Origin of the sequence: Nocardia sp. NPDC056952 (assembly GCF_042674185.1) — a bacterium.
Lineage (GTDB): Bacteria > Actinomycetota > Actinomycetes > Mycobacteriales > Mycobacteriaceae > Nocardia.
The window spans coordinates 800118-914370 of sequence record NZ_JBHURA010000001.1; the positions used below are offsets into that span (position 1 = coordinate 800118).

General features: G+C 68.3%; 107 protein-coding genes and 1 tRNA gene (2 of these 108 only partly in view). 55 read left to right on the plus strand and 53 right to left on the minus strand.

Annotated elements, in window-relative coordinates:
• The 3 genes in view from zwf to tkt are tightly spaced (at most 4 nt apart) and all read right to left on the minus strand, a layout consistent with a single transcriptional unit that may run on beyond the window.
• A protein-coding gene (gene zwf, locus ACFTS5_RS03525; RefSeq protein ID WP_378627088.1) for a glucose-6-phosphate dehydrogenase crosses the window boundary here: on the minus strand, positions 1–840 show its 5' portion. 732 nt of this gene lie to the left of the window's left edge; 840 of the gene's 1572 nt are visible here — the first part of the coding sequence; it begins with the start codon at positions 838–840; its stop codon lies off the left edge, out of view.
• A gap of 4 nt (positions 841–844) precedes the next feature.
• Positions 845–1978: a transaldolase gene (gene tal, locus ACFTS5_RS03530; RefSeq protein ID WP_378627090.1), complete on the minus strand. Its 1134-nt coding sequence runs from the start codon at positions 1976–1978 to the stop codon at positions 845–847.
• 4 nt (positions 1979–1982) lie between these two features.
• The gene (gene tkt, locus ACFTS5_RS03535) at positions 1983–4124 is read right to left on the minus strand and encodes a transketolase (RefSeq protein ID WP_378627091.1); all 2142 of its coding nucleotides are present in this window, start codon (positions 4122–4124) and stop codon (positions 1983–1985) included.
• A gap of 502 nt (positions 4125–4626) precedes the next feature.
• On the opposite strand from tkt, the gene ACFTS5_RS03540 reads away from it, so the two are divergent.
• Entirely contained in the window at positions 4627–5562 is a 936-nt protein-coding gene (locus ACFTS5_RS03540; RefSeq protein WP_378628319.1) for a heme o synthase, read from the plus strand.
• A gap of 103 nt (positions 5563–5665) precedes the next feature.
• Here ACFTS5_RS03540 and ACFTS5_RS03545 read toward each other — a convergent pair whose 3' ends face one another.
• Positions 5666–7180: an FAD-dependent monooxygenase gene (locus ACFTS5_RS03545; RefSeq protein ID WP_378627093.1), complete on the minus strand. Its 1515-nt coding sequence runs from the start codon at positions 7178–7180 to the stop codon at positions 5666–5668.
• Between the two features lie 95 nt (positions 7181–7275).
• On the opposite strand from ACFTS5_RS03545, the gene ACFTS5_RS03550 reads away from it, so the two are divergent.
• Positions 7276–7878 (plus strand): TetR/AcrR family transcriptional regulator, encoded by a 603-nt coding sequence (locus ACFTS5_RS03550; RefSeq protein WP_378627094.1) that lies wholly within the window; start codon positions 7276–7278, stop codon positions 7876–7878.
• On the opposite strand, the gene ACFTS5_RS03555 is transcribed toward ACFTS5_RS03550, so the two are convergent.
• Positions 7875–8465 carry a TetR/AcrR family transcriptional regulator gene (locus ACFTS5_RS03555; RefSeq protein WP_378627095.1) on the minus strand — a complete coding sequence of 197 codons (591 nt, stop codon included), beginning with the start codon at positions 8463–8465 and terminating at the stop codon, positions 7875–7877. The genes ACFTS5_RS03550 and ACFTS5_RS03555 overlap by 4 nt on opposite strands.
• An 89-nt stretch (positions 8466–8554) precedes the next feature.
• Between ACFTS5_RS03555 and ACFTS5_RS03560 the strand changes: the two genes are divergently transcribed.
• On the plus strand, positions 8555–9442 hold the full coding sequence (locus ACFTS5_RS03560) for an oxidoreductase (RefSeq protein WP_378627096.1): 888 nt from the start codon (positions 8555–8557) through the stop codon (positions 9440–9442).
• Between the two features lie 13 nt (positions 9443–9455).
• Here ACFTS5_RS03560 and ACFTS5_RS03565 read toward each other — a convergent pair whose 3' ends face one another.
• Complete coding sequence (locus ACFTS5_RS03565; protein ID WP_378627098.1) at positions 9456–10421, minus strand: quinone oxidoreductase family protein; 966 nt, start codon at positions 10419–10421, stop codon at positions 9456–9458.
• Positions 10422–10497: 76 nt separating this feature from the next.
• On the opposite strand from ACFTS5_RS03565, the gene ACFTS5_RS03570 reads away from it, so the two are divergent.
• Positions 10498–10863 carry a hypothetical protein gene (locus ACFTS5_RS03570; protein WP_378627099.1) on the plus strand — a complete coding sequence of 122 codons (366 nt, stop codon included), beginning with the start codon at positions 10498–10500 and terminating at the stop codon, positions 10861–10863.
• 82 nt (positions 10864–10945) lie between these two features.
• Here the strand turns inward: ACFTS5_RS03570 and ACFTS5_RS03575 are convergent, their stop codons facing one another.
• From ACFTS5_RS03575 to ACFTS5_RS03595, 5 genes are all read right to left on the minus strand, one after another.
• The gene (locus tag ACFTS5_RS03575; RefSeq protein WP_378627101.1) at positions 10946–11917 is read right to left on the minus strand and encodes a heme A synthase; all 972 of its coding nucleotides are present in this window, start codon (positions 11915–11917) and stop codon (positions 10946–10948) included.
• A gap of 68 nt (positions 11918–11985) precedes the next feature.
• A complete protein-coding gene (locus ACFTS5_RS03580; protein ID WP_378627102.1) occupies positions 11986–12768 on the minus strand; it encodes an ABC transporter permease in 783 nt (260 codons plus the stop codon).
• Positions 12765–13697: an ABC transporter ATP-binding protein gene (locus tag ACFTS5_RS03585; protein ID WP_378627104.1), complete on the minus strand. Its 933-nt coding sequence runs from the start codon at positions 13695–13697 to the stop codon at positions 12765–12767. Before ACFTS5_RS03585 ends, ACFTS5_RS03580 begins: the two co-directional genes overlap by 4 nt.
• Positions 13694–15412 carry a polyprenol phosphomannose-dependent alpha 1,6 mannosyltransferase MptB gene (gene mptB, locus ACFTS5_RS03590; protein ID WP_378627106.1) on the minus strand — a complete coding sequence of 573 codons (1719 nt, stop codon included), beginning with the start codon at positions 15410–15412 and terminating at the stop codon, positions 13694–13696. Before mptB ends, ACFTS5_RS03585 begins: the two co-directional genes overlap by 4 nt.
• Before the next feature lie 79 nt (positions 15413–15491).
• Entirely contained in the window at positions 15492–16421 is a 930-nt protein-coding gene (locus ACFTS5_RS03595) for a rhomboid family intramembrane serine protease (protein ID WP_378627107.1), read from the minus strand.
• Between the two features lie 346 nt (positions 16422–16767).
• On the opposite strand from ACFTS5_RS03595, the gene ACFTS5_RS03600 reads away from it, so the two are divergent.
• The 9 genes from ACFTS5_RS03600 (at position 16768) to ACFTS5_RS03640 (ending at position 24363) form a co-directional block, all read left to right on the plus strand.
• The gene (locus ACFTS5_RS03600) at positions 16768–17562 is read left to right on the plus strand and encodes a helix-turn-helix transcriptional regulator (protein ID WP_378627108.1); all 795 of its coding nucleotides are present in this window, start codon (positions 16768–16770) and stop codon (positions 17560–17562) included.
• A complete protein-coding gene (sufB, locus tag ACFTS5_RS03605) occupies positions 17559–18995 on the plus strand; it encodes a Fe-S cluster assembly protein SufB (protein ID WP_062983114.1) in 1437 nt (478 codons plus the stop codon). Before ACFTS5_RS03600 ends, sufB begins: the two co-directional genes overlap by 4 nt.
• Entirely contained in the window at positions 18995–20173 is a 1179-nt protein-coding gene (sufD, locus tag ACFTS5_RS03610) for a Fe-S cluster assembly protein SufD (protein WP_378627109.1), read from the plus strand. Before sufB ends, sufD begins: the two co-directional genes overlap by 1 nt.
• Positions 20174–20205: 32 nt before the next feature.
• Positions 20206–20973, plus strand: a complete 768-nt coding sequence (gene sufC, locus ACFTS5_RS03615; protein WP_378627111.1) for a Fe-S cluster assembly ATPase SufC — start codon at positions 20206–20208, stop codon at positions 20971–20973.
• A 1-nt stretch (position 20974) separates the two neighbouring features.
• Positions 20975–22228, plus strand: coding sequence for a cysteine desulfurase (locus ACFTS5_RS03620; protein ID WP_378627113.1), 1254 nt, complete (start codon positions 20975–20977; stop codon positions 22226–22228).
• Between the two features lie 3 nt (positions 22229–22231).
• A complete protein-coding gene (sufU, locus tag ACFTS5_RS03625; RefSeq protein ID WP_056810385.1) occupies positions 22232–22714 on the plus strand; it encodes a Fe-S cluster assembly sulfur transfer protein SufU in 483 nt (160 codons plus the stop codon).
• Positions 22711–23118 carry a metal-sulfur cluster assembly factor gene (locus ACFTS5_RS03630; RefSeq protein WP_378627114.1) on the plus strand — a complete coding sequence of 136 codons (408 nt, stop codon included), beginning with the start codon at positions 22711–22713 and terminating at the stop codon, positions 23116–23118. Before sufU ends, ACFTS5_RS03630 begins: the two co-directional genes overlap by 4 nt.
• Positions 23119–23240: 122 nt before the next feature.
• Entirely contained in the window at positions 23241–23720 is a 480-nt protein-coding gene (locus ACFTS5_RS03635) for a DUF4189 domain-containing protein (RefSeq protein ID WP_378627116.1), read from the plus strand.
• A gap of 214 nt (positions 23721–23934) precedes the next feature.
• Positions 23935–24363: a DUF4189 domain-containing protein gene (locus tag ACFTS5_RS03640; protein WP_378627117.1), complete on the plus strand. Its 429-nt coding sequence runs from the start codon at positions 23935–23937 to the stop codon at positions 24361–24363.
• Between the two features lie 28 nt (positions 24364–24391).
• On the opposite strand, the gene ACFTS5_RS03645 is transcribed toward ACFTS5_RS03640, so the two are convergent.
• On the minus strand, positions 24392–25048 hold the full coding sequence (locus ACFTS5_RS03645) for a TetR/AcrR family transcriptional regulator (protein ID WP_378627118.1): 657 nt from the start codon (positions 25046–25048) through the stop codon (positions 24392–24394).
• A gap of 159 nt (positions 25049–25207) precedes the next feature.
• Here ACFTS5_RS03645 and ACFTS5_RS03650 point away from each other — a divergent pair, with 159 nt between their 5' ends.
• Positions 25208–26494 carry a PucR family transcriptional regulator gene (locus ACFTS5_RS03650; RefSeq protein WP_378627119.1) on the plus strand — a complete coding sequence of 429 codons (1287 nt, stop codon included), beginning with the start codon at positions 25208–25210 and terminating at the stop codon, positions 26492–26494.
• A 505-nt stretch (positions 26495–26999) separates the two neighbouring features.
• Positions 27000–27500: a DUF4189 domain-containing protein gene (locus tag ACFTS5_RS03655; protein WP_378627120.1), complete on the plus strand. Its 501-nt coding sequence runs from the start codon at positions 27000–27002 to the stop codon at positions 27498–27500.
• Positions 27501–27554: 54 nt separating this feature from the next.
• Here the strand turns inward: ACFTS5_RS03655 and ACFTS5_RS03660 are convergent, their stop codons facing one another.
• From ACFTS5_RS03660 to ACFTS5_RS03670, 3 genes are read right to left on the minus strand one after another with little or no spacing between them, the layout of a single operon-like run.
• The gene (locus tag ACFTS5_RS03660; protein WP_378627122.1) at positions 27555–28217 is read right to left on the minus strand and encodes a methionine ABC transporter permease; all 663 of its coding nucleotides are present in this window, start codon (positions 28215–28217) and stop codon (positions 27555–27557) included.
• Positions 28217–29230, minus strand: coding sequence for a methionine ABC transporter ATP-binding protein (locus tag ACFTS5_RS03665; protein WP_378627124.1), 1014 nt, complete (start codon positions 29228–29230; stop codon positions 28217–28219). The genes ACFTS5_RS03660 and ACFTS5_RS03665 overlap by 1 nt, the downstream gene beginning before the upstream one ends.
• On the minus strand, positions 29227–30099 hold the full coding sequence (locus ACFTS5_RS03670; RefSeq protein WP_378627126.1) for a MetQ/NlpA family ABC transporter substrate-binding protein: 873 nt from the start codon (positions 30097–30099) through the stop codon (positions 29227–29229). The genes ACFTS5_RS03665 and ACFTS5_RS03670 overlap by 4 nt, the downstream gene beginning before the upstream one ends.
• Before the next feature lie 131 nt (positions 30100–30230).
• On the opposite strand from ACFTS5_RS03670, the gene ACFTS5_RS03675 reads away from it, so the two are divergent.
• Complete coding sequence (locus tag ACFTS5_RS03675; protein ID WP_378627128.1) at positions 30231–31097, plus strand: MetQ/NlpA family ABC transporter substrate-binding protein; 867 nt, start codon at positions 30231–30233, stop codon at positions 31095–31097.
• Here ACFTS5_RS03675 and ACFTS5_RS03680 read toward each other — a convergent pair whose 3' ends face one another.
• The 3 genes from ACFTS5_RS03680 to ACFTS5_RS03690 are packed head-to-tail and all read right to left on the minus strand — an operon-like array spanning position 31098 to position 33873.
• Positions 31098–32363: an NAD(P)/FAD-dependent oxidoreductase gene (locus tag ACFTS5_RS03680; protein ID WP_378627130.1), complete on the minus strand. Its 1266-nt coding sequence runs from the start codon at positions 32361–32363 to the stop codon at positions 31098–31100.
• 55 nt (positions 32364–32418) lie between these two features.
• Complete coding sequence (locus tag ACFTS5_RS03685) at positions 32419–32955, minus strand: GNAT family N-acetyltransferase (RefSeq protein WP_378627132.1); 537 nt, start codon at positions 32953–32955, stop codon at positions 32419–32421.
• 15 nt (positions 32956–32970) lie between these two features.
• Positions 32971–33873: a Ku protein gene (locus tag ACFTS5_RS03690; protein ID WP_378627134.1), complete on the minus strand. Its 903-nt coding sequence runs from the start codon at positions 33871–33873 to the stop codon at positions 32971–32973.
• Positions 33874–33982: 109 nt separating this feature from the next.
• Between ACFTS5_RS03690 and ACFTS5_RS03695 the strand changes: the two genes are divergently transcribed.
• Positions 33983–35050, plus strand: a complete 1068-nt coding sequence (locus ACFTS5_RS03695; protein WP_378627135.1) for a lycopene cyclase family protein — start codon at positions 33983–33985, stop codon at positions 35048–35050.
• A 207-nt stretch (positions 35051–35257) separates the two neighbouring features.
• Entirely contained in the window at positions 35258–37645 is a 2388-nt protein-coding gene (locus ACFTS5_RS03700) for an MMPL family transporter (RefSeq protein ID WP_378627136.1), read from the plus strand.
• A 66-nt stretch (positions 37646–37711) separates the two neighbouring features.
• Here the strand turns inward: ACFTS5_RS03700 and ACFTS5_RS03705 are convergent, their stop codons facing one another.
• Complete coding sequence (locus ACFTS5_RS03705; RefSeq protein WP_378627137.1) at positions 37712–38476, minus strand: SDR family oxidoreductase; 765 nt, start codon at positions 38474–38476, stop codon at positions 37712–37714.
• A gap of 123 nt (positions 38477–38599) precedes the next feature.
• Between ACFTS5_RS03705 and ACFTS5_RS03710 the strand changes: the two genes are divergently transcribed.
• Together ACFTS5_RS03710 and ACFTS5_RS03715 are read left to right on the plus strand one after the other, a co-directional pair.
• Positions 38600–40231, plus strand: coding sequence for an ABC-F family ATP-binding cassette domain-containing protein (locus tag ACFTS5_RS03710; RefSeq protein WP_378627138.1), 1632 nt, complete (start codon positions 38600–38602; stop codon positions 40229–40231).
• A gap of 126 nt (positions 40232–40357) precedes the next feature.
• On the plus strand, positions 40358–40630 hold the full coding sequence (locus tag ACFTS5_RS03715) for a helix-turn-helix domain-containing protein (RefSeq protein WP_266290315.1): 273 nt from the start codon (positions 40358–40360) through the stop codon (positions 40628–40630).
• Between the two features lie 23 nt (positions 40631–40653).
• Here ACFTS5_RS03715 and ACFTS5_RS03720 read toward each other — a convergent pair whose 3' ends face one another.
• The 3 genes from ACFTS5_RS03720 to ACFTS5_RS03730 form a co-directional block, all read right to left on the minus strand.
• Positions 40654–41613 carry an MvdC/MvdD family ATP grasp protein gene (locus ACFTS5_RS03720; RefSeq protein ID WP_378627141.1) on the minus strand — a complete coding sequence of 320 codons (960 nt, stop codon included), beginning with the start codon at positions 41611–41613 and terminating at the stop codon, positions 40654–40656.
• Between the two features lie 16 nt (positions 41614–41629).
• Complete coding sequence (locus ACFTS5_RS03725) at positions 41630–42049, minus strand: hypothetical protein (protein WP_378627142.1); 420 nt, start codon at positions 42047–42049, stop codon at positions 41630–41632.
• A gap of 287 nt (positions 42050–42336) precedes the next feature.
• Complete coding sequence (locus ACFTS5_RS03730; RefSeq protein ID WP_378627144.1) at positions 42337–42756, minus strand: acyl-CoA thioesterase; 420 nt, start codon at positions 42754–42756, stop codon at positions 42337–42339.
• A gap of 461 nt (positions 42757–43217) precedes the next feature.
• On the opposite strand from ACFTS5_RS03730, the gene ACFTS5_RS03735 reads away from it, so the two are divergent.
• Together ACFTS5_RS03735 and ACFTS5_RS03740 are read left to right on the plus strand one after the other, a co-directional pair.
• On the plus strand, positions 43218–45104 hold the full coding sequence (locus tag ACFTS5_RS03735; RefSeq protein ID WP_378627145.1) for a thiamine pyrophosphate-binding protein: 1887 nt from the start codon (positions 43218–43220) through the stop codon (positions 45102–45104).
• A 144-nt stretch (positions 45105–45248) separates the two neighbouring features.
• The gene (locus ACFTS5_RS03740; RefSeq protein WP_378627147.1) at positions 45249–46067 is read left to right on the plus strand and encodes an alpha/beta hydrolase; all 819 of its coding nucleotides are present in this window, start codon (positions 45249–45251) and stop codon (positions 46065–46067) included.
• A gap of 85 nt (positions 46068–46152) precedes the next feature.
• On the opposite strand, the gene ACFTS5_RS03745 is transcribed toward ACFTS5_RS03740, so the two are convergent.
• From ACFTS5_RS03745 to ACFTS5_RS03755, 3 genes are read right to left on the minus strand one after another with little or no spacing between them, the layout of a single operon-like run.
• Complete coding sequence (locus tag ACFTS5_RS03745; protein WP_378628320.1) at positions 46153–46758, minus strand: response regulator; 606 nt, start codon at positions 46756–46758, stop codon at positions 46153–46155.
• Positions 46758–47927, minus strand: a complete 1170-nt coding sequence (locus ACFTS5_RS03750; RefSeq protein WP_378627148.1) for a sensor histidine kinase — start codon at positions 47925–47927, stop codon at positions 46758–46760. The genes ACFTS5_RS03745 and ACFTS5_RS03750 overlap by 1 nt, the downstream gene beginning before the upstream one ends.
• Complete coding sequence (locus tag ACFTS5_RS03755; RefSeq protein WP_378627149.1) at positions 47924–49015, minus strand: hypothetical protein; 1092 nt, start codon at positions 49013–49015, stop codon at positions 47924–47926. Before ACFTS5_RS03755 ends, ACFTS5_RS03750 begins: the two co-directional genes overlap by 4 nt.
• A gap of 422 nt (positions 49016–49437) precedes the next feature.
• Between ACFTS5_RS03755 and dpgA the strand changes: the two genes are divergently transcribed.
• The 6 genes from dpgA to ACFTS5_RS03785 are packed head-to-tail and all read left to right on the plus strand — an operon-like array spanning position 49438 to position 58388.
• Entirely contained in the window at positions 49438–50583 is a 1146-nt protein-coding gene (dpgA, locus tag ACFTS5_RS03760) for a 3,5-dihydroxyphenylacetyl-CoA synthase DpgA (RefSeq protein WP_378627150.1), read from the plus strand.
• A 48-nt stretch (positions 50584–50631) separates the two neighbouring features.
• Positions 50632–51303, plus strand: coding sequence for an enoyl-CoA-hydratase DpgB (dpgB, locus tag ACFTS5_RS03765; protein WP_378628322.1), 672 nt, complete (start codon positions 50632–50634; stop codon positions 51301–51303).
• On the plus strand, positions 51300–52616 hold the full coding sequence (dpgC, locus tag ACFTS5_RS03770) for a (3,5-dihydroxyphenyl)acetyl-CoA 1,2-dioxygenase DpgC (protein WP_378627151.1): 1317 nt from the start codon (positions 51300–51302) through the stop codon (positions 52614–52616). Before dpgB ends, dpgC begins: the two co-directional genes overlap by 4 nt.
• On the plus strand, positions 52613–53425 hold the full coding sequence (gene dpgD, locus ACFTS5_RS03775) for an enoyl-CoA-hydratase DpgD (protein ID WP_378627152.1): 813 nt from the start codon (positions 52613–52615) through the stop codon (positions 53423–53425). The genes dpgC and dpgD overlap by 4 nt, the downstream gene beginning before the upstream one ends.
• 32 nt (positions 53426–53457) lie before the next feature.
• Entirely contained in the window at positions 53458–54504 is a 1047-nt protein-coding gene (locus ACFTS5_RS03780) for a ketoacyl-ACP synthase III family protein (RefSeq protein WP_378627154.1), read from the plus strand.
• A gap of 47 nt (positions 54505–54551) precedes the next feature.
• On the plus strand, positions 54552–58388 hold the full coding sequence (locus ACFTS5_RS03785; protein WP_378627156.1) for a type I polyketide synthase: 3837 nt from the start codon (positions 54552–54554) through the stop codon (positions 58386–58388).
• 76 nt (positions 58389–58464) lie between these two features.
• Here the strand turns inward: ACFTS5_RS03785 and ACFTS5_RS03790 are convergent, their stop codons facing one another.
• On the minus strand, positions 58465–58959 hold the full coding sequence (locus ACFTS5_RS03790; protein WP_378627157.1) for a cupin domain-containing protein: 495 nt from the start codon (positions 58957–58959) through the stop codon (positions 58465–58467).
• Positions 58960–59024: 65 nt separating this feature from the next.
• On the opposite strand from ACFTS5_RS03790, the gene ACFTS5_RS03795 reads away from it, so the two are divergent.
• Complete coding sequence (locus ACFTS5_RS03795) at positions 59025–59525, plus strand: MarR family winged helix-turn-helix transcriptional regulator (RefSeq protein WP_378627158.1); 501 nt, start codon at positions 59025–59027, stop codon at positions 59523–59525.
• A gap of 69 nt (positions 59526–59594) precedes the next feature.
• Here ACFTS5_RS03795 and ACFTS5_RS03800 read toward each other — a convergent pair.
• From ACFTS5_RS03800 to acnA, 3 genes are all read right to left on the minus strand, one after another.
• A tRNA-Trp gene (locus ACFTS5_RS03800) sits at positions 59595–59670 on the minus strand.
• A gap of 17 nt (positions 59671–59687) precedes the next feature.
• On the minus strand, positions 59688–60257 hold the full coding sequence (locus tag ACFTS5_RS03805; RefSeq protein WP_358072240.1) for a helix-turn-helix domain-containing protein: 570 nt from the start codon (positions 60255–60257) through the stop codon (positions 59688–59690).
• Between the two features lie 130 nt (positions 60258–60387).
• Positions 60388–63201, minus strand: coding sequence for an aconitate hydratase AcnA (acnA, locus tag ACFTS5_RS03810; protein ID WP_378627159.1), 2814 nt, complete (start codon positions 63199–63201; stop codon positions 60388–60390).
• Between the two features lie 283 nt (positions 63202–63484).
• Here acnA and ACFTS5_RS03815 point away from each other — a divergent pair, with 283 nt between their 5' ends.
• The 10 genes from ACFTS5_RS03815 (at position 63485) to ACFTS5_RS03860 (ending at position 72878) form a co-directional block, all read left to right on the plus strand.
• Complete coding sequence (locus ACFTS5_RS03815; RefSeq protein WP_378627161.1) at positions 63485–64036, plus strand: DUF6676 family protein; 552 nt, start codon at positions 63485–63487, stop codon at positions 64034–64036.
• 265 nt (positions 64037–64301) lie between these two features.
• The gene (locus ACFTS5_RS03820) at positions 64302–65726 is read left to right on the plus strand and encodes an NlpC/P60 family protein (RefSeq protein ID WP_378627162.1); all 1425 of its coding nucleotides are present in this window, start codon (positions 64302–64304) and stop codon (positions 65724–65726) included.
• A 176-nt stretch (positions 65727–65902) separates the two neighbouring features.
• Positions 65903–67063 carry an AAA family ATPase gene (locus ACFTS5_RS03825; protein WP_378627163.1) on the plus strand — a complete coding sequence of 387 codons (1161 nt, stop codon included), beginning with the start codon at positions 65903–65905 and terminating at the stop codon, positions 67061–67063.
• A 23-nt stretch (positions 67064–67086) separates the two neighbouring features.
• Positions 67087–68043, plus strand: a complete 957-nt coding sequence (locus ACFTS5_RS03830; protein WP_378627164.1) for a DUF58 domain-containing protein — start codon at positions 67087–67089, stop codon at positions 68041–68043.
• A complete protein-coding gene (locus ACFTS5_RS03835) occupies positions 68040–69044 on the plus strand; it encodes a VWA domain-containing protein (protein WP_056810311.1) in 1005 nt (334 codons plus the stop codon). Before ACFTS5_RS03830 ends, ACFTS5_RS03835 begins: the two co-directional genes overlap by 4 nt.
• A gap of 84 nt (positions 69045–69128) precedes the next feature.
• A complete protein-coding gene (fabG1, locus tag ACFTS5_RS03840) occupies positions 69129–69845 on the plus strand; it encodes a 3-oxoacyl-ACP reductase FabG1 (RefSeq protein ID WP_101467171.1) in 717 nt (238 codons plus the stop codon).
• A gap of 73 nt (positions 69846–69918) precedes the next feature.
• A complete protein-coding gene (gene inhA / locus ACFTS5_RS03845; RefSeq protein ID WP_358181927.1) occupies positions 69919–70755 on the plus strand; it encodes an NADH-dependent enoyl-ACP reductase InhA in 837 nt (278 codons plus the stop codon).
• Positions 70755–71804 carry a ferrochelatase gene (locus ACFTS5_RS03850; protein ID WP_378627167.1) on the plus strand — a complete coding sequence of 350 codons (1050 nt, stop codon included), beginning with the start codon at positions 70755–70757 and terminating at the stop codon, positions 71802–71804. The genes inhA and ACFTS5_RS03850 overlap by 1 nt, the downstream gene beginning before the upstream one ends.
• A gap of 86 nt (positions 71805–71890) precedes the next feature.
• Positions 71891–72286: a hypothetical protein gene (locus ACFTS5_RS03855; protein WP_378627168.1), complete on the plus strand. Its 396-nt coding sequence runs from the start codon at positions 71891–71893 to the stop codon at positions 72284–72286.
• An 88-nt stretch (positions 72287–72374) separates the two neighbouring features.
• The gene (locus ACFTS5_RS03860; RefSeq protein ID WP_378627169.1) at positions 72375–72878 is read left to right on the plus strand and encodes a hypothetical protein; all 504 of its coding nucleotides are present in this window, start codon (positions 72375–72377) and stop codon (positions 72876–72878) included.
• A gap of 63 nt (positions 72879–72941) precedes the next feature.
• On the opposite strand, the gene ACFTS5_RS03865 is transcribed toward ACFTS5_RS03860, so the two are convergent.
• Entirely contained in the window at positions 72942–73754 is an 813-nt protein-coding gene (locus ACFTS5_RS03865; RefSeq protein ID WP_378627170.1) for a hypothetical protein, read from the minus strand.
• A 112-nt stretch (positions 73755–73866) separates the two neighbouring features.
• Entirely contained in the window at positions 73867–74691 is an 825-nt protein-coding gene (locus ACFTS5_RS03870; protein WP_378627171.1) for a DUF3097 domain-containing protein, read from the minus strand.
• A gap of 107 nt (positions 74692–74798) precedes the next feature.
• Between ACFTS5_RS03870 and ACFTS5_RS03875 the strand changes: the two genes are divergently transcribed.
• Positions 74799–75230, plus strand: a complete 432-nt coding sequence (locus ACFTS5_RS03875; protein ID WP_378627172.1) for an NfeD family protein — start codon at positions 74799–74801, stop codon at positions 75228–75230.
• Positions 75231–75232: 2 nt separating this feature from the next.
• Positions 75233–76474, plus strand: coding sequence for an SPFH domain-containing protein (locus tag ACFTS5_RS03880; protein WP_378627173.1), 1242 nt, complete (start codon positions 75233–75235; stop codon positions 76472–76474).
• Positions 76475–76546: 72 nt separating this feature from the next.
• Here the strand turns inward: ACFTS5_RS03880 and ACFTS5_RS03885 are convergent, their stop codons facing one another.
• The 3 genes from ACFTS5_RS03885 to ACFTS5_RS03895 form a co-directional block, all read right to left on the minus strand.
• Positions 76547–77755: a molybdopterin-binding protein gene (locus ACFTS5_RS03885; protein WP_378627175.1), complete on the minus strand. Its 1209-nt coding sequence runs from the start codon at positions 77753–77755 to the stop codon at positions 76547–76549.
• Between the two features lie 226 nt (positions 77756–77981).
• Entirely contained in the window at positions 77982–79055 is a 1074-nt protein-coding gene (locus ACFTS5_RS03890; RefSeq protein WP_378627176.1) for a tartrate dehydrogenase, read from the minus strand.
• Between the two features lie 9 nt (positions 79056–79064).
• The gene (locus ACFTS5_RS03895) at positions 79065–80558 is read right to left on the minus strand and encodes an NAD-dependent succinate-semialdehyde dehydrogenase (protein WP_378627177.1); all 1494 of its coding nucleotides are present in this window, start codon (positions 80556–80558) and stop codon (positions 79065–79067) included.
• 106 nt (positions 80559–80664) lie between these two features.
• Between ACFTS5_RS03895 and ACFTS5_RS03900 the strand changes: the two genes are divergently transcribed.
• Both ACFTS5_RS03900 and ACFTS5_RS03905 read left to right on the plus strand, forming a co-directional pair.
• Positions 80665–81906 (plus strand): aspartate aminotransferase family protein, encoded by a 1242-nt coding sequence (locus ACFTS5_RS03900; protein WP_378627179.1) that lies wholly within the window; start codon positions 80665–80667, stop codon positions 81904–81906.
• A 94-nt stretch (positions 81907–82000) separates the two neighbouring features.
• Positions 82001–82495, plus strand: a complete 495-nt coding sequence (locus tag ACFTS5_RS03905) for a DUF3830 family protein (protein ID WP_358072207.1) — start codon at positions 82001–82003, stop codon at positions 82493–82495.
• Between the two features lie 67 nt (positions 82496–82562).
• Here ACFTS5_RS03905 and ACFTS5_RS03910 read toward each other — a convergent pair whose 3' ends face one another.
• Both ACFTS5_RS03910 and ACFTS5_RS03915 read right to left on the minus strand, forming a co-directional pair.
• On the minus strand, positions 82563–83957 hold the full coding sequence (locus tag ACFTS5_RS03910; protein ID WP_378627181.1) for an amidase: 1395 nt from the start codon (positions 83955–83957) through the stop codon (positions 82563–82565).
• Positions 83958–83969: 12 nt separating this feature from the next.
• A complete protein-coding gene (locus ACFTS5_RS03915) occupies positions 83970–84935 on the minus strand; it encodes a D-2-hydroxyacid dehydrogenase (RefSeq protein ID WP_378627183.1) in 966 nt (321 codons plus the stop codon).
• 86 nt (positions 84936–85021) lie between these two features.
• On the opposite strand from ACFTS5_RS03915, the gene ACFTS5_RS03920 reads away from it, so the two are divergent.
• From ACFTS5_RS03920 to ACFTS5_RS03935, 4 genes are all read left to right on the plus strand, one after another.
• A complete protein-coding gene (locus ACFTS5_RS03920; protein ID WP_378627184.1) occupies positions 85022–85762 on the plus strand; it encodes an Asp/Glu/hydantoin racemase in 741 nt (246 codons plus the stop codon).
• A gap of 65 nt (positions 85763–85827) precedes the next feature.
• Positions 85828–86559, plus strand: coding sequence for a maleate cis-trans isomerase (locus tag ACFTS5_RS03925; protein ID WP_378628324.1), 732 nt, complete (start codon positions 85828–85830; stop codon positions 86557–86559).
• Positions 86546–87202 carry a GntR family transcriptional regulator gene (locus ACFTS5_RS03930; RefSeq protein WP_378627186.1) on the plus strand — a complete coding sequence of 219 codons (657 nt, stop codon included), beginning with the start codon at positions 86546–86548 and terminating at the stop codon, positions 87200–87202. Before ACFTS5_RS03925 ends, ACFTS5_RS03930 begins: the two co-directional genes overlap by 14 nt.
• Positions 87203–87328: 126 nt before the next feature.
• Positions 87329–88183: an isocitrate lyase/phosphoenolpyruvate mutase family protein gene (locus ACFTS5_RS03935; protein WP_378627188.1), complete on the plus strand. Its 855-nt coding sequence runs from the start codon at positions 87329–87331 to the stop codon at positions 88181–88183.
• A gap of 25 nt (positions 88184–88208) precedes the next feature.
• Here ACFTS5_RS03935 and ACFTS5_RS03940 read toward each other — a convergent pair whose 3' ends face one another.
• Together ACFTS5_RS03940 and ACFTS5_RS03945 are read right to left on the minus strand one after the other, a co-directional pair.
• Positions 88209–88835 carry a DUF305 domain-containing protein gene (locus tag ACFTS5_RS03940; RefSeq protein WP_378627189.1) on the minus strand — a complete coding sequence of 209 codons (627 nt, stop codon included), beginning with the start codon at positions 88833–88835 and terminating at the stop codon, positions 88209–88211.
• Positions 88832–90481 (minus strand): LVIVD repeat-containing protein, encoded by a 1650-nt coding sequence (locus ACFTS5_RS03945; RefSeq protein ID WP_378627191.1) that lies wholly within the window; start codon positions 90479–90481, stop codon positions 88832–88834. The genes ACFTS5_RS03940 and ACFTS5_RS03945 overlap by 4 nt, the downstream gene beginning before the upstream one ends.
• Before the next feature lie 230 nt (positions 90482–90711).
• On the opposite strand from ACFTS5_RS03945, the gene ACFTS5_RS03950 reads away from it, so the two are divergent.
• Positions 90712–92454 carry a BCCT family transporter gene (locus tag ACFTS5_RS03950; protein ID WP_378627192.1) on the plus strand — a complete coding sequence of 581 codons (1743 nt, stop codon included), beginning with the start codon at positions 90712–90714 and terminating at the stop codon, positions 92452–92454.
• On the opposite strand, the gene ACFTS5_RS03955 is transcribed toward ACFTS5_RS03950, so the two are convergent.
• A complete protein-coding gene (locus tag ACFTS5_RS03955) occupies positions 92451–93371 on the minus strand; it encodes a 3-methyladenine DNA glycosylase (RefSeq protein ID WP_378627193.1) in 921 nt (306 codons plus the stop codon). The two genes, ACFTS5_RS03950 and ACFTS5_RS03955, sit on opposite strands and share 4 nt — an antisense overlap.
• A 129-nt stretch (positions 93372–93500) precedes the next feature.
• Positions 93501–93923, minus strand: coding sequence for a hypothetical protein (locus ACFTS5_RS03960; RefSeq protein ID WP_378627194.1), 423 nt, complete (start codon positions 93921–93923; stop codon positions 93501–93503).
• 206 nt (positions 93924–94129) lie between these two features.
• Here ACFTS5_RS03960 and ACFTS5_RS03965 point away from each other — a divergent pair, with 206 nt between their 5' ends.
• Entirely contained in the window at positions 94130–95437 is a 1308-nt protein-coding gene (locus ACFTS5_RS03965; protein WP_378627196.1) for an MFS transporter, read from the plus strand.
• Here ACFTS5_RS03965 and ACFTS5_RS03970 read toward each other — a convergent pair.
• Both ACFTS5_RS03970 and ACFTS5_RS03975 read right to left on the minus strand, forming a co-directional pair.
• Positions 95434–96453 carry an iron-siderophore ABC transporter substrate-binding protein gene (locus tag ACFTS5_RS03970; RefSeq protein WP_378627198.1) on the minus strand — a complete coding sequence of 340 codons (1020 nt, stop codon included), beginning with the start codon at positions 96451–96453 and terminating at the stop codon, positions 95434–95436. The two genes, ACFTS5_RS03965 and ACFTS5_RS03970, sit on opposite strands and share 4 nt — an antisense overlap.
• A gap of 137 nt (positions 96454–96590) precedes the next feature.
• Complete coding sequence (locus tag ACFTS5_RS03975; protein ID WP_378627199.1) at positions 96591–97238, minus strand: TetR family transcriptional regulator; 648 nt, start codon at positions 97236–97238, stop codon at positions 96591–96593.
• 122 nt (positions 97239–97360) lie between these two features.
• Between ACFTS5_RS03975 and ACFTS5_RS03980 the strand changes: the two genes are divergently transcribed.
• The 3 genes from ACFTS5_RS03980 to ACFTS5_RS03990 all read left to right on the plus strand — a co-directional run bounded on the left by ACFTS5_RS03980 (position 97361) and on the right by ACFTS5_RS03990 (position 100950).
• Entirely contained in the window at positions 97361–98149 is a 789-nt protein-coding gene (locus tag ACFTS5_RS03980; protein WP_378627200.1) for an SDR family oxidoreductase, read from the plus strand.
• A 25-nt stretch (positions 98150–98174) separates the two neighbouring features.
• Positions 98175–99239, plus strand: a complete 1065-nt coding sequence (locus ACFTS5_RS03985) for a diacylglycerol kinase (RefSeq protein ID WP_378627201.1) — start codon at positions 98175–98177, stop codon at positions 99237–99239.
• A 73-nt stretch (positions 99240–99312) separates the two neighbouring features.
• On the plus strand, positions 99313–100950 hold the full coding sequence (locus ACFTS5_RS03990; protein ID WP_378627203.1) for an FAD-binding protein: 1638 nt from the start codon (positions 99313–99315) through the stop codon (positions 100948–100950).
• Between the two features lie 23 nt (positions 100951–100973).
• Here ACFTS5_RS03990 and ACFTS5_RS03995 read toward each other — a convergent pair whose 3' ends face one another.
• Complete coding sequence (locus tag ACFTS5_RS03995; RefSeq protein WP_378627204.1) at positions 100974–101948, minus strand: alpha/beta hydrolase; 975 nt, start codon at positions 101946–101948, stop codon at positions 100974–100976.
• Between the two features lie 108 nt (positions 101949–102056).
• On the opposite strand from ACFTS5_RS03995, the gene ACFTS5_RS04000 reads away from it, so the two are divergent.
• From ACFTS5_RS04000 to ACFTS5_RS04010, 3 genes are read left to right on the plus strand one after another with little or no spacing between them, the layout of a single operon-like run.
• A complete protein-coding gene (locus ACFTS5_RS04000) occupies positions 102057–102908 on the plus strand; it encodes an SDR family oxidoreductase (RefSeq protein ID WP_378627205.1) in 852 nt (283 codons plus the stop codon).
• Positions 102905–104014: a hypothetical protein gene (locus tag ACFTS5_RS04005; protein WP_378627206.1), complete on the plus strand. Its 1110-nt coding sequence runs from the start codon at positions 102905–102907 to the stop codon at positions 104012–104014. Before ACFTS5_RS04000 ends, ACFTS5_RS04005 begins: the two co-directional genes overlap by 4 nt.
• Before the next feature lie 42 nt (positions 104015–104056).
• Positions 104057–104725, plus strand: a complete 669-nt coding sequence (locus ACFTS5_RS04010; RefSeq protein ID WP_378627207.1) for a TetR/AcrR family transcriptional regulator — start codon at positions 104057–104059, stop codon at positions 104723–104725.
• A gap of 12 nt (positions 104726–104737) precedes the next feature.
• On the opposite strand, the gene ACFTS5_RS04015 is transcribed toward ACFTS5_RS04010, so the two are convergent.
• From ACFTS5_RS04015 to ACFTS5_RS04060, 10 genes are all read right to left on the minus strand, one after another.
• The gene (locus tag ACFTS5_RS04015) at positions 104738–105262 is read right to left on the minus strand and encodes an SRPBCC family protein (RefSeq protein ID WP_378627208.1); all 525 of its coding nucleotides are present in this window, start codon (positions 105260–105262) and stop codon (positions 104738–104740) included.
• Entirely contained in the window at positions 105259–105624 is a 366-nt protein-coding gene (locus ACFTS5_RS04020; RefSeq protein WP_378627209.1) for an ArsR/SmtB family transcription factor, read from the minus strand. Before ACFTS5_RS04020 ends, ACFTS5_RS04015 begins: the two co-directional genes overlap by 4 nt.
• A gap of 144 nt (positions 105625–105768) precedes the next feature.
• Complete coding sequence (locus tag ACFTS5_RS04025; RefSeq protein WP_378627210.1) at positions 105769–106833, minus strand: hemolysin family protein; 1065 nt, start codon at positions 106831–106833, stop codon at positions 105769–105771.
• Positions 106826–108181 (minus strand): hemolysin family protein, encoded by a 1356-nt coding sequence (locus tag ACFTS5_RS04030; protein WP_378627211.1) that lies wholly within the window; start codon positions 108179–108181, stop codon positions 106826–106828. Before ACFTS5_RS04030 ends, ACFTS5_RS04025 begins: the two co-directional genes overlap by 8 nt.
• A gap of 283 nt (positions 108182–108464) precedes the next feature.
• Positions 108465–109901, minus strand: coding sequence for a GuaB1 family IMP dehydrogenase-related protein (locus ACFTS5_RS04035; protein ID WP_378627213.1), 1437 nt, complete (start codon positions 109899–109901; stop codon positions 108465–108467).
• Between the two features lie 51 nt (positions 109902–109952).
• Complete coding sequence (locus tag ACFTS5_RS04040) at positions 109953–110813, minus strand: DMT family transporter (protein ID WP_378627214.1); 861 nt, start codon at positions 110811–110813, stop codon at positions 109953–109955.
• Between the two features lie 119 nt (positions 110814–110932).
• Entirely contained in the window at positions 110933–112384 is a 1452-nt protein-coding gene (locus tag ACFTS5_RS04045; RefSeq protein ID WP_378627216.1) for a DEAD/DEAH box helicase, read from the minus strand.
• A gap of 255 nt (positions 112385–112639) precedes the next feature.
• On the minus strand, positions 112640–113578 hold the full coding sequence (locus ACFTS5_RS04050) for a M56 family metallopeptidase (RefSeq protein ID WP_378627217.1): 939 nt from the start codon (positions 113576–113578) through the stop codon (positions 112640–112642).
• 64 nt (positions 113579–113642) lie between these two features.
• Entirely contained in the window at positions 113643–114032 is a 390-nt protein-coding gene (locus ACFTS5_RS04055; protein WP_279537543.1) for a BlaI/MecI/CopY family transcriptional regulator, read from the minus strand.
• A 62-nt stretch (positions 114033–114094) separates the two neighbouring features.
• Positions 114095–114253, minus strand: the final stretch of a protein-coding gene (locus ACFTS5_RS04060; protein WP_378627219.1) for an ABC transporter ATP-binding protein. It continues 666 nt past the right edge of the window; only the last 159 of its 825 coding nucleotides appear in the window; its start codon lies beyond the right edge, outside the window — the gene reads right to left on this strand; it ends in the stop codon at positions 114095–114097.

Here is a 114253-nt window from a genome sequence, read left to right on the forward strand (position 1 = left end):
CTGCAACAGGTGGTTCTGGATGACGTCACGCGCGGCGCCGATCCCGTCGTAATAGCCCGCGCGACCACCCAATCCGATGTCCTCGGCCATGGTGATCTGCACGCTGTCGACATAGTTGGCGTTCCAGATCGGCTCGAACAACTCGTTGGCGAAGCGCAGCGCCAGAATGTTCTGGACCGTTTCCTTGCCGAGGTAGTGGTCGATGCGGAAGACCTGCTCTTCGGGGAAGACCCGGTTGACCAGGGCGTTGAGTTCCTTGGCGCTGGTCAGGTCGTGGCCGAACGGCTTCTCGATCACCACGCGCCGCCACGGGGTGTACCCGTCGGGGTCCGGCTTGGCCTGAGCCAGGTGGTGCTCGGAGAGCTGATCGAGGACCACGGGGAACATGTTCGGCGGAATCGACAGGTAGAAGGCGTAATTGCCGCCGGTGCCGCGGGTTTCGTCGAGATCGCGCAACGTGTCGGCGAGCGTCGCGAAGGCCGCGTCGTCGTCGAAACTGCCCTGCACGAAGCGCAGCCCCTCCGCCAGGTGGTCCCAGACCTCCTGGCGGAAAGGGGTGCGCGCGTGCTTCTTCACGGCCTCGAGTACCACCGAGGCGAAGTCTTCGTCGGCGTAGTTGCGCCGGGCGAAGCCGACCAGGGCGAAACCAGGGGGCAACAGCCCCTGGTTCGCCAGGTCATAGATGGCCGGCATCAGCTTCTTGCGGGACAGATCTCCGGTGACACCGAAGATCACCATGCTGCACGGGCCCGCGATGAAGGGGACCCGTTTGTCGCGTTCGTCGCGCAGCGGGTTGTGCCACAGCCCCGCCGCCTGATCCGTCGATGCTGTGCCGGCCATCGTGCTAGTTGCCCTCCGCCGCGATGTCGAGCTGGCCGGTGGTGGCCTCGATCAGTTCGCCCCACGCGCTCTCGAACTTCTCGACGCCCTCGCGCTCGAGCAGCGCGAACACATCGTCGAGATCGATACCCACCGCTGCCAGATCGGCGAAGACCTGAGCGCCCTCGGCGCCACGGCCGCTGAGCGTGTCGCCGAGCACCTCACCGTGATCGGCGAACGCCTGCAGCGTCTTCTCCGGCAGCGTGTTGACCGTGTTCGGGCCGACGAGTTCGGTGACGTAGAGGGTGTCGGGGTAATCCGGGTTCTTCACCCCGGTCGACGCCCACAGCGGCCGCTGCCGGTTGCCACCCTGTGCGGCCAGGTGGTTGTAGGTGGAGGTGTGCGCGCCGCCGTCGAACACGTCCTGGTACTCGGCGTACGCCAGACGCGCGTTGGCCACACCGGCCTTGCCACGCAGGGCGAGGGCCTCCGGGGTGCCGATCGCCTCGAGGCGCTTGTCGATCTCGGTGTCCACGCGGGAGACGAAGAACGACGCCACCGAGTGGATCTTGGCCAGGTCGTGGCCACCGATCTTGGCGTTGCGCAGACCGTCGAGGTAGGCGCCCATCACCGCGCGGTAGCGCGGCACCGAGAAGATCAGCGTCACGTTCACGCTGATGCCCTCGGTGATCACCGAGGTGATGGCGGGCAGACCGGCCTCGGTGGCCGGGATCTTGATGAACAGGTTCTTGCGGTCGACGATCTTCCACAGCTCGATCGCCTGGGCGACGGTCTTGTCGGCGTCGAAGGCGAACCGGGGATCGACCTCGATCGACACCCGCCCGTCCACGCCGCCGGTCGCCTCGAACACCGGCGCGAGCACGTCGCAGGCGGCGCGCACATCGTCGGTGGTCATCGTGCGGATCGCCGCGTCGGCGTCGGCGCCTTGGGCCGCAAGGTCTTTCAGCTGCGCGTCGTAGGCGTGGCCCACGCTCATCGCGGCCTGGAAGATGCTCGGGTTGGTGGTGACACCGACGACGCTGCGGGTCGCGACCAGGTCGGCGAGATTGCCGGACTGGATGCGTTCGCGCGAGAGATCGTCGAGCCACACCGAGACGCCCGCGGCCGAGAGCGCGGCGAGATTCTCGTTCTGTGCCATGGTCTTACCCCTTCACCTTGTCGGTGGAACGCAGTGCCGCGCGGACGACGGCATCGGGGGTGATACCGAATTCGCGGTACAGAGTCTTGTAGTCGGCCGACGCGCCGAAGTGGTCGATGCCGACGACCTCACCCGCGTCACCGACGAATCGGTGCCACGGCATCGCGATACCGGCCTCCACCGCGACCCTGGCCCGCACCGACGGGGGCAGCACCTCGTCGCGGTATCCCTGATCCTGCACGTCGAACCACTCCACACACGGCATCGAGACCACGCGGGTCGGGATGCCCTGCTCTTCCAGCGTAGTGCGCGCGGCGACCGCGAGGTGGACCTCGGAGCCGGTGCCGATGAGGATCACTTCCGGTGTGCCGGTGGACGCCTCGACCAGCACGTAGCCGCCCTTCTTGACACCCTCGTAGCTGGTGCCCTCCAGGGTCGGCACGTCCTGGCGGGTGAGTGCCAGCGCGGACGGGCCGTCCTGCTGCGGCGACTCGTACACCGGGAAGTGCGAGGTGTGCTCGTCGGAGTCACGCTCGAGCACGGTGCGCCAGGCGTGGACGGTCTCGTTGGCGTCCGCGGGGCGAACGACGTTGAGGCCGGGGATCGCGCGCAGCGCGGCCAGGTGCTCGACCGGCTGGTGGGTCGGGCCGTCCTCGCCGAGGCCGATGGAGTCGTGGGTCCACACGTAGATGGCGGGTACCCGCATCAGTGCGGCCAGGCGGACGGCCGGGCGCATGTAGTCGCTGAACACGAGGAAGGTGCCGCCGTAGGGGCGGGTCGGGCCGTGCAGCGCGATGCCGTTGAGGATCGAGCCCATCGCGTGCTCACGGATGCCGAAGTGCAGGGTGCGCCCGTACGGGTTGGCCTTCCACGCGCCGGTGGAGATCGACTCGGGGCCGAAGCTCGCCTGGCCGGGCATCGTGGTGTTGTTGGACTCGGCCAGGTCGGCCGAACCGCCCCACAGCTCGGGCAGCTCGTCGGCGACCGCGGCGAGGAACTTGCCCGACGCCTTGCGGGTGGCCATGCCCTTGGGGTCGACCTCGAAGCTCGGCAGCGCCTCGGTCCAGCCCTTGGGCAGCGAGCGGGTCTGCAGGCGATCGAACAGCGCCTTGTTCGACGGGTTGGCCTCGGCCCACTCGTCGAAGCTCTGCTGCCACTTCGTCTGTGCCTCGGCGCCGCGGGCCAGTGCCTTGCGGGTGTGCTCGATGACGGCCGGGTCGACGTCGAAGGACTTCTCCGGGTCGAAGCCCAGCGCCTTCTTCACCGCGGCGACTTCGTCGGGGCCGAGCGCGGCGCCGTGCGCGCCACCGGTGTTCATCTTGTTCGGGGCCGGGAAGCCGATGATGGTGCGCAGAATGATGATCGAGGGCTTGCTGGTCTCGGCCTTCGCCGCGGCCAGTGCCTTCTCGATGGCCACCACGTCTTCGCCGCCCTCGACGATCTGCACCTGCCAGCCGTAGGCCTCGTATCGCTTGGCCACGTCTTCGGTGAAGGCGATGTCGGTGTCGTCCTCGATGGAGATCTCGTTGTCGTCGTAGATCACCACGAGGTTGCCCAGCTGCTGGGTGCCCGCGATCGAGGAGGCCTCGGCGGTGACGCCCTCCTGCAGGTCGCCGTCGGAGGCGATGGTGTAGATGAAGTGGTCGAACGGGCTGGTGCCTTCGGGGGCGTCCGGATCGAACAGCCCGCGTTCACGCCGCGCGGCCATCGCCATGCCGACCGCCGAGGCCAGACCCTGACCCAGCGGGCCGGTGGTGATCTCGACGCCGTCGGTGTGGCGGAACTCGGGGTGGCCGGGGGTGAGCGAGCCCCACTGGCGCAGCTGCTCGAGGTCGGTCAGCTCCAGGCCGAAACCGGCCAGGTAGAGCTCGATGTAGAGGGTGAGGCTGGAATGCCCACAGGACAGCACGAACCGGTCGCGACCGACCCAGCGCGGCTCCGCCGGGTTCTGGCGCATCGTGCGCTGGAACAGGGTGTAGGCGAGCGGCGCGAGGCTCATCGCGGTACCGGGGTGCCCGTTGCCCGCCTTCTGCACGGCGTCGGCAGCGAGTACCCGGGCGGTGTCGACGGCCTTGGTGTCGAGGTCCGTCCAGTCGCTGGGATAGTTCCGCTGAGTGAGGGCGCGAATGTCGTCTGTGACTGGCACGACCGTAGTTCTCCTGACCTAGGTTTCGTCGACGGCGATAGCTTGGCAGCGGCGATGATGTTCGACAGCGGGTCGCACGCGGCCGGGATGCGTACCGATGTACAGGAATACCCTAGTGGTGCTGCTACAGCGGTTGGCGCGAACCCTGGCGTTGAGTCTAGTTCGGATCGCCGTGAGTCGGCGGTGTGCGGTGTAGACCATCGCCGCCGCGCGGGCGGAGCCCGTCGCGATGCCGTTCACCTGCGCGTCGATGCGGGTTCACCGCCGCGTGGGCCCGGGATGCGGGCTCGTGGGGCGTAGTGACCGCGCCCACGGTGGCGGGGGTCTGGCGCGGAGCGGCAGGTGAGTGGGTCTACCATCCTCTGTAGTAGTGGCCGCGCCGCAGCCGCGCGCTGCTCGTTCCATTACCGGATGCGAAGCGAAGCACAGCGTGCGAGGAGAAACAGTGCGGATCGGTCACGAGCCGGGTAGTAGCGGTGCGCACGGAACTTCGTCGACGGCGCTGGCCGACCGACTCCAGGGCGACAGCCTGGCCGCGCGGATAGTGCGCAAGCCCCTTGCCTACATCGCGCTCACCAAACCACGCGTCATCGAGTTACTGCTCGTTGCCACCATTCCGACGATGTTGCTGGCCGACCGCGGCACGGTGGACATCCGGCTGATCCTGGTCACCCTGTTCGGTGGCTGGATGGGCGCGGCCAGCGCCAACACTCTCAACTGTGTGGCCGACGCCGATATCGACAAGGTGATGAAGCGGACCGCGCGCCGCCCGCTGGCCCGCGAGGCGGTGCCCACCTCGCACGCGTTCGTCTTCGGTGTCGTGCTCGGCGCGATCTCCTTCGCCTGGCTGTGGTGGCAGGCCAACCTGCTCAGCGGGTTGCTGGTCGTCGCGACGATCCTGTTCTACGTTTTCGTCTACACCAAGGGCCTCAAGCGCCGGACCTCGCAGAACGTGGTGTGGGGCGGCGCAGCCGGCTGCATGCCCGCGCTGGTGGGCTGGTCCGCGGTGACCGGCACTATCGGCTGGCCCGCGGTGGTGCTGTTCGCGGTGATCTTCTTCTGGACACCGCCGCACACCTGGGCGCTGGCCATGCGCTACAAGGAGGACTACCGCGCGGCAGGCGTACCGATGCTGCCGGTGGTCGCGACCGAGCAGGTGGTGACCAAGCAGATCGTCATCTACACCTGGTTGACGGTGCTCGCGACGATGGCGTTGGTGCCCGCGACCGGTGTCATCTACGCGGCGGTCGCCCTGGTGGCCGGTGCCTGGTTCCTGCTGATGGCGCATCAGCTCTACGCCGGGGTGCGCCGTGGCGAGTCGGTGAAGCCGCTGAAGCTGTTCCTGCAGTCGAACAACTACCTCGCGGTGGTGTTCTGTGGTCTGGCCGTCGACTCGGTGCTCGGGTGGGACACGATCGGCAGCCTCGTCGGGCTGTAAGACTTCTGGAACAGTGGCCGGGCAGCGATGCCCGGCCACTGTCATGTCCGGACCTGGTCCGGTCGCGGCCTCGCCGGATCAGGGGAGTGGGCGACCTGGAAGCTCACCAGCGATGTGCGAGGTGGCCGTCGGGTCGGATCAGGATGTCGGTGCCCGCCGTCGCCGAAAAGGCGGTGAAGGCGTGTCCGTCGGTGTCGACAAGTGTCACAGACGCCGGTCGGGCGGATGACTCGGACGGGGCGTCGACGCGGCGAATCTCGACCGTGAGAACGCCGGATCCGTCGATCGGTGTCGCTGGGGACACGGATGTGGAGTTCGCGCCTGCCGCGAAGGCCGGGAGCTCGATGTCGAGTGAGTCGTTGGTCGGGGCGAAGCGGAGCAGGGTCGCGTGGGGGCCCCGGAAGACGTCGAACAGGCGGATCGGGCGGCCGGTTTCGTCGTGCAGCGTGGCGTCCGGCGCGCGGTCGCCCGCGACGAGGGGGCCGTCGTCGGCGGGGGAGCGATAGGTGATGGCGAGCTGGCGGGTTTCGGGGCCGCGGTGCATCGCGTCCTCGTCGCCGTCGACGAGCTTGCCGAGGAGTTCGGTGCTCAGGCCGAGGATGCGGGCCGCGACCGTGCGGCGTTCGGGTTCGTAGGTGTCGAGCGGGGCCGGGTCGCCACCGAGGGCAGCGGCCAGTTTCCAGCCCAGGTTGTAGGCATCCTGAACGCCGGTGTTCAGGCCTTGGCCGCCGGTGGGCGGATGGACGTGGGCGGCATCGCCCGCGAGGAACACCCGGCCGTCGCGGAAGTGTTCGGCGAGTCGAATATTGGGGCGCCACACCGTGATCCAGGACAGGTCGCTCAGCACCAGGCCTGTCTCGGGGCCGTGGCGGTCGGCCAGATCCTGCAGGGTGGCCAGGTCGGGGAAGCGGTCGTCGGTCAGCGGGGCGGCGAACTGGAAGCGCCGCGCGCCCGGTAGCGGGGACAGGGCGAACCCGGTCATCGGCTGGTCGGCCGCGGCGGCGAACCAATAGCCGTACTCGTGGTCGAGAGAGTCAGCGCGGACATCGCCGAGCAGCATCTTGATCGACTCGTCGGTGCTGCCCTCGAACGCGATCCCGAGGCGCTTGCGCACCGTGCTCGCGCCACCGTCGGCACCGACCAGATAGCTCGCGCGCACCGTCTCCGATGTGCTGCCACGTTGCAGTGTCGCGGTGACGCCGGCGTCGTCCTGGGTGAAATCGACCAGTGCCGTGGCGAATTCGACCGTCACCCCGAGCTCGGCGAGCCGCGCCCGCAGGATCGCCTCGGTGTCGGACTGGCCGAGCACCCAGGTATTCGGATACGGCACATCCGGGGTCGGCTCGACCGGGTCGGCCATGCGGCGCTCGCCGACGAAGGTCCCCGCGAAATAGGCGCGCATCACCGGGACCTCGCGCCCGGCGGCCAGTACCGCGTCGATGACGCCGAGGTCGTCGAACACCTCCAGGGTGCGCGGTTGGATGCCGTCGCCGCGCGACCCCTGAAACGGCGAATCGGCCCGGTCGACGAGCCGGACGTCCACGCCGCGCCGTGCGAGATCGAGGGCGAGGGTGAGACCGGTCGGGCCCGCACCCGCGATGAGTACCTGCTCTGACATGGCAATGCCTCCTGCGACAAGAACTGAACTGATATTCAGTGAATATGAATTCAGTTTCAGTGTTGGTACCGTGCTTGTCAAGGAGGTGATGTCCGGTGGTGGGCAGCAGGCGCGAGAAATCCGCGGAGACCGAGCAGGCGCTCAAGGATGCCGCCCGGCAGGTCTTCGCCGAACACGGCTACCTGAACGCGAAGATCACCGACATCACCACCGCCGCGGGCCGCGCGGCCGGATCGTTCTACAACCACTTCGCGAGCAAAGAGGAACTGCTGCAAGCGCTTCTGCGCGATATGGCGGTGGCCAGCGACGAGCGAGCGGCCGATCCGGAGCACAACGGTGACTTCACCGACCCGGCCGCAGTCCGCTACCACGTCCGCGGCTACTGGACCTTCGCCCGCGAACACGCCTCGGTCCTACGCGCGATGGGTCAGGCGGCGCAGGTCAGCCCGGATTTCGCCCGGATCATCGCGGGCTTCGGCGCCGAACAACGCACCGACATCGCCGACCACGTGGCGGACTTCCCGGAACGGGGGCTACGCCTGCCGGGAACGGTCGACGCCAGCCTGGCGATGATGTTCGCCGCGGTCGACGGGATGTTGCGGATGGTCGAAGACGGCTCGGTGACCCTCACCGACGAGGCGGCGATCGAGTCGATCACCCGTTTCGTCTACCGCGGTCTGACCGGCCGCGACTACTAGCCGCGCGCCGGGTTCCGAACTCCGGTGGCCGGGTTCGGTGTGAGTGCTCGGCGAGCCAGCGTCAACCAGCGCGACTGCTCCACCTCGGACATGGCGTCGGTCGGCGCGGTGGACAGCAGGAGGACCACGTCGTCCGCGGTGACGTCCGGGTAGAGCGAATTGTTGCGGTGCGCGGCGGCGACCAGCTGCTCGACGGCGGCACGCCCGCGCGCCTGGATCTCGCGGAGTGAGTCCTCGGCGACCCCGGCGACGGCGAACCGGAGCAGGCGTTCCTGCCGCATATCGATCATCACGTGGCGCAGCAGTGCGATCACCTCGTCGATGGCCGAGCTGGTCCCGTCCTCGGCTCTGGCGAGCGCCGAGTTCAGCGACCGGTCGATGCCCTCGGCCAGGTCGGCCACGATGCTCTCGATCAGATCCTGCTTGGTCGGGAAGTGCCGATACAGCGTGCCGGTCGCGACACCCGCTGCCGTGGCGATCTCGTCCATGCCGATGCCCGGCCCTTCGCGGATGACGAGTTCGCGTGCGGCGGCGGCGATCGCCTCGCGATTGCGCCGCGCGTCCGCGCGCAGGGGTCGGTCGGTCATCTCGGTGCCATCCTTCTCGAGTGCCTTGCCAATAACATGAACGACTGGTTCACTTTAATGTGAATGCATCGTTCATGTTAGGAGCTGTCATGAAGTGGTCCGAAGCCGACATCCCCGACCTGGCCGGGCGAATCGCGGTCGTCACCGGTGCCAATACCGGACTCGGCTTCGAAACCGCACGAGCCCTGGCCGCGCGAGGCGCGGCCGTGGCGCTCGCCTGTCGCGATTCCGGTAAGGCGGCCGACGCTGCCGAGCGCATCGCGAGACAGGCACCCGGAGCGAAGGTCGACACGGTCGCTCTCGACCTGGCGTCTCTCACGTCGGTCCGTGCCGCGTCCGAGACGGTGCGCAGCCGCTACGACCGCGTCGATCTGCTGATCAACAATGCCGGTGTCACCGGGCTGTCCGGCACGACCGAGGACGGATTCGAGAGCCAGTTCGGGATCAACCATCTCGGTCACTTCGCGCTCACCGGACTGCTGCTGGATCACCTCGTCGCAGCCGAGGCCGGGCGGGTGGTGACCGTCAGCAGCATCGGCCACCGCTTCGGGCGAATCGATCTCGACGACCCTGCGAGATCCGCTGGAAATGCTTATGCCGTATCGAAATTGGCGAATCTGCTGTTCACCTATGAGCTCGATCGCCGGCTCGCGGGAACGTCGGCCTGCGCACTGGCCGCTCATCCCGGCGGCGCGAGCACCGAGGTGTTCCGGCACTCCCCGGCGGTCTTCCGTCTGCCGAATCTCGCCGTCGCCCGCCTGTTCGGGCGCACCCCCGCCATGGGGGCGCTCCCGACTCTGCGTGCCGCGACAGATCCGGCCGCGCAGGGGAGTGAATACTACGGACCCTCAGGACTTTTCGAGATCGGCGGCTATCCGGAGCGGGTGCGCTCCAGCTCTCGCTCGATGGACCGCGAGAGCGCGCGCCGACTCTGGGAAGCTTCCGAGGAACTGACCGGTGTCCGCTTCCTGGGGTGAGTGGACAGCCGGGCTACGGCAGCAGCACGATCGAGCCGGTGGTCTTTCGCGCCGCGAGATCGCGCTGGGCCTGGGCCGCGTCGGCCAGCGGATAGGTGGCGCCGATGCGCAGGTTCAGGGTGCCCGCGGCGATCCAGTCGAAGACATCGGTGGCACGCCACAGGAATTCGGTGCGATCGCGGGTGTAGGCGCCCAGGGACGGGCGGGTCAGCCAGAGGGAACCGGCGGGGTTGAGTCGTTGCGGGTCGAAGGGCGGGACCGCGCCGCTGGCCGCGCCGAACAGGGCGAGGGTGCCGCGGATTCGGAGGGCGGCGAGGCTCGCTTCGAAAGTGCTGGCGCCGACACCGTCGTAGACCGCGGCCACGCCGATGCCGTCGGTGAGGTCACGGACGCGGGCGGCCAGGTCGTCGCCGTAGCGCAGGACGTCGGTGGCGCCCGCTTCGCGGGACAGTTTCTCCTTGGCGTCGGTGGAGACCGTGGTGATGACTCGGGCGCCCCTCGCGACGGCCATCTGAGTGAGCAGCAGGCCCACGCCGCCCGCGCCCGCGTGGACGAGAACCGGGTCGCCGGGTTCGGGAGAGAACACCGATTCGGTGAGGTAATGGGCGGTCATGCCCTGCAGGAGGGCGGCGGCCGCCACGGCCGGCTCGACGTCGTCGGGCACCTTCACCGCCACGGCCTCGTCGACGGCGACCAGGTCCGCGTAGCTGCCGGGCGCCGACGCCCAGGCGACGCGGTCGCCGACGGCGAACTCGGTGACATCCGAACCGATCGCCACCACGATGCCCGTGCCCTCGGAGCCGGGGACGTAGGGCGTCGCCTGCGGATACTGGCCCGTGCGGAAGTAGATGTCGATGTAGTTGACGCCCACACCCTGGGTCTCGACCAGCAGCTGACCGGGCCCGGCCTGCGGGTCTGCCAGCTCGACGTACTGCAGGACCTCGGGACCGCCGTGCTCGGAAACCTGAATCGCGCGCATGAGTCCTCTTTCTACACCCCGTGTTCCAGGCCACTCGAGGCTGGACTGGAAACTACCTGCCGGTAAACTCCGGTTCATGAGTACAACCGCCGCCCCCGAGGCCGTGAAGGTGCCGGCCGAGGTCGAGAAGTCCATCGTGAAGTTCCTCGCCCAGCACGGTGGTTCGGGAACGGCCGTGCTGCAGTACATCGGCAAGCAGGGCGTGCGGATCACCCTGGTCGGTGCCGACGGCATCCTCGGCGACCGGGTGGTCGGCGACATGGCGACCGCGAAGGCGCTCGTGGAGCGCGTCGACGGCCTCGCCGAGACCGACGAGTGGAGCCGTGAGCTGGGCTCGATCGTGACCCCCGCCCCGACGCACTGGGCCAAGATGGCCGGCTGGGTCGCCCATCAGACCAAGTTCCCGAAGGCGCGCAACTGGAAGTTGTTCGCGGGGGCCTGATCTCCGCGGCGCAGAATTACCGACGAACATCGAACAGCCCGCGATCGGGTATACCGATCGCGGGCTGTTTCGTTGTGACGGGTCAGTGCACGGAAGCCTGGGGCACCGCGGGAACGTCGACCTTCTCGCGTGTCCGCAGCGACGCCCACAGTGCGGCGGTCGCGGCGGTGCACGCCGCTGCCCCGCCGACGTGGATCGCGACGAGCGCGGCGGGCACATCGGTGAAGTACTGCACGACACCGACCAGCCCCTGCGCGAGCACGAGCGCGAGCAGGACGAACAGCCGCTTGCGGATGGCGGGGGTGATGCCGACGGCGAAGAGCCCGAACGCGAGCCCGACGAGCAGTGCGAGATATCCGATCATCAACTGCGAATGCAGGTGCACCAGGGTGACGATCTCGACTTGCAGTCGCTCGACCTGCCGCTCGATGCTCTTGTCACCGGCATGCGGGCCGGCCGCGGTGACCAGCGTGCCCGCGATCAGCACACTCGCGAGGGCCACGCCCGACAGTGCGGTGAGCCAGCGCAGGGGAGCGGGCACCTGGACGGTCTCGATGCCGTCGTCGGGTTCGCAGATCTTCGCGTACAGCACCACGGCCAGCCAGACCATCACCATCGAGACGAGAAGGTGCACGGCGACGGTCCACCACAGCAAGCCGGTGCGCACGGTGATACCGCCGATGATCGCCTGCACGACCGTGCCGCCGGGCATCAGCCAGGCATAGGTCAGGACTTCCCTGCGCCGCCGTGCCCGGATGACGGCCAGCACGATCAGCCCGGCGCACAGCGTCACCGCGAAGGTGAGCAGCCGGTTGCCGAACTCCACGGTCTGGTGCAGGACGGGCACTTCCGACACCCCGATGGGGGTGAAGCTGCCGGGGAAGCACTGCGGCCAGGTCGGGCAGCCGAGGCCGGAGGCGGTGACGCGCACGATCGCGCCGGTCACCGAGATTCCCGCCTGGCTCAGGATCACCGCGATGGCGATGAGCCGCTGCACCCGCAGCGAGGGGAGCGGCAGCCGGTCGACGAGGCCAACGAAGGCGCGATACAGCACGTCAGGAATGGTACCGGCCAGGATTTCGGCGCTGATACCAGGGCTACTACAGCGCGTCGTTGGTCACGTCAGTGGAACCGGAACAGCCGGGTCGCCAACCATCCGCACACCACGCCCCACGCCGCGAGCACCGCCACGCCGAACCAGTCGATCGACCCCGTCAGCGCCGTGTCCAGCGCGAAAGCCAGCGCCCCGGACGGGATGAGCCGGGCGACCACGGTCAGGGCGGTGGGCAGGGTATCGCCGACGAGTACCAGGCTGGCGATGCCGAGCATGATGAACCACAGGATATTGGCCAGCGCCAGCACGACCTCGGCCTTGAGCGTCCCGCCCAGCAGCAATCCCATCGCCGCGAAGGTGGCCGTGCCGAGGGCGATCACCAGCGCGCCGAGGGCGAGTCCGCCGATCCCGGGGCGCCAGCCGAGCGCGACACCGATCGCGCCGAGCAGCATCGCCTGCAGCACCACCACGATCAGGACGGCGGCGCACTTGCCCGCGATCACGCCCCAGCGGGGCAGCGGTGTCGCGCCGAGTCGTTTGAGGGCGCCGTAGCGGCGGTCGAAGCCGACCGCGATGGCCTGGCCGGTGAACGCGGTCGACATCACCGCGGTCATCATCACCATCGGCACGATCCGGTCGACCCGGTGCTCGCCCAGGTCGCCGAACGGCAGCAGGGTGAGCCCGACGAGCAGGGTGATCGGGATGAACATGGTGAGCAGCAGCTGTTCGCCGTTGCGCAACAGCAGTTTCAGCTCGAGCCCGGTCTGCGCGGTGAGCATCGTCGCGCGCGAGGCGGGCCGCGGATCGGGGGTGAAGGTGCCGGGCAGGAAACGGCTGGTGGTCTCGCTCATCCGCGCAGGTCCCGTCCGGTCAGTTCGAGGAAGACGTCTTCGAGGCGGCGCTGGTCGATGCGGATATCGGTGGCCAGCACGTCCATCCTGGCGCACCAGGCGGTGACGGTGGCCAGCACCTGCGGGTTGATCTCGCCCTCGACGAGGTAGGTGCCCGGTGTCGTCTCGCGCGGCGAAAAGCCCTCCGGGAGAGCCGAGGTGAGCAGGTTCAGATCGAGTTTGGGTGGGGCGCAGAATCTCAGCTGGCCCGCCGCGCCGTGGGCGGTGACCTCGGCGGGCGTACCCTGGGCGACGATCTGCCCGTGATCGATGATGACCAGCTGGTCGGCGAGCTGCTCGGCCTCGTCCATCATGTGCGTGGTGAGTACGACGCTCACGCCGTCGCGGCGCAGGGCGTCGATGAGTTCCCAGACGATCAGCCGGGCCTGCGCGTCCAGGCCGGCGGTGGGTTCGTCGAGGAATACGATCTCGGGCTTGCCGACCAGCGCGCACGCGAGCGCCAGGCGCTGCTGCTGACCACCCGACAGGCGACGATAGGGAGTGCGGCGATTGTCCTGTAGGCCCAGCGTCGACAGCAGCCAGTCGGGATCGATCGGATCGGCGGAGTAGGACGCGACCAGGTCGAGCATCTCGCCCGCGCGGGCGCCGGGGTAGGCGCCGCCACCCTGGAGCATCACGCCGATGCGCGGACGCAACTGCTCGGAATCGGCGATCGGGTCGAGACCGAGGACGCGGACCGTGCCCGCGTCCGGGCGCACGAAGCCCTCGCACATCTCGACGGTGGTGGTCTTGCCCGCGCCGTTGGGGCCGAGCAGAGCGAACACCTGGGCGGGCTCCACGTCGAACCGGAGACCGTCTACCGCTGTGGTCTCGCCATAGCGCTTGACCACACCGTCGACGCTAACGGCGGGTCCAAGGCGTGTTGTCACGATGTCACACGGTAAGCCGTGCCCTCCTGTGACGGAGCCGACACCCCCGGCTGCGCCCGCCAGGGCAGCGTGTGCCGGGTGAGCGCGAAGAACAACGCGAAGCACACGACGGCCGCGAGCGCGGCGCCGATGATCTGGAAGACCTGGAATTCCGCACCGCGCGGCATCACGAGCATGGAGACCACCGCCGAGAAGGCGACGGCGGGCACGCGGAACACCGGCTGGGTGGCCCAGGCCGCCAGCGGCACGATCGCCCAGAGCAGGTACCAGGGCTGGACCACCGGAAACAGCAGCACAATGGCCGCGAGCGAGACGCCGAGCGCGCCGACGGGATGGAGCCGGCCCATACCGGTAGCGACGAGCATGCGGACTGTCACGTAGCCCGCGACCACCGCGGCGATGGGCCGGGTGATCGACAGCAGCGCGGTGGTGTGGTCGCCCAGCCCGAGCAGCACACCGCCGAAACCGGTGACGATTCCGATGATGGTCGGCAGCGACATCCAGCTCCGGACGGCATTGGCGACGCTGAGGGTATTGACCCAGCCGAAGCCGAGCCCACTGGCGAAACCGATGAGAAGCGTTGTCGCCACGGCGATGACGCCCAGCAGAGCCGCGGCCTTGACGACGGCGGTGAGCGTGCCGCCCCAGCGTCTGGCCAGCGCCATGCCGACGAAGCCGAGCGCGATGATGGAGGTGAGCTTGATCGACGACGACAGCGTGATCACCACCGCGCCGCCGATCAGCAGCCCGTAGGCGCGGCTGTCGAAGGGTGGCAGATTCATGGCCGTCAGCCGGTCGGGTCTGCCTCCTTCGCCGTAGATCGCGCGCAGCATGAGCTCCACCCCGGCCAGCATCAGCCCGAGCATCAGCGCGTCGTTGTGCACGCCGCCGACCAGGTGGAACAGCACCAGCGGATTGGCCGCACCGAGCCACAACGCACTCACCGGCGCCACCCCGCAGCGCACCGACAACCGCGGCAGCGCCCACACGATCAGCGCCACTCCGGCCAGCGCCAGCAACCGGTGCACCCAGACCCCGGCGATGATGTTGTCCCCGGTGAGCTCCGCGATACCGCGACCGATCCAGAGGAACAGCGGCCCGTACGGCGCGGGCGTATCGCGCCAGATCGTCGGCACATTGTTGGTGAGCACATTGTCGATTCCGAGTCCGGCGACGGGACCCTCGGAATAGGGGTCGATGCCGCGGGCGGCGATCTCGCTCTGTGCCAGATAGGAATAGACGTCGTTGCTGAACATCGGCGGCGCCACGGACAGCGGAATGATCCACAGCAGCAGCGTGCGGTCCAGTTGCGAGCGGCTCAGCCGGTGCAGTGGCGAACCCGCGAGCCCGCCGATCGCGAAGCGCCCGAGCAGCAACCACGCACCGATCACCAGCGCGGTGCCGAACATGCACATCGCGAGGGATCCGGTGTGCGCTCGCGCGAAGATGCCGAGCACCCGCACGCCCGAGACCGGATTCTGGTGCACGGGTTGGGCGCCGATGCCCAGCGCCGCGATCGCCATCAATACGGCGCCGGTCGCGCCCATCAGCCGGATCCGGTCCAGTTGCGCGCGTTCGCTCTTGTCGAGCCCGGGGACCTCGGTCTCGTCGCGATGCAGCACCGCGACGGTGTGATCGGGCGCCGACACGTCGAGCCCGAGAGCTCGCCGCCCGAACGTCAGTGTCTTGCGCGCCGCGCCCTCCAGTACCGCCACGAAGTCAGAGCCTAGTGTGCGTGGACGCGACAGGGTTCGTCAGTCGTTCGCGCACTGGAGGTGCGCCTGTCGCGGCGGACTACCTGGGTGCTTCGACCGGGGTCGGCGCGGTCACGGCCGGTGGTCCGACGTACACCGGGTCCGAGCGCAACGAGAGCGCGGCGGCGACGATCACGGCCACGCAGATCAGCGCTACCGCACCGAGCGCCGCCCAGCCGATGCGCTGCGCGGATCGCTGATCGCGGGCCGACAGCCAGCCGGGCACGAACAGGATGCCGAGCGCGCTCAACGTGCCCGCGGCCAGACCGCCGAGGTGGCCCCACAGCGAGATTCCCGGGATCGAGAAGCTGATCAGCACGTTCACGCCGATGACCACCAGCATCGGGGTCGGGCTCTGCCGCAACCGGATCAGCGTCACCGTGACAGCGCCGAACAGGCCGTACACCGCACCGGAGGCGCCGGCTGTCGCCGTCACCGAATCCGACAGCGCCATCACCGCCGCCGACCCGCCCAGCAGCGAGACCAGGTAGACGCAGCCGTACCTGATCCTGCCCAGCACCTGCTCGAGGTCGCGCCCCACGACATACAGGGCGAACATGTTGACCAGCAGATGGATCGCGCCGTAATGCAGGAACCCCGACCCGAGCAGCCGCCACCACTCGCCGTCGGCCACCAGCAACGGCACCAGGACGAACTCCCGGAACACCGACGACCCGCGGTAGTTGTACATAGGACTGCCGGCCTGCGCCGCGGTGAGCACATAGACCAGCACATTGACCGCGATCAACCCGTAGGTCACGTACGGAACCGCGCCGCCCTCGCGTGCGCCGCCGACGGTCCGCACCGGCCGCACGTCCTGCTGCCCCTGCCGTACACAGTCCACGCAGTGCTGCCCGACCGCCGCCGGACGCAGGCAGTCGGGGCAGGCGGGCCGCCCGCATCGCGTACACGCGAGTCCGGTAGGCCGATCAGGATGACGGACACACGTGGGTGTGAGCGGGTTCGACACCCTGCCATCGTGCCAGACCGCCCCCTGCGCCCGCCGCGTTCGCCACTGCGCACCCGGACTGTCGATCGTCGCGCTGTGGTGCGAATATTTCCTGCGAGCAACGCCGCGCGAGCGGGCCGGGCGGACCGTTCGGCACCGGGTTCGGTGTTGCTGGGCACCGGGTGGTCGCGGTAGCCGACCTGTGCGATGGGTCACCCGGGCGAGCGACCGGGATGGGTCCGCAGGGTCCGCACCTGGGGTTTTGTCGGGCGGGGGAGCGCCCCGATGATCTTCATCGCAGGTCAGGGCACCCTTTGTCAGGTGACCCTTATTAGATTTAGGGAAGCAATTCCGCCACACTGGTGTTGTGAAAACCGTGGGTTTGCGGACAGGCGTGGAAAGTGACGGTCGTAAGGCGACCGGCGCTCGGTCGTCGGCTGTCCCCGCGGCGACCGCGCACGAGGGGCAGACCAGGGCGGCCATCGTCCAGTTGCTGCTCGAGCAGGGGCCGATCACCGCGACGGCGATCGGCACCGAACTCGGTCTCGCGCCCGCCGGGGTGCGCAGGCACCTCGACGCGCTGATCGACGCGGGCCAGGCTCGGGCGAGCCGCTCCGCGCCGTGGCAGCAGAAAGGGCGCGGTCGACCGGCCAAGCAGTACCAGCTCACCGCGGCGGGCCGGGGCAACCTCGGTCACGCCTACGACGATCTGGCCGGCGCGGCGATTCGTCAGCTCGGCGAGATCGGTGGCGACGCCGCGATCGCCGAATTCGCGCGCAAGCGGGTTCGCGTGATCGTCGACGGCATCGAACCCGTCGCCGACCACACCGCACCGGTGATCGAGGCCAAAGTCGAGGAGATCGCGGAAGCGTTCGCCGAGGCCGGTTTCGCCGCCACCACCCGTCAGGTCGGCGCCGGTGTGCAGATCTGTCAGCACCACTGCCCGGTGGCCCATGTCGCCGAGGAGTTCCCGCAGTTGTGCGCCGCCGAATTGGACGCTTTCCGCGACCTGCTCGGTACCCACGTGCAGCGCCTTGCGACGATCGCCAACGGCGATTGCGCCTGCACCACCCACGTACCGCTGGTCGCGGTGCCGAAGACCCCAACCGCCGCACAGCCCGCGGCGGGACGAACGAACGACTCCGGAAGGAGTGCCGAATGACGACCTCGACCGACCAGGTACAACCGCTTACCCAGGACGAAACCATCGCCTCGCTGGGCACCTACGGTTACGGCTGGTCCGACTCCGATGTGGCAGGCGCCAGCGCCCAACGTGGCCTGTCGGAGGCTGTCGTTCGCGACATCTCGGCCAAGAAGAGCGAAGAGGAGTGGATGCTCGACCTGCGCCTCAAGGCGCTGCGCATCTTCGACCGCAAGCCCATGCCGAACTGGGGTTCCAACCTCGAGGGCATCGACTTCGACAACATCAAGTACTTCGTGCGCTCGTCCGAGAAGCAGGCCGAGAGCTGGGAAGACCTGCCCGAGGACATCAAGAACACCTACGACAAGCTGGGCATCCCGGAGGCGGAGAAGCAGCGTCTGGTGTCCGGTGTCGCGGCGCAGTACGAGTCCGAGGTCGTCTACCACTCCATCCGCGAGGACCTGGAGAAGCAGGGCGTCATCTTCCTCGACACCGATACGGCGTTGAAGGAGCACCCGGAGATCTTCCACAAGTACTTCGGTTCGGTCATCCCCGCCGGTGACAACAAGTTCTCCGCGCTCAACACCGCCGTCTGGTCGGGTGGCTCGTTCATCTACGTGCCGCCGGGCGTGCACGTCGACATCCCGCTGCAGGCCTACTTCCGGATCAACACCGAGAACATGGGTCAGTTCGAGCGGACGCTGATCATCGTCGACGAGGACGCCTACGTCCACTACGTCGAGGGTTGTACAGCGCCGATCTACAAGTCCGACTCGCTGCACTCCGCGGTCGTGGAGATCATCGTGAAGAAGGGCGGCCGCTGCCGCTACACGACCATCCAGAACTGGTCGAACAACGTGTTCAACCTGGTCACCAAGCGGGCCAAGGCCGAAGCCGGCGCCACCATGGAGTGGGTCGACGGCAACATCGGCTCCAAGGTCACCATGAAGTACCCGGCGGTCTGGATGACCGGCGAGCACGCGCACGGCGAGGTCCTCTCGGTCGCGTTCGCGGGCCCCGGCCAGCACCAGGACACCGGTGCCAAGATGCTGCACCTGGCCCCGCACACCTCCTCGACCATCGTGTCGAAGTCGGTGGCGCGTGGTGGCGGTCGCGCGTCGTACCGCGGTCTGGTCCAGATCAACAAGGGCGCGCACGGGTCGAAGTCGACCGTGAAGTGTGACGCCCTGCTGGTCGACACCATCAGCCGCTCCGACACCTACCCCTACGTCGACATCCGCGAGGACGACGTGACGATGGGGCACGAGGCGACCGTCTCCAAGGTCTCCGAGGAGCAGCTGTTCTACCTGATGAGCCGCGGCCTCACCGAGGACGAGGCGATGGCGATGATCGTGCGCGGCTTCGTGGAGCCGATCGCCAAGGAACTGCCGATGGAATACGCATTGGAACTGAACCGGCTCATCGAGCTGCAGATGGAAGGGGCCGTGGGCTGATGTCGACGCTCGAGACGCCGATCCAGAATCCTGGCGCGGGCGCCGCGGTCAACAAGGGCGAGGTCTTCACCTCGTTCGACGTGAACGCATTCGAGGTCCCGTCGGGTCGCGACGAGGCGTGGCGGTTCACCCCGCTGCGCCGCCTGCGCGGCCTGCACGACGGCACCGCTGCCGCCGACGGTCAGGCAACCGTCGAGGTGAGTGAAGTCGCCGGTGTCACCGTGGAAACGGTGGGCCGCACCGACTCTCGTCTCGGCCAGGCCGGCACTCCCGCTGATCGTGTTGCCGCCCAGGCCTACTCGGGTTTCTCCGAGGCGACCGTGATCACCGTCGGCCCGGAAACCGAGGTGTCGGACCCGGTCACCGTCACCATCACCGGTCCCGGTGAGGGCAAGACCGCCTACGGTCACCTGCAGGTGCGCCTGGACAACTTCGCCGTCGCCACCGTGGTCATCGACCAGCGCGGCAGCGGAACCTACGCCGAGAACGTCGAATTCGTGCTCGGTGACAGCGCCAAGCTCACCGTCGTCGCGGTCCAGGAATGGAACGAAGACGCCGTGCACGTCACCGCGCATCACCTGAAGCTGGGCCGTGACGCGAACCTGCGCCACGTGTCGGCGACCCTCGGCGGCGACCTGGTTCGCCTGTCGGGCACTGTGCGCTACGCCGGTCCCGGTGGTGAAGCGGAGCTGTTCGGTCTGTACTTCGCCGACGCCGGCCAGCATTTCGAGCAGCGCCTGCTGGTCGATCACGCCGAGCCCAACTGCAAGTCCAATGTGCTGTACAAGGGTGCGCTGCAGGGCGATCCGTCCTCGCCCAAGGGCGATGCTCGCACGGTCTGGATCGGCGACGTGCTGATCCGCGCGGCCGCCGAGGGCACCGACACCTACGAGGCGAACCGCAACCTGGTGCTCACCGACGGCGCGCGCGCCGACTCGGTGCCGAACCTGGAGATCGAGACCGGCGAGATCGCCGGTGCCGGGCACGCGAGTGCCACCGGCCGTTTCGACGACGAGCAGCTGTTCTACCTGCGCGCTCGCGGCATTCCCGAAGACGTCGCCCGCCGCCTGGTGGTGCGTGGCTTCTTCTTCGAGATCATCCAGAAGGTCACGGTCCCCGAGGTCCGGGAGCGGCTCGAGGCGGCCATCGAGGCCGAACTCGCCACTGTCGGTATCTGACTCACCTACTTCCCACGAAGGACTTCAATTCGATGACAACTTTGGAAATCAAGGACCTGCACGCCGAGATCACCACCCCCGAGGGTGAGTCGAAGCAGATCCTCAACGGCGTCGACCTGACTGTGAAGTCCGGCGAGACGCACGCCATCATGGGCCCCAACGGCTCGGGCAAGTCCACGCTGTCCTATGTGATCGCGGGCCACCCCAAGTACACCGTCACCCAGGGCACCATCACCCTCGACGGTGAAGACGTCCTCGCGATGTCGGTCGACGAGCGTGCCCGCGCCGGCCTGTTCCTGGCCATGCAGTACCCGGTCGAGGTCCCCGGCGTCTCGATGTCGAACTTCCTGCGCACCGCTGCCACCTCCATCCGCGGCGAGGCCCCCAAGCTGCGCACCTGGGTCAAGGAGGTGAAGGAGTCGATGAAGGAACTCGACATCGACTCGGCCTTCGCCGACCGCTCGGTGAACGAGGGCTTCTCCGGTGGCGAGAAGAAGCGTCACGAGGTGCTGCAGCTGGGTCTGCTCAAGCCGAAGATCGCCATCCTCGACGAGACCGACTCCGGTCTGGACGTCGACGCGCTGCGCATCGTCTCCGAAGGCGTCAACCGCTACAAGGAGCGTACGGACGGCGGCGTGCTGCTGATCACCCACTACACCCGCATCCTGCGCTACATCAAGCCCGACTTCGTGCACGTGTTCGTCAACGGCAAGATCGTCGCCGAAGGTGGCTCCGAGCTGGCCGAGGAACTCGACGCGAACGGCTACGAGCGCTTCACGTCCGCGACCGCTGGAGCCTGACATGACCGCGACGGTGCCAGCGCTCGACGTGGCCCGGATCAGGGCCGACTTCCCCATCCTGCACCGCACGGTGCGGGACGGGAAACCGTTGGTGTACCTGGACTCCGGTGCCACTTCGCAGCGCCCGCTGCAGGTGCTGGACGCCGAGCGCGAGTTCCTGCTCACCCGGAATTCGGCGGTGCACCGCGGTGCCCACCAGCTGGCGGAGGAGGCGACCGACTCCTATGAGGAGGCGCGCGCCGACATCGCCCGCTTCGTCGGCGCCGACACCGGCGAGATCGTGTTCACCAAGAACGCGACCGAGTCGCTGAACCTGGTGGCCAACGCGTTCGGCGACGACCGGTTCCCCTACAAGGTGGGCCCCGGCGACGAGATCGTCATCACCGAGCTCGAACACCACGCGAATCTCGTTCCGTGGCAGGAGCTCGCGCGTCGGACCGGTGCCACCGTGAAGTGGTACGGCATCACCGATGACGGCCGCATCGACCTGGATTCGCTCGAACTGTCGTCCGCGACAAAGGTTCTCGCGTTCAGCCATCAGTCGAACGTGACGGGCGCGGTGGCTCCGGTGGACGAATTGGTCCGCCGGGCGAAGGCGGTCGGCGCGCTCGTCGTGCTCGACGCCTGCCAGTCGGTGCCGCACATGGCGGTGGACTTCCACGAGCTCGGTGTCGATTTCGCCGCGTTCTCCGGCCACAAGATGCTCGGCCCCATGGGTGTCGGCGGACTGTACGGCCGCCGCGCGCTGCTGGAGGAGACGCCGCCGTTCATCACCGGTGGGTCGATGATCGAGACCGTCACGATGGAGAAGACCACCTACGCGCCGCCGCCGCAGCGCTTCGAGGCGGGCACGCCGATGACCTCGCAGGTCGTCGGATTGGCCGCCGCGGTGCGCTATCTCGAAGACCTCGGCATGGACGCGGTCGCCGCGCACGAGCACGCCCTCACCGGCGCCGCGCTCGACGGTCTGTCCGGGATCGAGGGGGTGCGCATCGTCGGGCCGATCGAGAACGTGGACCGCGGTGGCGCGGTGTCGTTCGTGGTCGACGGGATCCACGCCCACGACGTGGGCCAGATCCTCGACGACCAGGGTGTGGCCATCCGGGTCGGGCACCACTGCGCCTGGCCGCTGCACCGCAAGTTCGGTGTCGCCGCCACCGCGCGTGCCTCGTTCGCCGTCTACAACACCCTCGATGAGGTCGACGCACTGGTCGCGGCCGTGCGGAAGGCCAAGACCTTCTTCGGAGTTGCCTAGATCATGCGTATGGAACAGATGTACCAGGAAGTGATCCTGGATCACTACAAGCACCCGCATCACCGCGGGCTGCGGGAACCGTTCGGTGCGCAGGTGCACCACGTGAACCCGACCTGCGGTGACGAAGTGACGATGCGGGTGCAGATCGACGACGCCGGTGAGGTCGCCGACGTCTCCTACGACGGCCAGGGCTGCTCGATCAGCCAGGCCGCCACCTCGATCCTCACCGATCAGGTGATCGGGCTGCCGGTGCAGCAGGCGCTGAAGGTGGTCGACTCGTTCAGCGAGATGATCTCCAGCCGCGGCACCGTCGAAGGCGACGAGGACATGATCGGCGACGGCATCGCCCTCGCCGGTGTGAGCAAGTACCCGGCGCGGGTCAAGTGCGCGCTGCTCGGGTGGATGGCGTTCAAAGACGCTGTCGTGCAGATCAGTTCGGCCGAGGAAACCAAGGCACCGATGGGAAATGGGGAGTCTGCCACATGAGTGAGAGCACCGATATCGCACAGACCCCGGACGTCGCGGCGGCAGCCGAGGTCGACAAACCCGCCGAGGTCGAGTTGACGGCCGAACAGATTCAGCACCTCGAGGATCTCGAGGAGGCGATGCGTGATGTCGTCGACCCCGAACTCGGCATCAATGTCGTCGACCTCGGCCTGGTCTACGGCCTGTCGGTCGACGGGGAGAACATCTGCACCCTCGACATGACGCTCACCTCGGCGGCTTGTCCGCTGACCGACGTCATCGAGGACCAGTCCCGCAACGCGCTGGTGCGCAGCGGTCTGGTCGAGGACCTGAAGATCAACTGGGTCTGGATGCCCCCGTGGGGCCCGGACAAGATCACCGACGACGGCCGCGAACAGCTGCGCGCCCTCGGCTTCACGGTGTAGCACCGCACTTTTCGGGCCCGGATCCTGGCTGGATCCGGGCCCTTTTTGCGGTTATGTGTCGACCGGTTCCGGTGTGATGATTCCCGTTCTGGTTGGTTGTCACCGGGCGATCAGTGATGATCTTGACGGTTCTGGACTTGCCGGAACTGTTTCCAGAGGAGATCTTTCGAATGAATTTCATGAGTAAGGCCGGCCTTGCCGTTGCGGCGCTCGGCCTTGCGGCCGGCTCGGTGCTCGGTGCCGGTTCGGCGAACGCGGTCGGCCTCGACCAGTGGGGCGCGATGGCCGCAGACGGCGACTGGGCGAACTACGGTCGTTCGGTCGGCTATCCCACGCGCGCCGAGGCCGAGGCTGCCGCACTGGAACAGTGCGCCGCGGATGGTTGCATGGTGGAGGCCGTGTGGGTCAACGGCTGCGCGGCTCTGGTGGAGAACGATGAATTCATCGCCTGGGGCAAGGGCCCGACCCGCGCCGACGCGGAGCGGGAGGCTTACCTAGCGCTGACCGAGGGCACTCCGCAGAGCCTGCTCGTCAACGTCGGCTCGTCGCAGCTGGCCGGCGGTCATGTCATCGAAACGGTCTGCACCGCCAACGCGCGCTGATCGTCACGGCGATTCTCGAGCCCGGGCCGCGCAGCGGTCCGGGCTCGTGTCGTCTTCGGCCCAGACGCTGATCACGGCGGAGCATGCGGGCCCGGATTCATGTGCTGACGGCGGTGATGTGATGTTTCACCGAACGGTTGGCTATCACCGGGTCATCAGTGATGATCTTGAAGGTTCCGGACTTTCGGAACAGGTTCCAGAGGAGATCTTTCGAATGAGTTTCATGGGTAAGGCCGTCTTCGCCGTTGCGGCGTCGGTTCTTGCGGCCGGGTCGGTGCTGGGCGCCGGTACGGCGAGTGCGGCAGGCGACCAGTGGGCGTCGATCGCGCTGAGCGACGGCCAGGCGATCTACGGCACCAGCGTCAACGAGGAAAGCCCCGAGGCCGCCCAGGCCGCCGCGATCGCCGACTGCCACCTGGCGGACTGCAACGTGGTGACGACGTGGGCCAACGGCTGCGCCGTGCTGGTCGAGAGCGACAACGGCATCGCGTGGTCGACCGGTGCGACGCGGGCAGAGGCCGAGCGTAAGGCGTACGAGAACCTCTCCGAGCTGACGCCGACCGCGCTGCTGGCCAACACGGGCTCGGCGGGCCTGAGCGGCTCCGAAATCGTCGACGCGATCTGCACGGCGAACGCGCGCTGACCGTCGCGTAGCGAGCGGGCCCGGATCCTCACGCAGGATCCGGGCCCTTTGCTGTTGTGTACTCAGCGTTCTCGACCACGGCGACCGAGTCTATCCACGCGCTGATCATGTCGGCGGTCCCGGCGATGATGGCGTCGAGCTCGGCGTCGTCGAGTTCGACCGAACGCAGCGCGGTGGCGAAGCCCGCGTTGAGCACGACGAAGGCCATCACGTCGATGTCGACGTGCTTGATCGGGCCCATGAACTGGATGATGTAGAGCTTGATGAGCATCCGCAGCCGGGGTTCGAATTCGGGGATACCGCTGCCGTAGAACTGCAGATCGGCGACCAGGGCGCGCACGAGCGGCCCGTTCGCGACGAGGATGTCGACGGCGGAGCGGATCAGACCTATCACGGCATCGCGGGGGGACTGGCCGGAACTGGCGGTGAGCAGCTGGCTGTAGCGCTCTTCTACCTGCAGAAACAGGCTGTCGTTGAGCTCTTTGACGATCTCGTCGCGGTCGTTGAAATACCGGTACAGCGTGCCGATGCTCATGCCCGCTTCGGTCGCGATCCGGTTGGTCGAGGTATTGCCGATACCGCGGGTGCCGAAAAGATGAGCGGCCACCGTGAGAATGCGTGTTCTCGTCTCTTTCGCCCGGTCCTGCTTGGGGCGTTTGCGCTGCTTATCGGCTTGCGGGGGCATCTATCGACCTCGGCAGAAAGAAGAGTAGAAGGTGAGCGGTTGCTCACCCTACAGTCATGATCACAGAGAAACCGCAGTGTAGGCCATCACATCGGCCGACATGACGGAAGCACAACCACTACCGGCGGCGCCGGGGTGTAGAAGAAGGAGGAGTCGACGATGACGATCCCACTGGACGAGACGGCCCTGTGGCAGCCCCTGCGCGATGTCCGGACGATGACCAGCCGGTTGGTCGGCCACTTCGTCGACAATGTCGCGACTTGCCGGACGCTACCCGGCGATGTGATCGCCGGTGACGTCACCTCGGTCACCCGGATGTGCCTGGAGATCGTCGGCGGCATGCTGGACGGTCGCGACGAGGAGGTGAAGCTGAACCGGCTCGCGGTGGCGGCGGCGGGCTGGGCGCGCGAAGGCGTGCCGATCGACACGATCCTGCACGCTTTCCACGAGGGCTTCCGGCTCTCCTTCGACGCGGTCTACGACGAGGTGGCCGACGTCGATCGCGCGAGTCTGATCCACGGCTTCCGCCGGGTGGTCGAGATCTCGGACCTGTTGTGTACCACGGTGACTCGCTCCTACATCCGTGAGCACCGTGAGGCCGTCGGCGAACATCACACGGCGGTGCACACCCTCACCTCGGCACTGCTGGCCGGTCAGTCGACCGTCACCATGGCCCGCGAGGTCGGCATCACCGTCTCCGACGCGTATTCGGTGCTCGCACTCTCGATCGGGGCGCACCCCGACGAGCGCGACCCGCGCGTCAACGGTGCGGTGGTGGCGCGGCGCAAGCTGCGCAGGGTACAGACGGCATTGGCGCACCGGTGCGGTGAGCAGGTGCTGTCGCTGCTGTCGGTCGACGGCGGCACGCTGCTGATCCCGGCCGATCTGCTGGTCGGCGAGCAGCTCGACGCATTGGTCGAAGCGCTGTCGAGGGCCGCGCATGTCGATATCACCGCGGCTCTGGTGCCCGCGGCCACGGAGGAGATCCCCGACGCGGCCCAGCGTGCCCACGAACTCCTGGACATGGTGGAGCGTCTCGACAGTGCCCCTGGCCTCTACCGCTTCGGCGACCTGGCCCTGGAGTACCAGCTCACTCGCCCCGGCCCCGGTCGTGCCCGGCTCGGTGAACTCCTCGCCCCCCTCGACAACCACCCGGAGCTCTACGAAACCCTGCGCGTGCACATCGCCAACAACATGAACCGCCAGCGCACCGCCCGGCTGCTGCACATCCATACCAACACCGTCGACTACCGCCTGCGCCGGGTAGCTCAACTCACCGGCCTCGACCCTGCCCAGTCCTCGGGCCTGTGGCAACTGCGTTCCTCGATGATCGCCCGCAGCTTCCACACCGGCCCCGCCCCCCACTCCGCCGTCACCGAAGCCCGAATTCCCCGCCGCCCCGCCCCCCACCCCTACTCCGACCTGGACGGCATCCGCTCGGCCTGAACCCCAACACCGCCCACCTCCGGCCCCGGCACCGCGACCCTGAAGAGTCGCGATACCGGGGCCTTTTCTCGTCGATGCTGCAGTCCGCCAGGTGAATACCGAACTGGCGTATCGAAAACGGAGCGAAGCCGGTCCGGTGGATCGGAACTGGGGATCGGATGGCCGCCGATCATGCGGGTGCGCTGGATCCCGCGCGGTGGAAGGGGCTCAATCTGCTCGGGTTCGCGTTGATGCGGGCGCGGGACGAGTTGGTTCGCCGGTAGATAGCGGTCCATCGCTACTTGTCGGTGGGTGTTGTTAGTCTGTGGCGGACGAGCGGTTCGGGAGGAATCGGGCGTTTCGACAAGCGAGAACTGTTGTGGCCGGAAATGTCTCGGCGCTATGGCAGGTTCGCAGAATGGTGTCGTGGCGATGCCGGAAAGCTATTTCCGGGGAAGTCGGCGGCCGTTCATGATTGGTTCGGCTTCGAGGCTCGGAGTCGGTATTTCGACGGGGAGAATCTCTGATGTCTGGTCTGGGCAACTATGCCCTTGGTGTGGCCGCGCTGTCCGCGGTGGCGGCGTTCACCGTGGTGAACGCAGGACCCGCGGCCGCGGGGGCGAGTGGTGTGGCGATCGCTGAGGCGCCGGGATACACGGCGGTGTCGCGCGATGGTGGATTCGAGACCGCGTCGGGTGACCTGTACGGGGCGCTGGCGTTGTCGTCGGGTCGCGCCGTGGTGGCCTCGGCGGTGAACTACGGCAGCTGGGCTGCGGCGAGCCAGGCCGCGCTCGATGAGTGCGGCGTGCGCGACTGCCAGGTCGTCGTCGAATTCCGCAATGCGTGCGGCGCGGTGGCCCAAGGCGCGGACTACCGCTTCGGCTGGTCGTGGGATCACTCCCTGGACGCGGCCGAGCGCTCGGCGGTGGACGTGCTCGGCATCAGTGCGGCCCCGTTCCCGGATCCGGGTTCGGCGTCGCCGCGTGCGGCGAGTGTCATCCTGTCCGCGTGCACGGCGAACGTGTAGCGAAACGCGAAGCGGCAGGGGTACGGACCGAATAGGCCCGTACCCCTGCTGGATTCAGCGGCGCAGTACTTTCCTGGCCAGCCAATTGCCGAAGAACTGCACACCCTGCACACCGGCGATGATGATCAGCACCGCCACGATGGTGACCTGCCACTGGAATTGCTGATACCCGTAGACAATGGCGAAATCACCGAGCCCGCCACCGCCGACGGTGCCCGCCATCGCGGAGATATCGACGATCGAGATCACCACGAAGGTATAGCCGAGAATCAACGGCCCCAACGCTTCCGGAACGATCAGCGTGAGAATGATCCGCAGCGGTCCCGCGCCGACCGCACGCGCGGCCTCGATCACGCCCGGATCGACCGTCACCAGGTTCTGTTCCACGATCCGCGCGATCCCGAACGAGGCCGCGACGATCATCACGAACAACGCCGCCTCGGAGCCGATCGTGGTGCCCACCACCTCCAGGGTGACCGGGCCGAGCGCGGCCAGCAGGATGATGAACGGAATAGGGCGCACCACATTGACGATCACATTCAGCACGAAGTAGATCGGCCCGTTCGCCAGCAGGCCACCCTTGCGGGTCGTATACAGCGCGGTCCCGAGCACCAGCCCGATCACCCCCGCGACGACGAACGTCACGCCGACCAGATAGACGGTGGTCCCGATCGCCTCGAACAGCGTGGGCCGCAGCTTCTCCCAGTTGGTCTCCATCAGCCCGCCTTCCGTTCCAGGTCGGCGACAACGCGATCCAGCGCGGCATCGGGCCCGTGCAACGCCAGGGTGACGCTGCCGAATGTCTTGTCCTGCAACGTGCTCACCCCGCCGTAGACGATCTCGAAGCGCACGTCGGCGGCGGTCGCGGCGGCCAGCGCCGCGCCGAGACCGCTGTGGTCGTCGATGTCGACGGTGACCAACCGGCCGCCGTGGAGCTCGCGCAACCGATCCAGCTCGGTCGCGTCGGGCCGGTTGTGCAGCACGGTCGCCACGAACGACCGTGTCGGCGCGGCTTGCGGCGCGGCGAAAACGTCGAAGGTGGAGGCCAATTCGACGATCCGGCCCTCGGCGAGCACCGCGACCCGGTCGGCGACCGCGCGGATCACGTCCATCTCGTGGGTGATCACCACGATGGTCACCCCGAGTTCGGCGTTGATCTTCTTCAGCAATCGCAGCACCTCGCCCGTGGTCTCCGGGTCCAGCGCGGAGGTGGCCTCGTCGGCGAGCAACAGCGAGGGCGAGGTCGCCAGCGCCCTGGCGATCCCGACCCGCTGCTTCTGCCCGCCCGAGAGCTGATCGGGGTAGGCGCGCGCCTTGTCGGTGAGCCCGACGAAGTCGAGCAGTTCGGCCACGCGGGCCTTGCGTTCGGCCCGTTTCCAGCCCGCCACTTTCAGCGGGTACTCGATATTGCCTGCGGCGGTGCGGGATCGGAACAGGTTGAACTGCTGGAACACCATGCCGATATCGCGACGCAGCTTGCGCACCGCCGACTCCGGCACCCCGGTGATCGGGGTGCCCGAAATCGTGACGGTGCCCGAAGTGGGCTTGTCGAGCGCGTTGATCAGCCGCACCAGCGTGGACTTGCCTGCTCCGGAGTAGCCGATGACGCCGAAGATCTCACCCGGTTCGATCCGCAGGTCGATATCGTCGAGTGCGGTGTGCCGATCGTCGCCGCTGCCGAAAATCTTGGTGACGGAACGGAATTCGACAGCGGCGGGTTCGGCACTCACTTGGCCGTGCGGATGCCCTGCTGCACCCGGTCCAGGATCTGCTCGAGCTCGGCGCCGGGACGGTTCACCGCGACCGCGGTGCCCTTGGTGGTTTCGGCGTGCGCGGTGGCCACGGCCGGGTCCTTCCAGATCTCGACCAGCTTCAGATACGTCGGATTCGTCTTGTCCTCGGCGCGGCTGACGATGACATTGATGTACGGCTCGGCGGCCGGATTCTTCGGGTCATCCTTGTACAGCGCCGATTTCGGGTCCACGCCCGACCGGTCGAGGAAGGTGTTGTTGATCACCGAGCCGTCGACCGAGGGCAGCGACAACGCGGTCTGGGCGGCATCGACCGGGGTCACGCGCACCCTGGACGCGGCCTTGTCGATGTCGGCGGGCGTCGGCTGGACCGAGGTGCCGGTGATCTTCAGCAAGCCGGCGGCCTGCAGCACGAACAGCGCACGCGCCTGGTTGGTCGGATCGTTGGGGATCGCGATCTCACCACCGGCGGGGATATCGGCGAGAGCCTTGTGCTTCTTCGAGTAAAGACCCAGCGGCACAATATAAGTCGAGCCGATCGGGGTGAGCGTGTCCGAGCTTGCCACGTTGTACTGGCCGAGGAACTGCAGATGCTGGAACAGATTGAGGTCGATCTGTTTCTGCGACAGCGCCGTATTCGGCTGCTTGTAATCGGAGAAATTGGTGACCTTCAGTGTGATGCCCTGCTCCTTGGCCTTCTGTTCGAAGACCTCGAAAGCCTTGTCCTTGTCGGTGGTGCCGATCCGCACGACCGTGCCCGAGGCGTCGTCATCGGAACCGCACGCGGTCAGGGTGAGGGCCGCGGTTGCAATCAGCACTGGGATCGCCAGTGTCCGACGGAATTTCACTTGTACTCCCGAATTGCTAGCAGAAGATGAACTCGGCCATCCAAGCTGTCGGCACTACCCGCCGACAACGGTTTGACTTGCCATGAGCGAAATCCTCGCAAACACTGGGACGCCCGTCTAACTTGCGGACAATGCGAATCCTGCGCCGTCTTCTGGCGATTCCGGTCCTGGTCGCGCTGGCAACGGGGGCGGTGAGCTGTGGGCAAGACCACCCGGACGGCGTGGTGCGGATCGGTGTGAACGACATCGCACAACCGCACTGGGAGGTGTACAAACGCAAGGCGGCCGAGCAGGGCATCACCGTCGAGTACGTGAACTTCACCGATTACAAGCAGCCCAATCCGGCGCTGGCGCAGAAACAGGTCGACCTCAACAAATTCCAGCACGTGCGGTACCTGGCCAACTATAACGTGGCCAACAACGACACGATCGTGCCGATCGGCGCGACCGAGATCTTCCCGCTCACTCTGTACTCCACGAAGCACACCTCGGTCGCCGAGATCCCGCGGGGTGGGCAGATCACGCTCAGCAACAATCCGGCGCAACAGGTCCGTCCCTTGCTCGGGCTGTCGGCGGCGGGGTTGATCGTGCTGAAGGGCGGCGCGAGCTGGGACTCCACGATCGACGACGTCGACACCGGCGCCTCGAAGGTGCGGCTCACCACGATCGATCCGACGCTCACCGCGCAGTCACTGGACAGCGTCGACGCGGCGTTCGTCGACGACACGTTCGCCGGGCCCGCCGGCCTGACCCAGCAGCAGGTCATCTACACCGACGATCCGGCACGCCCGGAATTGAAGCAGTACATCAACGTCTTCGCCGCGCGGGCGGCCGACAAGGACAACCCCACCTACCTGAAACTCGCGCAGCTCTACCATGATCCGGAGGTGGTGGCTGCGGTACAGGCGGAGACGGGCTACGCGGGAATCTTCAAGACCAACGACGCCGCCGATCTGCAAGCCACGCTGCGCGAGCTGGAAACGAAGTTCCGCAAGTAGTCAGTCACCCAGGAACTTGTGCACCAGCATCACGGCCATCGAGCCCTCGCCGACGGCGCCGGCGACACGGTGCCCGTTGAAGGCACGCACGTCTCCCGCGGCGAACACCCCCGGGACGGTCGTTTCCAGGTGCAGGGGTGGGCGGGACAACGGCCAGGGGGAGTCGGACCCCTCGACGATGGCGATATCGGGGCCGGTGAGCAGGTAGCCGCGGTCGTCGCGGGCGAAGGATCCGTCGAGCCACTCGGTGGCCGGGTCGGCGCCGATGAAGGCGAACAGCCAGGTCGCGGGCACTTGCTCGACGGCGCCGGTCGTGCGATCGCGCAGGGTGAGGTGTTCGAGATGGGTGTCGCCCGAGGCGTCGACGACTTCGACGCCGGTGCGGACCTCGATGGCCGGGATCGCCTCGATCTGCTCGATCAGGTAGGTCGACATCTCGACAGCCAGGGAATCGGCGCGGACCAGCATGATCACTCTGCGCGCGCAGGAGGCGAAGTAGACCGCCGCCTGGCCGGCGGAATTCGCGCCGCCGACGATGTAGACATCGGAGCCCGAACACAGTGGAGCCTCGGTGAGCGCGGAGAAGTAGAAGACGCCGCGGCCGTTGAACTTGTCGACGCTCGGGATGTCGAGGGTGCGGAACGTGGCGCCCGTCGCGACGATCACCGAGCGGGCGGTGACGGTGATGCCGTCGGTGCAGTGCACCGCGAAACCGTGGTCCGTCGGTCGCAGGTGGTCGGCTCGCAGACTGATCACGAGTTCGGCGCCGAACTTGCACGCCTGCCTGCGGGCACGGTCGGTGAGGTCGGAGCCGGAGATGCCGTCGGGGAAACCGAGGTAGTTCTGGATGCTCGAGCTCAGCCCGGCCTGACCGCCGATCGCCCACCGTTCGAGCAGGATCGTGCGCAGTCCCTCCGACGCGCCGTAGAGGGCGGCCGCCATGCCCGCGGGGCCGCCGCCGACGACGAGCAGGTCGTAGCTGTCGGAGGTGGGCTTGGTGTGCAGACCCACCCACTGCGCGAGCTGCTCTTCATCGGTGGGCCTGAGGGTGCGCCCGTCCGACCCGAACAGCACCGGAGTGTCCGCGACGGTGAATCCGTGGTCCGCGAGGAGTTCGCGGCCGGCCTGGTCGGTGGGTTGCACCCAGCGACAAGCGATTTCGTTGCGGGCCAGGAAAGTGCGGATCACGGTGCACGCGGGCGACCACATATCGGCCACCACGGTCAGCTCGGCGCCGTCGTGCTCGTCTCGCGGAGTAGGAGCCACCCGCCGAGAGTAGGCCCGACCAGGGGTGATGTGCTCGAGGCGCTCCGGCGGCGGGTCAGCGCAGCGGGTGCTCCACCGACAGTCTGCCGCGGCGGACGAGATCGCGTTTGGTGATCGGCGGCAGTGCGGCGTCGTCGTCGGGGGCGGCGGGGTTGGGCCGCACCAGCAGGGTGACGGTCGCGGCGGGCACGAATCCGCTGCTGGTCATCAGCGCGGCCGAGGCGCTGTTGCGGTCCTCGACATCGGTGACGATATGGCGTGCGCCGCGGGCGAACAGCGCCTCCGAGCACACGTTCACCAGCCGCCGCGCGATCCCGTGGCCCTGCATATCGGGGGCTACCGCGATCCATTCCAGATATGCCCAGTCGTCGCGATGCTCGAACTCCATCGACCCGAGGACGAACCCGACCACCCGGTCGGAATCCAGGGCCACCCAGCAGGCGTTGTCGGGGCTGTCGAGGTGCTCGGCGACGGCCGTGAGCGACCACGACGTGTACGGCTTGATGGTGGTGTCGAAAACCTGATGGCCGAGGTCGAGGACTTGACGCAGGTGTCCCAAACCCATCGGCACGACAGCGATGGCGGTGTCCATAGCCGCCAGTGTGCCCTACGCGCCCTTGCGGGCCGCGGTCTTGGACGCGGTGGATTTGCTCGCGGCCGATTTGCGCGGTGCGGCCTTCTTGGCGGCCTTTTTCGCGGGTTTCTTCTCCGGGGCGGCTTCCCGGCGCCCGCTGGTCTCGAGACTGCGTTGCAGCGCGGCGACCAGATCCACGACTTCGGCATCGGCCTGTTCGGCGGGTGCTGTCTCGGCGGCGGGCTCGACCTTGCCGGTGCCGCTGGCGATCGCCTCGTCGAGCAGCTTCTGCAATTCGATCTGGTATTCGTCGGTGTATTCGGACGGGTCGAAATCTCCTGACATCGATTCGACGAGGGTTTCGGCCATCTTCAGTTCTTGCGGGCGCGGGGCGGGCGCGTCATCGAGCGACGGGAATTCGACGGCACGCACCTCGTCGGGCCACAGCAGTGTCTGCAGCACCAGTACACCGTCGCGCACGCGCAATGCGGCCAGCCGGGTCTTCTGGCGCAGTGTGAAATGGACGAGCGCGGTCTTGTCGATGCGTTCGAGGGTCGCCGCCAGCAACTGATAGGCCTTCGGCGTCGTGGAATCCGGTTCGAGGTAATAGCTTTTATCGAACAGCACCGGGTCGATCTGGTCGGACGGCACGAATTCCAGCACGGGAATCTCGTGTTTCTCCGCCGCGGGCAGTTTCGAGAAATCCGCGTCGGTCAGCACCACCTGCTCACCGTCCGGTGAGGTATAGGCCTTGTCGATATCGGAGTACTGCACAGATTTGCCACACACCTGACAGACGCGGTCATATTTGATCCGGCCCCCGTCCTTGGCGTGGACCTGGTGGAACCGAATGTCATGGTCCTCGGTCGCGGTATAGACCTTGACCGGGACATTGACCAGCCCGAAAGCGATCGAGCCCTTCCAGATCGATCTCATCCACCCATCATGGTCGAAATGTCGCGCCGGGGCGAGCAAGCGATCTCGAATAGGTGCCCGCCCGTGATCCGGCGGTGCTTGAAATCGTTGCGTCTGATCCAATTGCCGCGTGAGTGTCGAGGTGATCGTGTGCGGGATCGGGCCGGCGGGCCGGGCCGTTGCCCATCGTGCGCTGGCGGCCGGGCGCAACGTCACTGTGATCGATCCACGCCCGGATCGAGTATGGACGCCGACCTATGCGGCGTGGGTCGATGAATTGCCCGGGTGGCTCGATTCCGGCGTGGTCGCGGCGGCGATCGACGGGCCGACGGCGTGGGCGGTGCGCGAGCATCGGATCGATCGCACCTATCAGGTTTTCGATACGGCGGCGCTGCAGTCGTCGTTGACGCTCGACGGCGCGGCCGTGATCGCCGACCACGCCGTGGAGGTGAATGCGCGCTCGGTGCGGACGGCGGGCGGGCTGACCCGTACCGGGCAGGTGGTCGACGCGCGGGGGTTGGCCCGGTCGCCGCGTCGCGCCGAGCAGACCGCCTATGGAGTGGTCGTGGACCGTACGGGACTCGAGCCGACACTGTTCATGGACTGGCGGCCGGACAACGGGGCCGATCCCGACGACCCACCGTCGTTTCTGTACGCGATACCGCTGAGTGCCGACACCGTGCTGTTCGAGGAGACCTGCCTCGCCGGGCGACCCGCGCTCGCGCCGGACGTGTTGCGACGCCGGCTCGAACATCGGTTACGCGTGCGGGGGATCGCGCTCACCGGGGCCGAACCCGTTGAACGGGTGCGGTTTCCGGTACAGGGCGGCATGCCCGGGCGTGGCCGATTCGGTGCGGCCGGTGGGTTGACCCACCCCGCGACCGGATACAGCGTCGCCGCCGCGCTCGCCGCCGCCGACACCGTTGTCGCGGGTGGCGCGGTGTGGACGCCCAGCGCGCGGGCCGTGGTGGCCTTGCGCCGCGCGGGTTTGCGCGCGCTGCTGGCTCTGCCGCCACGCGAGGTACCGGTCTTCTTCGAGACGTTCTTCGGTTTGCCCGCGCACCTGCAGCTTTCCTATCTGTCCGGCCTCGATGACCTCGGTGGCACTCTCGCCGCGATGCGCGCGCTGTTCGCCGATCTTCCGCCGAATCTGCGCCGCACCGTCGTGACCTCGGCCGTCGGCGCGGCTCGCCGGTAGCCGAAGCCGAGACCCGTCACCGACCGGACGAGCAAGGGTGTGCCAGAGGCCCGGCGGTGCCGCCACGAAGTTGCTACGATCGCCACGCGAACGCGCCGACCCGCCAACAGGATCGGGCCGACGAGGCGGGACGGCCGGAACTACTCCGAGCCCCCGCACGCCGACATGCGCCTCGCGCGATGGTGTGACGAGTTAGGGGACAATCCGGTGTTCGAATTCACCAGGCGGCGCAGTCGCTGGGTGCTCGGCGTTTTCGCGGTGCTCGCGGTGGTGCTCGGCGCACTGGGCGCCACGCTGTTCGAGCGGGTGGAGGGCGGCGGATACACCGACTCCGGGAGCGAATCCAGCCGCGCGCTCGAGGTGTTGCGCACCGAGTTCGGGCAGGCGCCGCCGAACCTGCTGCTGCTGGTGGAAACCGAGTCCTCGGTCGAGGACCCCGAATCCACCGCGGCGGCAACGGCATTGGTCGCCAACCTGCAGGAACGGGCCGGTGTCACCGAGGTGATGTCGTACTGGACCTCCCACCAGCCCGCGCTGCGTAGTGTCGACGGCAAGCAGGGCCTGATCGTCGCCAGCGTGCTCGGCAGCGAACGCGAGATCGACGAACGCGTCACCGCCATCTCCGCAGAGCTGACGGGTAAACAAGGATCGTTGCAGGTCAGGGCGGGCGGATTCGCCATGCTCATGCACGAGACGGTGCAGCAGAGCAAGACCGATATCGCCAAGGGCGAGGCCATCGCGTTCCCGCTCACCCTGATCGCGCTGCTGTTCGTCTTCGGCGGCCTGGTCGCCGCGAGCCTGCCGCTGCTCGTCGCGATCGGCACCGTGCTCACCACCATGGGCGCGCTGTGGTTGCTCACCCTGTTCACGCCGCTGGCCGTCACTGCGACCAACGTGGCGACGCTGCTCGGCCTGGGCCTGGCCATCGACTACAGCCTGCTGATCGTCAGCCGCTACCGCGACGAACTGGCCGAAGGCCGCACGCCGGCGGGCGCGGTGGCCACCACCCTGCGCACCGCGGGCCGCACCGTCGCGTTCTCCGCGCTCACCGTCGCGGTGGCGCTGGCCGGGTTGCTGTTCTTCCCGCTGCTGGCGATCCGGTCCATGGGCTACGCGGGCATCGTCGTCGCGGCACTGGCCGCGCTGGTGTCGCTCACCGCGCTGCCCGCCGCGCTGTTGCTGATCGGCACCCGCATCGACAAGGGCCAGCTCGGCTGGTGGTTCCTGCGCGCGCCGCGGCCCGCGCCGGGTGAGGGCGCCTGGCACAAGCTGGCCACGGCCGTGATGCGCAAGCCGATCTCGATCGGACTCGCTGTCACCGCGCTGCTGCTGCTGCTCGGCGCGCCGTTCCTCGGCGTGAAACTCGGATTCCCGGACGAACGAACGTTGCCGGAATCGATGGACTCCCGTCAGGTCACCGAGATCGTTGCCCGCGACTTCGGCGAGAGCGACCAGCACACCCTCGTCGCGGTGCTGCCCGAAAGCGCTTACAGCGCCGCGGGACTCGACACCATCGCGCGTGACATGTCCGACCTGGACAACGTCCGCCGCGTCGACACCGCCACCGGCAGCTACACCCAGGGCGGGTTGCTCCTCGAACCCACCGCGGCCAACGCGCGGTTCCGGGTCGAGAAGGCCGTCTACCTGTCGATCGTGCCGACCACCGGTGACAGCGACGCTCTGGCGAACCTGGTCGACCAGGTGCGTGCGGTGCGGACACCGAGCGAGTTGCTGGTCGGTGGCGTGGCCGCCGCCAATGCCGACTCGGTCGCCGCGATCGAGAACGCACTGCCGTGGGCGCTCGGCTTCGTGGTGATCATGATGCTGATCGTGCTGTTCGCGCTCACCGGGAGCGTGGTGCTGCCGGTGCTGGCGGTGATCCTCAGCGCGCTGAGTTTGACCGCGACCTTCGGTGCGCTGGTGTGGATCTTCCAGGACGGCCACCTGTCCGGGGTGCTCGGTTTCACCGTCACCGGAGACCTGTCGGCCACCGTCCCGGTGATGCTGTTCGCCGCGGCCTTCGGGCTCGCGATGGACTACCAGGTGTTCCTGCTGTCGCGGATCCGGGAGGAATACGACCGGACCGGTAAGAACGAGACCGCGGTCGCGCTCGGCCTGGAACGGGTCGGACGTATCGTCACCGCCGCGGCGATTCTCATCTCCCTGGTGTTCCTCGGCTTCCTCGCCTCCGACATCACCTTCATGAAGTCCTTCGGTATCGGCCTGCCGCTGGCCGTGATCGTCGACGCCACCCTCGTGCGCGGGTTCCTGCTGCCCGCCGCGATGAAGGTGCTGGGCGACGCGAACTGGTACGCACCGGAATTCCTGCGTCGCCTCCACGATCGGTGGGGCCTGGACGAGGGCGGCTCGGCCCGGTCGAAACGTGAAGTGGTGGTGCGTGATCCGCTCGCCGCCAGGCCGGCGGAGATCGTCGTCGTGGATCCACTCGCACGGGCGGAGGCGGCGCGGGCGGAAGCGGCCAGAGCGGAGGCCGAGCGGGCCGACCCGGCGCGGGCCGAGGACGGTGCGCGGGAGAACTCGCGGGCGCAGGAGAGCATTTCGGCCTCGACGGGAAGCCGCGAGTCCTCGGACTGACAAGACATCGCAGGGGCGGGCACACCGAACCGCCGCCCGCCCCTGCGAGTTTCAGAGCTGGCGGGTTCAGATGCCGCCGGTGGACAGGAACCCGCCGTCGACCCGCACACAGTCACCGGTGATCCACGCTGCCTCGTCGGACACCAGGAATGCGATCAGCCGGGCCACATCCTCGGGCTCGCCGAGTCGCTTCAGCGGGTACACGCTCGCGGCACGTTCCTCGTCGTCGGAGTACAGCGCGTCGGCGAACTTGGTCTTGACCACGCCCGGCGCCACCGCGTTGACGCGGATCTTCGGGCCCAGCTGCCAGGCCAGCTCCTCGGTGAGCCGGATCAGCGCCGCCTTCGACGCGCCGTAGGCCGAGATCACCCCGGACGACCGGATGCCCGCGACGCTGGCCACGTTCACCACCGCACCGCCGTGCTCGGCCATCCACGCGCGGTAGGCCTGCTGCACATAGCCCAGCGACGCCACCACGTTCACATCGAAGATCTTGCTGACGCCACCCAGATCGGCGTCCATCAGCGGACCGTAGACGGGGTTGATGCCGGTGTTGTTGATCAGGATGTCGAGCGAGCCGTACTCGGTGACGGCCCTCGCCACGGCTTCCGCGCGCGCGTCGGCGTCGCCCGCGTTGCCGGCGATGAAACTCACCTGGCCCTGGTGGCCCAGCGCGCGCAGCTCGGCGGCCGCGGCCTCCAGCGGTTCGGGTTTACGGGCGGTGATCAGCACGTTCGCGCCCCGGCGCAGCAGTTCGGCCGCGGTCGCGAGCCCGATGCCGCGACTGGCTCCGGTGACGAGGGCGGTCCGGCCCAGTAGATCGGTAGTCATGGCAAGAGAGTAACCACGCTCACATCGGGCAGCGCCGGGTTCGGCTTCCGGCAGCGTCGACGGTAAAATAAGTGGTTCTTGCCGATATGCCCTTCCCGTTTGTCTTACTCTGAGGAGAACTCTGTGATCACGGCGACCGACCTGGAGGTCCGGGCCGGAGTCCGTACCCTGCTCTCGGCCCCTGGGCCGGCGCTGCGGGTGCAGTCCGGCGACCGGATCGGACTGGTCGGTCGCAACGGTGCGGGGAAGACCACCACCCTGCGCATCCTCGCGGGCGAGGGTGAGCCGTACGCCGGAAAGATCACCCGCTCCACCGACATCGGCTATCTGCCGCAGGACCCGAAGGAAGGCGATCTCGATGTGATCGCCAAAGACCGGGTGCTCTCGGCGCGCGGGCTCGACGTGCTGCTGCGCGACATGGAGAAGGCCCAGGTCGAGATGGCCGAGGTGGCCGACGATGCCGCCCGCGACAAGGCGATTCGCCGGTACGGGCGCCTCGAGGACCAGTTCTCCTCGCTCGGCGGCTACGTCGCCGAGAGCGAGGCGGCGCGCATCTGCAACAGCCTCGGCCTGCCCGACCGCGTGCTCGATCAGCAGCTGCGCACTCTCTCCGGTGGTCAGCGCCGCCGCATCGAGCTGGCCCGCATCCTGTTCTCCGCGTCCGACGGCTCGGGCGGGCGCTCCGATCGCATCCTGCTGCTCGACGAACCGACCAACCACCTCGACGCCGACTCCATCACCTGGCTGCGCGGGTTCCTGCAGAACCACGACGGTGGCCTGATCGTGATCAGCCACGACGTGGAACTGCTCGGCGACGTGGTCAACAAGGTGTGGTTCCTCGACGCCGTGCGTGGTGAGCCCGACGTCTACAACATGGGCTGGAAGAAGTACCTCGACGCCCGTGCCACCGACGAGCAGCGCCGCGTCCGCGAGCGCGCCAACGCCGAGAAGAAGGCGGGCGCGCTGCGTCAGCAGGCTGCCAAGCTCGGCGCCAAGGCCACCAAAGCCGCTGCGGCACACCAGATGGTGCGTCGCGCCGAACGCTTGATCAACGAGCTCGACGACGTGCGCGTGAGCGACAAGGTCGCCCGCATCCGGTTCCCCGAGCCCGCGGCCTGCAGCAAGACGCCGCTGATGGTGAAGGACCTGACCAAGCTCTACGGTTCCCTGGAGATCTTCACCGGCGTGAACTTCGCCGTCGACAAGGGCAGCCGCGTGGTGGTGCTCGGGCTCAACGGCGCCGGTAAGACGACCATGCTGAAACTGCTCGCCGGTGTCGAGACGCCGACCGCGGGCGGCGTCGAGCAGGGCCGTGGGCTCAAGGTCGGCTACTTCGCCCAGGAGCACGACACCCTCGACGATCAGGCCTCGGTGTGGGAGAACATCCGCCACGCCTCTCCGGACGCGGGGGAGCAGGAGCTGCGCAGCCTGCTCGGTGCGTTCATGTTCACCGGTCCGCAGCTCGAGCAGCCGGCGGGCACGCTGTCCGGCGGTGAGAAGACGCGTCTGGCCCTGGCCGGGCTGGTGTCCTCGGCGGCGAACGTGCTGCTGCTCGACGAGCCCACCAACAACCTCGACCCGGTCTCGCGCGAGCAGGTCCTCGAGGCGCTGCGCACCTACGCGGGCGCCGTGGTGCTGGTGACGCACGACCCGGGCGCGGCCGAGGCGCTCAACCCGGAGCGGGTCATTCTGCTGCCCGACGGCACCGAGGACCACTGGTCCGCGGAGTACGCGGAGCTGATCGACCTCGCCTGATCCGTGGTGAAACGCTGTGTCGTGGCGGAACTCGCCGGGATCGCGTGAGTTTGATCACTGTTTTCGTTGATCACCGAGTGTGGAGTGTCTAGCCTGGAAGAAGTGCTCGGCGACTCGGAGGAAGCCATGAGCGACAGTGCCAGACAGGCCGCTAGGTCGGCCAAGGGTAAATCGACGATCGGCAAGGCAGCCCTGGGTAAGGGCACCCGGGTGACGGGCAAGTCCCGCGACCGGTTGCAGTCCCAGCTGAAGAAGCAGTACGAGGCGGGCGCGTCCATTCGCACCCTGGCCAGATCCACCGGCCGCTCGTACGGCTTCATCCACAATGTGCTGGTCGAGTCACATGTAGAACTGCGTGGGCGCGGTGGCGCCAATCGGCGCAAGAATCCGGCCGACTGACCGCGCGCCGCGCGACGGTGCCGTTACCAGCCTGCGACGGCTCCGTCGCCACGGACCAGCAGATTGGCCAGGCTGGCGAACAGTGGCAGGCCGGTCTTGATCTCGAGGTACGCGAACTGTCCCTGCGGGTTCACCTCGAGGAAGTAGTACTCGCCGTCGCTGCCCAGGCGCAGATCGACCACGCCGAAGCTGAGTCCGAGCGCTCCCATCAGGGTCGCGAGGGACTTGCTGACCGACGCCGGTAGCCGATCCGCTGCGAACGCGACCGAGGTGTCGAGCCGGGAATCGATGCGTCCGACGCCCGCCTGGGAGTCGATGCGCACACTCCACTCGACGCCGTCGACCCAGACGACCCGAAGATCACAGCTGGCCTCCACGTAATCCTGGAACGTGGTCGGCGTCGACCGGATCGACTCGAGCCTGTTCAGCTCGGGCCCGGTGATGATCCTCGTCTCCGAGAACTCGCCACGGCCGGTGCCGGTGCGCTTGTACACCACTGGCCCGCACCGGGATTCGACGAAACTACGCGCCTCGTCCGGGTCGTTGGTGACCAGCGTTTCCGGGATCGTGAAACCCGCCCGCTGCGCGGTTTCGAGCTGGACGATCTTGCGGCTCGCGGTGCGCTCGGCGGCCGGATCGTTGACCCAGTACGCCGGGATCGACCACAGCATGCCCTGCAGGAATCCGTCACACTCGGCCTGGCGGAACGCGTCGTCGGCCGCGCGCACGCCGGTGGGCACCCGGCACGGGTGCGGCCTGCGCCACCACACGGCGCGGACGTCGTCGAGACCGTGGACATGTGACATCGCGCGGTTGGTGCCCGCTTTGTCGAGCCGGAAACTCCCTGTCTCCGTGGGGAAGTCGCGCAGGTCGAGCCGGATCGGGTCGAGCCCGTGGTGTTCGCGCAGGGTCGACGCCAGCGCATCGGCGTGCAGGTCGTCGGTTTCGGAGACGATGAGCACGGCGTCGGTAGCGCCTTCCATGACTTGCGCGGCCGCTTCAGTCGAGGCTGTCGCAGTTGATGCCGTCGCGGAAGGTGAACGTCGCTCCGGTGACACCACCTCGTTCGGCGATGCGCAGTTTCGCCGCCCAGCCACGGGTCGCCAGGGCCAGCTGCTCGTCGCCGAGCGCCTCCGACGGTTCCGGCGCGAGGGTGATCGGCCGATCGACGAGCTCGACGCGCATGCGCCGGGTGAAATCGGCGGTGGCGCCGGGGCGGATGTCGACCCGCACCTGACGTTCACCGGCGCTCGCGCGGTCTTCGGTGAGCCGGACGATGTCACGGCGGTCGAAAGTCCAGGTACCACCGTCGACCCGCACCGAGATGTCGCGATCGGACTCGGCCACCAGCAGTCCGCGCAAGGCGGGGCCCCGATCTCGGGACGACGCGGTAGCGGGGAGGTGGATGGCGTCGGTCATGGGCACTCACTCCGATCTTCTCGTCTGCTCGCGATTTGCCAGAACCCCAAAAGGTGCTTCGGATCATAACGTGAACGCGTGGTCCGCCGAGCGGGTTCGCAAGATTTGCGGAGCGCCGGGCAAACCGCCGAGCGGCGCGTGATCGCCTTGTGGGGAAAGAATTTCGGACAACTCGGATGTGGGAACTGGGTTCACCCGGGCAATCGGGCAGCAAACGCAGAGGACAACGGCGCGGCAGGCCGCTCCGGGTCTGTGCCCGATGGTGCCTGCCGCGCCGTGGGTGGTGTCTAGAGGCCGAGCAGTTCGGGATTCTCGGCGAGCTCGCGGAAGTGGTCGGCCGGGTTCGCGACGAGTCGGCGGGCCGTCAGATCCATCGCGCCCGCCACGACGGTGATCTCCGCGGCGACGGTCCCGTCGAGCTTGATGATCTGGTGGTGGAAGCGGAAGACCTTCTCGCCTTCCTTCCAGTCGAACACACACGTCACGGTGACCTCGTCGCCACCGCGCAGCTCGCGCTTGTACTTGATGGTCGACTCGAGCACCACCGCGCCGACGCCGCTGGCGATGAACTTGTCCTGCGGGATGCCCGCCGCGCGCAGCAGCTCCCACCGAGCGTGCTCGCCGTACTGGTGATAGACGGCGTGATTGAGATGGCCCTGGGTGTCGAGCTCGTAGCCGCGGACGAGGACCGGTACGGAGAACGTCATACGGCGTATAACCGGAGGCTCGCGCGTGCTTGTTCCCGGTGCGTGTGCAATCTCGGACACATTCCGGGCGGTCCGGTATGGCTGCCGTGGCCTTACGCCCATCGCGATCGCCGCCGCGCCGGCCGGAAATTTCACGACGCGCGCGGGCTCTACCAGGTTGTTCGGTCGGATTCGCGCTTGCCATTGACGGCGCCCGCAAGCTGGGTCATCATTGAGCCAGCGGGCATTCGCGTGCTCAAAATGGTTGTGAGACAACGAAGTTCCGGCCAGGTTGGGCTTTCTACGGCGCTTACGCCGGTGACCCCCGCTTCTCGGCCCCTCGCAGCGCACTCTCGATGACCCCATCAGCCCGGCCTTCAGGTCAGGGCTTTTTTGCTGCCCGAACAGGGCCAGATGGGCATCGCCAGGCTGCGACCGGCGCCGAGAACATCTCCCGATCTCGACCGTATGACAGGACTGCAATGAGTTCACCCAAACTAGGGCGCGATGTCATCTTCGACTACATTCGCGATGCCGGCATCGAGTACATCTTCGGTGTTCCCGGCACCCAGGAAATCCCGCTGATCGATGCCACCACCATTCCGGAGAACGGTGTCGAGTACATCCCGACCCTGCACGAGAACATCGCGATGGGCGCCGCGATGGGGTATGCCCGCGCGTCGGGCAGGCCCGGCGTCGCACTCGTCCACATCACCCCCGGCGCCGCCAATATCGTCGGAAACCTTTTCGACGCGTACACCTCGAATATTCCGGTACTCGTCCTGTGCGGCCAGCAGCACAGTGATCTGCTGATCCAGGAGCCGCTGCTGGGATCGGATCTGGTCCGGACCGCGGGCCAGTACACGAAATGGGCGCACGAGATCCGCAGCACGGACGAGATTCCGCTCGTCATGCAGCGTGCGTTCAAAGAATTGTTCACGCCGCCGTTCCGGCCCGTGTTCCTCTCGGTGCCGTGGGATTTCCTGATCGAGCAGCCGACCTTGCAGGAACCGGCCCGCTCCACCCGGATCGCGCACGCGGTGACGGGCGACGAGGCCGGGATCGCGGCGGCCGTCGAGACCCTCGCCAACGCGAACAACCCGGTGCTGCTGGTCGGTGACGGCGTCGGAGAGGCCGGCGCGTGGCCGGAGATCGAAGGTCTCGCGAACCTGCTCGGCGCGGCCGTGTACTCGGAGTTCCAGGCGAGCCGGATGAACTATCCGAACGACCTGCCGCACTGGCAGGGTGAACTGGCGCCCATCCAAGACGGCATCCACATGCAGTTGCGTGGCTACGACACCATCTTCCTGATCGGGGTGAACTCACACGCCCAGATCTCGATCTTCCGCTGGGACAAGGGTCCGATCCTGCCCGCGGACCTGGTTCAGGTGGCGCTGCACAATGATTCGTGGCAGATCGGCAAGAACTATTTCACCGAGGTCGGTGTCCTCGGTGACATCAAGAAGACGCTGCCGCCGATCATTTCCGGTATCGCCGCGAGCCCGCACTTCGACCTCGCGTCGGCGCAAGCGCGCAATGCGAACATTCTGCGGCTCGGTGCGCAACGCGACGCCGCGTTCTCGGCCGACGCCGAACAATTCCAGCTGCTCGATTCGGCGGCCGTAGCCGAACTCGAGAGCGTCGATTCGGTGGTGTCGGAAGAATCCGAGGCCGTTGTCGTCGATGTCCCCGTGCCGATTCCCGGTCAGCAGGTGGCGTTCGCGCTGGCGGAAGTGCAGAAGACCCTCGATCGGCCGATCACCGTGCTCAACGAAGCGTTCTCGATCGCCAGCAGCTTGCAGAAGGTGGTTCAGTACGATTCGCCGGACGCCTACTTCTGCACCTCGGGTGGTTCGCTGGGATTCTCGTTGCCCGCGTCGATCGGATTCTCCCTCGCCGTGCGCGAGGAGCGCTACATCGTCAATGTCATCGGTGACGGTTCGGCGCTGTTCCACACCAATTCCTGGTGGACCAGCAGCAAATTCGATCTGCCGGTGCTGTACATCGTCGTCAACGACGCACAGTATTCGTCGCTGGTGATCGGGCTCGGGCTGATCGAACGGGTCTACGGCTGGCGGCCGACCAACCCGGCGACCTACCTGAGCCTGGGCGAACCCGAACAGGATTTCGTGGACATCGCCAAGACGTTCGGTATCGACGGAAAGGTGGTCGACGACGGGCGCAAACTACAGCGCGCGATCGAACGCGGATTCCGGGCGGTCGCGGACGGCAAGCCCTATGTCCTCGATATTCGCACCGCCCCCGCCCTGCCCCCGGCGCTGCCGCCCGCGGTGGATGTCCTGCTGGCGGAAAGGTCGAGTGCCGACGCGGAATACGTAGAGAAGCTGCGCGACATCGGCCCTCCGTGATCCTCGGGGTTAGCTGATCGTGCTGCCGGGTGGACGGCGACCGTGACATTTGCCATCGGTCGCCGTCCACATCGGTATCTACCTGCCCTCGGAGCGGGCTGCGATTCTCAGTCGAGAGACCGACGCCTACGAGAATGGAACGCTATGCACAAGCTTGTCCGGCTCCGAAATGTCATGACAGTGCTGGCCGCGACCGCGGCGTTCGCGACCGCCGCGTGCGGCAGCGAGACCGAATCGGCCGACGCGCCGGCGCCCACCACGACCGCCGCCGCCGTGGCGAAGCCGACCATCGTGCTGGTGCACGGCTCGTTCTCGGACAGTTCCAGCTGGGACACGGTCGCGGGCAAACTGCGGGCGCAGGGCTACCAGGTGGTCCAGCCGGAGAATCCGCTGCGTGGACCGAGTTCGGACGCGGCCGCCGTCACCTCGGCGATCGCGAACGTCACCGGGCCGGTCGTGCTGGTCGGGCATTCCTACGGCGGTGCCGTGATCAGCAATATGCACCGTCCGGACGTCAAGTCCGCGGTCTTCATCGCGGGCTTCGCTCCGGCGAAGGGTGAACCGGTACAAGCACTCTCGGATCCCGCGAAGTACCCGGGCAGCAAGATCGGTCCGGCGTTGCAGATCAAGCCCACCGACACCGGGGCCGAGGTCACGCTGAAACCCGAACAGTTCGGTGAGGTCTTCGCTCAGGATGTCAGCGCCGATGTCGCGGCGCAGCTCGCCGCGCGTCAGCGGCCTACCTCCGCGGCCGCGCAGGCCGAGCCGAGCGGGGACCCGTCCTGGGCGTCGACTCCGTCGTGGTACCTGGTCTCGACCGAGGACCAGATCCTGCCGCCCGCGGCGCAGCGCTTCCAGGCCGATCGCGCGAAAGCTCAGGTCAGTGAAGTGAAGTCCTCGCACGCGTCGCCGGTGTCACATCCGGACGAGGTGGTCGCGACCATCACCGCGGCCGCCCGCTGAACCATCGAAGCGCCGGAAAACCCGACGGCACTGTGCCGTCGGGTTTTCCGGTGTCCCGGCCACGTGATGTCGCGACCGGTCGAGCTCACAGCCAGCCGGCATTGCGGGCGATGCGGATCGCGTCGATGCGGTTGCGCCCACCGATCTTGGTGATCGCGTTCGACAAGTAGTTGCGCACCGTCGCCGGTGACAGGAACAGAGTGGTGGCGATCTCGTCGGTGCTGATCCCGGTCTCGGCCGCCCGGATCACATCGGCCTCACGGGTGGTGAGCGGACTGGTACCGGTCTCGAGGGCTGCGGCGACCAGGTCGGTGTCGATCACCCGCTCACCGGCGACAACCTTGCGGATACTGTCGGCCAGCGTCTGCGCCGGTGCGTCCTTGACGACGAAACCGCGCACCTGCGCGTGCAAGGCGCGCAGCAGATAACCCGGCTGACTCAGCCCGGTCAGAATCAGCACCTGGGTTTCGGGCACCTGTTCGTGAATGAGCTTGGCGGCGCTGAGTCCGTCCAGGCCCGGCATGTCGATGTCGAGCAACGCGACATCCGGGCGCGTGCGCAGGATCTCGGCGATGACATGGTCGCCGCGGTCCAGTTCCGACACCACGTCCATGTCTTCCTCGCGGGAGAGCAGCGCCACCAGCGCGCCCCGGATCATGTGCATGTCCTCGGCGACGAGCACGCGAATCATCATGTCCCCCCTGGGATTTCGACGCGCAAGTGAAACAGGCCGTCCTTGCTGTGTCGCGCCGACACGGTACCCGACAACGCCGCCGTCCGCTCCGCCAGACCGGACAGGCCGTTGCCGGACCCCGGCTTGCGGTGCGCCCCGTCGTTGACGATCTCCAAGAACAACGTGCCGTCCCGCCGGCCGGCTTCGATCCAGCACGTGCGGGCGGCGCTGTGCCGCAGCACATTGGTGATGCCTTCGCGAGTTGCCCACGCGAACGCGTCGTCGACCTCGGGCGCCATCGGCGGAAGATCGATGTGATGGTGGGTGTCGATCCCGGCGGCCGACAGCAGGGCAGTGGCCCCGGCGGCTTCCGTGCGCAGGGAGATGGTGTGCTCGCCCAGGGTGACCCGCCGCATCGCTTGCAGTGTCTCGCGGGCGAGTGCGGCGATGCCGTCGATTTCCGATCGTGCCGCGCCCGGATCGCTGGGCAGCAACGCCGCGGCCAGATCGCCCTTGAGCGAGACGGCCGACAGGCTCTGCCCGAGGAGGTCGTGCAGGTCGCGCGAGACCCGAAGGCGTTCTCGGCCCGCGGCCTGCTCGGCGAGATCGGTGCGGGTGCGTTCGAGCTGGGCCACGGCGCGGACCAGCAGCGCCACGCCGACGAGGCACCCGGCGATGGCGGTGAACACGACCACGACCTCGATGGCGGCCGCCACCGGGTGTCGTGACGCGACGCGGTCGGCGGCGAACAGCGTGCCGACCGCGGTGACGGCGATCGGGGCCGCGCAGAGGAATACGCGCGGCAGGCCGCGCGAGAGCAGTGCGGCCGAGGCGACGAAGAATACCTGGCTGATGCCCCACGCCGTCGGTGACCAGATCATCGGTAGGTACACGAGACCACTCAGCAGTGTGAAGGTCATGGGCCAGCCCCGCGGGCGAGGGTCGTCGGCGCTTCCTGGCTCGCGGTCCGCGCCGACCGTGCCGAAGGCGTGGTACAGGTGGACGGCGACCACGGCGACCGCCAGTATCCACCACAGCGAGGCCGGGCCTGCCTGCTCGGTTCCGGCGAAGGTCGCCCGTGCGGGCGCCAGCGCGCCGGTAGCGCAGGTGGTCCCGACGAGGAGGAACCGCGCGGTCTGCGCGGTCGCCAGCCAGGGACCGAGGAGCGGGCGCGACACCTCGGTCATCCGAGTTCCCCTGTCGTGGTGGCGGTTCTGGGCTCGACGGCGGAGTCGAGCTGCCAGCGGCCCCCCACCTGATGGACAGTGATCAGCACCGGTTCGGTCGGTCCGTCGCGCAGGAGCCGCGCCAGCAGGTGGCGCAGTTCGGCGCGCAGTGGTTCCTCGGACGGTGCCGGCGGTCCTTCGGCGGGCAGGTCGATGCGGGCAACGACACCCGCTGCGGCGAGAAGCGTTGTAGTGGAAGCGAGCTCACGGCGAAAGTCGGTCTGCTGGAAACTGCGGATCAGTTGCCGCGCCTGGGCGAGGCCGCTGCGCGAGGTGGCGACGAGCTCACCGAGTTCGACGCGTGCCGAGACCGGGTCGCTCCGTGCGGCGAAATTCGCCGCGCGATCGGCGGACTCGGTGATCGCCACCAGTGCGGTATGTACGGTTCGGGTGACCGTGCGGTCGATCCGCAGTCTTTCGCGGGCGACGGCCTGTTCGGCGAGCGCCGCACCTGCGCTGCGTAGCCGACGCAACGCGACGACCATCCAGACCAGCGTGTAGACCGCGACCACCCGCATCGCGGTTGTGACCAGCAACCAGATCGCCTCCTGCTCGGTCGCGCCGAGCAGTGCCGCCGACGGCGCGACGGCGGCGATCAGCACTACCGCGATGGGCAGGGCGAGCACGGGTCGCAGCGTCAGCGCGACGACCACCGCCACGATGTGCACGGTGTTCAGCCACGCGACGCCGAGGACCGGCGCCGCGCCGACCACCAGTACGGCCAGCAGCGCCGAGGTGATGGGCGCTGCCGGCGGGACGGCGTCGCGGACAGCGAAGGCGATGTGGCGGAGATAGACCGACAGGCACACCGCGAGCAGGGCGGCGGTCACGGCGAGGTCGGGTCGATGCCCGGCGTCGGTGGTGACGGTCGCGATCAGTGTCAGGGTGCCGAGCGCGAGCGCGGCCACGACGGTGCCCGCCGCGGCGATGTCCACGGCGTCGCGGGGAATCCGCGCCGACAGCCCACGCAGCACGCCGAGGGCGGCGCCGGTCCGATCGGGCCGGGTCGCGTTCGACGAAGGCGCACGTTCCAGTATGACCGCTACCACCCCATGACTGTTCCGCGAGCCGCGACCGCCCGCCAGAAACCAATGTAGACGTTCACCGATGACATTCGTCATCGACGAATGTCCACATCTATCTCTAGCCGTGGTTCGAGACCGTGCGGGATTGTGGGAATCGGCCATGCATCGGGGCGGCGGTCACCTGGTAACGAGTACATCCCCCAAGAAATTGGGGCCTGGTGAAATCCATTGGGCGACAGTAAGTTTGGGCATAACACCGGGTCGCGGGGGCATGGATACCCGGGACCGAAACCTTGCGGGGGCAGGTTCGGGCGATCGCCGCCACACCACGCGCACATCACTGTCGATGCGTGCTTCAAGCACTGTTTCATCTCGCTCGACCGCAACTGCGGTAGGCCGCTGTTCGCGGCTTTGCGGTGCCTATCGCACAAGATTGGACCTCGATCATGACAACCATCGAGCATCTGTTCGCGCGACGCGTGCACAGCGTCGATCGCGACACCGAATCCGGCACGACATCGACGACACCGCGCCTGCTCGGGGTGGCATCGGCGAATCCGCCCACGCGGTACAGCCAGCGCGAGCTGGTCGATCTGCTGGCCATCGATGACCCGAAGATCCGCGGTGTCTTCCTCAACGGCGGGATCGAGCACCGCTATCTCACTCTGCCACCGGTCGACGACGCGGGGCAGTTCCGGTCGGAGTCGCAAGGCGACCTGCTGCGCAAGCATCGACGGTACGGCGTGGACACCGGGGCGGCGGCGATTCGGCGATGCCTGGCCGAGATCGGCAGACAGCCGCAGGACGTGGATTACCTGGTCGCGGTGACGACAACCGGGTTTCTCACCCCGGGTTTCAGCGCCCTGCTGATCAACGAGCTCGGTCTCGCGCCGAGCACCGGGCGCCTCGACGTCGTCGGGATGGGGTGCAACGCAGGGCTCAACGGCCTGACCGCGGTGGCCTCCTGGTCGGCCGCCAACCCGGGCAGGCTGGCGGTCCTGGCCTGCTCCGAAGCCTGCTCGGCGGCTTACGTTTTCGACGGAACGATCCGGACCGCCGTGGTGAACAGCCTGTTCGGCGACGGCGCCGCCGCCCTCGCGATCAGCACCGGCGAATCGCACGAAGGCACCGACACGGACACGCAGTCCCGTGCACCACAACTGATCGGTCGCGCCAGCTACATGATCACGCGGGCGGTGGACGCGATGCGCTACGACTGGGACGACGATGCCGGGAAGTTCAGCTTCTATCTCGACAAAGAGGTTCCCTACGAGGTCGGCGCCCACGTCGAGCGGGTCGTCGACGAACTACTCGGCGACGCCGGGCTCCGGCGCAAGGACATCGCCCAGTGGATCGTGCACTCCGGCGGCAAGAAGGTGATCGACGCGGTGAAGATCAACCTGGGTCTGACCACGCACGACCTGCGCCACACCGTGAGCGTCATGCGCGATTTCGGGAATCTGTCCAGCGGATCGTTTCTGTTCTCCTACGAGCGGCTGCTGGCCGAGGGCCGCGTGGCGCCCGGCGACTACTGCGTCCTCATGACGATGGGTCCGGGATCGCAGATCGAGACCGCGCTGCTGCGGTTCTGAGCGCCGAAGGGTGAAAACCATGCTGTGGAAAGGCAATTCGTGACTGAGATGATCACCACCGAAGTGGCGGCCGACGGTGCGCTCGCACCGGAACTGACCGCGAGCGTGCTCGCGGCAGCGGTGCGGGCCGAGGACGCGTCGGCGGCCGGGGGAGAGTGCGTGATGGTACTGCGCATCGGCGGTGCGGCACCGGGTTCGCGATTCGCCTGGCCGGGTCCGGTCAGCGTCGGCGACGTGAACAAATGGGAAGGCGCGCTGCGCCGTCTCGAGCAGGTCCCCGCGCCGGTCATCGCCCTCGTCGACGGCGACGCGTACGGGCCCGCCGCGGAGCTGCTGCTCGTGGCCGACTACCGGATCATGGCGGCGGGCACGGTCTTCGAGCTGGCGGCCAGCGAGGGCGGGGTGTGGCCCGCGATGGCGGTCTACCGGCTGGCCGGTCAGGCCGGTGGTGGTCCGGCCCGGGAATTGGCGGTACTCGGCAGGGCGCTGTCGGCCGAGCGGACCAGAGACTGCGGCCTGGTGGACGCCGTCATCGAGCCCGGCGCCGAAGCCGACTCGATCGCCGCGGGCGCCATGCTTTTCGGCGCGGTCTCGGGAATCGAGATCGCGATCCGGCGCAGGTTGCTGCTCGACGCGCCGAGCACCCGGTTCGAAGACGCGCTCGGCGCGCATCTGGCCGCATCGGACCGCGCGCTGCGACGTGAACGGGCGGCATCGTGACCATCGTCATCACCCCGCGCACGATCGTGGGTCAGCTCGACTACGACATGGCCGAATTGCGCGCTGCGGCAACTGAACACGCCGCTTTGCTGGAGTCACTCGGACCGGTTCCCGACCGGGACGAGACGGCGGCCGCCGCGGCCGCGGCCGCGCACCGCGTGCTGCGCCGCCTGCGTCGGCAGTTCCTGCGCCGGCACCTCGCGGTGGTCTACGGGACGGCCACCGACGACCTGCGGCGTGGTCTTCGGCTGAGCGCGCTCGCCGCGGCCGTGACCGTGCTGTATCCCGGCCTGCTCCCGACCACCGAGCAGGTGCACGCCGACGCCGCGGTGGCGCAGCCGGCGAAAGAGGGCTGGGAGATCGATCAGGGCATCTTCTTCCAGGCCGTGTTCGCGGACCCGGTCCTCGGCAATCACCTTCTGGACGCGATGCGCGCGCCCACCGAGGCCGCCCTCGACCTGATCGCCGACTTCCGTGCCACCGGCACGATCACACTGCCCGCGGCGCGCCTCGAGCGCAGCGGCAGCACCTCGACGATCACGATCACCAACACCGATTGCCTCAACGCCGAGGACAACCAGCACGTCGCCGATATGGAAACCGCGGTCGACCTGGTACTGCTCGACCCCGAGACCCGCGTCGGCGTGGTCCGCGGCGGAGTGATGGACCATCCGCGCTATCGCGGTCGCCGAGTCTTCAGCGCGGGCATCAATCTCGCCCACCTGCACCAGGGCAAGATCTCCTTCCTCGACTTCCTGCTGGGCCGCGAGACCGGCTACATCGCGAAGATCCTGCGCGGACACACCGAGGACGCGGCGAGCTGGCCCGCCGTCCCGGCGACCAAACCCTGGGTCGCGGCCGTCGATTCGTTCGCGATCGGAGGCGGGGCACAGCTGCTCATGGTCTTCGATCGGGTCATCGCGGCGACCGACAGCTACGTCAGCCTGCCCGCCGCGCAGGAGGGCATCATCCCGGGCGTCGCGAACCTGCGCCTGGGACGATCGGCGAACTTCCGGCTCTCGCGTGAGGTGATCCTGTGGGGCCGCAAGATCTGGGCGACCGAACCGGACGCGCGGTCGCTGATCGACACCGTCGCCGAACCGGCCGATGTGGACCTCGAAATCGACAGGGCCGCAGCCAGACTCGCCTCGCCCGCCGTGGTCGCGAACAAGCACATGCTGGTCGTCGCCGAGGAACCGCAGGACGTGTTCCGCCGTTATCTGGCGGAGTTCGCGCTGCACCAGGCGTTGCGGCTGTACTCCCCGGATGTCATGGCCAAGACCGAGCGGTTCGACCGCAAGGCGCCGCGATGACCACCGTGGCGACATCGAACACCGTCGAGTACCGCAAGCACGGCCATCTCGCGACGGTGGAACTCAACCGGCCGCGGGTGCTCAACGCGATGAATCGCGCCATGCACGCCGAGCTGGCCGAGATCTGGGACGACATCGAAGCCGACGACGACATCTGGGCCGTCGTGCTGAGCGGGGCGGGGCGGCGGGCGTTCTCGGTCGGGCAGGACCTGACGGAACTGGCCGAGCGGATCGGCGACGGCGCCTGCACCCGATCGTCGTTCGGCAGCGCGGGAAAGCCGGGGTATCCGCGGCTGACCGAACGCTTCTCCTTCGCGAAACCGATCATCGCGAAGGTGTCCGGGTACGCGCTCGGCGGTGGGTTCGAGCTCGCGCTCGCCTGCGACATCGTGATCGCGTCGACCGACGCCCGATTCGGGCTCCCCGAGGCGAAACTGGGATTGATCCCGGGCGCGGGCGGGGTCTTCCGGCTGCCCCGGCAGGTGCCCTACCGCGTCGCGATGGGACATCTGCTCACGGGCCGCCCGATGTCGGCCACCCGGGCCTACGAGCTGGGTGTGGTCAATGAGGTGGTCGACGGGTCGGAACTGGACGCGTGCGTCGACCGCTGGGCCGCCGACGTGCTCGCGTGCGCGCCCCTGTCGATTCGCGCGATCAAGGAAGCCGCCGCGCTGTCGGCGAATCTGCCACTGCCCGCCGCCTTCGCGGCCGACTACCCGTGGGAGCGCGTCCGCGCCGACTCGGCCGACGCGACCGAGGGCCCGCTGGCCTTCGCCCAGAAACGTCTACCGCACTGGACCGCACGGTAGGACCAGACCGACTCGATTGCTTGAGGATCTTCATGCGAACACCCGATACCTACATCGCCGCCCTCGGCTCGTTCCTCCCCTCGACCGTCACCACCGAACAGGCTGTCGCACAGGGCTTGTACTCCGCCGAGACCGCCGAGATCCACGAGCTCGGCGGCGCGGCGGTGGCCGGTCCGATCCCCGCGCCGGAGATGGCGTTGCGCGCCGCGGAAGTCGCGGTGAAACGGTCCGGTCTGGCCGCCGACGAATTCGATCTGCTGCTGTACGCGAGCACCTGGCTGCAAGGCCCGGAAGGCTGGCTGCCACATCCCTACCTGCAACGTCACCTCGTCGGGCCGATCCCGGCGTTGGAGATCCGGCAGGGTTGCAACGGCATGTTCTCCGGCCTGTCGATGGCATTCGAATACCTGCGCGCCGATCCCGGTCGGCGCACCGCGCTGCTGGTGGCGGCCGACAATTTCGGCACCCCGCTGATGGACCGGTGGCAGATGTCGGCGCTGTTCGTCGCCGGTGACGCCGCGTCCGCGGTGGTGCTGAGCAAGACCGACGGCTTCGCCCAGCTGATGTCGGTGTGCCACACCTCGATTCCCGAAGCCGAGGAGATCCACCGGGCCAGTGAACCGATGTTCCCACCCGGTGTCTCGCTCGGGAAGTCGCCCGACTTCTTCGCCCGGCTGCAGGAGATCACCGCCAAGGTGGCCGCGGCGCCCGACTCGCCCTTGGGCGCGGCACTGGCGCGGGTGCGCGAGCAGATCCCGGTGGTGGTCGGCCAGGCGCTGGCCGACGCGGGCATCGAGCTCGGCGACATCGCCCGCGTCGCGTTCCTGAACTGTTCGCGCGAGGCCACCGAACAGCGGTGCATGGTGCCGCTCGGATTGCCCATGGAGATGTCGACCTGGGAATTCGGGCGCGATATCGGCCACTGCTCGGCCAGCGACCAGATCCTGTCGTTCGAGCATCTGATCACCACGGGTCAACTCGGGCCCGGTCAGTACATGCTGCTGTTCGGCTCGGCGCCCGGGGTGCTGCTGTCGGCCGCGGTCATCAAGGTTCTGCGTGATCCGGGGTGGACCGCGTGAGCGTCCATCCCGATCTCACGTCCGTCGCATCCAGGAACGAGAACGCTATGCCCCACCCAGTCTCCGACAACGCCTCCCACACCCCGGTAGATCCGGTGGCGGTGATCGGCATCGGCTGTCGCTTCCCCGGCGGCGTCGGTTCCCCCGCCGACTTCTGGCAACTGCTCTCGGCCGGGCGCGACACCTACGGCGAGATACCGCCGCAGCGCTGGTCGCGATATCGGCACCGCACACCACAATTCGCGACCGCCATCCAGAACACCGTGACCCGTGGCAGCTTCCTCGACGAGATCGAGCGCTTCGACGCGGAATTCTTCGGCATCTCCCCGCGTGAGGCCTCGCTGATGGACCCGCAGCAGCGGTTGCTGCTCGAGGTCACCTGGGATGCGCTCGAGCAGGCCGGGATCGCGCCGCGAGAACTCGCGGGCAGCGAGACCGGTGTGTTCGTCGGCGTCTGCACGGGTGACTACGGCGCGCTGATGCTGGAGGACCTGGCCAGCATCGAGGCGTGGACCGGCATCGGCGCGGCGACCTGTGCGGTCGCCAACCGGTTGTCGCACTCGTTCGATCTGCGCGGACCGAGCATCGCGGTGGACACGGCGTGCTCGGCCTCGCTGGTGGCGCTGCACCTGGCCTCCCAGAGCCTGCGCAACGGTGAGTGCGACCTGGCGATCGTGGGCGGGGTGAACCTGATCGTCACCCCCGGCCAGACGATCACCCTCGACGCGGCGGGCGCGCTCGCCCCCGACGGCCGCAGCAAGGCCTTCGACGCCTCGGCCGACGGTTACGGCCGTGGCGAGGGCTGCGGCGTCGTGGTGCTGCGCCGCCTGGACAGCGCGCAGCGCGCGGGCGACGAGGTGCTCGCGCTCATCCGGGGCAGTTCGGTGAATCAGGACGGCCGGACCAACGGGATCATGGCGCCGTCGGGCGAAGCGCAGGCCCACGTCATGGCACGGGCCTGCCGGCACGCCGGAATCGACCCGGCCACTGTCGATTTCGTCGAGGCGCACGGCACCGGCACCAGATTGGGCGACCCGATGGAAGCCGAGGCGCTCGCCTCGGTCTACGGATCGGTGCGTCCGGTCGGCGACCCCTGCCTGATCGGGTCGGTGAAATCGAACATCGGCCACCTCGAGGGGGCCGCGGGCGTGGCCAGTGTGATCAAGACGGTGCTGGCGTTGCGGCACGCCGAGATCCCGCGCACGCCGCTGTCGACCGAGCTCAATCCGGACATCCCCTGGGACACATCGGGTATTCGGCTCGCTACCGAGCACACCTCGTGGTCCGAGGGCAGCAGTCCGCGGCGGGCGGGTGTGTCGGGCTTCGGCTACGGCGGCACCGTCGCGCACCTGGTGCTGGAGGAAGCGCCCACCGCGCCCCTGCCACCGGTCGCGCCGCCGCGCACCGAGCTCGACGGGCTCCGGCTGTTTCCGCTCTCGGCGGCCTCCGATGCCGCCCTGCGCGCGTACGCGGATCGGCTCGCGGAGTGGGTCAGCGACCGGGCGGGCGCGGTGTCGCTCGACGCGGTCGGCCGCACCCTGTCCCATCACCGGTCGCGACTGAACCACAACGCGGCCGTGGTGGCCCGCGACGAGCACGAGTTGATCGCACGACTGCGGGAACTGGCCGCCGCACGGCCGGACCCCGGCGTCGTGACGGGAACCGTGGCCGCCGAATTCGGTAAGGGCCTGGTGTGGGTCTTCTCCGGACACGGTTCACAGTGGCGCGGGATGGGACGCGAGCTGCTCGCCGTGCCCGAGTTCGCGGCGGTGGTCGACGAGGTGGAGCCGATCTTCCTGGCCGAGATCGGCTTCTCGCCGCGACAGGTTCTGATCGACGACGAGATCGACGGTGTCGACCGGATACAGACCATGATCTTCGTGATGCAGACGGGTCTGGCCGCGATGTGGCGGGCCTACGGGGTGAGCCCGGACGCCATCATCGGCCACTCCGTCGGTGAGATCGCCGCCGCCGTGGCCAGCGGGGCGCTGCCGCTCGCCGACGGCGCCCGGCTGATCTGCCGGCGCTCGATCCTGCTGCGCCGGGTCGCGGGCAACGGAGCGATGGCGATGGTGACGATGCCGTTGCAGGATGCCGACGAAAAGCTCGGCGGCAGAACTGATCTGGTCGCCGCGATCGCGTCATCGACCGTGTCGAGTGTGCTGTCGGGTGACCCGAGCGCGATCGAGGAGGTGCTGGCGCAGTGGCCCGACGACGGGATCGGGGTGCGCCGCGTCGCCTCCGATGTGGCGTTCCACAGTCCGCACATGGACCCGCTGCTCGCCGAGCTCGCGGCGGCGGGCGCCGACCTGGAGTATCGCCCGCATTCGGTGCGGATGTACTCGACCGCGCTGCTCGACGCTCGTGCCGAACCGGCGACCGACGCCGAGTACTGGGTCGCGAACCTGCGAAACCCCGTGCGGTTGGCGGGCGCGATCGAGGCCGCGCTGGCCGACGGATTCCGCGACTTCCTCGAGATCTCGCCGCACCCGGTCGTCGCCCACTCGATTCGGGAAACGCTCGGCGAGAGCGGAATCGACGACGCGTTCGTCGGCACGACCTTGCGTCGCGACGTTCCCGAGCAGCAGGCTTTCCTGGCCGCGCTCGGCACCGTGCACTGCCGGGGACTGCTCGTCGACCTGGACCGTTTGCAGCCGCCCGCGGCGCAGGCGGACCTGCCCGGCTACGCATGGCAGGGACGTCAGCTCTGGCACGCGCCCTCGGTGGCCGGTCGGGTGCCCGGCCAGGGGCACGCGGCGGCCTCGCACACCCTGCTCGGCACCTCGAGCACCGTCGCCGGGAGCGGTCTGCGGATCTGGAACACGGTGCTGGTGGACGAGAACCGCCCCTATCCGGGCAGTCACGCGCTCAACGGCGCCGAGATCGTGCCCGCCGCCGTGCTGGTCGAGACCTTCCGGCAGGCCGGTGCGCTCGGTGGCGCCGCGATCGAGCTCGCCGGAGTGGCGATGCGGCATCCCCTGCTGACCGACGGTGAGCGTGAGGTGCAGGTCGTGCACGATCCGGATCGTGGGCTGCTGCGGATCGCGTCGCGGACACCGGGGGAGGACCCCGAGCGGGAAGCCGCCTGGCTGATCCACGCCGAGGCGTCGTCGGTGCCGGTCGAAGCCGGGGTGCCGCTGCCCACGGCCCTGGACGACCCGGCGGCACGCCGGATGTTCCCGGTCGAACCGGGTGTGGTCCATCAGCGCCTGGCCGCGGTCGGGGTGCCGGAAACCGGGTTCGAGTGGCGTGTCGAGGAATTGCTCTTCGGCGCCGACGTGGTGCGCGCGCGAGTGCGCGTCGCGGCAGGCGGCAGCGCCACCTGGGCACCGGTACTCGATGCGGTGATGTCGATCGCGCCCGCCGCGTTCGGCGGCGAACCGGTCCTGCGGATGGTGGTCCAGATCGATGACGTGCGCTGCGCCGGTGAGCCGGCCGACGAGGTGATCATCGAGGTCGCCCTGGATCCGAAGCGCACCGATGTCGTGGACGGGTTGGTCGCGACGGTGGACGGCACGGTGATCGCCCGGGTCACCGGAATGGAGTATCCGGTCATCGACCGTCCGGCCGAGGACGATTCAGCGGCCGGATCGGCGCTGTCCGGTCCGGTGCTGTCGCTGGAGAACCTGACCACCGAGCAGGTGCGGGAGCTGATCGCGGCGGAGGTGTCGGGCACGATCACCGCGGAGATGCGCTTGCCCGATCCGGCGGATCTGAATCCGCGGCGTCCGCTGCTGGAACAGGGACTCGATTCGGTGATGACGGTGACCATTCGCAAGAAGCTCGAGAAGCGGTTCGGCCACAAGTTGCAGGCCACCGTCTTCTGGCAGCAGCCGACCGTTGTCGCGATCGCCGATCATCTGACGGAGATGCTGACGGCGTAGAGCGGTGTCCCGCCGCCGTGCCGCGTCCTCGATCAGGTCCGGTACGGCGGCAACGGGGTTCGCCGGGTGCCCGGCGTCAGGCCCGGTGGGCATTGCGCTCGTCCCACCACGCGGGCGCGTCGACGAAGTGGTTGTCGAATTCCTCCTGGGCGGCGACGAATTCCTCATGGGTGGCGTCGCCGTGGATGAGCCGATCGAGCAGACGGAAGTACTCGAAGCGCTGGACGCCGGGCATCAGGGCGATGAGGATGCGCGCGCCGCTGTCCGGGGTGGCGCCGAAGGCGTGCGGCATCTGCCGCGGGACGACCAGCGAGCCGCCCGCGCCGACGGTGAGGATGCGATCGCCCGCCATGACCTGGAGTTCGCCGTCGGCGACGTAGAACAGCTCGTCGGAGCGGGTGTGGAAGTGCGGAGCGGCGCCGTCGGCACCCCGCGCCATGGTGACCTCGAGCGTGCTCACCGCACCGTCGCTGGCGTTCGCATCGGTGAGCAGGCGCATCCGCACGTTCTCGGTGCCCAGCATCTCGGCATCCTCGGGCAGGCAGAGGGCGATGTCGCGGGTGTTCGTCATGACCATTCCGTTCGTCGATTGATAATTCGCCACCGAACTATATCTCAGCGAATAGAATCGTGTCCATGGATGAACGCGAACCGGACGTGGTGGATGCGATCACGGCGCAGTGGCAGCGGGAGCGACCCGAGCTGGAACTCGAGGCGATGGCGGTCTTCGGCAGGCTCGGCAGGCTGATGACCATCGCCACGGCACGGATCGAAAGCGTGTTCACCGCACACGGTTTGCAGCGTGGTGAGTTCGATGTGCTTGCGGCGCTACGCCGTTCGGGTTCGCCCTTCGAGCTCAACCCGTCGGTACTCGCCGACACCTTGATGCTGTCGCGCGCGGGGATGACCGGCCGTATCGACCGGCTCGAAGCGGCGGGCCTGGTCCGCCGCATCGCCGACCGCGAGGATCGCCGCGCCGTGCGGGTGGCGCTCACCGAGCAGGGCCGGGCGCTGGTCGACACGGTGGTCGTGGCACACACCGAGAACGAGACGGCGATGCTGTCGGTGTTGACGCCCGCGGATCGTGCCGCCCTGGACCGGATCTCGCGAACCCTGCTCGATGGGTGGGCGAGCTGACCTGCCGATCCCGGCCGGGGAAAGGGCGCCCCGTGATGATCCCGCCGCGCGCAATCGGGGAAAGTTCGGTGGCCATGGAGGCGGGAATCGAACCCGCGACATCCGTCCGGTGGAGTCGGCGTTCTACCTGCTGAACTACTCCATGGCCACGCCGAGCCTAACTCAGGATTCCTTGCGCCGCACCGAAGCTTCGACGAGATCCAGTACGGCGGAAAGGTTTTCGTTGGTGTGACCCGAGGCGATGCGGGCGATGAGGCCGTCGAGAACCAGGTCGAGGTAGCCGAGCAGAACGTCGGTGGGGACGTCGTCGCGCAGGGCCCCGGCGGCCTTGCGACGCTCCAGGCGGGCCAGCGTCGCGGCGGTCAGTTCGGCCGAACGCTGGGTCCAGCCCGCACGGAATTCGGGGTCGGTGCGGACTCGGCGCGCGATCTCGAGGCGGGTGCCCAGCCAGTTGAATTCCTCCGGACGGGCGAGCATATCGCGCATCACCTGGACGATGCCCTGGTTGGCGGCGACTTCGGCCATGCGTTCGGCGTCGTCCTTGGCCAGGGCGAAGAAGAGAGCGTCCTTGTCACGGAAATGGTGGAAGATCGCGCCGCGGGACAGGCCGATGGCCTCTTCCAGGCGGCGCACGGTGGCGCCGTCATAGCCGTATTCGGCGAAGCAGCGTCGTGCACCGTCGAGGATCTGGCTGCGGCGCGCGGCGAGGTGGTCGTCGCTGACCTTGGGCATGATTCCTCCAACTAGCGGATACACGGACCCCCGCCCGGCGAACCGAGACGGGGGCTGTCGCATTATTCACGGGCACACGAATGCCCTTGTGGCGCAACACCTCACGATGTCACGCCACCGGATCGAGCAGTTAGCCGCGGATCATGTTGCGCAGCACGTACTGCAGGATGCCGCCGTTGCGGTAGTAGTCGGCCTCACCGGGGGTGTCGATGCGCACGACCGCGTCGAACTCGGTGACCTTGCCGTCTTCCGCGGTGGCGGTGACCTTGACGGTCTTGGGGGTGACACCCTCGTTGAGGGCGGTGATCCCCGCGATGTCGAAGGTCTCGGTGCCGGTCAGGCCCAGCGACGCGGCCGACTGGCCGGCCGGGAACTGCAGCGGCACAACGCCCATGCCGATCAGGTTGGAGCGGTGGATGCGCTCGAACGACTCGGTGATGACGGCCTTCACGCCCAGCAGGCTGGTGCCCTTGGCGGCCCAGTCACGCGAGGAGCCCGAACCGTATTCCTTGCCACCGAGCACGACCAGCGGGATGCCCGCGGCCTGGTAGTTCTGCGAGGCGTCGTAGATGAACGCCTGCGGGCCACCGTCCTGGGTGAAGTCGCGGGTGTAACCACCCGAGACGTCGTCGAGCAGCTGGTTGCGCAGCCGGATGTTGGCGAACGTGCCACGGATCATGACCTCGTGGTTACCGCGACGCGAGCCCAGCGAGTTGTAGTCCTTGCGGGCCACACCGTTGGCGTCGAGGTACTGCGCGGCCGGGGTGCCGGGCTTGATCGGGCCCGCCGGGGAGATGTGGTCGGTGGTGACCGAGTCGCCCAGCAGCGCCAGCACGCGAGCGCCGGAGATGTCGGTGACAGGGGACGGGTCCATCGACATGCCGTCGAAGTACGGTGCCTTGCGCACGTAGGTCGACTTCTCGTCCCACGCGAAGGTGTCGCCCTCCGGGGTCGCCAGACCCTGCCAGCGCTTGTCACCATCGAAGATGGTGGCGTAGGAGTTGCGGAACATGTCCTGGCTGATCGACGTCTTGATGGTGTCGTCGATCTCCTGGGCGGACGGCCAGATGTCCTTCAGGAAGACATCGTTGCCGTCGGTGTCCTGACCCAGCGCGTCGGTCTCGAAGTCGAAGTCCATCGTGCCCGCGAGCGCGTACGCGATGACCAGCGGCGGGGAGGCCAGGTAGTTCATCTTCACGTCGGGGGAGATGCGACCCTCGAAGTTGCGGTTACCCGAGAGCACCGCGGTGACCGAGAGGTCGTTGTCGTTGATCGCGGCCGAGATCGCCTCGGGCAGCGGACCGGTGTTGCCGATGCAGGTGGTGCAGCCGTAGCCACCGACGAAGAAGCCCAGCTTCTCCAGGTAGGGCCACAGACCGGCCTTCTCGTAGTAGTCGGTGACGACCTGCGAACCCGGCGCCATGTTGGTCTTCACCCACGGCTTGGTCGCGAGACCCTTCTCCACCGCGTTGCGGGCGAGCAGGGCGGCGCCGAGCATGACCGACGGGTTGGAGGTGTTGGTGCAGGAGGTGATACCCGCGACGACCACCGCGCCGTGATCGAGGACGAACTTGTTGCCGTCCTCGCCGACGACCTCGATCGGCTTGGACGGACGACCCTTGGCACCGTTGGCCGCCGAGTGTGCGGGGGTGTAGGTGTCGTCGGCGGCGGACGCGGACACAGCGGTCGAGTCAGAGGCCGGGAAGGACTCGTCGACACCCTCGTCCAGCGCGGTGAGCTCACCTTCGCCGACGTAGTTGACGATGTCGGAGCGGAACGCGCTCTTGGAGTCGCTGAGCAGGATGCGGTCCTGGGGACGCTTCGGGCCCGCGATCGAGGGCACGACGCTGCCCAGATCGAGCTCGAGGTACTCCGAGTACACCGGCTCGCGCTCGGCGTCGTGCCACATGCCCTGTTCCTTGGCGTACGCCTCGACGAGCGCGAGCTGCTCGTCGCTGCGGCCGGTCAGGCGCAGGTAGTTGATGGTCTCTTCGTCGATCGGGAAGATCGCGGCGGTGGAACCGAACTCGGGGCTCATGTTGCCCAGGGTGGCGCGGTTGGCGAGGGGGACCTCGGAGACGCCCTTGCCGTAGAACTCGACGAACTTGCCGACGACGCCGTGCTTGCGCAGCTGCTCGGTGACGGTGAGCACCACGTCGGTGGCGGTGACGCCCGGCTTGATCTCACCGGTCAGCTTGAAGCCGACCACGCGCGGGATCAGCATGGAGACCGGCTGGCCCAGCATCGCGGCCTCGGCCTCGATGCCGCCGACGCCCCAGCCCAGCACGCCGAGGCCGTTGACCATGGTGGTGTGCGAGTCGGTGCCGACACAGGTGTCGGGGTAGGCCTGGCCGTTGCGGACCATGACCGTGGGGGCCAGGTACTCGATGTTGACCTGGTGGACGATGCCCATGCCCGGGGGGACGACCTTGAAGTCGTCGAAGGCGCCCTGGCCCCAGCGCAGGAACTGGTAACGCTCGCCGTTGCGCTCGTACTCGAGGTCGACGTTGCGCTCCAGCGCGTCGGCGCGGCCGAAGACGTCCAGGATCACCGAGTGGTCGATGACCATGTCGGCGGGCGAGAGCGGGTTGACCTTGCTCGGGTCGCCACCGAGGACGGTGACGGCCTCACGCATGGTGGCCAGGTCGACGATGCAGGGCACGCCGGTGAAGTCCTGCATGATCACGCGCGCGGGGGTGAACTGGATCTCGACGCTCGGCTGTGCCGAGGGGTCCCAGTTCGCGATCTCGCGGATGTGATCGGCGGTGATGTTCGCGCCGTCCTCGGTGCGCAGCAGGTTTTCTGCCAGCACCTTCAGGGCGTAGGGCAGCTTCTCGGTGCCGGGAACAGCCGAGAGACGGAAGATCTCGTAGGAGTTGCTTCCGACCTCGAGCGTGCCCTTGGCGCCGAAGGTATCAATCTTCGTCACGTCAGCTCCACTCATGTGTGAGGGTGTGCCGCCGGCGGGGCTGTGCCGGCGACTCGCGTCTTCGGAGGGGGTGTCCGGCACCGTGAGATGCCTGTTTCCTCGCCGTACGATCCTAACAGTACGCTTGTCCTATGAAATACGCGGGGGCCGTCGGTGGTGCCGCGCAGGCGTAGCCGGGCGCCGAGTCGCGTACTGTGCCTGACGAGCGAAGTCGGGGAAGACGCAGTGACGCTCACCTTGGCAGTGTTGGACGCCCGTCGCGACACCGGCGATCGTGGCTCGACAGACCGGATGGAAGATGACCACTTTTGCGCCGATGGCGGCCGAACTGCCGCCGAACACCGTGCTGAGCAGCGTCGCGTCCGACCTCGCCGACAATCACGTCGCGGCCCCCAAGGGTCAGGATCAGGAGAAACTGGCGGCGATCGTCGCGCAGGCGCGATCCGAGGGGATCCCGCTCAGCGTCGTCATCGTTCCCGGTAATCCCGGCCACGACTCGAGCCTACGTGACCTGGCCACCGAGGTCGGCGAGAACACCCACGGCACTGTCGCCGTGTTCAGCGACGACTGGCTGGGCACCTACAGCGACACCATCAGCCGGGTGCGGCTGGAATGGGCCGAGGACGCGGCCAAGTACAAGGGCAACCACCCCGAAGAGGCCGTGCAGGCCTTCGTCGACCGGCTCGAGCAGCCGGAGGGCGTTTCCTGGGGCGCCATCACCACGGTGTTGCTGACGCTGATGGTGCTCGTGATCGCCGGGCTGTACCTGGTGAAGGTCCGCCGCGGGCCCGAGGTGGACGCACCAGCGGCCCCCACGTCCTCGCGCGTCGATGCGGGTTCCACCAACTAACCGGTTTCACTGCAGCCACATTTCCGGACCAACGGTCTGTTTTCTGGGGTAGAAAGCTGTCCTTCGTCAGGCTAATTCCGAGCAATCTATGAATTGATGCCGCGCCCCACTGTGACGGATGTTTCCTTTGAGAACTATGTGTCGTACGGTTGCGATGAACGCGATCGTGAATGCAGTGGTACAGGGGGCATTGGTCGACTCTTGTGGTCGGTGTTTCGGCTGATGCGCCGGTGGCGTATGTCGAGTCGAGATACTCGGAGGTGCCGTGCGCAGTGCGGGCAGGCAGGACGAACCAGGTCTATTACGAATAGCGATCGGTTTGCTGGCGGTGGTGGCAGTGCTGCTCGCCGCGGGACCGGTCGCTGCTGTGCCACCCCCTCCACCCAATCCGTCCGACGGTGAGATCGCCGGGGCGGGCGCCCAGGTCGACGCGCGGGTCAGTGAGATCGGCGTACTGATCAATCGCGTCGCCGCGGCCGATCAGCAGTTACGTGAACTCGACGACCAGCTCGCGGGCAAACGGGAAGCGGTCAACCAGGCACTCGTCGACCTGCAGACCGCGCGCGACGCCGCCGACGCGGCCGCGGCCGCCGTCACCGACAGCCAGACCCAGCTGGCCGACGCGGGCGTGAAAGTCGGTGCGGCACGCCAGGATTTCGATCAGGTCGCCACCCAGGCGTACGTGCGTCCCGCCAACAGTTCGGTCGTCACCTACCTCGCCTCCTCGACCCCCGATGCCGCGATGGATCGCGCGCAGGTGCTCGGGATGGTGTCGAAGAACCAGCGACAGGTCCTGGACGGTTTGCGCCGCGCCCAGGTCGCCCAGGCCAACCAGAACTCCGCCGCGCGGCAGGCCAAGACCGACGCCGACAACGCCGCCGCCGGGGCTGAGCAGAAGCGCGACGCCGCCCAAGCCGCGGTGAACATCGCGAAATCCGAATTCGACACCCAGGCCGTGGCTCGCGACAACCTGCGTCGCGACCGCAGCGCGGCCCAGTCCGCCCTCGACGTCGCCCGCTCGACCGTCGCCGGGCTGCAGAGCCAGCGCGAGATCTTCCTGGCCTGGGACGACCAACGCGAAGCCGAGGTGATGGCCCTGCTGGCCGCCGCCAACGCCGCCGCCTCGCGCGCCGCCGCCGACAAGGCCGCCCGCGACCGCGCCGCCCAGCTCAACGAGGGCCAGCGCCCGCACACCGACCTCGAGTCGACTCCGGCCTCCCCCCGCCGAACCAAGCCGCGACCCTCGCAACCGCAGGTCACCGGTTCGGCCGCGATCGAAACGGTGGTCGACCGCGCGATGTCGCAACTCGGCGTCACCTATGCCTGGGGCGGCGGCGACGAGGACGGTCCCACCCTCGGCATCCGCGACGGCGGCACCGGCGACGCCCACGGTGACTTCAACAAGGTCGGCTTCGACTGCTCGGGCCTGATGCTCTACGCCTTCGCCGGCATCGGCGTGTCGCTGCCGCACTACAGCGGCTACCAGTACAACGCGGGCACCCGGGTCGACGTCGAGGACCGCGAACGCGGCGACATGCTGTTCTGGGGTCCCGGTGGCAGCGCCCACGTGGCGATGTATCTGGGCAACGGCAAGATGATCGAGGCCCCTGAATCCGGGGATGTCGTGAAGATTTCCCCGGTCCGCGAAGACGGCATCATGCCGTACGCGGTCCGCATCGTCACCGACTGAGCGGCCATCGCCGCTGGTAGGGCCGCGATCGATGCAGCTTGCGCCACATTCGCCGCCGCGCGTGAGCGGCATCACGAGCATGACGAATCCCCGTCTAGTACTGGCCGGTTGCGGCGCACCGGGCGATTCAATGGAATAGTTGGTGCCGCACGCACAGGACCAAAGCGAAAGCGGGGATGTTGGTGACTTCGACGGAAGGTGTGAGCGGGCCGAAGCTGGCGAAGGACGCCGGTACGGCCACGCCGAGCACCCTGGAGCGTGACGTCCAGACTCTCGAGAAGGCGATCTACGAGGTCAAGCGGGTTATCGTCGGTCAGGACCGGCTCGTCGAGCGTTTGCTCGTGGGCGTTCTGGCGCGCGGACACGTGTTGCTCGAAGGTGTGCCGGGCGTCGCGAAGACTCTTGCGGTGGAAACCTTCGCCAAGGTCGTCGGCGGCTCGTTCTCCCGGGTGCAGTTCACCCCGGACCTGGTGCCGACCGACCTCATCGGTACCCGCATCTACCGGCAGGGCCGCGAGGAATTCGACACCGAGCTCGGCCCGGTCGTCGCGAACTTCGTGCTCGCCGACGAGATCAACCGCGCGCCCGCCAAGGTGCAGTCGGCACTGCTCGAGGTGATGGCCGAGCGCAAGCTGTCGATCGGCGGCAAGACCTACCCGATGCCCGATCCGTTCCTGGTCATGGCCACCCAGAACCCGATCGAGAGCGAGGGCGTATACCCGCTGCCCGAGGCGCAGCGCGACCGCTTCCTGTTCAAGGTCGTCGTGGACTACCCCTCGGTCGAGGAAGAGCGCGAGATCATCTACCGGATGGGTGTGAGCGCGCCCGAGCCGAACCAGATCCTCGACCCCGAGGACATCATCCGCCTGCAGAAGGTGGCCGCCAACGTCTTCGTGCACCACGCGCTCGTCGACTACGTGGTCCGCGTGATCACCGCGACCCGCACGCCCGCCGACTTCGGCATGGACGATGTGGCGAGCTGGATCTCCTACGGCGCGTCCCCCCGCGCGAGCCTGGGCATCATCGCCGCGGCGCGCTCGGTCGCGCTGATCCGTGGCCGCGACTACGTGGTTCCGCAGGATGTCGTCGAGGTCATCCCGGACGTGCTGCGTCACCGTCTGGTGCTGTCGTACGACGCACTGGCCGACGAGGTTTCGCCCGAGGACGTCATCAAGCGCGTGCTCCAGACGGTCGGCCTGCCACAGGTCGCCCCGCAGGCCAACGGCCAGGCCGCACAGCAGCAGCCGCCGGTGCCCCAGCCGCCCCAGCAGCAGCCTGTGCCGCAGGCGGTGAACGGGCAGCAGTCCCAGCCCGCCGGCTCCGTCGCGCCCCAGTGAGTGCGCCGGAACCCGTTGTCCGCGTGCCCGTGTCGTCTCACGCTCCGCCCTCGTTCCGTGCCGGTGAACTGACCGACCCGAAGCTGGCCGCCGCGCTCAAGACCCTCGAGTTGACCGTGCGGCGCCGCCTCGACGGCGTGCTGCACGGCGACCACCAGGGGCTGATCCCCGGACCGGGTTCGGAACCGGGGGAGGCACGGCTGTACCAGCCGGGCGACGATGTGCGGCAGATGGATTGGTCGGTCACCGCCCGCACCACCCATCCGCATGTGCGGCAGATGATCGCCGACCGCGAGCTCGAGACATGGCTCGTCGTCGACCTGTCGTCGAGCCTGGACTTCGGCACCGGCCGGGTACACAAACGCGATCTGGCGATCGCGGCGGCCGCGGCGATCACCCACCTCACCTCCGGGGGCGGCAACCGGATCGGCGCGGTCGTCGCGACCGGTCAGGATCTGGTACGCATCCCCGCGCGCAGCGGACGCATGCACGCCCAGACCCTGCTGCGCGGCATCGCCACCACCCCGCACGCCCGCGACGGCGTGCGCGGCGATCTCAAGGCCGGAATCGAATCGCTGCGCCGGCCGCAACGCAAACGCGGTCTGGCCGTGGTGATCAGCGACTTCCTCGGTGACGTCGACTGGCAGCGCTCCCTGCGCGCGATCTCCGCCCGCCACGACCTGCTCGCCGTGGAAGTGCTCGACCCCCTCGATGTCGCGTTGCCCGACGGCGGCGACGTGGTGCTGCACGATCCCGAATCGGGCCGCACCCGCGAGTTCAGCGTCACTCCCACGCTGCGCGCCGATTTCGCGGCCGCGGCCCGAGCCCAGCGTGAGCAGGTGGCGCAGGCGCTGCGCAGCTGCGGTGCGCCGGTGCTCACCCTGCAGACCGACCGGGACTGGATCGCCGACGTGGTCCGGTTCGTGTCCACCCGGCGCCACAGCCTCGGCGCCCCGAGCGGGCGGGTGCCTCGCCAGTGAGTATTTCGCATTTCACGGCCGTCGTCTGGCTCGGTTTCCTCGCGGTCGTCGCTCTGCTCGTGCTCGGTTACGTGCTCGTGCAGCGCGCCCGGCACAAGCGGATGCTGCAGTTCGGCAACATGGCCATCCTGGAGCGGGTCGCCCCCTCGCGACCGAGCCCGATGCGCCATGTCCCGATCGCGTTGATCCTGGCGGGCCTGGTCCTGCTGACGATCGCCGCGGCCGGTCCGACCGCCGTGCAGAAGGTGCCGCGTAACCGCGCGACTGTTGTTCTGGTGATGGATGTCTCGCTGTCGATGGAAGCCACCGACGTGGAGCCGAACAGGTTGCAGGTCGCGCAGAAGGCAGGCAAGGATTTCGTCGACGGTCTGACGCCCGGTATCAACCTCGGTTTCGTCACGTTCGCGGGCACGGCCTCGGTGATGGTGTCGCCGACGACTAACCGCGAGGCGGTCAAGCACTCGATCGACAACATCAAGCTGGCCGAGCGCACCGCCACCGGCGAGGGCGTCCTCACGGCCCTGCAGTCCATCGACACCCTGGCCGCCGTCCTCGGTGGCGCCGAGACGCCACCGCCCGCGCGGGTGGTGCTGATGTCGGACGGCAAGCAGACCGTGCCCGACGACAAGGACGTCGACAACCCGCGCCACGGTTTCACCGCCGCGCGCCTGGCCAAGAACAAGGGGATCCCGGTCTCGACGATCTCCTTCGGTACCGAATGGGGCACGGTCGAGATCCCGGACTCCGACGGCAAGGGTTCACAGCGGGTGAAGGTGCCGGTCGACAACGACTCGTTGCGCGAGATCGCCGAGCTGTCCGGCGGCGACTTCTACACCGCGTCGTCGCTGGCCGAGCTCACCGCGGTCTACGACACCCTCGAGGAACAGATCGGCTACGAGACCACGCGCGGCGATGCGAGCAGGCCGTGGCTGCTGTTCGGCATGCTGGCCATCGCGGCGGGAGTCGTGGTCAGTTTGCTCTATCGTCAACGCCTGCCCTAGCTCCCACCGCCCCGCGTTGTGAGCTGTCGCAACGGCGCGACCCTGACGCGGGGCGCACGAATCGGAACAGATAGGTTGGACCCTATGTCGAACGTCACATCCCGGTCGGTCCTGGTCACCGGCGGTAACCGCGGTATCGGTCTCGCGGTCGCGCAGCGTCTGCAGGCCGACGGCCACAAGGTCGCCGTCACCCATCGCGGATCGGGGGTGCCCGAGGGTCTGTTCGGTGTGAAATGCGATGTCACCGACAGTGATTCGGTCGATCGTGCGTTCACCGAGGTCGAGGAGCACCAGGGTCCGGTCGAGGTGCTGGTCGCCAATGCGGGCATCACCGACGACACCCTGCTGATGCGCATGACCGAGGACCAGTTCGAGCGGGTCATCGACGCCAACCTCACCGGCGCCTTCCGCTGTGCCAAGCGCGCCAACCGCGCCATGCTCAAGGGTCGCTGGGGCCGGATGATCTTCCTCGGCTCCGTCGTCGGGCTCGGCGGTGGCCCCGGCCAGATCAACTACGCCTCCTCCAAGGCCGGTGTGATCGGTATGGCTCGCTCCATCAGCCGTGAGCTGGGCTCGCGTTCGATTACCGCGAATGTGGTCGCGCCCGGTTTCATCGAAACCGATATGACCGCTGAGCTGCCCGATGATCTGAAGGAAACCGCGAAGAAGTTCATCCCGCTCGGGCGTCTCGGCCAGGCAGAGGATGTCGCCGCGGTGATCAGCTTCCTCGCCTCCGAGGACTCCCGCTATGTCACCGGCGCGGTCATCCCGGTCGACGGCGGCATGGGCATGGGTCACTGATCCGCTAACGGATCGCCCCGCGCCACCGACAAGGTGGCGGCAACCATACTGATTTCAGGAGAACCGAAAACTCATGGGCGGACTGCTCGAAGGCAAGACCATCCTGGTCACCGGCATCATCACCGATTCGTCGATCGCGTTCCACGCGGCCGCGATCGCGCAGGAGCAGGGCGCGAGGGTGATCATCACCGGTATTCCCGACCGACTGCGGCTCATCGACCGCATCGCCAAGCGGCTGCCGCAGGAAGTGCCGCCTGCCATCGGCCTGGACGTGACCAACGAAGAGGACCTGGCCGCGCTCACCGAGAAGCTGCGTGAGCTGGCCCCCGAGGGCATCGACGGCGCGCTGCACTCCATCGCGTTCGCGCCGCGTTCGATCATGGGCCCCGGCTCGCTGCCGTTCCTCGAGGGCCCCGGCCCCGATGTCGCCAAGTCGTTCGAGATCTCCGCGTGGAGCTACGCCTCGCTCGCTCGCGCCGTGCTCCCCGTCATGAACGAGGGCGGCTCGCTGGTCGGCATGGACTTCGATCCGCGCGTGGCCATGCCGTACTACAACTGGATGGGCGTGTCCAAGGCGGCGCTGGAGTCGGTGAACCGCTATGTGGCGCGTGAGGTCGGTGCCGCCAAGAAGGTGCGCTCCAACCTGATCGCCGCGGGCCCGATCAAGACCCTCGCGGCCAAGGCCATCGCGGGCACCGCGACCGACGATGCCAAGCAGCTCGTCCAGCTCGACCAGTACTGGGACGGCGCGTCGCCGATCGGCTGGGACGGCAACGATCCGCGCGCGGTCGGCAAGTCGATCGTGGCGCTGCTCTCGGATTGGCTGCCCGCCACCACCGGCTCGATCATCTATGTCGACGGCGGCGCCAGCCACAATATGTGGTTCCCGGAGAACATGTCCCTGAGCTGATGCCGGACGCCCTGCTGCTGCTGTCCTTCGGTGGTCCCGAAGGTCCCGAGGACGTGATCCCGTTTCTGGAGAACGTCACTCGGGGCCGTGGGGTGCCCCCCGAACGGCTCGCCGAGGTCGCGCAGCACTACCTGCATTTCGGCGGGGTCTCGCCGATCAACGCGTTGAATCAGCAGATCATCGCGGCGCTGGAGGCCGACCTCGCCGATGCCGGGCTGGATCTGCCGGTCTATTTCGGCAATCGCAACTGGCATCCCATGGTCGAGGACACGGTCGCGCGGATGGCCGCCGACGGAGTGCGCTCGGCACTGGTCTTCCCGACGTCGGCATGGGGTGGGTATTCCGGTTGCCGCCAGTACGACGAAGACATCACCCGTGCCCGCACGGCGGTCGGTGCCGATGCCCCGGAGCTGGTGAAACTGCGCCAGTACTTCGATCATCCGCTACTGATCGAGTCGTTCGCCGATGCGATCACCGCTGCGGTGCAACAGATTCCGGCCGAGCGCCGCGACGGCGTGCGCCTGGTCTTCACGGCGCACTCCATCCCGGTCTCGGCCGACCTGTCGGCGGGTCCGCCGGCCGACGGTGGCCGCCTCTACAGCAGGCAGGTCGCCGAAGCCGCCCGATTGTGTGCCGCGGCAACCGGTTTCGCCGAGTACGACGTGGTGTGGCAGTCGCGCTCGGGCCCGCCGCAGGTGCCGTGGCTCGAACCCGACATCGTCGACCACCTGGATGTGCTGCACGGCAAGGGTATCGACGCCGTGGTGGTGTGCCCGGTCGGTTTCGTCTCCGATCATCTCGAGGTGATCTGGGACCTCGACAACGAAGCGTCGACCCGCGCCGCCGAGCTCGGCATGGCCTTCGCCCGGGCGGGGACGCCCGGCACCGATCCGCGGTTCTCCCGGATGATCGTCGAACTGATCGCCGAACGCGTGAGCGCCGGTCCGGTGCGCGAACTCGGGACGGTCCCCGGGTACGGCTGCACCGTCGACGGAGCCCTGTGCGCCCCCGGTTGCTGCGAACCGCCCGCGCGCCCGGTTCGGCGCTGAACACAACCGGATAACCATTCACCGGTAGTCCCCGGTTCGAGGAGTAGCCTTTTCACAGTTGCGCTCGACTGATCGGAGGATTTCCGATGATTTCGACCACGCCGCGCCGCGCCGCAGGGTTCGCCCTGGTGCTGACCGCCGCCGCGCTCGGTCTCACCGGCTGTGGCGGGGACTCCGGCTACCAGACCCAGCCCCCGCAGCCCACCGAGCCCACGATCTCGCAGGCATCCGTCGAGGAATTGTGCGGCATCCTCGACGGACAGAAGGGGACGTGGAAGGCGCTGGGCCCGCGCGTCGCGCGGGTGGCGTTCACCGGCGCGATGAAGCTGTGGACGGTCAACGACACCGTCGCCAACGCCGCGATCGCCTACAACCGCCACATCGTCGACACCGTCACCATCCGCACCTGCCCGCAGGTCCGCGACGCGACGCTCAGGTCGCTCGATGTGCCCGACCTCAAAGTCGCCCTCGGCGGATTCTGAACTGGCACTTCCCCCTTCGGCGCATCTCTGCGTTAGCATCGCCGCAGACCTTCGCCCGAAGGTCGGGTGACGCTACGGGGAGGGCCCGATGAACCATGCCGAGATGACGCTGACCACACTGGCTCGGGGAGGTGGTCTTCTCACCGGCGACGGCATTCTCGCGGGCGATGCGGAGTCGGTGCTTGCCCGTCGTGGGGGCGGTAGCAGCGTCAGCGTCGGTGGTGGCGGGATCCCGGAGTGGGTCTGGTACGTGATCATCGGCGTTGTCGTGCTGATCGTGCTGGTCGTGCTGATCCGCACGTTCAGTGGTTCCTCCGATCAGGCTGCGCCACAACAGATGCCGCCACAGCACATGGCACATCAGCAGATGGCGCCGCAGCCGTACCCGGCGCAATATCAGCAGCCGTATCCGCAGCAGCACCCGTCCGGCCCCGGCTACCCGCAGGCGCAGTACCCGCCGCAGTATCCGCAGGGTCAGTACCCGCAGCCGTATCCGCAACAGCAGCCGATGCCGTACCCGCAGCAGCAGCCGTACCCGCAGCAGATGCCGTATCCACAACAGCCGCAGTACCAGCAGCCTTACCGACACTGACGGATCGGCTCCGGCGTGGCCACCAGACTCGGTGACTACGCCTTGCGTCCCGAATGCGGAAGGTCAGCCGTCGCGCCGGGCAGCGGCGTGGACCGCGACGAGACGGGCCTCGCGGATCGTGTTCCACAGCGGCCGCAGCAGGGATTCGTGCGCCCCGAGTGCGGTGGCCGAGGTGGGTGAGGACGCCGGCTCGTGCTGAGCGACGGTGAGGATCGCGGCCACATGATCGGCGGTATCGAGAATTCGCTTGGCGCGCAACGGGATCGAGTCGGGATAGGCGTGGCGCGCATAGGCCGCGAGCTGGGCCTCGATCTGTTCACGCGGATCGTCGTCGCCGTTGCCGACCGAGGTGGTGTGCAGTTGCATCAGGGCGTCGGCGGCGTCGCGCACCGATTCGCGCATGGTGTACTCGGCCTCGCCTAGCGACATGTCGTGACCCGCGATACGCGGCAGATCGACGCCGTAGACGGTCCACTGCAGGGTGTCGTCGTCGTCCCACTGCGGGATCAGGCCGGTGCCGGGCTCGCCGGGAACGCCGAGCAGCAGGCCCTCCTCGGCGTCGATCGCGTCGGCGGCGAACGCGGTGCCGACCGGCAGCCCACGGACGTCACCCGGTGCGGGCAGAACCAGGCGTAGCTGCGCCCCGGCCGGAGCCATCGCCTCGCGGATCACCTTGAGCAGCGGCATGGCGCCGTTGCCCGCCGCGCCGCGCGAGGTCCACGGCAGGTCCGTGCGTCCGCCGGTGACCGGGTCGCCCGCCGCGATGGTGTGGCGCGGCGCCCAGGCGTGCAGTGCCTCCAGCACGTCGTCGGGCGCGCTGGTACCGGCCAGCCAGGAGCCGGCCCACAGCGTCAGCGTGGCACTGGGAGAGCACATAATCATCGAGCATAAAGGTTCGCCCGCGATCGCGTGCGCGCACCGAGGTGGTCGATGGTGCCTACGCGGGTCATCGATTTCGGCGCGAGGACCCGCTTGACCTGCTGTGCGTTCACTCCGGCTCGGTCACGAAGTCGATGAGCCGCTCGACGGCGCCGATGAGTGGGGCTTCCAGATCCCGGAACGAGCCGACCGCATCGTAGACACGGCGCCAGCCCTGCTGCGGTGTTCCCCAGCCGAGGCGCGCGCAGATTCCGGTCTTCCAGTCCTCGCCGCGCGGCACTGTCGGCCAGGCGTCGATGCCGAGCGCGGCGGGGCGAACGGCCTGCCAGACGTCGATGTAGGGATGGCCGGTCACCAGCACGTGCGGGCCGAGGCCGGTGGTCAGGTGCGTCTCCTTCGAGCCGGTCACCAGATGGTCGACGAGTACCCCTACCCGCGCGCCACGGCCGGGTTCGAACTCGGTGAGCCGGGCGCCGAGATTGTCGAGGCCCTCGAGGTGTTCGACGACCACGCCCTCCACCCGCAGGTCGTGGCCCCACACCCGTTCGACGAGCGCCGCGTCGTGCACGCCTTCCACCCAGATCCGGCTGGTCCGCGCGACTCTTGCCCGCAGGCCCTCGACGCGGGTGGACCCCGAGGCCGACCGTGCCGGCTGTTTCGGCGCGGTCGTGGTGGGCTTGGTCAGCGTGACCGGCTTCCCGTCGATCAGGAACGCGGCCTCGCGCATCGCGAACAACCGCACCGCCCCGCGCGCGTCCTCGAGCTTCACGAACTCGCCGTCGTAGCTGCGATCGAAACCGACTACGGCACCACAGAATCCGCTCGCCGCGTCCTCCACCACCAGGTCGCGTTCGGCACTCACTGTCGGCACCGGCTTCTTCTTGGTCCGATCGTGTCCGGAATAGATGTCGCCGTAGCTGTCTCGTGCACTCACGCCCCCGAAACTACCGCGCGCAGAACAGAGTGCGCCGCACCGCCGCACCGGGACCGGCGATCACACGAGCCCGCCCGCAAACCGGTCATCGGGGCTAGGCTGGCAGGGTGGCCGCAATAGTCTGGCTGATCGCGGGCATCGTTCTCGCGGCGGCGGAAATGCTCACCGGGGATCTCATGCTGCTCACGCTGGGCGTGGCCGCACTCGGCACGGCGGGCGTCAGCGCCGCCACCGACCTACCGGTGTGGGGCGACGCGCTGGTGTTCGCCGCGATGGCCGGTGTGCTGTTCCTCGGGGTGCGCCCGCTGCTGCGCCGCAAGTTCGGTACCCCGCCGCCCACGCCGACGAATGCCGATGCGCTGCCGGGGAAGTCGGCGCTGGTGCTCGAGCAGGTCGCGGAGTATTCGGGTCAGGTCAAGCTCGGTGGCGAGGTCTGGACCGCGCGTCCGCTCGACCCGAGTGAAGTGTACGAAGCCGGTGTGACTGTCTATGTGATGAAGATCGATGGCGCGACCGCCGTCGTCTGGAAGGGTCCCTAGCAATGGTTGCCTTGATCGTGGCCGCCGTCCTCGTCCTGTTGGTCGTGGTGGTGGTGTTCAAATCGATCGCCCTCGTCCCGCAGGCCGAGGCGGCGGTGATCGAACGGCTCGGGCGTTATTCGCGCACCGTGTCCGGTCAGCTGACGTTCCTCGTCCCGTTCGCCGATCGTGTCCGGGCGAAGGTGGACCTGCGCGAGCGGGTCGTGTCGTTCCCGCCGCAGCCGGTGATCACCCAGGACAACCTCACCCTGCAGATCGACTCGGTGGTGTATTTCCAGGTCACCAGCCCGCAGGCCGCGGTCTACGAGATCAGCAACTACATCGCCGCGGTCGAGCAGCTCACCGTCACCACGCTGCGCAATGTGGTCGGTGGCATGACCCTGGAAGAGACGCTGACCTCGCGCGATCAGATCAACAACCAGTTGCGCGGTGTGCTCGACGAGGCCACCGGCCGCTGGGGCCTTCGGGTGGCCCGCGTGGAGCTCAAGTCCATCGATCCGCCGCCGTCGATCCAGGAATCGATGGAGAAGCAGATGAAGGCCGATCGCGAGAAGCGCGCGACGATCCTCACCGCCGAAGGTAACCGCGAAGCGCAGATCAAGACCGCCGAGGGCGCCAAGCAGGCGGCGATCCTGACCGCCGAGGGCGGCAAGCAGTCCTCGATCCTGTCGGCCGAGGGTGAACGCCAGAGCCGCATCCTGCGCGCCCAGGGTGAACGCGCCGCCTCCTACCTGCAGGCCCAGGGGCAGGCGAAGGCGATCGAGAAGGTGTTCGCCGCCATCAAGAACGGCAAGCCGACTCCGGAACTGCTCGCCTACCAGTACATGCAGACCCTGCCGATGGTGGCCAAGGGCGATGCGAACAAGGTGTGGCTGGTCCCCAGCGATTTCGGCAAGGCGCTCGAAGGCTTCGCCCAGAACTTCGCCACCAAGGGCGAGGACGGCGTCTTCCGCTACGAACCGTCCGCCGACGAAGCCCCGGTGAAGATCGAAGACGACACCGACGTGGCCGACTGGTTCGAAACCGCCTCGGACCCCAAGATCGCCGAAGCGGTCCGCGCCGCGGAAGCCACCGCCCGCACCCCCGTCGAAGGTTTCGATTCCCCCGTACCCCGGCCGAAGACCTCAGTGGCCAAGGGCGACCCGGAGCTCCCGACCCCACCTCCGATCGCCCCGGCGGAACACCCCGCCCCGCGTCCGGACGACCCCTACGGTCGCCCCTGGCAGCCGCCGCAACACGGCTGATCCGAGCAGAGTACGGCCCCGGTGCGGACTTCCACGCCGGGGCCGTTTCTGTTGTGCGGCAACGCTATCGGGTCAGTGGGGAAGGGGAAGGAGTTCCACGAGGGAGCCTCGGCCGGTGCCGGGGGGAAGGATGGCCAGGGCTTGGCAGGCGATGAGACCGGCCAGGTGAGGGGTGTGCGCGGGGCCTGTGCTGCGCCAGACACCGCCGGGGTGTTGCTGGACGCCGACTATCCGGGTGGCTTCGCCTTCCATGACTCCGGCGTCGGAGAGGCGGCCCCACATGGTGGGGCCGGGCGTGCGCAGCGTGAGGGCGTCGACGATGGCCGGGCCGACGGCCAAGAGGGCCGCGACGGCGGCGAAGGGGTTGCCGGGCAGGCCGAGCAGGACCCGGCCGTCGGGGAGCTGGGCGACCAGGGTGGAGCCGCCGGGGCGGATCGCTATCCGTTCGACGATGATGCGGGCGCCGAGGTCGGCGAGCAGGGTGCGCAGGTGGTCGGCGGCGCCGCGACCGGTGGCACCGACCATGACGACCAGGTCGGCGTGGGATTTCAGGGTGAGCCAGGAGCGCAGCAGGTCGCGGCTGTCGGCCAGGTGCCACAGGCCGGTGCTCTCGATATCGCAGCAGCGCAAGAACTCCGGCATGACCGGGCCGAGGGAGTCGCGGGTTTCGCCCGGGCCGAGCGGGCCGACAGCGCGGATCTCGTCACCGGTCATCACCACGTCGGCGCGCAGAGGTCCACGCACGGTGACGGTTTCGGCTTCGGCGCTGAGTGCCGCCGAAGCGAGTGCCGGTGAGACGCGGGCGCCGGCGCGAGCCAATTCCGTTCCGCTGCTCCAGTGTTCGCCCTGGCGGCGGGTGTCGTCGCGCACCGGTGCGCCGGGCGCGCGCATCACCACCGGTTTGCCGGACACGCTCGTGGTCACGATGTGTTCGTCGCGCAGGGTTGCGGTGGTGCCCAGGGGGGTCGCCGCACCGGTCGCGATCCGTACCGCCTCGCCGGGTGCCAGCACCACCGAGCAGCCGCGCCCGGCGTAGCTGACCTGCTGGTGCAGCCGCCACCACGGTCCGGGGCCGGCCACCGCGTAACCGTCCATGGCGGCGCTGTCCACCCGTGGCAGGGGAGTGCCCGCGGCGAGGGCGACAGCCAGGGTCGCCCCCACGGCCTCGGCCACGGGTCGCTCACGCACCGCGATCGGCTCGAGCTCGGCGGCTATTCGCGCGCGCACCAGCCCCAGCCCACATTGCACCGCCGGAACTACGCCCACCCGTGCGCTCGTCACCACGTTCCGCCTTCCGAGGACCCGTCACCGATACTGGGACTCATCGTGCGCACCACCGATTGCCTGCGATTTTCTGGGCAGTTGCCTCGCGATGACGTTGTGCTCACGCGCGCGCATGCCGCTCGGTGCGCAGTTCGGCGTCACGAGCGGGTGACCCGCAGGTCTGCGGGCTGCGTGTTCCGACGTCCGGGCGGTCAGCGGCGGGGGAGGAGCCGGCGGGTTCGGTTCACGCTCCGGTGAGGGCGTTCGCCAGCTCGGCGGCGCGGTCGGCGATGGCGGTGCCCAGCTCGGCGGTGGTGGCGGTGCCGCCCAGGTCCGGAGTGCGGACCGTACCCGCGGCGAGCACATCGCAGACCGCGCGATCGACGGCAGCGGCAGCGGTGTGCTCGCCCAGGTGGGAGAGCAGCATGGCACCGGCGAGGATCTGGGCGACGGGGTCGGCGATACCCAGGCCCGCGATGTCGGGCGCGCTACCGTGCACGGCCTCGAACATCGACGGCGCGTCCGCCGCGGGGTTGATGTTGCCCGAGGGCGCGAGCCCGAGTCCGCCGGTGACGGCCGCGGCGAGGTCGGAGAGGATGTCGCCGAACAGGTTCGAGCCCACGATCACGTCCAGGCGATCGGGGTGGAGCACGATTTCGGCGGCGAGGGCGTCGACGTGCATCTGCCGGGTCCGCACCGCCGGGTACTCGGCGGCCACGCGCTCGAAAATACTGTCCCAGTAGGGCATCGAGTGGATGAGCCCGTTGGATTTCGTCGCCGAACAGAGCTTGCCCGAGCGTTCGGCGGCGCGGTCGAACGCATAGCGGATGATCCGTTCGCAGCCGGTGCGGGTGAACACCGATTCCTGCAACACGAATTCGTCCGGCCTGCCCGGGTTGTGGATGCCACCGATCTCGGAGTACTCGCCTTCGGAGTTCTCCCGCACGATGAGAATGTCGAGGTCCTCGGCGGTGCGGTCGCGCAGCGCCGATTTCGTGCCGGGCAGCAGCCGTACCGGCCGCAGGTTGACGTACTGGCCGAAGGCGCGCCGCAGCGGAATCAGCAGGCCCCACAGCGAGATGTGGTCGGGCACCCCGGGGAATCCGACGGCGCCCAGCAGGATCGCGTCGAACCCGGCGAGCTGCTCGGGCCCGTCGGCGGGCATCATCGCACCGGTCCGCAGATAGTTCTCACAGGACCAGTCGAACTCGGTCCAGTTGATGCCCGGCAGGACCCGGTCGAGCACCTTCACCGCCTCGACGGTCACGTCGACGCCGATTCCGTCTCCCGGAATGGTCGCGATCCGGTATGTGCGCACGCTGTCTCCCTAAACCTTGACGCCGATGTATTTGGTCTCGAGGAATTCGTCGATCCCGGTGAAGCCGCCCTCACGCCCGAGCCCCGATTCCTTCACCCCGCCGAACGGCGCGGCCGGATTGGAGACCACGCCCTGGTTCAGGCCGACCATGCCCGTGTCCAGCGCTTCGCAGACGCGCAGGCCGCGACGCAGGTTCTCGGTGAACACGTACGCCACCAGCCCGTACGGGGTGTCGTTGGCGCGAGTGATGGCCTCGTCCTCGGTGTCGAACGTGCCGATCGCGGCGACGGGTCCGAAGATCTCGGTGTGGCACAACTCGGCGTCGTCGGGGACGCCGGTGAGCACGGTCGCCGGGTAGAAGGTGCCCGGTCCGTCGATCGCCGTGCCACCGAGCCGCACCTCGGCGCCGCGCCGGCGGGCGTCGGCCACGAGGTGTTCCACCTTGGCCACGGCGTCGGCGTCGATGAGCGGCCCGACGACAACGCCCGGTTCGGTGCCACGGCCCATCGGCAGTGCCGCCATCCGCGCGGCCAGTCGTTCGGCGAATTCCGCAGCGATGCCGCGCTGCACCAGAATTCGGTTCGCGGCCGTACAGGCCTGGCCGATATTGCGCATCTTGGCGGCGAGCGCGCCCTCGACCGCTTCGTCGAGATCGGCATCGTCGAACACCAGCAGCGGTGCGTTGCCGCCGAGTTCCATCGAGGCGCGCATCACGGTGCGGGCGCACTGCTCCAGGAGGAGTTTCCCGATGGCGGTGGACCCGGTGAAGGAGAGTTTCCGGGAACGCGGATCGGCGATGAGTGGTGTCATCAGCGCGCCGGGGTCGGCGGTGGTCACCACATTGACCACACCGTCGGGCACGCCCGCCTCGGCCAGGATCGCCGCGAGCGCCAGCATCGACAGCGGTGTTTGTTCAGCGGGCTTCACCACACAGGTGCAGCCGGCGGCCAGCGCGGGCGCGATCTTGCGGGCGCCCATCGCCATCGGGAAGTTCCACGGCGTGATGAGCAGGCTCGGCCCCACCGGCTGCTTCGTCACCAGAAACCGGGATCCACCCGTCGGCGCGGGCATGTAGCCGCCATCGAGGCGGACGGCTTCCTCGGCGAACCAGCGGAAGAACTCGGCGGCGTAGGCGATTTCGCCGCGCGCCTCGGTGAGCGGCTTGCCCATCTCGAGCGTCATGACCAGGGCGAGGCGTTCGGCGTCGGCCAGGAGCGCGTGGTGCGCGCGCATGAGGATGTCGCTGCGGGTGCGTGCCGGGGTGTCGGCCCAGGCCGCCTGGGCGGCGGCGGCCGCGGCCAGCGCGTCGAGTCCGTCGGACGGACTCGCGTCCGCCACCGCGCACAGCCGCGCACCGGTCGCGGGATCGAGGACGGGCAGCGTGGCGGCGGACTCACGCCATCGGCCCCCGATGAACAACCCCTGCGGAACGCTGTCGACCGCAGCCCGTTCGGCGGCGCTCAGGTTGTCGAGCAGCTGCGCGCTGCCCCCGGACTCGTCCATGCGGTGCCTGCCTCCCGACGCGGTGGATCAACCGTTGCTGTGAACCCTGCCGCCATGTTATGCATATTGTCAACAATCCGACAATAGACAATCTGGGGAGTCCTTGATGACCGAGCTGTCTCCCGTCCTGAAGCAGGCCACGCCCGTCCACGTCGACCACGGCGCTGGCTGCTACCTCTACGACACCGACGGTCGCCGGTACCTGGATTTCACCGCCGGGATCGGCGTCACCAGCACCGGGCACTGTCACCCCACCGTGGTCGCGGCGGCGCAGGCCCAGGTCGCCAGCCTGATCCACGGCCAATACACCACGGTGCTGCACCGGCCGCTGCTCGAGCTCACCGAGCGCCTCGGCGCTGTGCTGCCCGAGGGCTTGGACGCGCTGTTCTTCGCCAATTCCGGCAGCGAGGCGGTCGAGGCCGCGCTGCGGCTGGTCCGCCAAGCCACCGGGCGCCCGAACGTGATCGTCTTCCACGGCGGTTTTCACGGCCGCACCGTCGCCGCGGCGACCATGACAACCTCGGGAACCCGATTCTCGGCCGGGTTCAGCCCGCTGATGTCCGGGGTGCACGTGGCCCCGTTTCCGACCGCCTTCCGCTACGGGTGGAGCGAAGCGGAAGCCACCGACTTCGCGCTGCGTGAACTCGACTACCTGCTCGCCACCCTCACCTCGCCCGCCGAGACCGCCGCGTTCATCGTCGAACCGGTGCTCGGCGAGGGCGGCTACATCCCCGGCAACACCCGGTTCTTCCAGGGCCTGCGTGAGCGCGCCGACCGGCACGGCATCCTGCTGGTCTTCGACGAGATCCAGACCGGCTTCGGCCGGACCGGAAAGTTCTTCGGCCACCAGCACTTCGACGTCCGCCCCGACGTGATCACCATCGCCAAGGGGTTGGCCAGCGGATTCCCGCTGTCGGGCATCGCGGCGTCGCGGGAGTTGATGGCCAAGGCCTGGCCGGGGTCGCAGGGCGGGACCTACGGCGGCAACGCGGTGGCCTGTGCCGCCGCGGTCGCGACACTCGAGGTGATCGAGGCCGAGGGTCTCGTCGACAACGCCGCCGTCCGTGGAGCGCAATTGCTCTCCGGCGTCGAGAGTCTCGCGACGAAGGCGATCGGGGACGTCCGTGGCCTCGGTCTGCTCGTCGGCGCCGAGTTCACCACGCCGACCGGCGAACCCGACACCGCGACCGCATCAGCCGCCCAGAAGGCCGCCGTCGAGAAGGGGCTGCTGCTGCTCACCTGCGGGGCGCACATGAACGTCGTGCGCATGATTCCGCCGCTGATCGTCACCGAAACCCAGGTCGAGGATGCCCTGGCGATCTGGTCGGAAGTCCTCGCCGAGCTGTAGTCCGCCACGCCGTCCCCGCTCGGGTTCCGGGCGGGGACTCGCACCACAACCGGGGCAATCCCGGAATCCCGCACCGCACAGGAAGCAGGAGCCGATGGCCCGCTACATGAGCATCACCCTCACCAAAGCCGGCGTCACCTGCCGCGCGCGCCTGCTCGACGACGAAGCTCCGCGCACGTGTGCCGCCGTCTGGGATGCGCTCCCGCAGGAGGGCGACGCCTTCCACGCCAAATACGCCCGCAACGAGGTCTACGCGCTGGTGCCCCGCATCACGGCGGCCCCGCATCGCGAAAACCCCACCGTCACACCAATTCCCGGCGACGTCTGCCTCTTCGACTTCGAACCGTGGGAAATCGGCAACCCCGCCTACGGCTACGAACCGGGCTCCGCCGCCCATCACGCCCAGGGCGCCACCGACCTCGCCCTGTTCTACGGCCGCAACAATCTCCTGATCAACGGCGACCTCGGCTGGGTTCCCGGCAGCGTCTTCGCCACCATCGAGGACGGCCTCGCGGACTTGGCGGCAGCCTGCAACGGGCTGTGGTTGCGCGGTGTCGAGGGCGAGACATTGGCGTTCGCCCGCGCGTGAGACAGCGACCGCTGCGACGCCGCCGAATCCCTCGGCGGCGTCGAAAGTGGTGAACGCCCTCCACGTTTCAGGAGTTCAGCACGAACTCCGCGTGCCGGGCTACCGCGAGGATCAAGTCGTCGGAATGCCGGGGGCCGACGATCTGCAAGCCCACCGGCATTCCGGTGCGAGTCGTGCCGACCGGGATGCTGATGGCGGGCTGCTGCGTCATGTTGAACGGGTAGGTGAACGGGGTCCAGTCCGGCCAGCCGCGCAGTCCGCTGCCCGGCGGCACATCGTGGCCGGCCTCGAACGCGGTGATCGGCATGGTCGGGGTGATCAGGACGTCGTAGGCGGTGTGGAAGGTGCCCATCGTGATGCCGACTTCCGCCGCGACATGGCGGGCGTCGAGATAGTCCACGGCGCTGACAGCTTCGCCGCGAGCCCAGACCGCGCCCAAGCCGGGATCCACGTTCGCGCGGGAGCCGGCCGGGAACTTCGACAGCATGGTGGCCGCACCCGCCGCCCAGAGGGTTTCGAAGGCTTCGCGTGGGTCGGCGAATCCGGGATCGACCGCATCGATGGTCAGATCGGCCTCGGCCAGGCGCCGCACCGCGCTCTCGACGATCTCGGCCACCTCCGGGTCCACCTGGGCGTACCCGAGCGTGGCGGAGTAGCCGACCGACAGCCCGCGCACATCCCGCTGCATCTGACTGCGGAAGGTCGTCAAGGTGGGCGCCAGCGCGGTCGGGTCACGCGGATCCGGCAGCGAGAGGATGTCCATCAGCAGCGCCGCGTCCTCGACGGTGCGCGTCATCGGCCCGGCATGGGCGAGGGGCCCGAACGGGCTGGCCGGGTACAGCGGCACCCGCCCGTGTGTCGGTTTGAAGCCGACGATCCCGCAGAACGAGGCCGGAATACGGATGCTGCCGCCTCCGTCGGTGCCCACGCTCACCGGCGTCATCCCACCCGCCACCGCCGCCGCGCTGCCCCCGGACGATCCGCCCGCGGTCGTCGCGGGATCGGCGGGATTGCGGGTGACGCCGGTGAGCGGACTGTCGGTGACGCCCTTCCAGGCGATCTCCGGGGTGGTCGTCTTGCCGACGAACACCATCCCGTCCTCGCGCAGCCGAGCGGCGACCGGACTGTCCACCAGCCACGGCCCGCCCGCGTCGACACAGGTGGAACCACGCAGGGTCGGCCAGCCTTCGGTCAGGAAGATGTCCTTGATGGAAATCGGCACACCGTCGAGTAACCCGCGCGGATGGCCCGACTGCCAGCGCGCCTCGGAGTCCTTCGCCCGCACCAGCGCCCGGTCCGGATCGACCAGGCAGAACGCGTTGAGAGCGCCGTCGCGGGCCGCGATGGCGTCCAGGCAGGCTTGCGCTGCTTCGACGGGGGAGAGCTGCCCGGCCGCATAGGCCGAGACCAACTGAACCGCCGTCAGCACGGTGGGATCGGTGGGGAGATCGGGCTGCGTCATGGCGGGGCTCCTTCAGCCGGGCACGTACCCGAGCGTCTTGTCGACAACGTTGTCCAGCGGCAGTCCGGCTTCCCACCTGCCGAAATTGTCGGTGAATGCGCGGACGATCTCGGTGCGCCAGCCGTGGAAATCACCCGAATTGTGTGGCGTGAGCACCACGTTCGGTAGATCCCAGAGCGGATGACCCGCGGGCAGCGGTTCCGGATCCACCACGTCCAGTGCGGCCGCGGCGATCGAACCGTTGCCGAGCGCGGCGACGAGATCGTCGGTAACCACTAATTCCCCGCGCCCGACATTGACAAACCTGGCATGCGGTTTCATGGCCGCGAACGCGGCGGCATCGAACATGTGCCGGGTCCGCGCGGTGAGCGGCGCGATCGCGATCACGTAGTCCGCGCCGGGTAGTTCGGCGTGCAGGTCGTCGCTGATGGTGCCGAAATCCGGGTCACCGGAGCGGGCGCGGCGCCCGACCCCGCGCACCGTCATACCCGCGGCGCGCAGCAATCGCGCGGTGGTGCGGCCGATCGAGCCGGTCCCGACGATCAGTGCCGTGGTCCCGGCCACGCGTTCGGATTCCCGGTGCCGCCACTCGTGCCGCTGCTGCAACCGGATCGAGCCGGGCAGGTCCTTGGCGAACGAGATGATCTGTCCGAGGACATATTCGGCGATGGCCGTATCGAAGACATTGCGGGTATTGGTGACCACCACCTCGGATGCGCGCAGCTCCGGGAACATCACCGGGTCCACGCCCACGCCGCCCATGTGCAGCCAGCGCAGGCGATCGGCGCTGGGCCACGCACCGGGAACGGCGCGGGTCTGGAAGTCGTAGACGAACAGCACATCGGCGCCGTGTAGCGCATCGGCGAGCCCGTCGGCCTCGGTGTAGCGCACGTCGGCGCGCTCGGCAACGGGGGCCATGAGGTCCGATTCGGGCAGGCTGTCACGATGTAGGACGGTGACAATCGGCCCGTTTTCCACATTGACACCGTACGATCAGATCGTATGATTGTCAACAATCCGATCGTGTTCGGAGGTCTGCCCGGCTGAGCGCGAGAGGGGCCGCAGTGGAGTTCAGCTTCCCGGACATCGACGGGCCGGTAGCCCAACGAGGTATCGGCGTGATCGCGCCGTTCGACCTCGCCCTCGAACGGGAACTGTGGCGGTGGGCGCCCCTGGAGGTGAGTCTGCACCTGGCCCGCACACCCTATGAACCGGTGCCGGTCTCCCTGGCGATGGCCGAACTCGTGTCCAACCCGCTGCACCTCACGGCGGCCACTCACGACGTGCTGCACGTGGAACCGGAAGTCGTTGCCTACCTGTGTACTTCGGGCAGCTTCATCAACGGGCTCGCCTACGAACGATCCCTGCGGGAAACGATCTGCCTGGCCGGCGCACCGGACGCGGTGACCACCTCCGGCGCCCTGGTGGAAGCGATCAAGCACCTCAACATCACCCGCATGTCGGTGATCACCCCGTACGACGAGATCCTCACCGGCAAACTGCACGAGTTCCTCGACGAAGCGGGCTGCACCACGATCAAGTCCGATCATCTCGGGCTCGGCGGCGGCATCTGGAAGGTCAACTACCGCACCATCGCCGAACGGATACTCGGCGCCGACGACCCCCGCTCGGAAGCGATCTTCGTCAGCTGCACCAACCTGCCGACCTACGACGTGATCGAGCCACTCGAACAGGCACTCGGCAAACCCGTCCTCACCGCCAATCAACTGACCATGTGGGCCTGCCTCGGCCGGATGAAACTCCCGATGATGGGCCCAGGAAAGTGGCTCGTCAATGTCTTCTAAAACGAATGAGGACGCGACATTCTGCCCAGGAAAGTGGCTGGTCAATGACTTCTGAACGGAGCGAGATGCACACGCCCACCATCGGATTCATCTACCCCGACCACGCCGCCGAGGACGACTACCCGCGCGCCGCGGCCCTGCTCGGCGCCGCGTTGCCGGTAGCCCACATTTACGGCACCGACCTGCACGCCGTCCCCGAACTGCTCGATCTGGGCAGCCCGGAGAAGCTGAGCCACGGCGCTTCCTTGCTCGCGGCCGAAGACCCCGCCGCCGTGGTCTGGGCGTGCACCTCGGGCAGTTTCGTCTACGGGCCACAGGGTGCGCGCGGTCAGGTCGAGAGCCTTGCCGAGGCGGCCGGAGTGCCAGCCTCGAGCACGAGTTTCGCGTTCGTCGAAGCGGCGCGGGCGCTCGGTGTGCGGCGCGTGGCTGTGGTCGCGAGCTACCCCGAGGAGGTGGCACGGTTGTTCGTCGACTTCCTCGCCGACGCGGGCATCGAAGTGGTGTCGATGTCGAGCGCCGGGATCGAAACCGCCGCCGAGGTCGGCACCCTCACTCCCGACCAGGTCCTGACCCTGGCCGTCACCAACGACCACCCCGACGCCCAGGCACTGCTCATCCCGGATACGGCGATGCATACTCTCGAGGTGCTCCCGAAACTCGAGGCCGCGCTCGGCAAGCCGGTGCTGACGGCGAACCAGGTCACCATCTGGGAAGGTCTGCGGCTGGCCGGGGTCACCGCGGTCGCTCCCGAGCTGGGCGCGTTGTTCGCGGAGGGGAGTCGCCATGTCGATCATTGATTTCGAGCCGGTCAACCAGCAGTCCACCGCGGAGATGATCGCCGACCGCCTGCGCGAGGCGATCATGCGCGGCGCGCTGGCGCCCGGCGCCCAACTCGGGGAAGCCGACCTGGCAACCAGTTTCGGCGTCTCCCGTGGACCCGTGCGCGAGGCCATGCAACGCCTCGTGCAAGAGGGCCTGCTGTTCAGCATCCGCAACCGCGGCATCTTCGTCATCGAACTCACCACCGACGACGTCATCGACATCTACCGCGCCCGCACCGCCCTGGAAGGCGGTGCGCTCGACCTCATCCTCGACGGCCGCCGCGACATCGCCTACGCCGCACTGCGACCCAGCGTCACCGCCATGCGGCGCACCGCCGAGGCCGGCGATGCCGCCGGTGTCTCCGATGCCGACCAGGCCTTCCACGAAGCGCTCGTCACCGCCGCCGACAGCCCCCGCCTCGTCCGCGCCGCCCGCACCCTGCTCATCGAAACCCGCATGTGCCTGGGCGCCCTCCAAACCACCTACCCCGACCTGCGCGAACAAGCCCGCGAACACGTCGAACTCCACGAGGCGATCGGCGCCGGCTCACCCGAGCGTGCTCGCGCTCTGCTCGTGGAACACATGGACGACGCGGTGCGGCGCCTGCGCGACCGCTAGCTTCGTTGCCCCCGTCGTCACGTCGGTCCGTCGTGGCTGAGCCGGGAGCGGGTGACGTGCGAGGCGATGGTGCGCGACGGGCAGAATGGACGCGTACGAACACCCCGACTCCCACCAGGAGCTCTCGTGGACAGCGAACAGCGGACACGCGCACAGGCTTTCGTCGATCTGCACCGCGACGGCTGCTTCCTGTTGCCGAATGCCTGGGATGCGGGGAGCGCGCGGATCCTGGAGTCGGTGGGATTTCCCGCCATCGCGACCACCAGCGCGGGGGTCGCCTTCTCGTTCGGTCGACCCGATCACGACTTCTTCACCGAGCACGGTGAGCACGGCCGCGTGGATCGTTCGACGATGATGCGGCGGATCCACGAGATCACCAGCTCCGTGCGGGTGCCGGTCAGCGCCGATCTCGAGGAGGGGTACGGGCCGGACGCCCAGGATGTGGCGACCACCCTCTCCCTCGCCATCGACGCCGGTGCGGCGGGCGGCAACATCGAGGACTTCACCGGCGACCGAACCACGCCGCTGTTCGACGAGGTGCACGCGGTGGACCGGGTCCGGGCGGCACGCGCGGCGGTGGCCGCCAGCGGTGAGCCGTTCGTGCTCGTCGGCCGTACCGACGCGCTGCTCGTGGACGCCGGTCTCGACGAGGCGATCCGCCGCGCCAACTCCTACCTCGCCGCGGGCGCGGACTGCGCCTTCGTCCCCGGGGCGGCCGACGCCGCCACGATCGCCACGCTCGTCGAGGCGATCGACGGACCGCTCAACGTCGTCATGGGCCTGACCGGTGGCGGCTTGTCGATGGCCGAACTCGCCGACCTCGGCGTCCGCCGGGTCACCGTGGGCGGCAGCATCGCCCGCCTGCTCTACCGCCACCTGCTCGACGCGGCCACCGAGCTCTCCGAGCACGGCACTTTCACCTACGGCGACACCCAACTCACCCAGACGGCGCTCAACGCCCACTTCACCGACCGCACCTGACGGGTGAGCTCGCTCGTCGGTCTCATCAGGAAGTGGGCCGGGCACCTCGTAGGTCGAGGAGCATGCCGAGGTACCCCATTTCCTGACTTTGGGATTGGGCCATGGCGCGGGCGGCCTGTTTCACCGGACCCGAGGTGAGCAGGGTGTCGGCGGCGCGGGCCATCGTGACCCCGCCCGCGTGATGGCGGTACATCAGTTGCAGGAACAAGGTTTCGGCGTCGGCCGCACGGGCCACCGCGAGGGTGTCGAGGTCGGCGATGGTGGCCATACCGGGCATCGTGGCCGGCGCGGCGGTCGAGTGGTGGTGGGTTCCCGCCATCCAGGTCATCGGGACGTCGGCCGTGGGGGCGGCGCCCGCCAGCTGGGTCCAGCCGAGCAGGGTGCCGATCTCCACGCGCTGAGTGTCGGCGATCTGGTCGGCCAGCCTGCGCACGGTGGGATCCGCGGCCGGGTCGAGGCGCTCGGTGAGGATCAGCGCCTGCTGGTGGTGCGCGGTCATGTCCTGGACGAAGCCCAGCTCCGTCGTGGTGAGAACCGGTGCGGGCGTGGCTGTCTCGGTGACGAAGAGCGGTCGCAGGGCCGCCCCGAGTGCCAGCAGGAAGAGGACGGCGGCCCCGGCGAACGCCACGCGGATCACCCGGTTCACGGTCACGACCCGACCGTGGACTGCTGATTCGCGGGCGGTGTGTACACCTCGTTGTCGAGCTGCAACACCATGAACCCGTTGTCGGAACAGGTGACATACAGCTGATCGCCACGCCACTCCGGCGGGGACAGGCACCAGTCCGTGGACAGGTCGCCGAACGCGATATCGCCGGCCCGCGCGGTCAGCACCTGCGCGGGATCGAACAGCCCCTCGGCCATCGACCGCAATGCCGCCGGGGCGCTCATCACCGGAATGCCGATGATCGAGGCCAGGGCATGGGGCGAGTTCCAGATCTCGAGATTGCGTCCGGTGCGGGCAGGCGGGTTGAAGTAGGCGATCTCGCGGATGTCGCCGGGATCTCGGACGTCGAACACCCGGATACCGGAGGAGATCCAGCCGCAGGCCAGGGCGGTCGGATCGTCGGGACGGTCGGCGGTGCAGTAGTGCGATTCGTAGGAGAACGCCGAACCGCCCATCGAGGAACCGATGCCCGCGTCGATATTGGCGGGCAGGTTGATCTCGAGTTTGATCTTGGCGGTGATCCGGGGCGCGCTGTCGTCGGACACATCGATGAGTTTCACGCCACCGGAACCGCCCTCGTCGACCGTGAACAGATGGGGCACACCGTCATAGGTCACGGGCACGCTGTGCTGGGTGGCCCAGCCGTCGGTCCAGAACGTGCGGCCGAGATGGGGGACATGTGGATTCGGGTCGCGGCGTTGCACCGCGCTCACATCGAGCACGGTGAATCCGCCCAGGGCGGAGATGTAGAGCCGGTTTCCGTCGGGGCTCACCCCGAGCCCGTGTGCCTCGATCCCCGTCAGCCCCTGCCAGATCACCCGGGGATTCGCTGGATCGGCGAGGTCGATCGCACTGAGAAAACCGGGGACAAGGCCCGACGCCCAGTATGTGCGCCCGTCGGGGGAGAACCCGCCCTCGTGTGTCGTGATCGGTAGCGGCATCAGCAGATTCGAGCCGGTCCCGGGATTGAGCAGCCGGGGATGCGCGCAATCGGAGATGTCGTACACCGACAGGTATCCGGCTCCGATGCCGACCGGCACACCCGTCCCGACGAGCAGTTTGCGAGCCGTGTTGACCTTCAACGTCTCCCAGGTGCCAGCCAGCATGGCGGGTTCGGCGAGGGTCGCGGTCAGCCTCGGATTCGCCGGATCGGAGACATCGAGGACCTGGACACCGGGGTGCTCGCTGAGCATGTTGCCGGGGAAGAACGTGCCCATGTAGGCGCAGTGCTCGAAACTGGTGGAGGTGATGCCCGCTCCGCGCCCGGCGTAGCCCCCGACCATCGACATATTGCAGCGATAGCCCTGGGTGCTGCGCCCGCTGTCCCGGTCACCGGCGGGCACGTCGCCCTGCAATCCGGTCTCCGGCAGCGATCCGGGTCCGCAATCGGCCCGCGGCACCGCCGTTCGGCCCAGATCGAGGAATTCCTGCACCGCGCCGCTCAGGTCGGCGCCGAAATCGGCTGACGCACCGGAGGGCAGGCCGACGGCCACGAGTGCGGTGATCGCGGCCGCCGCCACAATCCGCACCAGCGAATGTCGTCGGCTGTTCGGCGGTGCCGCACCGGAATCGCCCGGCGGAATCGCGGGCCCGGCCTCGGGTCGTGTGTCGGTGTGCGGACGTGATGGCATCGTTGCCCTCCCGAATCAATGATGCGGCCAACACAACTGGCTCAGACAGTTGTGCCGCATCACGAATAGTAAGCCGGTCGAATGGTTGCCGAAGGGTGTTTCGGGGAACAGGGTGTGGGGCGGGGCTCGCGCTTACCTCGGGTCGCCACCCATACGCTGTACGGTTGCTCTGCACGACCAGCGCGTCTGAAAAGGCGGGGAGTTTCCGCGATCGGAGAGGACTCGGACCCATGTCGAACGATGTCGTAGGAAGTTCCGGTACCGCACCGCCGCCGGGCGGATCGGTAGCCGGTGGGTCGCCGGGCAAGCCGAGGCTGGATCTGCTCATCTTCTGCGCCACCGCGATCGGCGCACTCGCCTTCGTCGCCTGGGGTGTCCTCGACGACGAGAGCCTCGCCTCCGCGGCGAGCACCGCTCAGAAGTGGGTCATCACCAATACCGGCTGGTTGTTCGTGCTCACCGCCACCGCGTTCGTGGTGTTCGTGATCTGGCTGGCGATCAGCCGCTACGGCCGGATCCCGCTGGGCGCCGACGACGAGAAACCCGAATTCCGCACCGTGTCGTGGATCGCGATGATGTTCAGCGCCGGCATGGGCATCGGCCTGATGTTCTGGGGTGTGGCGGAACCGTTGTCGCACTTCGTGAACCCCCCGCCGCACACCGCCGAGCCGGGCTCGCCGGCCGCGGCGGAGGTCGCCATGGCCACCACGCTGTTCCACTGGACACTGCACCCGTGGGCGATCTACGCCGTCGCGGGCCTGGCCATCGCCTACGGCACATTCCGAAAAGGCCGCTCGCAGTTGATCTCCTCGGTGTTCCGCCCGCTGCTGGGCCGGCACGCCGACGGCATCGGCGGCCGGGCGATCGACATGATGGCGATCTTCGCGACCCTGTTCGGCTCGGCGGCCTCCCTCGGCCTCGGCGCCCTGCAGATCGGCGCGGGCATGGAGTTCAACGGCTGGATCGACGGCATCGGAAAGATCGGTCTGGTGGCGATCATCGCGGGCCTGTCCGTGGCCTTCGTGCTGTCGGCGGTCTCGGGCGTCGAACGCGGCATCCAGTGGCTGTCCAACATCAATATGGTGCTGGCCCTTGCGATCGCGGCGTTCGTGTTCATCGCGGGCCCCACGCTGTTCGTCCTCAATATCCTGCCCACCTCGATCGGTGACTACATCGAGGGCCTGCCGACCATGGCCTCGCGCACCGGCGCCGGTGACGACGCGATGCAGACGTGGCTGTCGAGCTGGACCATCTTCTACTGGGCCTGGTGGATCTCGTGGACGCCGTTCGTCGGTATGTTCATCGCGCGGATCAGCCGTGGCCGCACCATCCGTCAGTTCGTCACCGGCGTGCTGCTGGTGCCGAGCGTGGTGAGTCTGCTGTGGTTCGCGATCTTCGGTGGTGCGGGCATCGCCGAACAGGCCGAACACGGCGACCTCACCGAACCGGACGGCTCGGTCGACTCGAACTTCGCGCTGTTCCACCTGCTGGACCAGTACCCGATCACCTCGGTGACCACGGTGGTCGTGATGATCCTCGTCGCGATCTTCTTCGTCTCCGGTGCCGACGCGGCCTCCATCGTGATGGGCACCCTGTCCGAACGCGGCAGCATCGAACCGTCGAAGTGGGTCGTCATCTTCTGGGGCGCGGCCACCGGCGCGGTCGCCGCGATCATGCTGGTGATCGCCGATTCCGACAATCTCGGCGGCGCTCTGACCGGCCTCCAGGCGTTGACCACCGTGGTGTCGCTGCCGTTCCTGGTGGTGATGGTGGCGATGTGCGTGTCGCTGTACAAGGACCTGCGCGACGACCCGCTGATCCTGCGCATGGATCGCGGCATCGAACTGGTCGAGGTCGCCGTCGACCAGGGCACCGAACTGCACGAGGGTGACTTCGCTCTCGTCACCGAGGCCTCGCCGGACAAGGTCGAAGTCGCCGACGATCCCCCCGTCGCCGGTACCGAACGCGGCTAGTCCGCGGCGTCGATCCTGGCCTGCGCCGACGACAATTCGGCGCAGGTCAGTCGCAGGCGATCCCGCAGTGCGTCCGCGGATTCGGCGATCGCCGCCTGGGATCGGACGTACTCCGCTCGTCCGGCCGGTGTTTCGATGCGCACCGGCTCGTAGCCGAAGCCCGACAGATCGTAGGGGCTGGCCCGCATGTCGAGTTCCCGTGCGGTGCAGGCGAGTTCGAAGCAATCGAGCAGCAGGTCCGAGGAGATCAGGGGTGCGAGCTTGAAACCCCACTTGTAGAGATCCATATTCGCGTGCAGACAGCCCGGCTGCTCCCGCTGCACCTGGTCCGCGCGAGTGAGCGGTTCGGCATTGCGCCCCACCGCCTCCGGGGTGAAGAACCGGAACGCGTCGAAGTGCGTGCACCGCAACGACATCGACTCCACCACCGCGTCCGTCCCCGCGTGTCCCAGACGCAGCGGAACCTGCTGATGCCGCACGTAGTCAGTGCGATAGACCATCGCCCATTCGTGCAGCCCGAAACACGACAAGTGCGCCGGACGTCGTGCTGTCGCGGTGAGCAGTCCGGACACGAAGGAGATCGTGTCGCGCCGCTTGGCCAGATAGGCCGGGTCGGCGGTGAACACCCCCGGCTCGCCCGGTCGCTCGTAGTACCCGCGCGCGCCCCGATATTCTCCCGCCGCGCGCAGCCCGACCCCGAACCCTGGATGCCATCGGCGTAGCTGCGACGGCTTGTTGCCGTAGTAGGTGAACAAGAAATCCACGACCGGATGCGTGGTCCCCGCCGCACGGCGCTCGAGATAAGGACCGACCAGCCGATCGAGCCGATCACAGTGTGCGCGCGCGGCGGTCCGCCACTCGACCGCAGGCAATACCCGCAGGTCGAGAGCGTGGTCCAGGTCGCCGTACGTGCTCACCTGAACATTCTCCCGCACCGATTCTGCGCGGTGGATTCACCCCGAATCCAGACTCTGGGTGGCTGGTCGGGCTGGACGGAGGAGCCTGATGATCGACGTCCGATGTTGCCTACGTCGGTGCAGCTCGTCTCAGCTGGAACCGCTGGGCAACAGTCCAGCCGAGCCACTGCCGAGCTGGGGGTCTCCGGTGATCTCGATGACAAGGGTCTTGGTGGAGGAGCCCTGAGTGGCCACGATCGTGTATGTGCCCTTGGCCGGCGGGCGCCAGGTGCCGCGGATCGCGCTGCGCTCCCGGTCCGGATAGTCCAGGCGCTCGGGCGAACTCAGCTCACGGCCGTTGATCGTCACGGTGGCGGGCAGTGCGTAGTCGGAGCCGAACATCCGGGCCATAACGCTGCAGTTGGCACCCACATAGTCGCAGGCGACGGGTACTTCGCTGTTACCCCAGGCGTAGATCGTGATGTCCTCCACCTCCGCCGAGGCCGCGGGAGCCAGGGTGGCCGGGAGGATCAGTGCGCCCGCCGCGACGGCGGTCAGTCCTGCGATTCGCATGGATTCGGTGGTCCTTCGTATCGGTGTGGTCGGCCCCGGCGCTCGCTCGGGAACCGCGTGAAGCGGTAGCGTTCCACAGTTTTCGCGGGGCCGGTACCCCGAAAACCCAGGGCTTGACCCTATGTTCGGGCAGCGGCCGGCGGGGTTGGCGACGGTGGCGTCGACAAGGCGGTGGTCGCCCTCGCCTGGGAGATAGTGTTGCGGGGGTGTCTTCGTCTTCGGCCCTGGTGGGCCCTCGATCGGACCGCGTCGGCCGCAAGCGAGGGCTCACGCGCACGGTCTCGGCCCTTCCCGTTCCGATCCGTTTGATTCTCGTGTCGATCGTTGGGTTCAACATCGGCTTCTACCTGGTCGTGCCCTTTCTCGCGGTCCATTTGGCCGACGATCTCGGGTTGGCGGCGGGAGTGATCGGCACCGTGCTCGGATTGCGGATGTTGGCACAGCAGGGACTGTTCTTTCTCGGTGGGGCGCTGGCGGAACGCCTGGGGTATCGGCGTATGGCCCTGAGTGGAATCGCGGTGCGGGTCACTGGTTTCGGCGTACTCGCTGTGGCGGACTCCTTGGCGACGGTGATCACCGGCGTGCTGCTGGTCGGTGCGGCGGCCGCCCTGTTCGCGCCCGCGGTCGAGGGCGCGAATGCGGCGTACGGTCGCCAGTTGGAGGACGCCGGGGTACTGCCGCGCGCCGAGGTGTTCGGACTCGAGCAGATGGCCGGTCGCGTCGGAATGGTCATGGGGCCGATACTGGGTGCGTTGCTGCTGACAGTGCCGTTCGCGTGGACCGCCGGTATCGCCGCGGCTCTGTTCGCGGTGATCGGAATGCTGTTCCTGCGCTGGTTCCCGGAACCGCCGCGCCGTGATATCGACGTGGTGTCGATCGTCGGGGTATTGCGTGTGGTGGCCCGCAATGGCGAGTTCCTGGCCTATGCCGGATTGTGGGCGATCCAGCTGGCGGCTGTGAGCTTGGTGTATCTGATGCTGCCGATGGAATTGGCCGCAGTCGGCGCTGATCGGTTCGTCGGGTGGGCCTACGTGGTGGCGGCGCTGGTGGTACTGGGCGGACAGATCCCGATGCTGCAGATTATCGCCCGCATCGGAAATCGCCGAGCGTTGACCTGGGGGTTCCTGATCATGGGCGGCGGCTTCGTCGTTCCCTCGATAGTTCCGGTCACTCAGCTATGGGTGTTCATGGGAGTGCTCGGCTGGCTGGTTCTGCTCAATGCCGGTCAGATGCTGCTCGTTCCGGCACTACGTGACGCGGTGGCCGCGACCGCCCGGGAGAGCTACTTGAGCGCACATTTCGGCGCGATGAACTCGCTGGGTGGAGTGCTCTGCGTCTTGGCCTCAGCCGCCGCCGGATCGGCTTACGCCGCGATCGGTGCGACACCGTGGGGTCGGGCGATGGTGTGGTTGGTAGCCGCGGTGTGTATCGCGGGGGGGTCTGCGGTCACACTGGCGGCGCTGTCCCGCCGCCGACGCGCGATCGCGCCGCCTCCGGAGGGCGCGAGCGGCTAGTTCGGCAGCTCGATCGCACGAAGCCGGTCGACGAGTTCATCGAGCGCGAAGGGAATCGTCAACGGGTTCGGCATCGAGATGGCATCGCTGGTGATGGCGTCCAGTTTGACCACCCGGCCTTCGCGCACCGCCGCGAGCGTGGGAAACAACGGATTCGATTCGATGCGCTCGCGGTCTCGGTCCCAGTTGTCGACCACGATCACATCGGCGTCGATGCGCTCCAGCAGTTCGGTCGACAGTTCCTGGTAGAGGCCGTTGGCGAAGGCGCCGGACAATGCGGGCGGCGGGACGAAGCCGAGCGCGGACAGAATCTGGAACCGCGCCGACTCCGGTGCGAAAACCCGGAACTGCCCGGACGGCCACCGGATCACCAATGTGGCCGTGCGTCCGGCGAATTCGGGGTGGGCGGCCCTGGCGCCGGCCAGACGATTCCGGACATCGGTCACCAATTCTTGTGCGCGGCCAGGTAATCCGACGGCCTGGCCGATGCGGGTGGTCACTTCATCCCAGGGCAATACCCAATCCCGGTGTTCGGCTGCGCGCAGCACGGTGGGTGCGATGGCACTGAGCTGCTGGTACACGGTAGCGTCAATGGCATTGTTCACGGCCAGAATCAGGTCCGGGCGTACCGCCGCCACCGCTTCCACACTGAAATCCGTGGTGGCTTCGGAGAGCGCGGGCACCTGCCTGGCACCGAGAGCGGATTCGGCCCAGGCTCCGATGCCGTCGTCGGTGGAGCCTCGCCACACGGGTACAAGAGCCGGGATCACGCCCAAGGCAAGTAGTACGTCGGCGTCGCCGATGCCGATGACCGCGATGCGTGTCGGGGCGCGGTGGATCGTGGTCGCGCCGTGGCGATGGCTGATGGTCACGGGATAGGCCCCCGCTTCCGGTGTGACAGCGGGATGTGCGCCGTCTGCACCGATCGTGGCGTCCGCCGAACATGCTGTCGCGAGGCCGGAGACGACGACGAGCGACAGTTTGAGTGCCTGCCGCCGGGAGATGACGTAATCCACGAGGTTCCTTTCGAGCACCGTCCAAATCAAGGCAAGGCTACCCTAATAATGGGCACTCGGTCTCTACGAGGATCAACGGACAAAAACGAACTCGGCCGCTTCATCCCACCGGCACGCGGTATCGCGCATTAAATCGATCAGGGCATGGCGTCGTGTGACAGTGCGGCACGGGTGGTCACGGGGGCGGTCAGTGCGCCGGCGAGCATGTCGATGATCTCTTCCCGTGCTCGCGCGTCGGTGGCCCGCGCCGCACCCGCCTCCGCCGCGCGTTCGTTGTCGGCGACGAGCGCGAAGACCATGGTGGTCAGTGCTCGCAACCGGCGCACCCGCAGCCGGGGTGGCAGGGTGGCGAGCTGTCGGTCCAGGCCCTGCATGATGACGCGCACCGACGTGCGGCCCGCGCTGTCGAGGTTGGCCGCGTCGGAGACCGCCGGGTGCGGGTGGATCTGTTCGAGAAATCGCGCGTAGTGGCGGATTCCGTGCCGTTCGCCGAGTTCGAACATGGGCACCACCAGGGCTTCGAGTAGCCCGTGCACACCGGGGGGCCGATTCGAGCCCGCTTGTTCGGCGAGCAGTTCCAGTCGCCGCACCTCCAACGTCGCCAGCCGGAACTCGACCACTGCTTCGATGAGCCCGTCGCGGGATCCGAAGTGATACTGGATCGCTGAATTGTTTCGCTGACCTGCGGCAGCGGCGATATCGCGCAGCGGCACCGACCGTCCGTGCTCGGCGATCAGACGCTCCGCCGCGACGATGATGCGTTCCCGCGCTGCTGTCCCTGCCACAGTCCGCACAGTAGCCGTTCCCCGGCAAGAATGAGAACTGATCCTTGACAGTTAAGCAATCGTTCTTAAAACTGCGTGTGACCGCAGACACATGCGGCGATATTCGGAGAGGAACTTGCGCCATGATCCTGGATGCCTTCCGGCTCGACGGTCGCGTTGCCATCGTCACCGGAGCGGGCCGCGGTATAGGCGCGGCCACCGCGCTCGCGCTCGCCGAAGCCGGTGCCGACGTCGCCATCGCCGCCCGCACCACCGAACAGCTCGACGAGGTCGCCGGGAAGATCCGCGCCCTGGGCCGCCGTGCCGTGACCGTTACGGCGGATCTGTCCGACCTGGCCGCGGTGAAGGCCTTCGCCGACACCGCCGCCGCCGAACTGGGCCGCATCGACATCGTGGTCAACAATGTCGGCGGCACCATGCCCAATACCTTCATGACCACCTCCCCGGAGTTCCTGGAGGAGGCTTTCCGCTTCAATGTGTCCACCGCGCACGCGCTCACCCAGGCCGCGGTGCCGCACCTGCTGGAGTCGGACAACGCCTCGGTGGTCAGCATCTCCTCGATGATGGGCCGCACCGCGGGCCGTGGTTTCCTCGCCTACGGCACCGCCAAAGCCGCTCTCGCGCACTGGACCCGGCTGGCCGCCACCGACCTGTCGCCCCGCATCCGCGTCAATGCCATCGCGGTCGGGTCGGTACTCACCTCCGCGTTGGATGTCGTTGCCGGTCAACCCGAGATCAAGGCCGCGATGGAAGCCGCGACCCCGCTGGGTCGGCTCGGCGAGCCCTGGGAAATCGCGGCGGCCATCGTCTACCTCAGTTCCCGTGCGGGCGGCTACGTCACCGGCAAGATTCTCGAGGTCGACGGCGGCATCGAAAGCCCCAATTTCGAACTCGGCCTGCCCGACCTGTGATCCACTCCCGCGCAAAGGATCTGACATGACCTACCGTGTAATCCAATGGAGCACCGGAAACGTCGGTGCGCGAGCACTGCGTTCCATCATCGCCCGGCCCGAACTGGAACTCGTCGGCGTGTGGGTATCGAGCGCGGCCAAAGCCGGGAAGGACGCGGGCGAGCTCGCCGGGCTGTCCGTCGTCACCGGCATCACCGCCACCACCGATGCCGACGCCCTGGTGGCCATGAAACCCGACTGCATCGTGCACACCGCCATGGCCGACGACCGGCTGATGGAATCGGTCGAGGACCTGAAACGGTTCCTGCGCGCCGGCATCAATGTGGTCTCGAGCAGCCCGGTCTTCCTGCAATACCCGTACGGCACCCTGCCCGACGAGGCGATCGCCCCGATCGTCGCGGCCGCCGAGGAAGGCGGTGCGTCCCTGTGGGTCAACGGTATCGACCCGGGCTGGGCCAACGACTGGCTGCCGCTGCTGCTCTCCAGTGGCTCCGAACGGATCGACCGGATCATCTGCTCGGAGATCATGGACTATTCCACCTACGACAATCCCAAGGTCGTCTTCGACATCATGGGATTCGGCAGTGACCTCGACGCCCTGACCATGCTGCTGCAACCCGGCGTCCTCACCCTTGCCTGGGGCAGCGTCATCCGGCAGCTCGCCGCCGCGCTCGATATCGAACTCGATTCCGTCACGCAACATTTCGAACGGCTACCGGCCACCGGTGAGCTGACTGTCGGCGACCGCACCATCGCCGCGGGTACGGCCGCCGCGCTGCGCTTCCAAGTCCACGGCATCCGCGCCGGCCGCGAGGTGCTGACCCTCGAACACGTCACCCGCCTGCACCCCGACCTGGCTCCCGATTGGCCACAGCCGACGGGAAAGGGTGGCTACCGCGTCGAAATCCAGGGCGAGCCGGACTACCGGCTCGACCTTCAGCTCACCAGCGACGGTGACCACGCTCTCGCCGGTGTGGTCGGCACCGCCGCCCGCCTGGTCAGTGCCGTCTCGGCCGTGGTCGAGGCCCATCCCGGCCTGCTGACCGCCACCGATCTGCCCCTCACCACCGGCCGTGGACTGGTGTCCTGAACGGCCCGTTGTTCCGCGACTCGACTGGTGCCGAAAATCTAGAACACGTTATAGTTCGGCTGATCGGGCGACGATGCGGTCGGCCCGTGCTCGGAAGGGTGGACAAGTGCGGGCCTGGGATGACGCAGCCGATGTCGTGGTCGTCGGATACGGCGGAGCGGGAGCGGCCGCCGCGCTGGCCGCGCGGGAATCCGGCGCCGAGGTGCTGGCCGTCGACCGGTATCTGGGTGGCGGCGCTACGGCGCTGTCGGGTGGCATCGTGTACGCGGGCGGCGGCACCTGGGTGCAACGCGACGCGGGCATCGACGACGACGTCGACACCATGCTCGCGTACCTGCAGGCCGAGGTCGGTGACGCCGTGAGCGCCGCGACGCTGCGCCGATTCTGCGAAGAGTCCCCGGCGATGATCGACTGGCTGACCGGGCACGGCGTGCCCTTCCAGCCCTCGGTGTGCCCGTACAAGACGTCCTATCCGACCGATGACTACTACCTGTACTACTCGGGCAGCGAAAACTCCGGCGGTTACCGGGATCTCGCGAAACCGCGTCAACGCGGTCACCGCACGCACGGCCCCGGCGTCTCGGGCAAGGCACTGTTCGGGCCGCTGGCGGCGTCGGCGTCCGAGCACGGCGTTCGCGTCCGGACCGGCACCAGGGCGGCTCGGCTCGTTGTCGAGGACGGGCGCGTGACGGGCATCGAGGCGCTCACGATCGCCGACGCACCCGCGGCGGTACGGCGCCGATTCGCCGCGCTCGCCCGGATCTCGGCGAAACCCGGTGTGTATCACCAGGGTTTGCGCCGGGCGGTGGAAAGGCTGCTGGCCCGGATCGAGCGCAGATACGGTGTGCCGGTCCGGATCCAGGCGAGATCCGGCGTGGTGCTCACCACGGGCGGGTTCATCGCGAACGGGGAGATGGTCGCACGGCACGCCCCCGCGTATCCGTGGTCGCAGGGACTGCCGCTGGGGAGCGCTGGTGACGACGGCAGCGGCATCACCATGGCGCTCGACATCGGCGCGGCGAGCGGCAAGATGGACGCGCTGTCGACCTGGCGGTTCATCGCGCCGCCCAGCGCGTTCTTCGGAGCGATCGCGGTGAATGCCCTGGGCGAGCGCATGATCGACGAGTCCCGCTACGGCGCGGCTCTCGGCGCGGCCATCGCCACCAGCCCAGGTCATCGCGCGTGGCTGCTCGTCGACGCGGAGCTGGAGGCCGAAGCTCGCGGCCAGATCGGCGCACAGTCGGTGTGGTTCCAGCGAATGCAGACCGAGCGTTTGCTGCGGATCGGGCGCGTCACGGGGAACACCGTCGAGGAGGTGGCCGCACGGGCCGGGATCGACCCGTCCGCACTGCGCGCGACCCTCGACGCGCACAACCGCGCCATCGAGGACAACCGCCCCGATCCGCTGGGCAAGCCCGACGACCTCCGCCGCCCGTTGCGCACCGGACCGTTCGCCCTGCTGGATATCTCGTTCAAGGCGCGGCTCACCTACCCGATGCCGATGCTCACTCTCGGCGGCCTGCTGGTGGACGAGGCCACCGGCGCTGTTCGCCTCGAGAGCGGGGGAGTCGTGCCGGGACTCTTCGCCGCGGGGCGCGCGGCGGTCGGCGTCTGTTCGAACTCCTACATCAGTGGCCTGTCGCTGGCCGACTGCATCTTCTCGGGGCGGCGGGCGGGCACCCACAGCGCCCAGCCGCTGCTACCTCGGTGAGGACCCTCGCAGACGCCGGCTGATCATGCGGGCATCCGATCCGGCGGGCCGCTCGCTCGATCGATCTCGGTGACGAACGCGCTGACCTCGGCCAAGGCGGCGACCGCTTCGGGGACGGCCAGATAACCGGCCTGGAAGACGTGCACCTGGCCGGGCCAGATCTGCAGGTCACAGCGCACGCCGACACGGCGGGCGGTCGCCGCGAGGTGTTCGGCGTCGGCCTGCAAGACCTCGAGCCCGCCGACCTGGATGAGCATCGGCGGAAAGCCGGGGACGATCCCGGCCGCGACGTCCAGGCGGGGATCGGTCAGGTCTGCCCCCGCCACGTACATGCCGATCAGCCGGTTGGCGGTGGTGGCCGAGGCGTACGGGTCGCGCACCGCCGATTCCTTCGTCGCGGCCAGCCCGAAGGTGAGGTCGGCCACCGGCGAGAACAGCACCAGCCCGGACGGTTGTGGAAGCCCCCGCCGGGCCAGCTCACCGGCGAGGGCCAGTGCCAGGTGCCCGCCCGCGGAGTCTCCGGCGACGACGATGTCGACGGGTCGATGCCCGCGGGCGAGTAGCCAGAGGTAGCCACGTAGCGCGTCCTCGTGTGCCGCGGGAAACGGGTTCTCGGGCGCGAGCCGGTACCGCGCGGCGAACACGGGGCGCCCACTCGCGTGACCCACCCGCCCGACCAGGCCGCGGTGGGTGCCCGGCGAACAGGAGAAGTACGCACTGCCGTGCAGGTAGTAGACGACCGGCTCCCGCGGCTCGGGTACTGCGTTCACCCACTCGCCGCGGACCGCGAATTCGGTGTCCGCGTGTTCGTGGACGGGAAAACGCGCCACCGTCCAGGACGGCATGACCAGGCGCAACCCGTGCATTGCCGCGCGTCCGATACGGACGCCTGTGCGAGTGGCGGGGAGCCGTGAGCCCAGTCGGCGCACGGTGAGCAGCATGACCGCCGCCACGATTCGGCTGGCGCGCGACGGTGTCGCGACGAGATTTCGATCCATGCCGTGCATCATGCTCGGACAACAGGGCAACTGACAAGAACTCATGTCAAAACGCCCGACAGTCCTGTACTTTGTTGACATGACTTCATGTCAAAACTGGGACAGTCAATGAAAGGGCAGGTCATCGCGGTGACCGGCGGTGCGCGTGGGATCGGGAGGGAGATCGCCGCGCGGCTCGCCCGCGCGGGTGCGCGCGTCGCGATCGGCGACATCGACGAATCGGCGGCACACGCCACCGCCACCGAACTGGGGGCGCGGGTGCGGGGCTTCGGCGTCGATGTCGCCGACCGGGATTCGTTCGCGACGTTCCTCGCCACCGTCGAGCAGGAGTGGGGACCGCTCGATGTGCTCGTCAACAACGCCGGGGTGATGTGGGTGGGCCGGTTCGATCGGGAACCCGAAGCGGCGCGGCGACGGCAGTTCGACGTGAACGTCCACGGCGTGATCAACGGGGTGACCCTCGCCGCACCGGCCATGCGCGCGCGAGGCGCCGGGCACATCATCACCGTGGCCTCCGCCGCGTCGAAGCTCGCCCCGCCCGGTGAGTCCTCCTACGCCGCGACCAAGCACGCCGTCTTCGGCTACCTGAGCGGGGTCCGCGCTGAACTGCGCGGCAGCGGGGTCGCACTCTCGGTGATCATGCCGACCGTGGTGGACACCGAATTGGCGACCGGCACCGCCACCGGCGCGGTGGCACTGCTCCAGCCCGCCGACGTTGCCCGCGCCGTTGCCCGGACGATCGAACACCCTCGATTCGAGGTGACAGTGCCCCGCTACCTCGGACCGCTGCTGCGCGCGGTGAACGTCCTCCCGGCCGCCCTGCGCGACCGTGTCCTGTTCGGCATGGTCCCGGATCAGGTTGCCGCTGTTCATGATTCATCGAGCCGGGCCGACTACGAACACAAGGTCTGTGGCCCCACCGAACCTCCACCCACGCCGACGACAGGAACCCTGAAATGACCACAACCGACGCGCTCGGCGATATTCGGCCGATACCGGAGTTCGCCGGTGTCCACGACGTGTGGCCGCGCGGCGACCGGCTCGAGGCGGTGCGCGAAGGCGCCCTCCGCTACCGCGAGCGGTTCCTCCGGCAGGGGCAGGTGCGTGCGGTCAAGAGCTTCGACATCGCCGCCGCCCCGTATCCGCAGCGATTCGCCTTCCAGGGCTATTCGATCGGCCCCAACCCGATGATCTCGATCATCAATCGGATGTTCGTGGTCCAATTCGAAGGATTCGACGGCGCGCTCCGAACGCTGGTCTGGGAGCCCACCGTCGCGGCCGGATCGGGCAAGGCCCCGTTCTACGCGAAACTGCAGAAGCTCTCGCGCACGCTGCGCGCGGAGTCGCTGTTCGTCAAGTACTACAACGATCCCGAGGCGGTGCTGCCCCGACTGGGCCTGCGCAACGAGGATGTCGACTACGTCAGCTTCGACCACCTGCACGTGCAGGACATCCGCATGATCATGGGCAGCGACGAGCCGATCGACGGTGAGTCCGGGCCCCGTGACCCGCTGTTCCCGAACGCGCGGATGCTGGTGCAGCGCACCGAACTCGACACGCTGGAATCGGTGCACCCGATGCAATGGGCCTGGTACGTCGACGGCGGTATGGACGGCGTCCCCGCCGAGCGACTGCAGGTCCTCGACGGTGACGTCGAGTTGGGTGTCGGGGTGAGCCTGCTGTGGACACCCGGGCACACCGACGGGAACCACTCGCTGTGCGTGAACACGCCCGACGGTGTGTGGGTGTCCTCGGAGAACGGGATGGCCGCCGACAGCTGGCAACCGGAACTGTCCAGGATTCCCGGGGTCCGGCAGCAGGCGCAGTTCTACGGCCGCGAAGTCGTCCTCAACGCGAACACTCTCGAAGACTCGCTGGATCAGTACGATTCCATGGTCAAGGAGAAGACCATGGCTTCCCGGTCACCGCGCGATCCGCGCTGGCTGCAAGTCGTTCCCTCCTCGGAATGCGCGAACTGGAAGCGGCAGTGGCCGGTCGTGCCGACTTTCACCCACGGCGGACTCGACTACGGGACGATCGCGATCCCACCTCGGGCTGATGACTAGGATGGAGACCTTCTAGATCAGGTAGCCGGATGCGGGAGGACAGTGACCGAGACCGACGCTCCGTCCGGGAACCGAGCTCCGTCGCGCCGCTACGGTGGGCGGGACAAGGCGAGTCGAAGCGCTGAGCGTCGAGACGCGCTCCTCGAGGCCGGCCTGGAACTGTTCGGCACCATCGGCTATCCGGCGTCGTCGGTGAAGAAGATCTGCGACCGCGCGGGGTTGACCGAGCGGTACTTCTACGAGTCCTTCACTCATCGTGAGGCACTGCTGCGCGCGGTCTACGACGGTCAGATCGACCAGGTCCGCGCCGCGACCTTGGCGGCGCTCGCGGGGGCCGAACCCGATCTGGCTCCCCAGGCCCACGCCAGTGTCGACGCGTTCGTTCGGACCGTGGCCGCGGACCCGCGCCGCGCCCGGGTCATCTTCATCGAGGTCGTCGGAGTCAGCGCGGAGCTCGAGGTGCACCGGCGCGCGGTCATGCACGAATTCGCCCAGCTGATCGCCGGTTTCGCCGACGCCTACTTCCATGTTCCCGCCACCGATCGCTTGGCGATCGCGGCGATGCTGTTCGCCGGCGGGATGACCGAGCTGATGGTGGACTGGACGCTGGCCGACGCACCCTTGCCGCTCGACGAACTGATCGACGTCGCCGTGAGTATTCTGATCCACGGACTCGGGACCCTGGATCGCCGACCCGGCGAACCGGTGTAGCCGAGTCGGCGATCAGCCGGCGCGCCCGAATTCCTTGCGGTAGTGCTCGGACAATGCGGGGTAGTAGTCCTCGAAGGTCACCGTGGCCGGGTCGCGGTCGGTCTCGGCGGCGACCAGGCGGTCCAGGTAGTAGTCCCAGCCCGGCCCGACGTTCTCCGCCATGGTGGGATCGGGCACGTTCTGGGCGAAGACCAGGGTGGTGACGCCGCCTTCCTCGGCGAGGTCCAGGCGCAGCTGCCAGTGTTCGGGATTCTCCCCGTCGTAGGGCATCGACGTGGTGACCCGCAGCCGGTGCGGGGCATCGCATTCGTCGATCCGGAATCGCTCGGGGGGCATCTCGCCCTCGAAGGTCATCTGGAACTTCACTTCACCCGACGTCGGGTCGCCGGTCCAGGTGCCGAGCCAGCGGGCGAGCCGCTGCGGCTCGGTGACGGCGGCCCAGACGTCCTCGATCGGCGCGCGGAAGGTTCGGGTCCATTCGCAGTAGATGCCGTCGGCGAGGTCGCGGCGGTGTCCGGTCGCGGTGGGGATGGTCATGCGGTCTGCTCCTTGTCGCTATCGGTGCTGGTCGTGGCTCGGCGATCCCGGGTGGTGCGGCGGACTTCGAGATCGAGACCGTCGAGCGCGTGCTCCGGAATCGGCGGCCGGGCCGGTCGCAGCTTTTCCAGATAGTCGTGCAACGGCGCGAGCCCTGCGGGGGCGAGGCGATAGTGGCGTTCGCGGCCGTGCGGTTCGGCGCAGACCAGGCCCGCGTCGGCGAGTATCCGGAGATGTTTGCTGATCGCCGGTCTGCTGATGGGGTATTCCGCGGCGAGATCGACGACCCTGGCCGGTGCGCAGGCGAGCCGCTCGAGCAGATCGCGCCGCACGGAGTCGGCCAGGGCCTCGAACACGTCCACCTCTCAATTGGTAACCGACTAGTTACTAATTGTCAAGAGTGGACCGCTGGTGGTGGTCTCGGCACACGACAACGGCCCGACCGGTTGGTCGGGCCGTTGTCGTGATCTGTCCGCGGCGAGGCGGAGATCGGTTGCCGGGGCGGCCTATTCGGCGAGGCGGTGGGTTCCGTCGCGCACGGTGCCGACGAACTCTTCGATCAGGTCCTCCAGGGCGACCACGCCGACGGTGTTGCCACGGCTGTCGACCACCCGTCCCAGATGGCTACTGGTGCGGCGCAACCGGGCCAGCGCCTCGTACAGCGGAGTTCCGGTGCTCACCGTGGGCAGCGGGCGGATGTCGGTGCGCGGGATGACGGTGTCCGGGCCCGCGTTGTCGTCGGCGACCTCGTCGAGGACGTCCTTGATGTGCAGGTAACCCACCAGGGAGCCGTCGGAGGCGGCGACCGGGTAGCGCGAGAAACCGGTCTCGGACACCGCTGCCTCGACCTCGCCCAGGGTGGTCCCGTTCCCGATCAGCGGCACCGATCTGGCTTGGGCCAGCGGCACCATCACATCGCCGACGACCTGGTCGGACGTGCCGAGAGCCTGGGTGAGCCTGCGGTGTTCCTCTTCGTCGAGCAGCCCCTCGGAGCGGGATTCGCCGATCATCTCGGCCAGCTCCACCGTCGAGACCGTGGCGTCGAGTTCGTCCTTCGGCTCGATCCGCATCATCCGCAGCGTCATGTTCGCGGCCAGGTTGTACAGCGCGATCAGCGGCCGGGCGATCCGCAACCACATCAGGTGGATCGGCACCAGCAGCAGTGCCGAGCGTTCCGGACCGGCCAGGGCGATGTTCTTCGGCACCATCTCGCCGAGCAGGATGTGCAGGATCACCACCACCGTCAGCGCGAGCGCGAAGCCCACCGGGTGCAGCAACTGATCGGGCAGGCCGAGCAGTTCGAACGGGCGCTCGATCAGGTGCGCGATCGCGGGCTCGCCGACGCGGCCGAGCAGGATCGAGCAGATGGTGATGCCGAGCTGAGCCGCGGCGAGCATGATCGACAGGTTCTCGCCCGCCTCGATCACCGTCTGGGCCTTCTTCTTGCCTTGGGCGACAAGGGCTTCCAGCCGATCGCGGCGGGCGGAGATGAGGGCGAACTCGGCGGCGACGAAGAACGCGTTGCCCGCCAGCAGGACGACGGTCAGCAAGATTCCGAACAGGTCACCCATGAGCGTTCTCCCGTGCCGAGAGGTTGGCCGCGTCGACGGGGATCAACCGCACCCGGTCGATGCGCCGTCCGTCCATCCGTTCCACCCGGGCGATCCAGCCGCCCCCGGAACCGCGGGACGCGGGCAGCACCACTTCGTCACCGGTCACCGGGATACGGCCGAGCTGGGCCAGTACCAGACCACCGAGGGTTTCGTATTCGCCCTCGGGCGCGTCGTAGCCGGTCGCGCGCGACACCTCGTCGATGCGCATCAGGCCCGAGCAGTCCCAGCCGTCGGAGACCCGGCGCACATCGCGCTCCTCCTCGTCGTGCTCGTCGCGCACGTCGCCGAGGATCTCCTCGATCAGGTCCTCCATGGTCACCATGCCCGCGGTGCCGCCGTATTCGTCGACGACCAGGGCCACCTGCATGCCGTCGGCGCGGACGCGCTCGAGGACTTCGTCGCCGTCCAGGCTGGCGGGCACGATCGGCACCGCGACGGCGAGGTCGCTGAGCTGGATCTGCTTGCGCAGTTCACCCGGGTGGGTGAACGCCTGCTTGACGTGCACCACGCCGAGGGTGTTGTCGAGGTCGCCGTCGACCACCGGGAATCGGGAGTAGCCGGTGCGCGCGGCGGCGGCGATGAGGTCGGCGATGGTGTCGTGGCGGTCCAGCGATTCGACCTTCACGCGCGGTGTCATCAGGTCCTCGGCGCTGCGCTCACCGAATTCCAGCGAGCGGTCCATCACCTGCGCGGTGCGCTGATCCATCGCGCCACGCATGGCGGAGGTGCGCACCAGCGAACCGAGTTCCTGGGGCGAGCGAGCCGAGCGCAGTTCCTCGGCGGGTTCGATGCCGAGCCTGCGGACCACCCAGTTGGCGGCGCCGTTGAGAAAACGGATGAGCCACTTGAACAGGGCCGAGAAGCCGATCATCGGGCCCGCGGTGAGCCGGGCGACCTTCATCGGCTCGGCGATCGCGATGTTCTTGGGCACCAGCTCGCCGTAGATCATCGACAGCGAGGTCGCGATGATCAGGGCCAGCGCCAAGGCGACGCCGTGCGCGGCGTTTTCGCTCAAGCCGATGCCGTCCAGCAGCGGATCGAGCAGCCGGGCCAGGACGGGTTCGGCGATGTAGCCGGTGATCAGCGTCGTGATGGTGATGCCGAGCTGGGCGCCGGAGAGCTGGAACGACAGAGTGTGATGGGCCTGTTTCACCAGGCGTGACTGGGTGTCACCTTCCCGAGCGGCCGCTTCGACGGTGCTGCGTTCCAGTGCGGTGAGGGAGAACTCGGCGGCGACGAACAGCGCCGTTCCGAGGGTGAGTGCGACGAAGCCGAGCAGGCTGAGCACGGTCAGAACGATGGACATCCTCAGCACCACCCGAGTGGGGGCGCGGTAGGGAAACCGGGGGATCGAACGGACGCTGCGGAAAGGAGGACGCCGGGTTTGTCACCCGGCTCCGTAGAGGAGCCCTCCTGTGTGGCGCCCTTGGACGCGGGTGACAACTGGATCCTTTCGAGGCGGGAGTCGAGCATGTGCCGTGATCGGCAACTCCATAGTAATCCGTGCCCACTCATGATGTGTCAGCGGCGCGGCTCCGCCCGCCGACGGCGGCCGATCGAAGGGTTCGATCGGCCGCCGCGGGCGCGGTTCACCAGCCGCTGGGAAGCGGCCTGCCTTCGGCGAAGCCGGCGGCGGACTGCACGCCGAGCACGGCCTTGTCGTGGAATTCCGGCAGCGACCGGGCACCGGCGTAGGTGCACGAGCTGCGCACACCCGAGCAGATGTGGTCGATGAGATCCTCGACGCCGGGACGCTCGGGATCCAGACGCATCCGCGAGCTGGAGATACCCTCTTCGAACAGTGCCTTGCGGGCGCGGTCGAAGCTGCTGTCGGCGGCGGTGCGGGCGGCGACAGCACGCTTGGACGCCATGCCGAAGCTCTCCTTGTACTTGTTGCCGTCGCGGTCGATGCGCAGGTCGCCGGGGGACTCGTAGGTGCCGGCGAACCAGGAACCGATCATCACGTTCGATGCGCCCGCGGCCAGCGCCAGTGCCACGTCGCGGGGGTGCCGGACGCCTCCGTCGGCCCACACGTGCACGCCGAGTTCCTTTGCCGCGGCGGCACATTCGGCCACGGCGGAGAACTGCGGGCGACCGACGCCGGTCATCATGCGGGTGGTGCACATGGCGCCGGGGCCGACACCGACCTTGATGATGGTCGCGCCCGCCTCGGCCAGATCGCGGGTGCCCTCGGCGGAAACCACATTGCCCGCGACCAGGGGCAGGCCGAGGCCGAGATCGGCGACGGTGCGCAAAGATTCGAGCATTTTGGTCTGGTGGCCGTGCGCGGTGTCGAGGACGAGCACATCGGCGCCCGCCTCGGCCAGGGCCTTCGCCTTGGCGGCCACGTCGCCGTTGATGCCGACGGCGGCGGCGACGCGCAGCTTGCCGTTCGCGTCGACCGCGGGGGTGTAGATGCCCGCGCGGACCGTGCCGGTGCGGGTCATCACGCCCGCGAGGGTGCCGTCGGGGTGGGTGAGCACCGCGAGCTGGGCGTGGGCCTCGGCGAGGCGGTCGAAGATATCGCGCGGGGACGCCTCGACGGCCACCTGGACGAAGTCGGTGAACGCGACCTCGCGCAGGCGCGCGAACCGGTCCACATCGGCGCAGGCGGCCTCGGTGACGACGCCGACCGGCTTGCCGTCCTCGACGACCACGACGGCCCCGTGCGCGCGCTTGTGCATCAGCGCCACCGCGTCGGACACCGAACGATCGGGGTCGAGGGTGACCGGGGTGTCGGCGGTGAGCGAGCGGCTCTTCACGAACGCGATGGTGTCGGCGGCCGCGGGGATCGGCAGATCCTGGGGGAGCACCACGATGCCACCGCGGCGAGCGACAGTCTCGGCCATCCGTTTGCCCGCGACCGCGGTCATGTTCGCGACCACGAGGGGGATGGTGGTACCGGTCCCGTCGACGCTGGCCAGGTCCACATCGAACCGGGACGCGACATCGGTCCGGTTCGGGACCAGGAAGAGGTCGTCGTAGGTCAGGTCATACGGCGGCTGGGGTCCCGGAAGAAATCGCACTTGATTGATAGTAGCCCTGTGAGCCCAGCGGCGGGCAAATCCCGCGCCGTGTCAGCGCGTGGGCTCGGCGGTGACCGCTCTGGTGTGGCATAGGGCCACGGTCGCCGCGCACATCACGACGACACAGACTCCGACGACGACGAGTCCGGGACCGCTGGTGCGCAGGTGCTCGTCGAGAGCGGTGAGGCCGAGGAACGCGGCGGCCAGGGGTTCGGCGATGGTCGCCGCGGGGAGTGAGGCCGACAGCGGTCCGGCCTGGAACGCGCGCTGCTGCAGGTACACGCCGAGCAGGCCCGCGGCCACCAGCGTCCAGGTCTGCCACCCGCCGAGCACCGCGCCGATCCCGTCACCGAACAGGGTGACCACGCGATCGGTGAGTGCGGCCGCCGTCCCGAACAGGGCGCCACCGGCGAGACCGAGAGCGAGCGCCTGTCCCGACCGGCTGCTGATCGTCAGCCCGGCGACGGCCGCGGCCACGACGACGCCGAGCAGAATCGCCAAGGGCACCAACCATTCCCGGAAGGGCGCCGTGTCCTCGCCCGCTGTCGGATCGCCCACGATCAGGAACAGCGCGAGCGCCGCGACGAGGATCAGCGCGGTCGTGGCGGCGCGCGCGGTGATCCGCTGCCCGTTCAGCCGTGCGGACAGCGGCAGCGCGAAGACCAAGGCGCTCACCAGAATCGGTTGCACCACCAGCACCGCGCCGAATGCCAGCGCGAGAACTTGCATCGCGTAACCACCGGTGTCGCCGACGATTCCGGACCACCAGCGTGGGCTGCGGAGCAGGCCGCCGAGCAGGGACGTGCCTTCGGGCACTGCCGCGGCCGCCCGCTGCTGCGCTACGGCGCCCAGCGCGATCAACATGGCCGCGATCAGCGCGTACACGATGGTGGCGATCTCGTGGTTCGTCACGGGCTCAGTGTGCGGGATCCGGCGCTCGTCGGCGCTGATCTACGAATGAGAGTCGCGGGGTTCGGGTACCTGGAAACAGACGCGTGGCCGAACCGTAATCGGTTCGGCCACGCGTTGATTCAGTTTGCCGTGCGGTTGCGGTGCGCGGCGGGGGCGGCCGGACGCGCGGCGCGACGACGAGAATTCGTCGGCGTGTCGCCCGTGCGGGCGTGTCCACCGGAGCGCGTGCGCGGCTCGTGCGCCGGACGCTCGCGGCGCGGTGCGCCACCACGGCCCGCTTCGGCGGCCGGAGCGCCACCGGTGCGCGGACGACGAGTACGCCCGCCGCCGTTCGCCGCGCGGGTGGGCTGCGCGGGGGCGACCGGCGCGGCCAGTGCGATCCCACTGGGCTTGCGGGCGCCGGTGATCTCCACCAGGTTCCGGTCGCCGGGGCGCACGTCGACACCGTCGGTGCGCACGCCCGCCTTGCGGGTCATCGCGGCGACGTCCTTACGCTCCTCGTCGGTGACGAGGGTGACCACGACACCGTCCTCACCGGCGCGCGCGGTGCGGCCGGCGCGGTGCAGGTAGGCCTTGTGCTCGGCGGGCGGGTCGAAGTGCACGACCAGCGAGACACCGTCGATGTGGATTCCGCGCGCGGCGACGTCGGTGGTGACCAGCACCGGCACCGACCCGTCGGCGAAGGCCGCCAGGGTGCGGACGCGGTTGTTCTGGGCCTTGCCGCCGTGCAGCGAGCCCGCGTCGACGCCGGCGCCGCGCAGCTGCTTGGCCAGGCGGTCGGCGCCGTGCTTGGTACGCACGAACATGATGGTCAGACCCTCACGCGCGGCGATCTCGGTGGCCACGGTGCGCTTGATGTTCTTGTCGCGCACGTAGAGCAGGTGGTGGGTCATGGTGCTCACCGAGGCCTCGGCGGGCGCGGTCGAGTGGGTCACCGGGTTGTGCATGTAGCGCTTGACGAGCTTGTCCACGTCACCGTCGAGGGTGGCCGAGAACAGCAGACGCTGACCCTGCTTGGGGGTGCGGTCGAGCAGCCGGGTGACCTGGGGCAGGAAGCCCATGTCGGCCATGTGGTCGGCCTCGTCGAGCGCGGTGATCGTCACGTCCGACAGGTCGGCGGCGCGCTGCTTGATCAGGTCGTCGAGGCGACCGGGGGTCGCGATGAGCAGGTCGACACCGCGGGCGAGGCGGTCGGCCTGACGCTTGATCGGTGCGCCACCGACGACGGAGGCCACGCGCAGGCCCAGCGAGCGGGCGGCCTCTTCGAGGGCCTTTTCGATCTGGGTCGCGAGTTCGCGGGTCGGCACCAGCACGAGGCCGCGCGGGCGACCGGGCTTGGAGGGGGATCCCTGGGCCAGGCGGGTCAGCATCGGCAGGCCGAAGGCGAGGGTCTTGCCCGAGCCGGTCGGGCCGCGACCGAGCACGTCACGCCCGGAGAGGGCGTCGCCGATCGTGGCGGCCTGGATGGGGAAGGGCTTGTCGATGCCCGCGTTGCGCAGGGTCTGCACCAGTTCGACGGGCAGGCCGAGTTCGGCGAAGGTCGGTTCGTTGGGCACGGCAGAGTTGGTCAAGGTGGCCTTTCGTTGGGCTGCGAATCGCGCCGAACGATGATCGGCGCCGATTACCCGAATACGCGCCTCGGCGTGAGCGGGGTGCGGCCCAGCAGGAAGGACCGGTCTCCCAGGATAGGCGTGTTCGGGCTCGGTTGGGTAAACAGGCTGGTCAGCGAAGTGGTTGTGGCAAGGTCTGTGCCGCCGCGAATCGGGCAGCGGTGGTGCGGTCACCGCGCCGCGCGCGCTGGGAGAAGCTGGCGGCGGATCGCCAGGTCAGCCGTGGAAGAGCCGGTTGAGCTCCTGCAGCCATGGCACCGCGACGGCCAGGGTCGGCACGACCAGAATCGCGGCCGAGCCGAGGTAGGCGGCGGTGGCGACTCTCACGTCTCCGGTGGTGCTCGCGAGCCGCTGGATGCGGATCAGGGTGCTCGGTCCGCCCGCGGCGAGTGCCCCCTGCGGTGCGGTGGATTTGGCGCAGGCGATCAGGGCGCGGGCCAGCGGCTTGGGCCCGGTGACCTTCACTGCGGAGTCGTCGGCGAGCAGTTCGATCAGCAGTTTCACCTGGCCGAGCGCGGCCTTGCTGCGGACAACCCGGGGAAAGGCCTCGTGGACGGCGGTGAACGCCTCGAGCACCAGATCGTGGCGTGCGCGCAGGTGTGAGCGTTCGTGGCTCACGATGGCGGTCACCTCGGAGTCGTCGAGGCTGGTCAGCGTGCCTTCGCTGATCACGACCCGCTGGCGAAGGCCGGGCAGGCAGTAGGCGATGGGTTCGGTGGCGGCCAGCACGCGGATGTCGGCGGCGCGACGCACCGGGCCGCCCTGATCGAGCAGGTCGACGAGCATGCGATGACGGGAGCGGCGGCGCCGGGTGTGCACACCGACGCGCACGATCGAGAACATCAGCCGGGCGCCGACCATCAGGGTCAGGGCGAAGACCAGCACATACAGCGTCCACAGCGGCAGACCGAGCGCGTCGATCTCCTGGGTGGGCGAGGTGGTGGGCCTACCGTCGGGGCCGGGGACGAGCAGCAGGCTGGCGATGGCCAGCCCGGATCCGAAGGCGCTGAGCACAGCGGCCAGCGCGATCGCCTGCCACAACACCAGCGCCGCGCGCGGGCTGCGGTGCACCCAGGTAGCGCGACTGAGCAGCGCTGGTACCGGCCCTGCGAGAAGCAAGGCGAGACCAGCAAAGACTGCCGCGGTTGCGTTCATCGACTCTGCTCACTGCGTTGTGGGGCCAGGGGCGCTCACTCCATTGTGAGAGCCGCCAGGGAGTCTAGCCGCTGTTTTCGTCGGATTCGAGCTTGGCGAGTGCTTCGCGCAGCGCATCCGCCTCGTCTTTGCCCACTTGCTCCACGAAGTGCACCAGCGCCGCGGCGCGACTACCTGCGGCGTCGGCCTGTTGCAAGGCGTCGACCATCAGGCTCGCGACCAATTCGTCGCGGCTGTGAACCGGTGCGTATCGATGCGCGCGATCGTCGCGTCGCTGAACCACCAGGTCCTTCTTCGCCAGTCGTTGGAGCACCGTCATCACCGTGGTGTACGCGAGCTCGCGCCGCGCGGCCAGCGCTTCGTGGACCTGCCGCACCGTCAGTGGCTCATCGGCCGACCACAACTGGTCCATGACCGCTTTTTCGAGTTCGCCGAGACCTGCCATCCCACCGATTTTACGGCCTCAACGACAAACATGCGTACTACAGATTGTCGTAACGGGGTGTTTGCTGTGTGTCATTCGTCATACCCGACCGCGCCGTGCACGTGCCGGGTCCCGATCGGGACGATCATCGGCCGCCCCGAGACCGGATCTGTCAAAACGGTGGCCTCGAGCCCGAAGACCTCGGCGAGCAGCTCGGCAGTGACGATGTCGGCCGGTTTGCCCCGCGCCAC

Excerpts from the sequence above, each read along its gene's own strand:
- tal (WP_378627090.1), bottom strand. The coding sequence starts at position 1,978 with ATGGCACAGAACGAGAATCTCGCCGCGCTCTCGGCCGCGGGCGTCTCG.
- ACFTS5_RS03545 (WP_378627093.1), bottom strand. The coding sequence starts at position 7,180 with ATGTCAGAGCAGGTACTCATCGCGGGTGCGGGCCCGACCGGTCTCACC.
- ACFTS5_RS03555 (WP_378627095.1), bottom strand. The coding sequence starts at position 8,465 with ATGACCGACCGACCCCTGCGCGCGGACGCGCGGCGCAATCGCGAGGCG.
- ACFTS5_RS03560 (WP_378627096.1), top strand. The coding sequence starts at position 8,555 with ATGAAGTGGTCCGAAGCCGACATCCCCGACCTGGCCGGGCGAATCGCG.
- ACFTS5_RS03565 (WP_378627098.1), bottom strand. The coding sequence starts at position 10,421 with ATGCGCGCGATTCAGGTTTCCGAGCACGGCGGTCCCGAGGTCCTGCAG.
- ACFTS5_RS03570 (WP_378627099.1), top strand. The coding sequence starts at position 10,498 with ATGAGTACAACCGCCGCCCCCGAGGCCGTGAAGGTGCCGGCCGAGGTC.
- ACFTS5_RS03580 (WP_378627102.1), bottom strand. The coding sequence starts at position 12,768 with ATGAGCGAGACCACCAGCCGTTTCCTGCCCGGCACCTTCACCCCCGAT.
- sufB (WP_062983114.1), top strand. The coding sequence starts at position 17,559 with ATGACGACCTCGACCGACCAGGTACAACCGCTTACCCAGGACGAAACC.
- sufD (WP_378627109.1), top strand. The coding sequence starts at position 18,995 with ATGTCGACGCTCGAGACGCCGATCCAGAATCCTGGCGCGGGCGCCGCG.
- sufC (WP_378627111.1), top strand. The coding sequence starts at position 20,206 with ATGACAACTTTGGAAATCAAGGACCTGCACGCCGAGATCACCACCCCC.
- ACFTS5_RS03620 (WP_378627113.1), top strand. The coding sequence starts at position 20,975 with ATGACCGCGACGGTGCCAGCGCTCGACGTGGCCCGGATCAGGGCCGAC.
- sufU (WP_056810385.1), top strand. The coding sequence starts at position 22,232 with ATGCGTATGGAACAGATGTACCAGGAAGTGATCCTGGATCACTACAAG.
- ACFTS5_RS03630 (WP_378627114.1), top strand. The coding sequence starts at position 22,711 with ATGAGTGAGAGCACCGATATCGCACAGACCCCGGACGTCGCGGCGGCA.
- ACFTS5_RS03640 (WP_378627117.1), top strand. The coding sequence starts at position 23,935 with ATGAGTTTCATGGGTAAGGCCGTCTTCGCCGTTGCGGCGTCGGTTCTT.
- ACFTS5_RS03645 (WP_378627118.1), bottom strand. The coding sequence starts at position 25,048 with ATGCCCCCGCAAGCCGATAAGCAGCGCAAACGCCCCAAGCAGGACCGG.
- ACFTS5_RS03650 (WP_378627119.1), top strand. The coding sequence starts at position 25,208 with ATGACGATCCCACTGGACGAGACGGCCCTGTGGCAGCCCCTGCGCGAT.
- ACFTS5_RS03655 (WP_378627120.1), top strand. The coding sequence starts at position 27,000 with ATGTCTGGTCTGGGCAACTATGCCCTTGGTGTGGCCGCGCTGTCCGCG.
- ACFTS5_RS03660 (WP_378627122.1), bottom strand. The coding sequence starts at position 28,217 with ATGGAGACCAACTGGGAGAAGCTGCGGCCCACGCTGTTCGAGGCGATC.
- ACFTS5_RS03675 (WP_378627128.1), top strand. The coding sequence starts at position 30,231 with ATGCGAATCCTGCGCCGTCTTCTGGCGATTCCGGTCCTGGTCGCGCTG.
- ACFTS5_RS03685 (WP_378627132.1), bottom strand. The coding sequence starts at position 32,955 with ATGGACACCGCCATCGCTGTCGTGCCGATGGGTTTGGGACACCTGCGT.
- ACFTS5_RS03690 (WP_378627134.1), bottom strand. The coding sequence starts at position 33,873 with ATGAGATCGATCTGGAAGGGCTCGATCGCTTTCGGGCTGGTCAATGTC.
- ACFTS5_RS03705 (WP_378627137.1), bottom strand. The coding sequence starts at position 38,476 with ATGACTACCGATCTACTGGGCCGGACCGCCCTCGTCACCGGAGCCAGT.
- ACFTS5_RS03715 (WP_266290315.1), top strand. The coding sequence starts at position 40,358 with ATGAGCGACAGTGCCAGACAGGCCGCTAGGTCGGCCAAGGGTAAATCG.
- ACFTS5_RS03720 (WP_378627141.1), bottom strand. The coding sequence starts at position 41,613 with ATGGAAGGCGCTACCGACGCCGTGCTCATCGTCTCCGAAACCGACGAC.
- ACFTS5_RS03725 (WP_378627142.1), bottom strand. The coding sequence starts at position 42,049 with ATGACCGACGCCATCCACCTCCCCGCTACCGCGTCGTCCCGAGATCGG.
- ACFTS5_RS03730 (WP_378627144.1), bottom strand. The coding sequence starts at position 42,756 with ATGACGTTCTCCGTACCGGTCCTCGTCCGCGGCTACGAGCTCGACACC.
- ACFTS5_RS03735 (WP_378627145.1), top strand. The coding sequence starts at position 43,218 with ATGAGTTCACCCAAACTAGGGCGCGATGTCATCTTCGACTACATTCGC.
- ACFTS5_RS03740 (WP_378627147.1), top strand. The coding sequence starts at position 45,249 with ATGCACAAGCTTGTCCGGCTCCGAAATGTCATGACAGTGCTGGCCGCG.
- ACFTS5_RS03745 (WP_378628320.1), bottom strand. The coding sequence starts at position 46,758 with ATGATTCGCGTGCTCGTCGCCGAGGACATGCACATGATCCGGGGCGCG.
- ACFTS5_RS03750 (WP_378627148.1), bottom strand. The coding sequence starts at position 47,927 with ATGACCGAGGTGTCGCGCCCGCTCCTCGGTCCCTGGCTGGCGACCGCG.
- dpgA (WP_378627150.1), top strand. The coding sequence starts at position 49,438 with ATGACAACCATCGAGCATCTGTTCGCGCGACGCGTGCACAGCGTCGAT.
- dpgB (WP_378628322.1), top strand. The coding sequence starts at position 50,632 with ATGATCACCACCGAAGTGGCGGCCGACGGTGCGCTCGCACCGGAACTG.
- dpgD (WP_378627152.1), top strand. The coding sequence starts at position 52,613 with ATGACCACCGTGGCGACATCGAACACCGTCGAGTACCGCAAGCACGGC.
- ACFTS5_RS03780 (WP_378627154.1), top strand. The coding sequence starts at position 53,458 with ATGCGAACACCCGATACCTACATCGCCGCCCTCGGCTCGTTCCTCCCC.
- ACFTS5_RS03785 (WP_378627156.1), top strand. The coding sequence starts at position 54,552 with ATGCCCCACCCAGTCTCCGACAACGCCTCCCACACCCCGGTAGATCCG.
- ACFTS5_RS03790 (WP_378627157.1), bottom strand. The coding sequence starts at position 58,959 with ATGACGAACACCCGCGACATCGCCCTCTGCCTGCCCGAGGATGCCGAG.
- ACFTS5_RS03795 (WP_378627158.1), top strand. The coding sequence starts at position 59,025 with ATGGATGAACGCGAACCGGACGTGGTGGATGCGATCACGGCGCAGTGG.
- ACFTS5_RS03805 (WP_358072240.1), bottom strand. The coding sequence starts at position 60,257 with ATGCCCAAGGTCAGCGACGACCACCTCGCCGCGCGCCGCAGCCAGATC.
- acnA (WP_378627159.1), bottom strand. The coding sequence starts at position 63,201 with ATGAGTGGAGCTGACGTGACGAAGATTGATACCTTCGGCGCCAAGGGC.
- ACFTS5_RS03815 (WP_378627161.1), top strand. The coding sequence starts at position 63,485 with ATGACCACTTTTGCGCCGATGGCGGCCGAACTGCCGCCGAACACCGTG.
- ACFTS5_RS03825 (WP_378627163.1), top strand. The coding sequence starts at position 65,903 with ATGTTGGTGACTTCGACGGAAGGTGTGAGCGGGCCGAAGCTGGCGAAG.
- fabG1 (WP_101467171.1), top strand. The coding sequence starts at position 69,129 with ATGTCGAACGTCACATCCCGGTCGGTCCTGGTCACCGGCGGTAACCGC.
- inhA (WP_358181927.1), top strand. The coding sequence starts at position 69,919 with ATGGGCGGACTGCTCGAAGGCAAGACCATCCTGGTCACCGGCATCATC.
- ACFTS5_RS03850 (WP_378627167.1), top strand. The coding sequence starts at position 70,755 with ATGCCGGACGCCCTGCTGCTGCTGTCCTTCGGTGGTCCCGAAGGTCCC.
- ACFTS5_RS03855 (WP_378627168.1), top strand. The coding sequence starts at position 71,891 with ATGATTTCGACCACGCCGCGCCGCGCCGCAGGGTTCGCCCTGGTGCTG.
- ACFTS5_RS03860 (WP_378627169.1), top strand. The coding sequence starts at position 72,375 with ATGAACCATGCCGAGATGACGCTGACCACACTGGCTCGGGGAGGTGGT.
- ACFTS5_RS03865 (WP_378627170.1), bottom strand. The coding sequence starts at position 73,754 with ATGTGCTCTCCCAGTGCCACGCTGACGCTGTGGGCCGGCTCCTGGCTG.
- ACFTS5_RS03880 (WP_378627173.1), top strand. The coding sequence starts at position 75,233 with ATGGTTGCCTTGATCGTGGCCGCCGTCCTCGTCCTGTTGGTCGTGGTG.
- ACFTS5_RS03895 (WP_378627177.1), bottom strand. The coding sequence starts at position 80,558 with ATGGACGAGTCCGGGGGCAGCGCGCAGCTGCTCGACAACCTGAGCGCC.
- ACFTS5_RS03900 (WP_378627179.1), top strand. The coding sequence starts at position 80,665 with ATGACCGAGCTGTCTCCCGTCCTGAAGCAGGCCACGCCCGTCCACGTC.
- ACFTS5_RS03905 (WP_358072207.1), top strand. The coding sequence starts at position 82,001 with ATGGCCCGCTACATGAGCATCACCCTCACCAAAGCCGGCGTCACCTGC.
- ACFTS5_RS03910 (WP_378627181.1), bottom strand. The coding sequence starts at position 83,957 with ATGACGCAGCCCGATCTCCCCACCGATCCCACCGTGCTGACGGCGGTT.
- ACFTS5_RS03925 (WP_378628324.1), top strand. The coding sequence starts at position 85,828 with ATGCACACGCCCACCATCGGATTCATCTACCCCGACCACGCCGCCGAG.
- ACFTS5_RS03930 (WP_378627186.1), top strand. The coding sequence starts at position 86,546 with ATGTCGATCATTGATTTCGAGCCGGTCAACCAGCAGTCCACCGCGGAG.
- ACFTS5_RS03945 (WP_378627191.1), bottom strand. The coding sequence starts at position 90,481 with ATGCCATCACGTCCGCACACCGACACACGACCCGAGGCCGGGCCCGCG.
- ACFTS5_RS03950 (WP_378627192.1), top strand. The coding sequence starts at position 90,712 with ATGTCGAACGATGTCGTAGGAAGTTCCGGTACCGCACCGCCGCCGGGC.
- ACFTS5_RS03960 (WP_378627194.1), bottom strand. The coding sequence starts at position 93,923 with ATGCGAATCGCAGGACTGACCGCCGTCGCGGCGGGCGCACTGATCCTC.
- ACFTS5_RS03980 (WP_378627200.1), top strand. The coding sequence starts at position 97,361 with ATGATCCTGGATGCCTTCCGGCTCGACGGTCGCGTTGCCATCGTCACC.
- ACFTS5_RS03985 (WP_378627201.1), top strand. The coding sequence starts at position 98,175 with ATGACCTACCGTGTAATCCAATGGAGCACCGGAAACGTCGGTGCGCGA.
- ACFTS5_RS03990 (WP_378627203.1), top strand. The coding sequence starts at position 99,313 with ATGCGGTCGGCCCGTGCTCGGAAGGGTGGACAAGTGCGGGCCTGGGAT.
- ACFTS5_RS03995 (WP_378627204.1), bottom strand. The coding sequence starts at position 101,948 with ATGGATCGAAATCTCGTCGCGACACCGTCGCGCGCCAGCCGAATCGTG.
- ACFTS5_RS04000 (WP_378627205.1), top strand. The coding sequence starts at position 102,057 with ATGAAAGGGCAGGTCATCGCGGTGACCGGCGGTGCGCGTGGGATCGGG.
- ACFTS5_RS04005 (WP_378627206.1), top strand. The coding sequence starts at position 102,905 with ATGACCACAACCGACGCGCTCGGCGATATTCGGCCGATACCGGAGTTC.
- ACFTS5_RS04015 (WP_378627208.1), bottom strand. The coding sequence starts at position 105,262 with ATGACCATCCCCACCGCGACCGGACACCGCCGCGACCTCGCCGACGGC.
- ACFTS5_RS04025 (WP_378627210.1), bottom strand. The coding sequence starts at position 106,833 with ATGGGTGACCTGTTCGGAATCTTGCTGACCGTCGTCCTGCTGGCGGGC.
- ACFTS5_RS04030 (WP_378627211.1), bottom strand. The coding sequence starts at position 108,181 with ATGTCCATCGTTCTGACCGTGCTCAGCCTGCTCGGCTTCGTCGCACTC.
- ACFTS5_RS04050 (WP_378627217.1), bottom strand. The coding sequence starts at position 113,578 with ATGAACGCAACCGCGGCAGTCTTTGCTGGTCTCGCCTTGCTTCTCGCA.